Origin of the sequence: Uniformispora flossi, assembly GCF_049534875.1 — a bacterium.
GTDB classification, from domain to species: Bacteria; Actinomycetota; Actinomycetes; order Streptomycetales; family Streptomycetaceae; genus Yinghuangia; species Yinghuangia aomiensis.
Genome location: NZ_JBMULZ010000002.1, coordinates 1 through 112,665 on the forward strand (window position 1 = coordinate 1; position 112,665 = coordinate 112,665).

General features: G+C 71.8%; 112 protein-coding genes and 2 pseudogenes (1 of these 114 only partly in view). 50 read left to right on the forward strand and 64 right to left on the reverse strand.

Features of this window, described 5'->3' with window-relative positions; all coding sequences use genetic code 11:
• Positions 1–230: 230 nt before the first annotated feature.
• From ACPA54_RS04200 to ACPA54_RS04210, 3 genes are all read right to left on the reverse strand, one after another.
• Positions 231–1,877: an FAD-binding protein gene (locus ACPA54_RS04200; RefSeq protein ID WP_423526899.1), complete on the reverse strand. Its 1,647-nt coding sequence runs from the start codon at positions 1,875–1,877 to the stop codon at positions 231–233.
• Positions 1,878–2,033: 156 nt separating this feature from the next.
• Entirely contained in the window at positions 2,034–2,483 is a 450-nt protein-coding gene (locus ACPA54_RS04205; protein WP_423526900.1) for a nuclear transport factor 2-like protein, read from the reverse strand.
• A complete protein-coding gene (locus ACPA54_RS04210; protein WP_423526902.1) occupies positions 2,464–3,702 on the reverse strand; it encodes a metal-dependent hydrolase family protein in 1,239 nt (412 codons plus the stop codon). The genes ACPA54_RS04205 and ACPA54_RS04210 overlap by 20 nt, the downstream gene beginning before the upstream one ends.
• 181 nt (positions 3,703–3,883) lie before the next feature.
• Here ACPA54_RS04210 and ACPA54_RS04215 point away from each other — a divergent pair, with 181 nt between their 5' ends.
• On the forward strand, positions 3,884–4,870 hold the full coding sequence (locus ACPA54_RS04215) for an IclR family transcriptional regulator (protein WP_423526904.1): 987 nt from the start codon (positions 3,884–3,886) through the stop codon (positions 4,868–4,870).
• Positions 4,871–4,982: 112 nt separating this feature from the next.
• The gene (locus ACPA54_RS04220; protein WP_423526905.1) at positions 4,983–5,660 is read left to right on the forward strand and encodes a hypothetical protein; all 678 of its coding nucleotides are present in this window, start codon (positions 4,983–4,985) and stop codon (positions 5,658–5,660) included.
• 50 nt (positions 5,661–5,710) lie between these two features.
• Here the strand turns inward: ACPA54_RS04220 and ACPA54_RS04225 are convergent, their stop codons facing one another.
• Genes ACPA54_RS04225 through ACPA54_RS04235 form a run of 3 tightly spaced genes read right to left on the reverse strand, consistent with a single transcriptional unit; the run spans position 5,711 to position 7,878 of the window.
• Positions 5,711–6,046, reverse strand: a complete 336-nt coding sequence (locus ACPA54_RS04225; protein ID WP_423526907.1) for a hypothetical protein — start codon at positions 6,044–6,046, stop codon at positions 5,711–5,713.
• Positions 6,047–6,061: 15 nt separating this feature from the next.
• Positions 6,062–6,955, reverse strand: coding sequence for a serine hydrolase (locus ACPA54_RS04230; protein ID WP_423527815.1), 894 nt, complete (start codon positions 6,953–6,955; stop codon positions 6,062–6,064).
• Positions 6,943–7,878 (reverse strand): LysR family transcriptional regulator, encoded by a 936-nt coding sequence (locus tag ACPA54_RS04235; RefSeq protein ID WP_423526908.1) that lies wholly within the window; start codon positions 7,876–7,878, stop codon positions 6,943–6,945. Before ACPA54_RS04235 ends, ACPA54_RS04230 begins: the two co-directional genes overlap by 13 nt.
• An 87-nt stretch (positions 7,879–7,965) precedes the next feature.
• Between ACPA54_RS04235 and ACPA54_RS04240 the strand changes: the two genes are divergently transcribed.
• Complete coding sequence (locus ACPA54_RS04240) at positions 7,966–9,114, forward strand: penicillin-binding transpeptidase domain-containing protein (protein ID WP_423526910.1); 1,149 nt, start codon at positions 7,966–7,968, stop codon at positions 9,112–9,114.
• A gap of 41 nt (positions 9,115–9,155) precedes the next feature.
• Here the strand turns inward: ACPA54_RS04240 and ACPA54_RS04245 are convergent, their stop codons facing one another.
• Complete coding sequence (locus ACPA54_RS04245; RefSeq protein WP_423526912.1) at positions 9,156–9,287, reverse strand: hypothetical protein; 132 nt, start codon at positions 9,285–9,287, stop codon at positions 9,156–9,158.
• A 482-nt stretch (positions 9,288–9,769) separates the two neighbouring features.
• Between ACPA54_RS04245 and ACPA54_RS04250 the strand changes: the two genes are divergently transcribed.
• The 3 genes from ACPA54_RS04250 to ACPA54_RS04260 all read left to right on the forward strand — a co-directional run bounded on the left by ACPA54_RS04250 (position 9,770) and on the right by ACPA54_RS04260 (position 12,806).
• The gene (locus tag ACPA54_RS04250; protein WP_423526914.1) at positions 9,770–10,519 is read left to right on the forward strand and encodes an alpha/beta hydrolase family protein; all 750 of its coding nucleotides are present in this window, start codon (positions 9,770–9,772) and stop codon (positions 10,517–10,519) included.
• A 103-nt stretch (positions 10,520–10,622) separates the two neighbouring features.
• Entirely contained in the window at positions 10,623–11,273 is a 651-nt protein-coding gene (locus tag ACPA54_RS04255) for an HAD family hydrolase (protein WP_423526916.1), read from the forward strand.
• 9 nt (positions 11,274–11,282) lie between these two features.
• On the forward strand, positions 11,283–12,806 hold the full coding sequence (locus ACPA54_RS04260; protein ID WP_423526918.1) for a hypothetical protein: 1,524 nt from the start codon (positions 11,283–11,285) through the stop codon (positions 12,804–12,806).
• Between the two features lie 76 nt (positions 12,807–12,882).
• Here ACPA54_RS04260 and ACPA54_RS04265 read toward each other — a convergent pair whose 3' ends face one another.
• Complete coding sequence (locus ACPA54_RS04265) at positions 12,883–13,272, reverse strand: DUF5997 family protein (protein WP_423526920.1); 390 nt, start codon at positions 13,270–13,272, stop codon at positions 12,883–12,885.
• A gap of 57 nt (positions 13,273–13,329) precedes the next feature.
• Between ACPA54_RS04265 and ACPA54_RS04270 the strand changes: the two genes are divergently transcribed.
• Entirely contained in the window at positions 13,330–14,133 is an 804-nt protein-coding gene (locus ACPA54_RS04270) for a LysR family substrate-binding domain-containing protein (protein ID WP_423526921.1), read from the forward strand.
• Between the two features lie 257 nt (positions 14,134–14,390).
• Here the strand turns inward: ACPA54_RS04270 and ACPA54_RS04275 are convergent, their stop codons facing one another.
• The gene (locus ACPA54_RS04275; protein WP_423526923.1) at positions 14,391–14,684 is read right to left on the reverse strand and encodes a DUF1330 domain-containing protein; all 294 of its coding nucleotides are present in this window, start codon (positions 14,682–14,684) and stop codon (positions 14,391–14,393) included.
• A gap of 185 nt (positions 14,685–14,869) precedes the next feature.
• Here ACPA54_RS04275 and ACPA54_RS04280 point away from each other — a divergent pair, with 185 nt between their 5' ends.
• The gene (locus ACPA54_RS04280) at positions 14,870–15,772 is read left to right on the forward strand and encodes a LysR family transcriptional regulator (protein WP_423526925.1); all 903 of its coding nucleotides are present in this window, start codon (positions 14,870–14,872) and stop codon (positions 15,770–15,772) included.
• A 514-nt stretch (positions 15,773–16,286) separates the two neighbouring features.
• Here the strand turns inward: ACPA54_RS04280 and ACPA54_RS04285 are convergent.
• The 5 genes from ACPA54_RS04285 to ACPA54_RS04305 form a co-directional block, all read right to left on the reverse strand.
• Positions 16,287–17,513: a hypothetical protein gene (locus ACPA54_RS04285; protein ID WP_423526927.1), complete on the reverse strand. Its 1,227-nt coding sequence runs from the start codon at positions 17,511–17,513 to the stop codon at positions 16,287–16,289.
• Between the two features lie 137 nt (positions 17,514–17,650).
• Positions 17,651–18,148 (reverse strand): hypothetical protein, encoded by a 498-nt coding sequence (locus ACPA54_RS04290; protein WP_423526929.1) that lies wholly within the window; start codon positions 18,146–18,148, stop codon positions 17,651–17,653.
• Between the two features lie 195 nt (positions 18,149–18,343).
• Complete coding sequence (locus ACPA54_RS04295; RefSeq protein WP_423526930.1) at positions 18,344–19,717, reverse strand: protein-L-isoaspartate O-methyltransferase family protein; 1,374 nt, start codon at positions 19,715–19,717, stop codon at positions 18,344–18,346.
• A 90-nt stretch (positions 19,718–19,807) separates the two neighbouring features.
• Positions 19,808–20,752: a helix-turn-helix domain-containing protein gene (locus ACPA54_RS04300; RefSeq protein WP_423526932.1), complete on the reverse strand. Its 945-nt coding sequence runs from the start codon at positions 20,750–20,752 to the stop codon at positions 19,808–19,810.
• A 605-nt stretch (positions 20,753–21,357) separates the two neighbouring features.
• Positions 21,358–22,029: a hypothetical protein gene (locus ACPA54_RS04305; protein ID WP_423526934.1), complete on the reverse strand. Its 672-nt coding sequence runs from the start codon at positions 22,027–22,029 to the stop codon at positions 21,358–21,360.
• 496 nt (positions 22,030–22,525) lie between these two features.
• Here ACPA54_RS04305 and ACPA54_RS04310 point away from each other — a divergent pair, with 496 nt between their 5' ends.
• The 3 genes from ACPA54_RS04310 (at position 22,526) to ACPA54_RS04320 (ending at position 24,283) form a co-directional block, all read left to right on the forward strand.
• The gene (locus tag ACPA54_RS04310; protein ID WP_423526936.1) at positions 22,526–23,548 is read left to right on the forward strand and encodes an alpha/beta hydrolase; all 1,023 of its coding nucleotides are present in this window, start codon (positions 22,526–22,528) and stop codon (positions 23,546–23,548) included.
• A 1-nt stretch (position 23,549) separates the two neighbouring features.
• Complete coding sequence (locus ACPA54_RS04315) at positions 23,550–23,750, forward strand: hypothetical protein (RefSeq protein WP_423526938.1); 201 nt, start codon at positions 23,550–23,552, stop codon at positions 23,748–23,750.
• A gap of 230 nt (positions 23,751–23,980) precedes the next feature.
• Positions 23,981–24,283 (forward strand): DUF6193 family natural product biosynthesis protein, encoded by a 303-nt coding sequence (locus ACPA54_RS04320; RefSeq protein ID WP_423526940.1) that lies wholly within the window; start codon positions 23,981–23,983, stop codon positions 24,281–24,283.
• A gap of 8 nt (positions 24,284–24,291) precedes the next feature.
• Here the strand turns inward: ACPA54_RS04320 and ACPA54_RS04325 are convergent.
• Positions 24,292–24,537, reverse strand: a pseudogene (locus ACPA54_RS04325) (GNAT family N-acetyltransferase); the annotation flags it as partial.
• A 332-nt stretch (positions 24,538–24,869) separates the two neighbouring features.
• Here ACPA54_RS04325 and ACPA54_RS04330 point away from each other — a divergent pair.
• Positions 24,870–25,442, forward strand: a complete 573-nt coding sequence (locus ACPA54_RS04330) for a hypothetical protein (RefSeq protein ID WP_423526942.1) — start codon at positions 24,870–24,872, stop codon at positions 25,440–25,442.
• Between the two features lie 305 nt (positions 25,443–25,747).
• Here the strand turns inward: ACPA54_RS04330 and ACPA54_RS04335 are convergent, their stop codons facing one another.
• The 3 genes from ACPA54_RS04335 to ACPA54_RS04345 all read right to left on the reverse strand — a co-directional run bounded on the left by ACPA54_RS04335 (position 25,748) and on the right by ACPA54_RS04345 (position 27,638).
• A complete protein-coding gene (locus tag ACPA54_RS04335; protein WP_423526943.1) occupies positions 25,748–26,299 on the reverse strand; it encodes a hypothetical protein in 552 nt (183 codons plus the stop codon).
• A gap of 449 nt (positions 26,300–26,748) precedes the next feature.
• Entirely contained in the window at positions 26,749–27,189 is a 441-nt protein-coding gene (locus ACPA54_RS04340) for a nitroreductase family deazaflavin-dependent oxidoreductase (RefSeq protein WP_423526945.1), read from the reverse strand.
• Positions 27,186–27,638, reverse strand: a complete 453-nt coding sequence (locus ACPA54_RS04345; protein WP_423526947.1) for a DUF6069 family protein — start codon at positions 27,636–27,638, stop codon at positions 27,186–27,188. The genes ACPA54_RS04340 and ACPA54_RS04345 overlap by 4 nt, the downstream gene beginning before the upstream one ends.
• Before the next feature lie 119 nt (positions 27,639–27,757).
• Between ACPA54_RS04345 and ACPA54_RS04350 the strand changes: the two genes are divergently transcribed.
• A complete protein-coding gene (locus ACPA54_RS04350; RefSeq protein WP_423526949.1) occupies positions 27,758–28,228 on the forward strand; it encodes a MarR family winged helix-turn-helix transcriptional regulator in 471 nt (156 codons plus the stop codon).
• A 419-nt stretch (positions 28,229–28,647) separates the two neighbouring features.
• On the opposite strand, the gene ACPA54_RS04355 is transcribed toward ACPA54_RS04350, so the two are convergent.
• The 6 genes from ACPA54_RS04355 to ACPA54_RS04380 form a co-directional block, all read right to left on the reverse strand.
• Positions 28,648–29,004 carry a hypothetical protein gene (locus ACPA54_RS04355; protein WP_423526951.1) on the reverse strand — a complete coding sequence of 119 codons (357 nt, stop codon included), beginning with the start codon at positions 29,002–29,004 and terminating at the stop codon, positions 28,648–28,650.
• A gap of 345 nt (positions 29,005–29,349) precedes the next feature.
• The gene (locus ACPA54_RS04360) at positions 29,350–29,586 is read right to left on the reverse strand and encodes a GNAT family N-acetyltransferase (RefSeq protein ID WP_423526952.1); all 237 of its coding nucleotides are present in this window, start codon (positions 29,584–29,586) and stop codon (positions 29,350–29,352) included.
• A 92-nt stretch (positions 29,587–29,678) separates the two neighbouring features.
• Positions 29,679–30,569, reverse strand: coding sequence for an ATP-grasp domain-containing protein (locus ACPA54_RS04365; protein ID WP_423526953.1), 891 nt, complete (start codon positions 30,567–30,569; stop codon positions 29,679–29,681).
• 206 nt (positions 30,570–30,775) lie between these two features.
• Positions 30,776–31,822: an alcohol dehydrogenase catalytic domain-containing protein gene (locus tag ACPA54_RS04370; protein ID WP_423526955.1), complete on the reverse strand. Its 1,047-nt coding sequence runs from the start codon at positions 31,820–31,822 to the stop codon at positions 30,776–30,778.
• A 5-nt stretch (positions 31,823–31,827) separates the two neighbouring features.
• Entirely contained in the window at positions 31,828–32,625 is a 798-nt protein-coding gene (locus tag ACPA54_RS04375; RefSeq protein ID WP_423526956.1) for an SDR family NAD(P)-dependent oxidoreductase, read from the reverse strand.
• Positions 32,622–33,854, reverse strand: coding sequence for an LLM class flavin-dependent oxidoreductase (locus ACPA54_RS04380; protein WP_423526958.1), 1,233 nt, complete (start codon positions 33,852–33,854; stop codon positions 32,622–32,624). Before ACPA54_RS04380 ends, ACPA54_RS04375 begins: the two co-directional genes overlap by 4 nt.
• Before the next feature lie 160 nt (positions 33,855–34,014).
• On the opposite strand from ACPA54_RS04380, the gene ACPA54_RS04385 reads away from it, so the two are divergent.
• The 7 genes from ACPA54_RS04385 (at position 34,015) to ACPA54_RS04415 (ending at position 40,603) form a co-directional block, all read left to right on the forward strand.
• Positions 34,015–35,001: a helix-turn-helix domain-containing protein gene (locus ACPA54_RS04385; protein WP_423526960.1), complete on the forward strand. Its 987-nt coding sequence runs from the start codon at positions 34,015–34,017 to the stop codon at positions 34,999–35,001.
• A gap of 155 nt (positions 35,002–35,156) precedes the next feature.
• On the forward strand, positions 35,157–35,435 hold the full coding sequence (locus tag ACPA54_RS04390) for a hypothetical protein (protein ID WP_345677605.1): 279 nt from the start codon (positions 35,157–35,159) through the stop codon (positions 35,433–35,435).
• A complete protein-coding gene (locus ACPA54_RS04395; protein ID WP_345677604.1) occupies positions 35,432–35,677 on the forward strand; it encodes a hypothetical protein in 246 nt (81 codons plus the stop codon). Before ACPA54_RS04390 ends, ACPA54_RS04395 begins: the two co-directional genes overlap by 4 nt.
• 207 nt (positions 35,678–35,884) lie before the next feature.
• On the forward strand, positions 35,885–37,570 hold the full coding sequence (locus tag ACPA54_RS04400; RefSeq protein ID WP_423526962.1) for an ABC-F family ATP-binding cassette domain-containing protein: 1,686 nt from the start codon (positions 35,885–35,887) through the stop codon (positions 37,568–37,570).
• 59 nt (positions 37,571–37,629) lie between these two features.
• Complete coding sequence (locus ACPA54_RS04405; protein WP_423526964.1) at positions 37,630–38,349, forward strand: flavodoxin family protein; 720 nt, start codon at positions 37,630–37,632, stop codon at positions 38,347–38,349.
• Positions 38,350–38,454: 105 nt separating this feature from the next.
• Positions 38,455–39,261, forward strand: coding sequence for an exodeoxyribonuclease III (locus ACPA54_RS04410; protein ID WP_423526966.1), 807 nt, complete (start codon positions 38,455–38,457; stop codon positions 39,259–39,261).
• 124 nt (positions 39,262–39,385) lie between these two features.
• Positions 39,386–40,603, forward strand: coding sequence for a PP2C family protein-serine/threonine phosphatase (locus tag ACPA54_RS04415; protein ID WP_423527816.1), 1,218 nt, complete (start codon positions 39,386–39,388; stop codon positions 40,601–40,603).
• Between the two features lie 81 nt (positions 40,604–40,684).
• On the opposite strand, the gene ACPA54_RS04420 is transcribed toward ACPA54_RS04415, so the two are convergent.
• Both ACPA54_RS04420 and ACPA54_RS04425 read right to left on the reverse strand, forming a co-directional pair.
• A complete protein-coding gene (locus tag ACPA54_RS04420; protein ID WP_423526968.1) occupies positions 40,685–41,782 on the reverse strand; it encodes a zinc-dependent alcohol dehydrogenase in 1,098 nt (365 codons plus the stop codon).
• A 117-nt stretch (positions 41,783–41,899) separates the two neighbouring features.
• Positions 41,900–43,234 carry an aromatic ring-hydroxylating oxygenase subunit alpha gene (locus ACPA54_RS04425; RefSeq protein WP_423526970.1) on the reverse strand — a complete coding sequence of 445 codons (1,335 nt, stop codon included), beginning with the start codon at positions 43,232–43,234 and terminating at the stop codon, positions 41,900–41,902.
• Positions 43,235–43,540: 306 nt separating this feature from the next.
• Between ACPA54_RS04425 and ACPA54_RS04430 the strand changes: the two genes are divergently transcribed.
• The 6 genes from ACPA54_RS04430 to ACPA54_RS04455 all read left to right on the forward strand — a co-directional run bounded on the left by ACPA54_RS04430 (position 43,541) and on the right by ACPA54_RS04455 (position 48,215).
• Positions 43,541–44,143: a TetR/AcrR family transcriptional regulator gene (locus ACPA54_RS04430; protein ID WP_423526972.1), complete on the forward strand. Its 603-nt coding sequence runs from the start codon at positions 43,541–43,543 to the stop codon at positions 44,141–44,143.
• A 156-nt stretch (positions 44,144–44,299) separates the two neighbouring features.
• On the forward strand, positions 44,300–45,532 hold the full coding sequence (locus ACPA54_RS04435) for a cytochrome P450 (protein WP_423526974.1): 1,233 nt from the start codon (positions 44,300–44,302) through the stop codon (positions 45,530–45,532).
• A 438-nt stretch (positions 45,533–45,970) separates the two neighbouring features.
• Entirely contained in the window at positions 45,971–46,630 is a 660-nt protein-coding gene (locus tag ACPA54_RS04440; RefSeq protein WP_423526976.1) for a maleylpyruvate isomerase N-terminal domain-containing protein, read from the forward strand.
• Positions 46,631–46,667: 37 nt separating this feature from the next.
• Positions 46,668–47,048, forward strand: a complete 381-nt coding sequence (locus ACPA54_RS04445; protein ID WP_423526978.1) for an ATP-binding protein — start codon at positions 46,668–46,670, stop codon at positions 47,046–47,048.
• The gene (locus tag ACPA54_RS04450) at positions 47,045–47,341 is read left to right on the forward strand and encodes a hypothetical protein (protein WP_423526980.1); all 297 of its coding nucleotides are present in this window, start codon (positions 47,045–47,047) and stop codon (positions 47,339–47,341) included. Before ACPA54_RS04445 ends, ACPA54_RS04450 begins: the two co-directional genes overlap by 4 nt.
• 235 nt (positions 47,342–47,576) lie before the next feature.
• Positions 47,577–48,215, forward strand: a complete 639-nt coding sequence (locus tag ACPA54_RS04455; protein WP_423526982.1) for an excalibur calcium-binding domain-containing protein — start codon at positions 47,577–47,579, stop codon at positions 48,213–48,215.
• A 13-nt stretch (positions 48,216–48,228) separates the two neighbouring features.
• Here the strand turns inward: ACPA54_RS04455 and ACPA54_RS04460 are convergent, their stop codons facing one another.
• Positions 48,229–49,689 (reverse strand): MFS transporter, encoded by a 1,461-nt coding sequence (locus ACPA54_RS04460; protein WP_423526984.1) that lies wholly within the window; start codon positions 49,687–49,689, stop codon positions 48,229–48,231.
• Positions 49,690–49,792: 103 nt separating this feature from the next.
• Between ACPA54_RS04460 and ACPA54_RS04465 the strand changes: the two genes are divergently transcribed.
• Entirely contained in the window at positions 49,793–50,806 is a 1,014-nt protein-coding gene (locus ACPA54_RS04465; protein WP_423526986.1) for a helix-turn-helix transcriptional regulator, read from the forward strand.
• A 173-nt stretch (positions 50,807–50,979) separates the two neighbouring features.
• Positions 50,980–51,156 carry a hypothetical protein gene (locus tag ACPA54_RS04470; protein ID WP_345677589.1) on the forward strand — a complete coding sequence of 59 codons (177 nt, stop codon included), beginning with the start codon at positions 50,980–50,982 and terminating at the stop codon, positions 51,154–51,156.
• Positions 51,157–51,246: 90 nt separating this feature from the next.
• On the opposite strand, the gene ACPA54_RS04475 is transcribed toward ACPA54_RS04470, so the two are convergent.
• Together ACPA54_RS04475 and ACPA54_RS04480 are read right to left on the reverse strand one after the other, a co-directional pair.
• Positions 51,247–51,726, reverse strand: a complete 480-nt coding sequence (locus tag ACPA54_RS04475; protein ID WP_423526988.1) for a DUF3037 domain-containing protein — start codon at positions 51,724–51,726, stop codon at positions 51,247–51,249.
• The gene (locus ACPA54_RS04480; protein WP_423526990.1) at positions 51,723–52,502 is read right to left on the reverse strand and encodes a HipA family kinase; all 780 of its coding nucleotides are present in this window, start codon (positions 52,500–52,502) and stop codon (positions 51,723–51,725) included. Before ACPA54_RS04480 ends, ACPA54_RS04475 begins: the two co-directional genes overlap by 4 nt.
• Before the next feature lie 380 nt (positions 52,503–52,882).
• On the opposite strand from ACPA54_RS04480, the gene ACPA54_RS04485 reads away from it, so the two are divergent.
• A complete protein-coding gene (locus tag ACPA54_RS04485; protein WP_423526992.1) occupies positions 52,883–53,707 on the forward strand; it encodes an ATP-grasp domain-containing protein in 825 nt (274 codons plus the stop codon).
• A gap of 89 nt (positions 53,708–53,796) precedes the next feature.
• Here ACPA54_RS04485 and ACPA54_RS04490 read toward each other — a convergent pair whose 3' ends face one another.
• Entirely contained in the window at positions 53,797–55,416 is a 1,620-nt protein-coding gene (locus ACPA54_RS04490; RefSeq protein ID WP_423526993.1) for an ABC transporter substrate-binding protein, read from the reverse strand.
• 242 nt (positions 55,417–55,658) lie between these two features.
• Entirely contained in the window at positions 55,659–56,153 is a 495-nt protein-coding gene (locus tag ACPA54_RS04495) for a L,D-transpeptidase (RefSeq protein WP_423526995.1), read from the reverse strand.
• Positions 56,154–56,581: 428 nt separating this feature from the next.
• Between ACPA54_RS04495 and ACPA54_RS04500 the strand changes: the two genes are divergently transcribed.
• The 3 genes from ACPA54_RS04500 (at position 56,582) to ACPA54_RS04510 (ending at position 58,552) form a co-directional block, all read left to right on the forward strand.
• Positions 56,582–56,818, forward strand: a complete 237-nt coding sequence (locus ACPA54_RS04500; protein ID WP_423526997.1) for a hypothetical protein — start codon at positions 56,582–56,584, stop codon at positions 56,816–56,818.
• Positions 56,819–56,861: 43 nt separating this feature from the next.
• Positions 56,862–57,419, forward strand: coding sequence for a DUF4291 domain-containing protein (locus ACPA54_RS04505; RefSeq protein WP_423526999.1), 558 nt, complete (start codon positions 56,862–56,864; stop codon positions 57,417–57,419).
• A gap of 695 nt (positions 57,420–58,114) precedes the next feature.
• Positions 58,115–58,552, forward strand: a complete 438-nt coding sequence (locus tag ACPA54_RS04510) for a hypothetical protein (RefSeq protein ID WP_423527001.1) — start codon at positions 58,115–58,117, stop codon at positions 58,550–58,552.
• Positions 58,553–58,955: 403 nt separating this feature from the next.
• Here the strand turns inward: ACPA54_RS04510 and ACPA54_RS04515 are convergent, their stop codons facing one another.
• From ACPA54_RS04515 to ACPA54_RS04540, 6 genes are all read right to left on the reverse strand, one after another.
• Positions 58,956–59,090 carry a hypothetical protein gene (locus ACPA54_RS04515; RefSeq protein ID WP_423527003.1) on the reverse strand — a complete coding sequence of 45 codons (135 nt, stop codon included), beginning with the start codon at positions 59,088–59,090 and terminating at the stop codon, positions 58,956–58,958.
• Between the two features lie 118 nt (positions 59,091–59,208).
• Positions 59,209–59,709: an NUDIX hydrolase gene (locus tag ACPA54_RS04520; protein WP_423527004.1), complete on the reverse strand. Its 501-nt coding sequence runs from the start codon at positions 59,707–59,709 to the stop codon at positions 59,209–59,211.
• 365 nt (positions 59,710–60,074) lie between these two features.
• Positions 60,075–61,097, reverse strand: a complete 1,023-nt coding sequence (locus tag ACPA54_RS04525; RefSeq protein WP_423527006.1) for a hypothetical protein — start codon at positions 61,095–61,097, stop codon at positions 60,075–60,077.
• Positions 61,098–61,695: 598 nt separating this feature from the next.
• Positions 61,696–62,955 carry a glycosyltransferase gene (locus ACPA54_RS04530; protein WP_423527817.1) on the reverse strand — a complete coding sequence of 420 codons (1,260 nt, stop codon included), beginning with the start codon at positions 62,953–62,955 and terminating at the stop codon, positions 61,696–61,698.
• Positions 62,956–63,818: 863 nt separating this feature from the next.
• The gene (locus ACPA54_RS04535) at positions 63,819–64,391 is read right to left on the reverse strand and encodes a dihydrofolate reductase family protein (protein ID WP_423527008.1); all 573 of its coding nucleotides are present in this window, start codon (positions 64,389–64,391) and stop codon (positions 63,819–63,821) included.
• A 107-nt stretch (positions 64,392–64,498) separates the two neighbouring features.
• Positions 64,499–64,858 (reverse strand): DUF6204 family protein, encoded by a 360-nt coding sequence (locus ACPA54_RS04540; protein WP_423527010.1) that lies wholly within the window; start codon positions 64,856–64,858, stop codon positions 64,499–64,501.
• Positions 64,859–65,656: 798 nt separating this feature from the next.
• On the opposite strand from ACPA54_RS04540, the gene ACPA54_RS04545 reads away from it, so the two are divergent.
• Positions 65,657–65,845: a hypothetical protein gene (locus tag ACPA54_RS04545; protein ID WP_423527012.1), complete on the forward strand. Its 189-nt coding sequence runs from the start codon at positions 65,657–65,659 to the stop codon at positions 65,843–65,845.
• Positions 65,846–65,893: 48 nt separating this feature from the next.
• Here ACPA54_RS04545 and ACPA54_RS04550 read toward each other — a convergent pair whose 3' ends face one another.
• From ACPA54_RS04550 to ACPA54_RS04565, 4 genes are all read right to left on the reverse strand, one after another.
• Positions 65,894–66,646: a VOC family protein gene (locus ACPA54_RS04550; RefSeq protein WP_423527014.1), complete on the reverse strand. Its 753-nt coding sequence runs from the start codon at positions 66,644–66,646 to the stop codon at positions 65,894–65,896.
• A gap of 269 nt (positions 66,647–66,915) precedes the next feature.
• On the reverse strand, positions 66,916–67,344 hold the full coding sequence (locus ACPA54_RS04555) for an ATP-binding protein (protein WP_423527015.1): 429 nt from the start codon (positions 67,342–67,344) through the stop codon (positions 66,916–66,918).
• A gap of 178 nt (positions 67,345–67,522) precedes the next feature.
• A complete protein-coding gene (locus ACPA54_RS04560; protein WP_423527017.1) occupies positions 67,523–68,593 on the reverse strand; it encodes a zinc-binding dehydrogenase in 1,071 nt (356 codons plus the stop codon).
• Positions 68,594–68,693: 100 nt separating this feature from the next.
• Positions 68,694–69,878, reverse strand: a complete 1,185-nt coding sequence (locus ACPA54_RS04565) for an LLM class flavin-dependent oxidoreductase (protein WP_423527019.1) — start codon at positions 69,876–69,878, stop codon at positions 68,694–68,696.
• Positions 69,879–70,093: 215 nt separating this feature from the next.
• On the opposite strand from ACPA54_RS04565, the gene ACPA54_RS04570 reads away from it, so the two are divergent.
• On the forward strand, positions 70,094–70,981 hold the full coding sequence (locus ACPA54_RS04570; protein WP_423527021.1) for a PaaX family transcriptional regulator: 888 nt from the start codon (positions 70,094–70,096) through the stop codon (positions 70,979–70,981).
• A gap of 105 nt (positions 70,982–71,086) precedes the next feature.
• Here the strand turns inward: ACPA54_RS04570 and ACPA54_RS04575 are convergent, their stop codons facing one another.
• From ACPA54_RS04575 to ACPA54_RS04585, 3 genes are all read right to left on the reverse strand, one after another.
• Complete coding sequence (locus tag ACPA54_RS04575; protein WP_423527023.1) at positions 71,087–72,337, reverse strand: low temperature requirement protein A; 1,251 nt, start codon at positions 72,335–72,337, stop codon at positions 71,087–71,089.
• 120 nt (positions 72,338–72,457) lie between these two features.
• On the reverse strand, positions 72,458–73,558 hold the full coding sequence (locus ACPA54_RS04580) for a calcium:cation antiporter (protein ID WP_423527025.1): 1,101 nt from the start codon (positions 73,556–73,558) through the stop codon (positions 72,458–72,460).
• A gap of 132 nt (positions 73,559–73,690) precedes the next feature.
• Complete coding sequence (locus ACPA54_RS04585; protein ID WP_423527027.1) at positions 73,691–74,581, reverse strand: NIPSNAP family protein; 891 nt, start codon at positions 74,579–74,581, stop codon at positions 73,691–73,693.
• Positions 74,582–74,838: 257 nt separating this feature from the next.
• Between ACPA54_RS04585 and ACPA54_RS04590 the strand changes: the two genes are divergently transcribed.
• Both ACPA54_RS04590 and ACPA54_RS04595 read left to right on the forward strand, forming a co-directional pair.
• Positions 74,839–75,306 carry an ArsR/SmtB family transcription factor gene (locus ACPA54_RS04590; RefSeq protein WP_423527029.1) on the forward strand — a complete coding sequence of 156 codons (468 nt, stop codon included), beginning with the start codon at positions 74,839–74,841 and terminating at the stop codon, positions 75,304–75,306.
• On the forward strand, positions 75,303–76,553 hold the full coding sequence (locus ACPA54_RS04595; protein WP_423527031.1) for a cation diffusion facilitator family transporter: 1,251 nt from the start codon (positions 75,303–75,305) through the stop codon (positions 76,551–76,553). The genes ACPA54_RS04590 and ACPA54_RS04595 overlap by 4 nt, the downstream gene beginning before the upstream one ends.
• A gap of 549 nt (positions 76,554–77,102) precedes the next feature.
• On the opposite strand, the gene ACPA54_RS04600 is transcribed toward ACPA54_RS04595, so the two are convergent.
• Positions 77,103–78,314, reverse strand: a complete 1,212-nt coding sequence (locus ACPA54_RS04600; RefSeq protein ID WP_423527033.1) for a hypothetical protein — start codon at positions 78,312–78,314, stop codon at positions 77,103–77,105.
• Positions 78,311–78,889, reverse strand: coding sequence for an RNA polymerase sigma factor (locus ACPA54_RS04605; RefSeq protein WP_423527035.1), 579 nt, complete (start codon positions 78,887–78,889; stop codon positions 78,311–78,313). The genes ACPA54_RS04600 and ACPA54_RS04605 overlap by 4 nt, the downstream gene beginning before the upstream one ends.
• A gap of 258 nt (positions 78,890–79,147) precedes the next feature.
• Here ACPA54_RS04605 and ACPA54_RS04610 point away from each other — a divergent pair, with 258 nt between their 5' ends.
• Both ACPA54_RS04610 and ACPA54_RS04615 read left to right on the forward strand, forming a co-directional pair.
• On the forward strand, positions 79,148–80,143 hold the full coding sequence (locus tag ACPA54_RS04610) for an SDR family oxidoreductase (RefSeq protein WP_423527036.1): 996 nt from the start codon (positions 79,148–79,150) through the stop codon (positions 80,141–80,143).
• A 291-nt stretch (positions 80,144–80,434) separates the two neighbouring features.
• Entirely contained in the window at positions 80,435–81,352 is a 918-nt protein-coding gene (locus tag ACPA54_RS04615; RefSeq protein WP_423527038.1) for a methylenetetrahydrofolate reductase, read from the forward strand.
• Positions 81,353–81,857: 505 nt separating this feature from the next.
• On the opposite strand, the gene ACPA54_RS04620 is transcribed toward ACPA54_RS04615, so the two are convergent.
• Complete coding sequence (locus tag ACPA54_RS04620) at positions 81,858–82,346, reverse strand: protein-tyrosine phosphatase family protein (protein ID WP_423527040.1); 489 nt, start codon at positions 82,344–82,346, stop codon at positions 81,858–81,860.
• A 1-nt stretch (position 82,347) separates the two neighbouring features.
• Positions 82,348–82,551 (reverse strand): hypothetical protein, encoded by a 204-nt coding sequence (locus ACPA54_RS04625; RefSeq protein WP_423527042.1) that lies wholly within the window; start codon positions 82,549–82,551, stop codon positions 82,348–82,350.
• Between the two features lie 223 nt (positions 82,552–82,774).
• Between ACPA54_RS04625 and ACPA54_RS04630 the strand changes: the two genes are divergently transcribed.
• On the forward strand, positions 82,775–83,218 hold the full coding sequence (locus ACPA54_RS04630; protein WP_423527044.1) for a hypothetical protein: 444 nt from the start codon (positions 82,775–82,777) through the stop codon (positions 83,216–83,218).
• 43 nt (positions 83,219–83,261) lie between these two features.
• On the opposite strand, the gene ACPA54_RS04635 is transcribed toward ACPA54_RS04630, so the two are convergent.
• On the reverse strand, positions 83,262–84,002 hold the full coding sequence (locus tag ACPA54_RS04635) for a dienelactone hydrolase family protein (protein WP_423527046.1): 741 nt from the start codon (positions 84,000–84,002) through the stop codon (positions 83,262–83,264).
• Positions 84,003–85,327: 1,325 nt separating this feature from the next.
• Here ACPA54_RS04635 and ACPA54_RS04640 point away from each other — a divergent pair.
• Positions 85,328–86,218 (forward strand): helix-turn-helix transcriptional regulator, encoded by an 891-nt coding sequence (locus ACPA54_RS04640; protein WP_423527048.1) that lies wholly within the window; start codon positions 85,328–85,330, stop codon positions 86,216–86,218.
• A gap of 534 nt (positions 86,219–86,752) precedes the next feature.
• Here ACPA54_RS04640 and ACPA54_RS04645 read toward each other — a convergent pair.
• A complete protein-coding gene (locus ACPA54_RS04645; protein WP_423527049.1) occupies positions 86,753–87,337 on the reverse strand; it encodes a hypothetical protein in 585 nt (194 codons plus the stop codon).
• A 120-nt stretch (positions 87,338–87,457) separates the two neighbouring features.
• Here ACPA54_RS04645 and ACPA54_RS04650 point away from each other — a divergent pair, with 120 nt between their 5' ends.
• A complete protein-coding gene (locus tag ACPA54_RS04650) occupies positions 87,458–87,985 on the forward strand; it encodes a DUF3291 domain-containing protein (RefSeq protein ID WP_423527051.1) in 528 nt (175 codons plus the stop codon).
• Positions 87,986–88,012: 27 nt separating this feature from the next.
• Here ACPA54_RS04650 and ACPA54_RS04655 read toward each other — a convergent pair whose 3' ends face one another.
• The 3 genes from ACPA54_RS04655 to ACPA54_RS04665 form a co-directional block, all read right to left on the reverse strand.
• Positions 88,013–89,131 (reverse strand): mannosyltransferase family protein, encoded by a 1,119-nt coding sequence (locus ACPA54_RS04655; RefSeq protein ID WP_423527053.1) that lies wholly within the window; start codon positions 89,129–89,131, stop codon positions 88,013–88,015.
• A 688-nt stretch (positions 89,132–89,819) separates the two neighbouring features.
• Entirely contained in the window at positions 89,820–90,323 is a 504-nt protein-coding gene (locus ACPA54_RS04660; RefSeq protein WP_423527055.1) for a hypothetical protein, read from the reverse strand.
• Positions 90,316–90,813, reverse strand: coding sequence for a SigE family RNA polymerase sigma factor (locus ACPA54_RS04665; protein WP_423527057.1), 498 nt, complete (start codon positions 90,811–90,813; stop codon positions 90,316–90,318). The genes ACPA54_RS04660 and ACPA54_RS04665 overlap by 8 nt, the downstream gene beginning before the upstream one ends.
• 294 nt (positions 90,814–91,107) lie before the next feature.
• Between ACPA54_RS04665 and ACPA54_RS04670 the strand changes: the two genes are divergently transcribed.
• Entirely contained in the window at positions 91,108–91,818 is a 711-nt protein-coding gene (locus ACPA54_RS04670; RefSeq protein ID WP_423527058.1) for an ArsR/SmtB family transcription factor, read from the forward strand.
• Between the two features lie 68 nt (positions 91,819–91,886).
• Positions 91,887–93,131 carry an MFS transporter gene (locus tag ACPA54_RS04675; RefSeq protein WP_423527818.1) on the forward strand — a complete coding sequence of 415 codons (1,245 nt, stop codon included), beginning with the start codon at positions 91,887–91,889 and terminating at the stop codon, positions 93,129–93,131.
• Positions 93,132–93,298: 167 nt separating this feature from the next.
• Here ACPA54_RS04675 and ACPA54_RS04680 read toward each other — a convergent pair whose 3' ends face one another.
• The 6 genes from ACPA54_RS04680 to ACPA54_RS04705 form a co-directional block, all read right to left on the reverse strand.
• Positions 93,299–94,030: a type 1 glutamine amidotransferase gene (locus ACPA54_RS04680; RefSeq protein ID WP_423527819.1), complete on the reverse strand. Its 732-nt coding sequence runs from the start codon at positions 94,028–94,030 to the stop codon at positions 93,299–93,301.
• A complete protein-coding gene (locus ACPA54_RS04685) occupies positions 94,030–95,310 on the reverse strand; it encodes a MurT ligase domain-containing protein (protein ID WP_345677549.1) in 1,281 nt (426 codons plus the stop codon). The genes ACPA54_RS04680 and ACPA54_RS04685 overlap by 1 nt, the downstream gene beginning before the upstream one ends.
• Positions 95,311–95,466: 156 nt before the next feature.
• Entirely contained in the window at positions 95,467–95,838 is a 372-nt protein-coding gene (locus tag ACPA54_RS04690; protein ID WP_423527061.1) for a recombinase family protein, read from the reverse strand.
• Positions 95,839–95,845: 7 nt separating this feature from the next.
• Positions 95,846–96,496 carry a hypothetical protein gene (locus ACPA54_RS04695; RefSeq protein ID WP_423527063.1) on the reverse strand — a complete coding sequence of 217 codons (651 nt, stop codon included), beginning with the start codon at positions 96,494–96,496 and terminating at the stop codon, positions 95,846–95,848.
• Between the two features lie 208 nt (positions 96,497–96,704).
• Positions 96,705–98,312, reverse strand: coding sequence for a bifunctional phosphatase PAP2/diacylglycerol kinase family protein (locus ACPA54_RS04700; protein WP_423527064.1), 1,608 nt, complete (start codon positions 98,310–98,312; stop codon positions 96,705–96,707).
• Positions 98,309–99,370 carry an ADP-ribosylglycohydrolase family protein gene (locus tag ACPA54_RS04705; protein WP_423527820.1) on the reverse strand — a complete coding sequence of 354 codons (1,062 nt, stop codon included), beginning with the start codon at positions 99,368–99,370 and terminating at the stop codon, positions 98,309–98,311. The genes ACPA54_RS04700 and ACPA54_RS04705 overlap by 4 nt, the downstream gene beginning before the upstream one ends.
• Positions 99,371–99,541: 171 nt before the next feature.
• Here ACPA54_RS04705 and ACPA54_RS04710 point away from each other — a divergent pair, with 171 nt between their 5' ends.
• On the forward strand, positions 99,542–99,925 hold the full coding sequence (locus ACPA54_RS04710) for a VOC family protein (protein WP_345677545.1): 384 nt from the start codon (positions 99,542–99,544) through the stop codon (positions 99,923–99,925).
• Positions 99,926–100,113: 188 nt separating this feature from the next.
• Here ACPA54_RS04710 and ACPA54_RS04715 read toward each other — a convergent pair whose 3' ends face one another.
• Positions 100,114–100,842 (reverse strand): TetR family transcriptional regulator, encoded by a 729-nt coding sequence (locus ACPA54_RS04715; RefSeq protein WP_423527067.1) that lies wholly within the window; start codon positions 100,840–100,842, stop codon positions 100,114–100,116.
• A 241-nt stretch (positions 100,843–101,083) separates the two neighbouring features.
• Here ACPA54_RS04715 and ACPA54_RS04720 point away from each other — a divergent pair, with 241 nt between their 5' ends.
• Positions 101,084–102,310, forward strand: a complete 1,227-nt coding sequence (locus ACPA54_RS04720; RefSeq protein WP_423527069.1) for an acyl-CoA dehydrogenase family protein — start codon at positions 101,084–101,086, stop codon at positions 102,308–102,310.
• A gap of 206 nt (positions 102,311–102,516) precedes the next feature.
• Entirely contained in the window at positions 102,517–103,212 is a 696-nt protein-coding gene (locus ACPA54_RS04725; RefSeq protein WP_345677542.1) for an ester cyclase, read from the forward strand.
• A gap of 562 nt (positions 103,213–103,774) precedes the next feature.
• Here the strand turns inward: ACPA54_RS04725 and ACPA54_RS04730 are convergent.
• Both ACPA54_RS04730 and ACPA54_RS04735 read right to left on the reverse strand, forming a co-directional pair.
• Positions 103,775–104,839: a tyrosine-type recombinase/integrase gene (locus tag ACPA54_RS04730; RefSeq protein WP_423527071.1), complete on the reverse strand. Its 1,065-nt coding sequence runs from the start codon at positions 104,837–104,839 to the stop codon at positions 103,775–103,777.
• Between the two features lie 174 nt (positions 104,840–105,013).
• Entirely contained in the window at positions 105,014–105,859 is an 846-nt protein-coding gene (locus ACPA54_RS04735; RefSeq protein WP_423527073.1) for a thioesterase family protein, read from the reverse strand.
• A gap of 225 nt (positions 105,860–106,084) precedes the next feature.
• Here ACPA54_RS04735 and ACPA54_RS04740 point away from each other — a divergent pair, with 225 nt between their 5' ends.
• The 4 genes and pseudogenes from ACPA54_RS04740 (at position 106,085) to ACPA54_RS04755 (ending at position 111,812) form a co-directional block, all read left to right on the forward strand.
• A complete protein-coding gene (locus ACPA54_RS04740) occupies positions 106,085–106,306 on the forward strand; it encodes a cation:proton antiporter regulatory subunit (protein WP_423527075.1) in 222 nt (73 codons plus the stop codon).
• A 423-nt stretch (positions 106,307–106,729) separates the two neighbouring features.
• Positions 106,730–108,253, forward strand: coding sequence for an MFS transporter (locus ACPA54_RS04745; RefSeq protein WP_423527077.1), 1,524 nt, complete (start codon positions 106,730–106,732; stop codon positions 108,251–108,253).
• A 204-nt stretch (positions 108,254–108,457) separates the two neighbouring features.
• A pseudogene (locus ACPA54_RS04750) lies at positions 108,458–109,654 on the forward strand (cation:proton antiporter).
• A gap of 952 nt (positions 109,655–110,606) precedes the next feature.
• Positions 110,607–111,812: a hypothetical protein gene (locus ACPA54_RS04755; protein WP_423527079.1), complete on the forward strand. Its 1,206-nt coding sequence runs from the start codon at positions 110,607–110,609 to the stop codon at positions 111,810–111,812.
• A gap of 16 nt (positions 111,813–111,828) precedes the next feature.
• Here the strand turns inward: ACPA54_RS04755 and ACPA54_RS04760 are convergent, their stop codons facing one another.
• Together ACPA54_RS04760 and mscL are read right to left on the reverse strand one after the other, a co-directional pair.
• Positions 111,829–112,287, reverse strand: a complete 459-nt coding sequence (locus tag ACPA54_RS04760) for a flavodoxin family protein (RefSeq protein WP_423527081.1) — start codon at positions 112,285–112,287, stop codon at positions 111,829–111,831.
• Between the two features lie 124 nt (positions 112,288–112,411).
• On the reverse strand, positions 112,412–112,665 hold the 3' portion of the coding sequence (mscL, locus tag ACPA54_RS04765) for a large conductance mechanosensitive channel protein MscL (RefSeq protein WP_423527082.1). The gene runs 208 nt beyond the window's last position; 254 of the gene's 462 nt are visible here — the last part of the coding sequence; the start codon falls outside the window, past its right edge; the stop codon is at positions 112,412–112,414.

A 112,665-nucleotide genomic window follows, 5' to 3' on the forward strand; every position in this document is an offset into this window, starting at 1 on the left:
GCGCCCCCCCCCCCCCCCGCGCGCGGCCGGGCCGCGTCACAGCCCTCGCGCCCGGGGCCTCCCACCCCGCCCCCCCGCGCGCCCGCCCCCCCCCCCCCCCCCCGCGCCTCCGAAAACCCCGGCGGCCGCGGTGCCCGCCCCTGAGGGCACCGCGGCCGCAGTCAACGTGGGACGGGGGGACGTCCGTGGCGCGGCCCGCCCGGGCGGGGCGGGCCGCGGGGGAGCGGTGGTTAGATCTCGCGGGGCGACTGGGCGGCAGCGTGGCGGCCGGCCAGGTAGCCGAAGACGGTGCCGTTGGCGATGGTGGCGCCGCCGCTGGGGTAGGCCCAGCCGAAGGCGTTGGCCGCGGTGTTGCCCGCCGCGTACAGGCCGCCGATGACGCCGCCGCCCTGACGGCGGACCTGGGCGTTCGGGTCGATGCGCGGGCCGCCGTTGGTGCCGAGCGTGCCGGGCAGGATCTCCACCGCGTAGAACGGCGCCTGCGTCAGCGGCTTCACGCGGCCCGGGGCCATCAGGCCGGTCTGGTGGCGATTGAACTCGGGGTCTTCGCCGCGCTCGGCGTTTTCGTTGAAGCGGGCCACGGTGGCCTCCAGCGCGTCCGGGTCGAGGCCCACCAGCTCCGCCAGTTCGCGGATCGTGTCGGCCTTGCGCACCCACGACGGGTCCGGCTGCCCCGGGTGCATCGACAGGATCCGCTGCGACTCGCGCACGGTCGCGTCGAACACCTGGAACGCCGGGGCGGCGTTCGGGAAGTCCAGCGTGCCCGTGTCGTACTCGCCGTACGCCTTCGGGAAGTCGTTGTACGGGAGCGCCTCGTTCGCGAAGCGCTGGGCGTGCCGGTTGACGATCAGCGACGCCGGCGCGCCGCGGCCCCACTCGAACTGCGGGATCGGCGTTCCGTCTTCCTCGGTGATCTCCGGGTCGATCATCGACGGCGTGCCCCAGTACGAGTCCAGGTTGCCGAGGAGCGCGCCCGCCTCCTGCGCCATCAGCAGGCCGTCGCCGGTGTTGTTGCGCAGCGGGGACAGCGGCTTGACGTCGTAGCCGATGTGCGCCGCGACCAACTCCGGGTTCCACTCGAAGCCGCCGCACGCCAGGACGACGCCCTTGCGCGCCCCGATCCGCAGCTCGCGGCCCTCGTGCTCCACCACGACGCCGACGACGTCGCCGTCACGTGTCACCAGTTCCCGCGCCGGAGTCTCCAGCAGCGTTTCCACGCCGCGCTCCAGCAGGCCCTTGAACAGCCGCGCGATCAGCGCCGCGCCCTTCGGGCGGATGTCCTCGGCTTCGCGGCGGGCGAGTTCGGCCACGAGTTCGGGGGTCTGCGGTGAGAAGTCCTCCGTGAGGGTGGTCGCCGCGCCGAGCGACATCAGCGTGCCGCGGCTGACGATCTTGTCCGCCCACTCCGGAAGTTCGCTGCCGACCGCGTACGGGTCCGCCTCCACGGCACGCCCCGGCATCGCGCGCTGCCCCGGAACGCCCCACGGCGAGTAGTAGTCCGGCAGCGGGGTGATGTGCGTACGGACCGGCGTGTGCTCTTCGAGGTAGGCGAGCATCTTCGGCGCCGCGTCGACGAACGCCTCGACCTGTGCCCGGTCGATCTGCCCGTTGCCCGCGGTCACCCGCTCGATGTACGCGAGGGTGTCTTCGCGGCTGTCGGTCAGCCCGGCCTTCTCCATGTGGTGGTTGCCCGGCAGCCAGATGCCGCCGCCGGACACCGCGGTCGTCCCGCCGAGCATGGCGGCCTTCTCGACGACCAGGGTCTCGGCGCCGCCGTCGTGCGCCAGCGTCGCCGCGACCAGCGCGGCACCGCCGGAGCCGACCACGACCACGTCGACGATCCGGTCCCAGGCGGGCGGGTTGGGGTTCTCAGCCATGTGCTGCTTCTCCGAGCGTTGTGAACAAAGGGGCGGGTAGGGAACAAATGGGCGCCGGGGACGCGGCGCGAAGGGAAAACGTCAGGGCCGGCCGGAAGGGGCCGGCTGTCACGAGTCGCGACGGGTGACAGGGCCGGTGGTCACGAGGTTCGCTGGTCAAAGGCCGCCGACCGGCAGCGGCTCGGTCTCCGCGAACACCGGTCCGAGCATCAGTTCGAGCAGGGCGTCGGCGGCGTAAATGCGTTCGCCTGCGAGCCCTTCGACGCCGAACAGCAGGATCCCGATGATGCCGAACTCCCCGATGCCGCCGTCCGGCAGCCGCAGCCGCAGGGTGTACTCCTGGCCGAGGCCCTCGGGCGTGCTCCATTCCGACCGCACCGAGAAGCCGACCGTCCGCGGCAGGAACTCCGCGAAGAAGTGCTCGTAGTAGCGCCGCACCGCATCCTTGCCGCGCAGCACGCGGGCGCAGGGCTGGAACTCGAACACCGGGACGTCGTCCAAGGTCCCGAGCGTCCCGGCGAGATCGCCCCGCGCTTCCGCGGCCGCGTGTGCGTGGGCGACGGCAGTCATCGCCGCATGCGCGGCGTCAGCCGCCGAGCTGCCCATGGACAACCTCCCCGCCCTTCAGCACGGCCCGCGGCGTCCCGTCCACGAGCACGGACACGTCGACGCTCGGGTCCCGGTCCAGGACCACCAGGTCGGCCAGCTTCCCGACCTCGACCGACCCCAAGTCGTGTCCCCGCCGGGCGAGTTGCGCACCGTTCAGGGTGGCCCAGCCGATGACCTCCAACGGCGAGACGCCGGCGTGCTCCGTGTAGAGCCGGAACTCCCGCCCGTACATCCCGTGCGCGAACCCGATCGCGCCGTAGTCGTCGCCCAGCACGAACTTCACCCCGGCGGCCTGCGCCTTGGGGATCTCCTCGTACATGTGCGCCAAGTCGGCCCGGATCGCGTCCGCCGCGAACCCGAGCCCGTCGCCCATCAGCTCGAGGAAATGCTTGGGGAAGTGCAGGGACGGCACCACAAAAGCGCCGGTCTCCACCAGCGCCGCGATGACCTCGTCGTCCATCTCGTCGCAGTGGTCGACGATGTCGATCCCCAGGTCGAGGGCCATCATGATGGCCGGCTTGTTCACCAGGTGCGCGCGGATCAGCGCACCCCGCGAGTGCGCGGTCTCGATCGCGGCGGCCAACTCGTCCCGCGTCATCTCGATGCGGTCCTTCGGCGCCGTGGTGCCGTGCCCGCCGGTGACGAACAGCTTGATCACCTCGGCGCCGCGCTTGATCTCCTCGCGCACCCCGATCCGGAACCCGTCCGCGCCATCGCACAACCGCACCGCGCCCGGCGCGGGCATGCCCCAGTGCCACGGCACGCCGTCGTTGGCGTGGCCGGTCGTCGACAGCTCGCGGCCCGACGGCCAGAACCGCGGACCCGGGATCAACCCGTCCTCGATCGCCCGCTTGACCCCGCCCTCGACCTCGTTCGACGCACCCGCGCCCACGACGCCGGTGTAGCCGTGCTCGAGCGCGGTCCGCAGGTTCTTCGCCGCGATCAGCGCCTGGTACGACGGCGGGTACTCGTTGCCGTACGGCACATTCGGCCGCGACCCCAGCTCGTGGTAAGTCGCGTGAAAGTGGCACGTGAACATGCCGGGTATCACCGTCTTGCCGGACAGGTCCACGACCCGATCGTCGTCCCGCCGCACGATCGCGGACGACGCGGCCACCTCGGCGATCCGCCCCTCCTCGACCACGACCGCCCGGTCCGCCGCCGCCGGGTTCACCCCGTCCAGCAGGTTCGCCCCGGTCAGCACCAGTCGGCCCATGCCCGCCTCCGTATCGTCCGGACCCGCGTCGTGTTCGGTCCCTTGCCTGGCACATCCGCCGTCGGGGCCCGTGCGACGAAGGCCGCACCGCCCCTTGACTTGGCTTACGAATATGGAATTGTGAATTCCACACTGCCGGTGCCTGGGACCGTAAGAGGGATCTGATGACGAGTCAAGAGCCATGCCAGGCAAGCCGTATGCCACACCGCCCGGGGCAGCGCACGGCGCCGCACGCGACACCCCGACCCACGGCGGTCCGGCCCCGGTGACCGAACGCGAGTCGCCCCCCACCCGCCGCGTCATCGGCGTCCTCAACCTGCTCGCCGACCACCCGCGCGCCCGGCTCAGCCTCACCGAGGTCGCCGCCCGCCTCGACCTGAGCATGCCCACCACCCTCGGCATCCTCAACGAACTCGTCGAGGCCGGTTTCGCCAGCCGCGACGACGCGAAGACCTACGGCCTCGGCCCCGCCCTCCTGCGCCTCGGCTGGTCCGCCGAGACCGGCCTCGCCGCACTCGACCTGGTCCGCCCGCACGTGCAGGCCCTGCACGGCAAAGTCGGCGCGAGCTGCGTGCTGTCCACCGCGCAGGACGGCACGATCGTGCTCCTCGACTGGATCGGCGCCCACCTCCCCGGCGACCACCGCGACCTGGTCGGCGAACGCTTCCCGTTCACCCCGCCCCTCGGCCTCGTCAACGCCGCCTGGTCGGCCGACGACGTGGTCGCCGCCTGGCTCGACCGGTCCCCGCTCGTCCCGGTCCGCGACGACGCCAACGTCCTCGACGACCTGATCGCCGACGCCCGCACCCGCGGCTACCTGCTGGAACGACTCACCGGCAACCCCACGACCGCCAACATCGTGGTCTCCAACGTCGTCGCATCCCACCTGCCGTCCTCGGTGATCGCCACCCTCCTCAGCCTGATCCCCGCCACCGACTGGTCCGAGTACGTCCTCGGCCCACCCGCCGGCGCGCACCTCGACATCGCCAACGTCAGCGCACCGATCTACGACCGCCGCGGCACCCACCGCTACACCGTGACCATCGCCCCCGAACGCACCGGCGTCCCCGAAGCCGAGTACCTCACCTGGATCGACGCCTTGACCGCATGCGCCGAAGCCGCCACCGCCGCCATCGGCGGCCACAACCCGTGGGCCGGCACGGGATAAGCCGAACCGCAGGCCGCACCACATTGCATAGGATCGAACCGACGACCGGGACACGCGGCGCGCGGCAACCACCACCCCCGCCACCCGGCTGCCGACCGAAGGGGACGGGGCATTGGCCAGGAACGACGTCCAACCCGACAACGGGTGGACGCAGATGGACGAATTCCTCTGGCACACCTGCGACATCGTCGCCGACGTAGTCGCCGGCACGCTCGACCGCCGCCCCAAGGTCGCCAGCATGGCCCGCCTCGGCCCCGGCGAACGCGTCCTCGCCACCGGCCACGCCGAACGCTTCACCCTCCGCGCCGTCGGCAACGGCAGCTACCGGCACACCAACACCATGGCGATCGGCCGCCCCGGCTTCGTCGTCGGCGCCCTCGCCGCCACCGCCATCACCAACGCGGCCCGCCGCAACGCCGCCCGCCGCGACACCGTTCCGCGCTGGGACTCCGACGGCGCCGGCGAACTGACCGTGACCCAGCAGGCCGCCTACATCGCCCACCCGCGCAACCCGCTGAGCCTCGGCTTCACCGGCCTCGACGTCATCGACCTGCCCGCCCCCGGCGTCCTCGAAGCCCGCTACCACGACATGTACGGCAAGGGATACATGTCCATCCGCGTCCACACCACCTGGGCCTCCCTGCTGTTCGCCCTGGCCGCGATCGCCGCCTTCCCGTCCCACCCGCGCCTCCTCGGCGGACCGTGGCTGCCCCCCGAGTTCGAGGCCCGCTGCGCCCACTTCGGCCGCCCGATCCGCCCCGTCCAACGGATGATCCTCGGCCAAGCCTGAACGGCCGAGACGCCCCCTACAGCGCCCGAAACCCGACCATCTGCATCCACTCACGCAGCGCCGACGACACCCACTCCGAGACGTAGCTTGCACGTGGAATCGGGGGAGTTCGCGTCCCAGAAGCACCCGTTGCCGACGCAGTACGTGATCTTGGCCCGAGTCACGACCGGCGCCACCGCCTTGCGCGAGCGACTCCTGCGTCGGCTGCGCCTTGGCGTTGAGCAGCCCGCCCAGGCCCTCGCGCACGTCGAACCGGAGGAACGCAGGATCGTCAGGTCGATGCCCGTGTAGGCGGTCTCCGCGACCGCACTGCACAGCTTGCGGAGTTCCTCGTACACGAGGTGCAACCGCTCCGGCGTCTTGACCAGCAAGGCGGTTGTCGCCACGTGCCACGTCAGGGGTTACCTGTCGGAGCGTAGGGCCCCGACCGCTCGCCGGGCCGCCGTCCCGATCGCCGCGTCCGCGTGCGGCGCGACCGCCGTCAGCGCATGAGAGCGGGTGAAGACGGCAACGGCGTAGCGTCCGCCGTCCGGATACTCGACGACGCCGACTTCGTTGCGGATCGTCGGCAGCGTCCCCGTCTTGCCGCTGACCACGACGTCGTCGTACGGGAACCCGGACGCCAGCCGGTGCGGCCACACCTGAAGGCCCATCAGCCGACGCATATGGGCGCACGCATCCGGCGCCGCCGCCTCGTCGCGCCAGATCATCGCCAGCAGGCGCGTCATGTCGCGCGGTGTGCTCGCGCTGGTGCGGGCCGGGTCGAGCGCGCGGAGCCGCGCGAGACCACCGGGTTCGTCGAGGCGCTCCCACAGGTCGGCCATGCCGGCGGCGCCGCTGTCCGCGAGCATCGAGTCCTGCAGCATACGGCTGTCGCCGACGACGCGCGTGTGCTCCAAGCCCAGTTCGCGGAGCGCCCGGTCGACGGCCGCGGCGCCCACGCGGGCGAACACCGTGTCGGCGGCCGCGTTGTCGCTGACCGTCATCATCAGCGCGGCGAAGTCGCGCAGGGACATCGTGACGTCGTCGGCGAGCATCGACGTCCCGGTCGGCCCGGCGCACCGCTCGTCCGCGCGCAGCGTGACCGGCTCCCGCGGATCGAGCACGCCCGCGGCGGCCTCCCGGTAGAACGCGACCAGCAACGGCAGCTTGAACACCGACGCGAGCACCACCGGGGCGTCGGGGGAGACACCCAGCTCGACGCCGCGGTCGATGTCGACCGCGTGCACCTGGCCGACGACGCCGGCGTCGCGGAAGACCTGCTCGACGTCCTGCCGGGCGCTCACGCGAGGAATCCCGAAGCCGGACGGAGCACGACGCGCCGCGGCGCGGGTGTCTCGAGGTCGGTCATGCCGGCTTCGCGGCGCAGCACACCGGTGGCCGTGGCGGTGAAGTCACTCACCCCTGCCGCGGGTTCCTCGCCCAGCCGCCACGCGCACGAGGTCCGCAGGACCAGCGGGCCGCCGAGCAGCGGACGCCATACCGTGCCCGCCGTCTCGGCGGTGCGCGGAGTGAGGGCAACCGCGGTCCCGGCGAGGACGAGCCCGAGGGCGAACTGCGGGTTCGGCGACTCGTGGACGGCGGCGGGCGCGAAGCCGCGGGCGCGGCACGCGGCCAGCAGCTCGTCGTACGCGCCGGGCGCCTCGTCGCGGGGGAAGACCGCGACCGCGCGGCCACCGAGGTCGGGCAGCCGGACGTCCGGAGCCGCGTCGACGGCGGCGAGCAGGACACCGACGGGCTGCGCGAGCACCGGGCCGAACGCCAGCCCGGGGGCCTCGCACGGGTGCCGCACGATGCCGACGTCCAAAGCCCCGGTGCCGAGTCGGCGCACCTGTTCGGGCGTGCCGAGCGGGACGAGGTCGAGCACCAGATCGGGTCGGCGCTCACGGAATGCGGCGATCAGCGCCGCAACCACGGCACCGTCCAAATCACCCGGCACCGCGGCCCGGAGAGTGCCGCCTTCGCGCGACCGAAGGGCGTAGATCCGTTCCACCCGGGAGAGGATGTCACGCGCTTCGCCGAGCAGCGCACGCCCCGCCGGAGTGAGCGCCACATGCCGGCTGGAGCGCTCGAACAACCGCACACCCAGCTCCGTCTCCAGACGCCGGATCCGCTGGCTGAGCGGCGGCTGAGCCATGCCCAAGCGCTCCGCCGCCCGCCCGAAATGCAGTTCCTCGGCGACCGCGACAAAGCAGGTCAGGTGCGCTACGAGGTTCATGACCGGCAACGATATCAATTCACCTATCAAAACACGGACGATATTCGTCTTGGACTTGCCGGCGGCCGGTCTGATCTTGTGGAGCCCATGACCGTTCCCCTCGAACGCCGTCGCGGCACGCGCGGCGGCATATCCCGCCGTGCGCCGTTGCACGCCGCGGTGGTCGCTTGGACCTGCGTGGCGGCGGCAGGCTGCGGCCTGCTGTCCGACGACAACGCCTCTCCGGACGCCGGTGCCGGCAGCGTGAGCGCCTCGGCCTCGCCTACCGCCTCGGCAGCCGCCGCGCCCTCGGCGAGTCCGTCGGCGAGCACGTCGGCCGTGCCGTCGTCTCCGGCCCCGACCAGCGGCCCCGGATCCTCGACGCTGGTCCCCGCGCTGCAGACCGCGGCGGAGCGGGCCGTCGGCCAGAACGCCGCCGCATCGCTGATCGCCCTCGACATGCGCAACGGCGAGATCGTCTCGACCGTGCACCGCCAAGCCGGCATGTCCGGGGCGATCGCGCCGGGGTCCACGTTCAAGATCGTGACATCCGCGCTGCTGCTGTCCAAAGGCGTCGTGACCCCGGACGGGCGCACGCCGTGCCCGGCCAACTCCACCGTCAACGGACAGAACTTCCACAACGTGCACGGCATGGTCATGCCCGACGCCACGTTCCGCCAGGACTTCGCCCACTCGTGCAACACCGCGCTGATCGACCTGCGCGGCCGCATCACCAACAGCGACCTGTCGGAGTTCTCCACCAAGTACTTCGGCCTCAACAGCGACGCCTGGAAAGTCGGCACCGGCCAAGGCTCCGTGGACGGCGTCGTGCCGCCCGCGACGAGCGAGAACGACAAGGCCGCGCAGATGATCGGCCAAGGCGCGCTCAAAATGAACCCGTTGACCATGGCCTCGGTCGTCGCCACCGCGGTCACCGGCACGTTCCACCAGCCAGTGCTGGAACGCGGCATGACCGTGCACAAGGCGTCGGCGACGCTCCCCGCGAGCGTGAGCAAGGCGATCAAGAGCATGATGATCGACTGCGCCACCACAGGCAGCGCCAAGGACGTCTTCCGCGGCATGCCCGGCGTCGGTGCCAAGACCGGCACCGCCGAGGTCGGCGACGCCACCAACGGCTGGATGGTCGCGTTCCGCGGCAACATCGCCGTCGCGGTCTACGTCGAGGGCGGCACCTCGGGCTCCTCCGCGGCGGGCCCGATCATCCGCGACTACCTGTCCGCGGTGCCGGCCGCGTAGCGGCATTGCCGCCGCGGCCGGCACCGGGGGCTACCGGCCCCTCACAGGGACCGGTAGCCGCCCTGCAGGATCCACTCCGACGTATTCAGCAGGCGGGCGATGGCGTCGTGGAATCGCAGGCATGCCGCTGCGATGACGTCCGGCTCCGCTTTGGCGTCGAGCAGTCCGAGCAAGGTCTCGCCTACCTCGTCCCGGAGGAATTACAGGATCATCCGCTCGATGCCCGCGTAACCGGTCGCCGCGACCGAGCGAGGGGAATTGCACCGCGAAGGCGACGGCCGCCCCGGACCAAGACCGAGGCGCCGACACCGTGCACTTCCGTCCAGGGGCTATCCGACGCAGAGCCGGTCCCGGCCCGCGTCGTCCACGAAGTTCTCCCAGCCGCTGTCGAGGGTGGCGCCGACGCCGACGCCGACGCCGACGCCGCGGTTGAGGAAATTCGCGCCGCCACGACCACCCTCGCCAGGGCTCGCGGCACGTGGCCCGATTCCGACGTCGTACCCAGGCCGGCGTACAGGCGCGAAGAGTGGACGGTGGGGGAGGAGGTCGGCAAGGCTGGCCGCGAGAACGTGACACACATGAGCGCAACGGACACGTGACCGGGCTCATCGGCGCACCACAGCAGCCACCCGTCTTCCCCACCTCAGGAGCACCCGTGCCCACCCACGACGAGATCCGCTACGGCACCGCGGCCAGCCAGTTCGCCGAACTGTGGAACGCCGAAAGCGACCGCCCGCCCCGCGGACTCGTCGTGATGCTGCACGGCGGCTGGTGGCGCGACACCTACGACCGGCACCTCATGGACGGCCTCAGCGCCGACCTGGCCGCACGCGGCTGGACGGTCGCCAACGTCGAATACCGGCGCACCGGCACCGACGGCGGAGGCTGGCCGCAAACCCTCGACGACGTCCTCGCCGCGGTCGACGCGGTCCGCAACGCCCGCCCCGACCTCGCCGTCCTCCCGTCCGCATCCGTCGGCCACTCCGCAGGAGGCCACCTCGCACTGATGGCCGCCGCCCATCACCGCGTCGACGCAGTCGTGGCACTCGCACCCGTCACCGACCTGCCGCGAGCGGTCGCCGAACGACTCAGCCCCGGATCCCCCGAGGCATTCATCGGCGCCGGACCCGACGAGGACCCCGCCGCGTACCGGCACGCCTCCCCCCTCCACCGCGTACCGCTCGGCCGCCCGCAGCTCGTCGTCCACGGACAACGCGACGTCGACGTGCCCATCACCCAAGGCCGCGCCTACGTCGCCGCCGCCAAAGCCGCCGGAGACCCGGCCGAACTCGCCGAACACGTCGACACCGGCCACTTCCACGTCATCGACCCGGCACACCCCAGCTGGGCGAGCGCGGTGGCATGGCTGGACGCCCACGTCGCGACCGAAGAACCCGGCGCCTGACGACCGAGCATGGCCACGAATTGGCGGAAACCGGCCGCGCAACGACCGAATCCGGTCCGACGCCGGTCGGATCCCGCGACCGCCCGCCCGATAGCCTCGCCGCATGGACAAGCCGATCGAACTGGTGATCTTCGACTGCGACGGCGTGCTCATCGACAGCGAACGGCTCGCCGTCCGCGTCGACGTCATCGTCCTGGAAGCACTCGGATGGCCGATGACGGAAACGGAAGTCGTCGAACGGTTCGTCGGACGCTCCACCGCCGACTTCGCCGCCGACGTCGAAGCCCACCTCGGCCGCCCGCTGCCGGAAGGCTGGCAGGACGAATACCGTCCCCTCTACGAAGCCGTCTTCCGCGACGAACTCGCGCCCGTCGACGGCATCGAAGACGCCCTCGACCGCATCACCCTGCCCTGGTGCGTCGCCTCCAGCAGCACCCACCACCACCTGCGCACCAACCTCGGCCAAACCGGCCTACTCGAACGCTTCGACGGCAGCATCTTCAGCGCCGACGAAGTCACCCACGGCAAACCGGCACCCGACCTCTTCCTCCACGCCGCCACCCGCATGGGCACCGACCCGGCCGCCTGCATCGTCGTCGAAGACAGCCGCCACGGCATCGCCGCCGCCCGCGCCGCCGGCATGCGATCCCTCGGCTACAGCGGCGGCCTCACCCCCGCCGCATGGCTCGAAGGACCAGGCACCACCGTCTTCGACGACATGCGCGACCTCCCCAGGCTCATCGCGGAAGCCTGACGAAACCCCGTGCCCGCCAACACCGGCACCCCGCCACCCGACTGGACCCCACCGGAACAAGCCCTCTGGCACGCCTACCGCACCGGCCGCACCCTCGACCTCCGCACCGGCGACCCCACCCGCGACGACCCCGCCACCGCCGCACACTGGCCACCCGCACGCCGCATCCGCGCCACCACCATCGGCCGCCTCCTCCTCGGCGGCCCCGAACCCGAACCCGGCCACACCGCCCGCCTCACCCTCCGCGGCGCCCGAATCACCGGCAACCTGGACCTCACCGCATCCCGCATCGACATCCCCGTGTCGATCAAAGACACCGCCTTCGACGAAACCCTCGTCCTCGACCACACCCAGCTCCCCTCCCTCGACCTCGACGGCTGCACCCTCCCCGCACTCGAAGCCGAAGGCATACGCGCCGACTCCTGGTTCGGCCTCCGCAACGCCCGCATAGCCGGCGAACTATGGCTGTTCAACGCCCGCATCGGCGGCGAAGCCGACCTGCGCGGCACCACCGTCGGCGCCACCGCAACCCTCGGCTCCATCGTCGTCGACGGCACCCTGCGCCTCTCCGACGGCTTCACCGTCACCGGCGAAACCCGGCTGCGCAACGCCCGCATCACCGGAGACCTGTTCCTCCACCACGCCCGCCTCGACAACCCCGGCCACACCGCACTCGCCGCCTCCGGCATCGTCGTCGAAGGCGGCCTCCTCGCCCACGGCCTCCACGTGTACGGCGAAGCCAACTTCATCGGCGCCCGCATCGCCACCGCCCTCACCTTCGTCGACGTCCACTTCGACCACCCCGACGCCTGGGCACTGCTCCTCATCGAAGCCACCTGCACCATGCTCACGCTCCGCCCCGCCCCCGGCTCGACCGGCCGCATCAGCCTCCGCGACGCCCACACCGCACGCTTCGTCGACGACGTCCTCGGCTGGCCCGACCACCTCACCGTCGAACTCGACGGCTTCACCTACCAGCGCCTCACCCACCGCAGCGACGACCACGCCCGCCCCACCGCCGAACAACGCCTCGCCTGGCTCGACCGCCAGCACGGCGCCGACTTCGGCACCGGACCGCGCCCCTTCGCACCCGCCCCCTACGAACAACTCGCCGCGGCCATGCGCGCCGACGGCCGCGAAGCCGACGCCCGCCACGTCCTCCGCGCCAAAGAACGCCTCCGGCACCGCGCCCTCGGCCGCGCCGCCGGAACCTGGGGCGCCCTCCAGGACGCCGCCGTCGGCTTCGGCTACCTCCCCGCCCGCGCACTCACCTGGATCGCCGTCCTGCTGGCCGGCGGCACCGGCTACTTCCGCTGGGCCGGCGCCCCCGCACCCGTCAAAGCAGGCGAAGCACCCACCTGGGACCCCTTCCTCTACACCCTCGACCTACTGCTGCCCGTCATCGACCTCGGCCACGAAACCGCCCGCGACCCCACCGGCGCCGACAAAGCCGTCGCCCTCGTCCTGATCGTCGCCGGATGGGTCCTCGTCACCACCGTCATCGCCGGCGTCGGACGCACCCTCAAACGCTGAAAAACGACGGCCCCGCCGCCCGCGGGACAGCGGGCGTCGGGGCCGGGACAGATTCCGGTGGGGGAAGTGCGGCGGGTCAGCCCTTGGCGGCGCGCTCGTCGTCACGGGCCTTGAGCCGCGCGGTTTCCTTCCGCACCTCGGCCTGCGTCGCCCGCTCGTGCTGCAGCCACAGCGGGTTCTCCGCCTTGATCTCCTCGATCTCGTCGGTCGTCAGCGCCTCGGTCACCCCGCCCCGCGCAAGCCCGGAAATGGACACGCCAAGCTTCGCGGCGACCACCGGACGCGGGTGCGGGCCGGTGCGCCGCAGCTCGCTCAGCCACTCCGGCGGATCGGCCTGCAGCGTGTCCAGCTCCTCGCGCGACACCGCGCCCTCTTGGAACGCGGCGGGCGTGGCCGGGAGGTACACGCCCAGCTTCTTTGCCGCGGTCGCGGGCTTCATGGTCTGGGTGGTCTTGCGCGACGTCATGCCCCAAGCCTATCGAGCGGCGCAGGGTGCTCCGGTCACGCCCGGTAGCCTGACAGCGTGACCGGCACTACTGCACCTTCGACTTTCCGGCTCGGGTACGTCCCCGGCGTGACCCCCGCCAAGTGGGTGCGGACCTGGACCGAACGGCTTCCCGACGTCCCCCTGGAACTCGTGCCGATGGCACCCACCGACGCCGCCGACCAGGTCCGCGCCGGCGACGCCGACGCGGTCCTGCTCCGCCTGCCGTGCGACCGGACCGACCTCAGCGCCATCCCGCTCTACACCGAGACCACCGTCGTCGTGGTCCCCAAAGACCACCTGGTGACCGCCGTCGACGAGGTCACCGCCGCCGACCTGGCCGACGACGTGGTCTTCCACCCGCTCGACGACACCCTCGCGTGGGAAGCCACACCCGGCCGCCCCGCCGTCGAACGCCCCGCCTCGACCGGCGACGCGATCGAACTGGTCGCCGCCAACGTCGGCGTCCTGATCGTGCCCCAATCCCTCGCCCGCCTGCACCACCGCCGCGACCTGACCTACCGCGTCATGCTCGACGCCCCGCAATCGCAAGTCGCCCTCGCCTGGCGCGAAGACGCCACCACCGACCTCGTCGAGGAATTCATCGGCATCGTCCGGGGCCGCACCGCCAACAGCTCCCGGGGCCGCACGCCCACCCCGACGAAAGACACCGGCAAAGACACCGGCAAGGACACCCGCAAGACCCCGGCAGCCCGAAGCGGAAAGCCCGCCGCCGGGCGCGGACAGGGCGGCGGCGGAACCGGACGCGGGGGCACCACCGGCAAGGGGGCCGCGGGCAACCGCGGAGCCAAACGGACGGGGCGGCCGCGCGGGAAGCGGTGACATCAGCGGTGCCCGCCGCACCGGAACCGGAGCCGCGCGGCGTCCTCAAGTCCGCTTCAGAGCGCCTCGCTGCGCTACACGTACGCGTCCCCAATCGCGAAATCCCGGCCGCAGCGAACCCCCGCACACCGGCAGGGTGAGGGCGTGGCGAGAACATGTGCGGACGTACGCCGGGGTACTTCGTGCCCGCCCGGGCGACGGAAGCGGGCCCTGCCGAGGTGATCGAGCGGCAGACCCGCCTGGCTGGGCCTGCCAGTTCAGCCGATGCCTTCGACGATGCGGAAGTCGCGCTCGAAGCCGTTGGGCAGGGCCACCAGCGACTTCTGGTACGCCTCGCTCTCGTACGCCGCCGCGGCCTGTTCAAAGCTGTCGAACTCGACCAGAACGACACGTTCGGAGATCCCGGCCTCGTGGCCGATGACGCGACCGAAACTGGACAGGACGCGCCCGCCCCCAGCCCGGACAGCCGGACCCGCCAGCGCGTTGTAGTCGGTCAGCGCCTCAGGGTCGGAGATGACGGGGTAGACACTGACCCAGTAGCCCTTGGCCATGAAAACCTCCTGCGTGCGGCCGGACACACCCGGCTTCGAATGGACACTCGGATCGATCGATCCCGCCGACGTACTGCCGTCGGTCGAATCGGCATATGCGCAGGCTAGGGCTCGATGTGCGGCCGAGGGAAAGACCGGTGCGGGATAGACTCAGAACCGATCGTTAGCAATCGGCAGGGGGGCGCGTGGCGCCGGATACCGTGAGCCTGCGGTACTTCCTGGTACTGGCACAGGAGTTGAACTTCACCCGCGCGGCCGCCCGGATCGGCATCGCCCAGCCCGCACTCAGCGCCCGGATGCGCCGGTTGGAGGCGGAACTCGGTACGCCCCTGCTGGTCCGCAACACCCGCAGCGTCGTATTGACCACGGCCGGTGCGGCGTTGGCGGAGTCCGCGCCACCCGCGCTGGCGGCGCTGGACCGGGCATGGGACACCGCTCGGAGTGCGGCCGCCGGCGAACTGGGCACGCTCCGCATCGGATACAGCCTCAGCACCGGGGCCGAGACGGCACCGGCCTTGGTGGACAGGCTGATCAGCGGCCACAGTGGACTCGAGGTCGGCGCGGTCCCGATGGCGACACCGGAGATCTCCCCCGCGGTTGCCGACGGCCGCATCGATGCCGGTATCACCCGCGGTGAACAGCCGGGCCGCGGCGTGCGCCGGTTCCTGCTGCGGCGTCAGCGGATCGGGGTCCAGTTGGCGCAGCACCATCCGCTGGCCGATGACCCGGAGATCGAGATCGCCGACGCGGCCGCGTATCCGCTCCGACTCCCGTACCGTGCGGCCAACCCCGTGATCCACGATCAGATGGCCGCACTGTTCCGAGACGTGCGACCACACCCCCGATTCCACACGCCCGCAGTCTCCTTCGACATGTCCCAGCACGACCTGCGCGACGGGGTCACCCTCGCCCCGGCCGGAGAAGCCGCAGCCACTTCACAACCGGCCGGTCTCACGTGGCGACCGCTGCGGGGCGCGCCCAGCCTGACGATCCACCTGGTCCTTCCACGCGAGCAGTCACCACTGCACCGCCGCATCCGTGCCGTCGCCAAAACCTTGGCGCACGAGCTGAACTGGCTGCCGGACTGACGCGCAAGAGGTCAAGAGGCGGACGTTTGCCGAGGTGGAGCCGCGGACGTTCGCCGGCCGACTTCGCGGCGAGGGCGACGACGGCGGTCTTTCGAGGTGCCTCCCGAGCGGCAGTACCAACAGACCCTTGGATATCGGTCAGGAGCGCCTGCGTCCTGGGCCGCCAGAGCATCAAGACAACGTCCATGCCCGCGACCAGGCATCGACGCCGGCAAGCGCATCGCCGGACTCAAACCGTCGACACCATCCAGCAGCGTTGCCGGGAAAGCGACTTCGAACTGGATCAACGAACCGCCCACATGCACCACAGCCGCCCCATCCCCGGTGAAGCCACGGTTCCGTCGACGTGGTGGTCCCGCCCCGCCGCATCCGGAGCTCGGTCGGGCCGTGGCGGCGCAGCAGTCGTCGAGCGTTCTTCCGGTTCGGCAGGCGATCGACGGTGCGTGGGGTTGGCAGGGTCGGATGCCGGTCGTGACGGGCTCGGGGCAGGGCGTTCGTCCAGGGGCTCCTGCCGCTACTTGCGCAACTCCCGGACGACCTCGGGGCTTACGGCCAAGTCGACCTGCTTGCTGTTGACCTGAGTCCCGGCCGCCCATCCGTCGCTCCGGGACAGCATTTGGGAGCGCTCCAGCTTCATAAAACCGACCGCCGCCACCGACCGGGAGTCGGTGCCAGGCCCGGCGGCCGTCCTGCCCGGCGGAGTTGCCGGTCGGCTGGGCGCCTGGGAACTGTTGATGGGACCGAGGCGTCCCGGCGTCGGTTTCGGGATTTGCGCGACGCGTTGGAACCATCGGGGCATGAGACGCGACTCGAGCCTGCTGGCAGGAAATTCCCTTTGATTCCTCTCACGCTCAGCCTTCTGCCGCTCCTTCTCCTGGTGGGCCGCTGCCTTCGTATTCTGGGTCAGCGGGCGAGTCCCGGGAGTTTTTTCTATTTCCTTCTCCAGGGCCGACGGTGCCCGATCGGACACGATTCGGACCATGTGTTCGGAAATAACGTCCAAGAATTCTCGGCCGACGCTGTTCCGGGACAACTCTGTTTCGGCGAGTGTCTCCACTCGTTCGGACAACTCCGGATCGCGTTGTCTCTCAAATTTCGCGAGCGTCTCGCCCGCATGGATGGAGCTTCCCGCGAGGAACAATTCTGCCACTTTGCGCAAAGATGCGTTCCCGCGGGCAGATTCTTTGGCCAGCGTCACCGTCGCGTCCAGCGAATCCCGCACCCATTGCGTTACCCTGGGATGCTTGAGCAGTTCCGAACTTCCGAGGGAAATCAAACCATTTCCCTCGGCGTTCGCGCTGTACTCGTGCTGAAACAGAGTGTCCCAAACAACGCCGGCGTAAGTTGCGGACGGTGCCGGGGCGAGCGTGCCGCCCGCAGCCGGTTCCGGGAGGAGCTCCGATCTTGCCTTCCTGGACTCTGCGGCGAGTTCCGAAATCATCGAAACATAGACTGACGGCATGTCCCGGTGATCCGTCGCGTAGTTCGCATGGATATTCCCGGCAACCCATCGGCGTGCGGCGCTCTCGGATTTTCCATGCTCCGCATGCATGTATTCGCGAAGAGTTTCCATGCGGGCGACCCACGCCTCGCGGGCTCCCGCGGCGAACATCGAAGAGATATCCGGCAGGTTCGCGGCCAAATAATCGAGATCGACCACCTGGGACAGAAAGGACAGTTCTATTTCCGCGGCCTTGGAGTTGACGAACGAGTCGAAGAATATTTCCGCGTCCGCGTCCATGACGGTCTCGCCTCCTCATAGTCGACGGCATCAGGAAGGACAAGCGTCGAGTGCCGATCCTGACAGACAGCATGGGACCGCACAATATTCGGGACGACGCCCCGGCCCGATCGGGTCCCCAGGACGTTGACGCGTCCTCAGGCAAGAGCGAGCGCGGCGTGGACGTGGCTCATGCCGTCGACGCGTTCGCCATCGCCGAACTTCCGCGCGTTCGGGTCGCAACGGATGCTGACAACTGACGCGGCCACGGCAGACTGCGGCGACCTCGCGGCGGGCCCAGTGCTGGCACGCAGCACACTCACGACGCGTCGTCGTGCCGCCAGACACACCCCAGCTGCTCGGAGCGGCATCGTCGGCATCGGGCGGGGCGGCCGCGGCGGCCGTTCGAGCGTTGATTTCCGGCGCTCACGGCGTCGAAGACCCTTTTGGTTCCCAGCGGGTCGCGTCCAGCAGGCGACGACGCCGTGGGAGGCGGTGCCGCGGTTGCCGGGCTTGTCGTAGTCGGCGAAGGCGAACCACAGCGCGGTACCCACGCCGTCTTCCTCGAAGATGTCGAGCAGTTCGTCGGGGTGACGCACTTGCTCGTCCTCGCCCGGGATCGCTCCTCGCGGCAACCGCCAGGCCATGCCGTCCATATCGCCCGCGCCTCGGTAGGCGCACGTGCTGCACTCGGTGGCGGCGACCGCCTTGCTGACGGAGAAGGCCTTGCACAAGTCGGCGCGGAACGCTTCGGCGTTCTGCGCGACCCGATTCGGGCCGGCGCTCCAGAGACCCAACGCACCCACCGATACAGAAATCGCGGAACGCCCCGGCCAGGATGAAATGCTCTGTTACCGGTCACGTCCCGAAGCCCGGTCGGGGTTCCAGTGGATCCGATACGTGTGATCCCGCCGGATGATCCGCCACGTCGCCCCACGCGACGGCCGACGGGGGAGCGGGCTGCCCGTGGGATAGGCGGAGATCTCCAGGCCGGTCGGGTCGACGTCGGGACAGTCGGCGAGCCGCGACATGACGTCGTCCGCGACGCCCGGGTCCCCGTGGGACGTCAACCAGCCGTCGATGGCGATGACCAAACCGGCTCGTCCGGCGTCGTACGCACCCCACGCGGCGGGCGCGCCGTGTGCGTCCGTGAACAGGACCGTGCGCGGCTCGGACAGCGTCAGCGCCCACCAGCGGCGGTCCGTCAAATCCGGGACCGGCCCCGCGGCCATCCCCTTCCGACCCGCCAGGAGACCGATCGTCTCGGTGTCCGCCCCCGACAACGCCTCGCCGACCACCCACAGGCCGGTCGCGCCGGCACTCAACGGTCGCGCATGCGGCCCGGCCGCATGCGGGCCACGCAACTGGAGGAAACCGCAGCGCGCGACGGACACACTGCGCAGGACCGAGCCGTCGCGGCGCAGCGCCACCGACAGCTCCAGACCCGGCCGCAGCCACAGCGGGGCGACGAGCAACCCTCCGTCCGCCAGCTGGGTCCGCCACGTGGGCGCGATGTCGTCGACACCGACGGTGGCGTGAATCCGGTCGTAGGGGGCGCCGTCCGCCGAGCCGCGCCAGCCATCCCCGCGCCGCAGATCCATCGGCGTACCATCGCCCGGCCCCAGTTCCGCGAGCCGCGCGGCCGCGGACGCGACCAACCCCGGATCGAGTTCGACGGACGTGACACGGCCCCCCGCACCGGCGAGTTCGGCGAGCAGCGCGGTGTTGTATCCGCTGCCCGTGCCGATCTCCAGGACACGGTGGCCGGGGCGCACATCGAGTTGCTCGAGCATGATGGCGACGATCGACGGCTGGCTGAGCGTGCTCGTCGGCACTCCGGCCGCGTCCGCGGCAAGGACGGCGACGCGATCGGCATACGCGGCATCCACCGGCGTGCCCGACGGCGCGAACAGCTCCCGGGGCACCGCGTCGAACGCCGCGGCCACCGCGGCCGAGCGGACCAAGCCGTCGCGGCGCAGCGCGGCGACGAGGCGGCGCCGATGACGGGCCGCGTCGCCGGGGGAGACCCCGGCTCCGCCGCCGGCCTCGTCCGCGGCGACGCCCCCGCACGGAGAGGCGTCGTCGGTCGACTCCCCGTCCCCTGGCTCCCCGCCGCAACCGGCCTCCCCACCACCCGCGGCGCTTCTGCCGCTTCGGTTGTCGGCGGATGTCCCCGCGGTCGCGTCCTGCGGAGCATGCGAATCCCTGGCGCTGTCCTGGCTCACGGTCGACTTGTACCCGAATCCGCTTGCGTGTACTAGCGGCTCGTCTGTACCGAAATGCGGAGCGGGGGTGCGCCGACGTGATGAGTGATTTCAGCGGCCGTCGAACGGCTGCGGGCATACGCCGTCCTCGGCGCGCCGGGCGTCGACGATCCCGAGCAACTGGAGTGCGTCGGCCGACGGCGTTCCCGCCTCGGCGGTGAGCACGACGAGGAGCAGCCCCCGGTCTTGCGGCGGGCTGAACGCCTCGTACGCCAAGGTCAGTTCGCCGACCACCGGATGGTGGTACGTGTGCGCCCCGAACGCCGCTGCCCGCACCGACGGCTCAGCCCACCAAGTACGGAACTCGGTGCTGTTGAGCGAGAGTTCCCCGACAATCGACGCCAGCCGCGGATCCTCGGGATCCCGCAGGGCACAGGCCCGGAACGCAGCCAGGACGGTTCGCGCGGCACACTCCCAATGTGCCCCGAACAACGCTCGCATCTCGTGGTCGCGGAACATCAGCAGCGCCGCGTTCCGCCGCTCCGCAGCCACCCGCCCCAGACGAGAAAACAACGCGGCCGCGAGCGGATTCCACGCCAGCACATCCCCATGGCGGCCCAGCAACACCGCGGGCGACCCGTCGAGGGAGTCCACAAGCCGCCTCAGCCCCGGCCGCACCGGCTCCCGGGCCGCCTGCAGCCTACGCCCGCGCGGCGAACGCGTCGGCGCCGCACCGGCAGCCCCGGCCCCACCACCGCGCTCCACCACCGTCGCACCGCCCGCGGCGTCGGCGAGATCACCCAGCAGCGCACGCTCCTGCCGGTCCAACTGCAGCGCCTGCGCGAGATCGTCGAGGACCTCCGTGGAAACCCGAGTGTGGCGGCCTTGTTCCAGGCTCGCGTAGTACCCGGCACTGATCCCGGCCAGCGCTGCCAGCTCCTCCCGGCGCAGTCCCGGCACCCGTCGCGGGCCCGCGCCGGACAGGCCGACATCGCCCGGCTGCAAAGCCGCCCGCCTGCCGCGCAGAAATTCTCCGAGATCGGTGCGTCGTTCCACGTCCAGCAGTATCGACGCCCGGCGGGATCCCATCCTGGGCCTGCTGATCCCAGGACTGGCAGTGCCCGGACAAGCGCGCTGCATCGATCGGGATGCCGAGCAGTCCGGGCGGGGCAACGAGGCCGTAGAGGTCGTCCACCCACTGGGTCGCCCGCCATGCCGCACCGCGGTCGAGCCCGCACACTGGCGCGTCCGGGACCGGCGGAGATCACCTGTTCATGGCGTGCGGTATTCCGGCTCGTCGGTGGGGAGTCAAGGCAACGTCCGCGCAACCAGGGCGTCGGGTGTCCGGCCGCAACGCTACGTTCATGGCCGACGTGTTCAAGGGGAAACGACGGGGTTGCGTGGCTGACTTCGAGGACCGGCTGGTAGCCATGCTCGCCGAGTTGTGCTCGACCGAGGGAATCGCGGTGGCCAACGCAGACGAGGGTCCCTCGCCACGTGGCTCACGGGACCGGACCAGGCGCGTGACGTGATCGCGTGACGTGATCCGGAAGGTCACGGGCGCTCCGATCGGCCGATCAGCCGATCAGCTACGTGTTTGACGGCGCCCGGTGTCGCAGCCGAGGCGTTTCCGCACGCAATTCCGCCCCTTCGCCCGCAGGTCACACGCTTCCGCCCGCCACCGCGGCAAAGCGCGCGTTCACCTCCTCGACGAGCACGGCATCGGGCGCGGTCCAGCTGTCGAACCGGCCCCCGACGGCATCGGCCACGATCCGCTTCGCACGTTCCTCGTTCATGCCGTGGTAGGCCAGGAACCAGGCGAGCACCTGCATGCAGTGCCCGTACCAGCCGCTCTGGGCGCGTGTCCGGTCGGCGACGACGGCCACCAGACGAGTGCAGGCACGCTCCCAGTACCAGGGGGCCACCGCGGATTCCGGCATGTCCTCCGGGGGTCCCAAGGTCGCGAAGCGTTCCGCCAATTCCTCGAGCCAGCGCCGCCATTCCTGCAAGGCCGCGACCACCCGCGGCGCGGTCGCGTCCGCCGTCGTCACCGAATCGGACGCACAGCACCACGCCTCGACGACTCCGCCGTCGAGGTCGCCCTCACCGACCGACCAGTTCCACCCGCAGGACCACCGCCCGCAGCGCTCCACGAGCAGCCGGGTCACGGCGTCCAGGGACCTGCCGCGGGACTCCGCCGCGACCTCGGCGGTGGGCAGCAACGGTGCGACCAGCTTCGCCAGCTCGACGGCCGCGTTCCAGTCCAGCGTGAACGGATGGCGGCCGGGGTCGACGTCCGACCACTGCAAGGCCAACGGGCGCACGTCACTCACCGCGCCACGTTGCCGTGGGCGGCCATCGAGGTCCAGCGACTCACTGTCGACTGCACCTCCTGTCGCGCCCGGCTGCGGTTCCGTTTGCCGCCGCCGCAGCACGCGACCCCGTCGGCGGGTGATTTCCCCGCGGTGTCTGCGGGGCTCGGCGGTGCGGGACGAGAAGGGTCCATCGGCGAGAGGCGGTCACTGCTGCGCGGGCGCGCGTCCAGAGCGCCGCAGCGCGCTTCGACACACCGGCGGCGAATCGAGCAGCCGATCGGGTCACCGCGGCCGTGACCCTGGCGTATGCGGTCCGATAGCGTTCCCTCCACTTGTTCTGACGCTGTGTCAGGCCTGTCTTGCGGAGGCTGTCGTGGCCGCACCTCGGCTCGGTGATCGCGGCGCGCGAGTTGCGTCGGCGTTTCTGCGTGGGGTCTTTGCACTTCCCGGTCCGCTGCTGCGTCCGCTCGCCGGACCGCCGATCCGGTCGGCCGACGGCCGGCACGAAATTCCGGTGTCGAGCCGCGCGGTCATGCGGCTGATCCGCAACCAGATGCCGACCGGGCTCGCGCAGCTGGAACGGCTCCGGACCGACAGCGGACGCGGCGGACCGATCCTTGCCGGGCGCGAGGGACGTGACCTGCGGATCTCCGACTACACGGTTCCCGGCGCGGCCGGCCCGCTGCGGGCCCGCCTGTACGAGCCTGCCGCGTCGCCGGCGCCCGGACCGCTCCTGGTGTTCTTCCACGGCGGCGGATGGGTGCTCGGCGGCATCGACAGCCACGAGCCGGTGTGCCGGTTCCTGGCCGCGCGGTCGGGAGTGCGGGTGCTGTCGGCCGAGTACCGGCTGGCGCCCGAGGACGCGTTCCCGGCCCAGTTCGACGACGCCGCGGCGGTCTTCCGGCACGTGTGTGCGGATCCGTCGCGGTTCGGCGCGGTCCCGGGGCGCATAGCCGTCGGCGGGGACAGCGCCGGCGGCAACCTGGCCGCGGCCGTCGCCCACGCCTCCTTGCGCACCGGCGCCGCGCGACCGGCGTGGACTCTGCTGATCTACCCGGCAACCGACGTTCTGGGGGACTACCCCTCGCGGGCGGCGTACGGAAAGGGCTTCGTCATCGACACCGACACGTGGACGGGTCCCGAAGGGCTCATCGCGTCGCTGCTGCCGCATGCCGACGACCCGCGGCTTTCGGTAATGCGGGACCCGGACGTCGCCGGGCTTCCGCCGACGTACATCGCGACGGGAGGGTTCGACCCGCTGCGCGACGAAGGGGAGGCGTACGCCGAACGCCTGCGCGAGGCCGGCGTCGATGTGAAAGCACGGCGCTTCGACCGGCTGTTCCATGGGTTCGCGAGCTTCGCTCCGGTGGAACGGCATTGCGGTGCGGCGCTGGACGAGATCGCGCAGGAACTCCGCACGGCGATGGCGACCGAGCCGGCCAAGTACGCGCCGCAGGAACCGCAGCCGGCCGAGCCCGCGCCGCATGAGCCGGCCGCACCCGAGTCGACCGCCGACGCGGTTGCGGAGCAGGGCTGAGATGCCGCGTAACGTCCGCCTCGGGATCGCGGCCGGGCTGTGCCTGGTCGCCGCAGTGGTGTTCGCGGCTCTGGGCCGGTGGGGTGACGTGGAGACGGCCGAGCAGATCGCGTCGCTCGGGTTGGGTGTGGTGGCGCTGGGAAGCGCGGTGCTGGTCATGTACCGGATGCTGCCATCGGACGACGCACCCGGCGGCGACTGAACCCGTCCGGCTGTGGACAACCGGTGGGCCCTGCCAGCAGCCTGGGCAACGCCGTCGCTGTCGCCGGGCTGCCCGACTGCCGCCCGCGAGCGCAGCCCTGGGCATTGACGGCGAGCGAGGGCCGGATCCATGGTCGGCTGATGGCGATATCCGCTCGGGATGGTGAGCGCGACCGGGAGTGGCAAGTCATGCTTGACGCCTGGCGGCCACCGTATCCACCTGGGGACTGGGTGAGCTCCGCGCTGGGGGAATTGCTGCGGCTGGCAGCCCAGGAGCCGGTGCTGCGCATCCTGTTTCCATGGACGAGCATGAACCAGTTGCATGTCTCGGCGACTGGGGACTTCCGCGATTACGCCCACGAAGCGTTCCCGGCGATCGCTGCGTCGCGTCAAGGCTTTGTCGTGATGGCGCACCCGTGGGGTCTCCGAAACACGGTGCTGGAGACCGCAGACCCGGCGGCGGCGCTCGCATGCATGGTGCGGCTGCTGCACGTGGAGGGCGCGTCCGGCCTCAGTGCGCAGGCCGGCTCCTGACGGAACCGTTCACACGCGGCCCGGGTGAGTTCGTACTCCACTTCGCCGTGTTCGGAACCGGGGATGGCGTCGGGCCAGTCGCCGGTGAAGCTCCGGAGGAACGACAGGCCCGCCTTCTCCATGACGCGCCGAGAGCCCGCGTTGACCGCCATGGTGTTCGCCGTCACGCGTTCCACGCCGAGGTCCGCGAAGCCCTTGCGGATCAGGGCGCGGGATCCCTCCGTGGCGTATCCGCGGCCCCAGGCGGCCTTGTGATCCGTGCTCGACGATGGGGAACGCCACCGGTCGCCGGTCCCGGCCGGGGTGGATTTGTTCATGAGAAGTGAGAGCACCTCGACGGGTCTTCCGGTGCGCGCCGGGAGCCGCCAGTGGTGATGTTCATGAGTTCTGGGATCAGTTGACCCCTTGCGTAGCCGGGAGGGCGCCTTCTGCTGCCCCGGCATGGGTGTCCCACGGGGGTAGCCAATGCTCCAACAGGGTGGTCTCGGGGTGCCGGGCGCGAAGTGTGCGGCCGCGTCGGAGGGTTGCCGCATGGCCTGGCGACAGGATGGTTGGTGACCTGTGCTCCCGAGTTCCAGGAGGATCCTTGTCTGTGTTCCGGCGCCTGCTGCCTGTCGTGTCCGCTGTCGGGCTCACCGCTGCGCTGTGCACCGCCGTTCCCACGCCGGCGGCCGCCGCATCCGAAGCCCCCATCGTCGTGGCAACCGGCTGGTCCGCGCCGGGCGAAGTGGCCACAGCGACCTGCCCCACCGGCACGGGGCTGGTCGGCGGTGGCTACCAGGTCAATCCCTACGCCAACGGCCTCGGCCAAGTCGTTGACTTCATCCAGGGCAACACCCCCAGCAGCACAACCCCCAACTCCTGGTCGGTCAAGCAACTGATGGGCCAGTCGGCGGCGTTCGCCATGTGCGTCGAGGGTGCCCCGACGCCGACGGTCATCCACTCCGACTGGTCCGAGAACGGCAACGCGGTCACCGCGACGTGCCCGGACGGCCAGAACATGATCGGCGGGGGCTACGCCTCGATCCCGGTCACCAACGGCGTCGGCCAGAACATGGACGAGATCCAGACCAACACCCCCGTGGTCGGGCACTCCAACACCTGGGCGGCCGGTATGAAGTACGGCAGGGCCATGGCCTTCGTCATGTGCGTCGACTAGCACGTCCGGCCGCCGGACAAGCAGCCCTCCGCCGAGGGCTGGACCGCGCCGGACGCGGCCCCGGCCCCCAGCCCCCGGGCGCCCATGGACACACGGCGTGGACATCAGAGCGCGGGGGCACGCCAGTGCATGGGGGGAGCGGATGCTGGTGCTCGGGTCGGCAGGTCTCGCGTCTCTCCGTACGGCTCCTGCGAGGTACGTGTAAGCCGACACCGCTGCCGTCCACGGTGGACTGGCGTTGTTCATGAGAAGTGGTTCTGGCTCAAGTTCTGTGGAGTGCGCGAGTCGAGTCCCGGGACTGCGTGTCAGAGCCCGGCGGCTCGGAGAAGGCAAGCGCGCTCGTCGTCGCGCAGCGGGTTCTCGGTCAGCAGTTCCTCGTCGGCGAGCAACTGCGCCACCCATGTGGCGTTGGCGGCGAACGCCGCGCGGCACAGCGCGCGTTCAGGGTGCTCGTCTTCGGGACCGCTGACGGCCACATCCCAGGCGTTCGCGGGGTCGGTCGGCTCGGAGAGTGCAGCAGCCGCCAGCACCAGACCGAACAGTTCTCCCCGACACGGCACCCGGGGATCGGCCGCCAGGCGCAACAGGAATGGCACCACAGCGGGCATCACCGAGCTGATCTTCATCGGCCCCGCCATGACTACCCGGCCCAGCACACGCTCGGCCGACCGCGCCGTGTCGGGGTGCATCAGTCCGCGCAGCACGGCCGGGAGGCCGGCGGGGCATCCGGGGATCGTCGACCACTCCACGTCCTCGACACCCGCCAGCACAGGGTCCACCGAGTAGTCCTCCGCCAGGTGCGGGTGCGCCGTGACGAGTTCCGCGATCGCGGCGACCGCCGCGTGCTGATGATTCACGTTGCACACCGGGCGCTCACCTACCTAGTCCTCGTATGCCTACAAGCAGGTTCTGCGAGGGCAAACGCGCAAGCCGCCGACGCGCCATTCCTCCGGACCGAGCCTAGTTCCAGCCCCAACAGGCCTGCGGCAGGAAGGCCTTGTTGCGCTCGGCGTCCGAGCACCACAGAACTTGAGCCAGAGTCTGAGAAGTGAAGGCGCCGGTACACCGGTTCGGGTGTCGCCAGGATTCGCCGGCGGGTGATGTTCACGGGCTTTGAAGACGGTCGGGTGGTTGCGGTGTGAGCATCGACGTGCTCTTCGTGTGGGGTAGGTGCCGATGTCGCGTGAGTCGAAGGCCGCGTTGTGCGTGGCGATCCGGCGTGACCACTGTGCGGGGGCTGTCGACGCGCACGATCGTGAGCAAGCACGGGGTGAGTTGCCGGACGGTCGGGCGGCGGCTGGTGTCATCAAGGTTCCTTGTTGAGGATCACGACGGGGATGCGGCGGACCGACTGGGCTTGGTAGGTGTCGTACATCGGGAAGATGGCGGCCATTCGCCGCCAGAGCAGTGGTGTTTCCTGTGCGGTGGCGGTGCGCGCTCGCACGGTGAAGGTCTCCGCGCCGATTTGAACGTCGGCCTGGGGATGCTTCGCCAGGTTGAGGTACCAGGCGGGGTGTTGCGCGGCGCCTCCGTTGGATGCCACCAGCACGTAGCGTTCGTCGTCGCGGCCGTAGATGAGAGCGGTGCGGCGCAATTTCCCGGAGCGGCGCCCGCGCGTGGTGAGAAGGAGAGTCGGCCAGCCTTGGTAGAGGTGGCCGTTCGTTCCGCCGGTGTCCAGGTAGGCGCGAATGTGCTCCGTCACCCATGGAGTCGGGCTGTCGAACACTTCGTCGTCGAAGGCGGTCATCGCTCACCCCCGAGCAGACGCAGACGGGTTCCGGCGGTCTTCCGGAAGACGGGGATCAGCACGGCGCCGACGGCCACGTGCGCGAGCGCGAGCACGGTCTTCGTGCCGACGCCGGCCTCGACCGCAAATACCGGCACGAGGGACACGGCCAGCAGCACCACGGCGGCGGCCGTCCAGATCCGTCCCGCCAGCGCGGTCATCCGTTCCAGTCCGGCGAGCAGCGCCCATCCGAGCAGTGCGGGTACCAACGCAAAGATCCCCATGGCCGCGGCCCCGAGATCCCGGGTCTGCCCCTTCTGCCGGACGACCAGGTCACATCCGAGCAGGGGATCTCCGACCGCCCACACCGCGAGTGACGCCGAGACCGCACCTACGACTGCGAGGCCCCGGGCCCGGTGCACATCTCTCAGGCTGCCCGCTGTCGGGCGGGTGTCCGTGGTCGGCGTCATGGCGGCTCCTTGAGATCATGGATAGTTCAGCTGCTGAACCATCCTGTCCGGCAGGAGCATACGTCATTGATTAAGGAGGTCAATCATCGAGCAGCTGAACCATGTCGTAGGCTGTGGCCATGAGCGAATGCGGCGACGAGGCGGATCCGGTCGTAGCCGACCTGAGCACGCTGGTCTTCGAGGTCACCGGCCGGCTTCGCGCCCAGTTCAACGCCGCCGCGGCGGAACTCGACCTGCCGCCGGCTCAGGCCCTCGTGCTCACCAAGCTGACGCACCCCGCTCCGATGCGACAGTTGGCCGAATGGCTCTCCTGCGAGCCCTCGAACGTCACCGGCATCGTCGACGGCCTGGAACGCCGGGGGTTGGTGATCCGTGCGCCCGCGCCGGGTGACCGCCGGGTCAAGCACGTCGTCCTCACCGACGCGGGCCAGGAGAAACTCGCCGAGCTGCACGCACGCACACACGTGTTCACCAAGACGTTCTTCGCCATGCCCGCAACCGACCAGCACACCCTGCGCGACCTCTTGGCGCGCATCCTGGACAGCCCGCAGGTCCATCCGGCTCCGGCCTACCCCAGCCGGCACCGCTGACGCGCCAACCCGAACAGCAAAGACAGGAGAAGACAGGCACGGCCCATCGGTACCCGCTGTTCCATCGATCGTCTGCGGGGCGGTGGCGGCCCCGCCCGACGACCGGCGATCCCATGTTCCGAGGTCGGCCGTCGGAGTGATGAGGACCGGAGACTCAGACGGCGCCATCACCGGAGCCCCGGCGCCTTCAGAACTCGCGAGCCTCCGCCCCACGATCACGACTCAACCGTCTTCCAGACTCGCGGACGAACGCCTTCACGCGAGTCGCGGACATAGCCAGTGGACGGACCTGCAGACGGGTGTTCCTGCTCCTCGTGAATTTCAGGGCACGGGCGATGCCGCGATCGATCCCAGAATTGGCGAACAAACCGTCTCACTCCTCGCGGTCAAAGCCAGCCGGGGACTGAGCCGAACCGTCCTCATCGCGGTGCCGACAACGTGCCGCGGGCGACACGACAGGCCACCTCCCACGGCGAGGCCCGCAGCGCGAACCGCCCCGCAACGGCCTCCGCCGCGGCCAGCACCGCCACAACCGCATCCGCCAGCGACGCACCGACCGTTCCCACCGGGGGCACCGGATCCTCCGCCACGGACACCAGCACCGTCGTGAACAGCGACCGCAGCGCTTCCGCGCGCACCACGACTCTGCGTACCCAGCCGCGGACCGTCCCCTCCGCCCGGCCCAGCGCAGCGGCGATCCGCCGGTGCCCCATGCCCACGGCCGCTATCTCCAGCCCACCGATCACCGCCACCGCGTCCGCCCGGCGCGGCAGCACCCACTCAGGCAGCCGTACGTGGGTGGCCCGGCACCCCGAGCACCTCGTACGACGCGGCCTCAACGCCAGCTGTGCACCTATCACCCCGCGCACCCAACGCGGCCGACCGTACCCCCCACGGCGCCAGTGCATCCCCACACCCCGGACACTCCAAGCCGCCCCGACGCATCACCCGTTCCACCGCCAGCACGTCCGCGCCCACCACCAGCACCCAGCGTCTCCCGACCGCGTTCGTGTGCACGACGGCGTCGCACACGAAGCAACCGAGTCCTGCGCCACCACACGAACGTTCATGTTCACCCAGACTGACGCGAACCCCACGTTCATGGGCACGCAGAAGGACGCCTAACACCAGGGGCCGGAACTCGAACCAGCCGAGGAACGCCCGGTGGTCTTCTCCAGCGCGGCCCAGTAGCCGCGGGTCCCGGTGCACCGATGGACGTGCAGGAACCTGGGCAAGGTCCGTGCCCGGATCACCTCGCGGCTCGTCGGCCGACCACCGCTGATGAAGCGCATGACGTCGGCGTCGCCGTCCAGTGCGACGAGACGCTCCACGTCCGCTTCGGTGAAAGCGCGAAGCACGAGCCGCTCGTCTCCAGGAAGATATGCACTCCGCGATCTTCACCGCCCACAGCCGCCGCAACCACGGAATATCCGCGTCGGGCGCCCTGCCCCTACCGCTTCAGATACGCCACCACAGCATCCGCGAACCGCTCCGCCGCGCCCTCGTCGTAGCGCAGGAACAGCGACGGCTCCGTCAGTTCCAGTTCCAGCAGCACCGGGTGGCCGTCCGGTCCCGGGATCAGGTCCACGCGGGCGTACAAGAGCCGCTCGGCACCGCCGGGGACAGCGGCCAACGCCAGCTGGGCGGCGTGGAGTTCGCTGTCGGAGGCGGTGCGCGGGCGGATGTCCTCGACCTTGTACAGGCCGACCTCGTCGGCCGGGCCGTCCAAGAGCGCGCCCTTGCGGATGGCATGACTGTAGTGGCCGCCGAAAAAGAGCACCGCAGTTTCACCCGCTGTGTCCACAGCCTCGAGGTACGGCTGCACCATCACCGTGCGACCCTCGGCGAGGATCTGCGTCGCGAGGCCCGCGGCGAGGGCGCGCTGGGCGGCGTCCGCCATGTCGTACAGGCCGGTGTTGCGCGAGCCCAGGCTTATCGCCGGCTTGACGACGTAGCGGCCCTCATTCGGCAGGGTGAGGGTGCTGTCGGGTTCGATCCAGATCGTCGGCACGACCGGGACACCGGCCGCGGTCAGGTCCCGCAGGTACGTCTTGTCGCTGTTCCACCGCACCACGTCGGCCGGGTTCGCCAGCCGCGGCACGGTCTCCGCCCACGCCACGAACTCCGCGTGGTGGTCGGTGTAGTCCCACGTCGACCGGATGATCGCCAGGTCGTACGCGTCCCAGTCCACCGACCGGTCGTTCCACACCGCAGGCTCGGCCGCGATGCCGCGGGCGGCGAGCGGGGCGATGGGGACCGACTCGTCCTCGTCCAGGCGGGGCAGCTCGGCGCACGTGACAAGTGCGACGCGGGCGGTGACGGCGGAGTTCTGAGCGGACATGCGGTCACGATATCCGGATGATCCGATCAATCCGCCGCCGCCCCGCCGAGCACGCGGAACGCCGCCGGAAGGCGGACGAGACGGCACCCAAAGGGCGCCGTCTCGGACGGGAGACACCGCAAAAAGCGGGGGCCGACGACCGGGCACGGGGGAGTGATCCCGGCCGTCGGCGCGCGTCGCCGCTCGGGGCCGCGGCGTCCGGGGTGTCAGGGGCCCTGGACGTCGACCAGCAGCTTGAGTTCTGTGCCCCGCTCCAACGCCGCGAAACCCGCCGCGACACCCTCCAGCGGGATCGGTCGGACCCAGCCGTCGAGCGGGTACGAACCGTTCACCAACCCATCGATGACCGCCGGAAAGTCGTTGCAATACGCGCAACTTGCGACGATGTCGACCCCGCCCAGAAATGCCGCCATCGGGTGGAACGTCACCGGCTTCATATACACCGCGACCGTCACCGCACGACCGCCCGGCCGGGTCGCCGCGATCGCCGCATGGAACGCCGGCTCGACGCCCGCCGCGTCGATCGACGCGTCCACGCCCTCGCCGCCCGTCAGCTCCCGCACCGCCGCCGGCACGTCCACCGCCGCCGGGTCGAGCACCAGGTCCGCGCCGCCGCCCGTGAGCGTCGCCAGATGCGCGATCGCCGCCCGCCGGTCCGGCGACGGCTCCGACACCACGATCCGCTCCACACCACGCGCCCGCAGATCCAGGAACACCGCGATACCGATCGGCCCCGCGCCCAGCACCAGCGCACTGCCACCCGCCGGAACCTGCGCCTTCGACACCGCGTGATGCGCCACCGAAATCGGCTCGACCAGCGCACCCTGCACCGCCGTCAGCGACTCCGGCAGCACATGCACCATCGACCCCCGCACCACCGTCAGCGCGGACATCCCGCCGCCCTTCGGCGACAAGCCGTGCCACACCATGTTCCGGCAGAAGTTGTACGTCCCCCGACGACACGGCGCGCACTGCCCGCACGTCCACATCGGCTCGACCGACGCCAACGCGCCCGGCCGGATCGCCGGATCGTCCACACCCGGACCGACCTCGACGACCTCCGCGGAGAACTCGTGGCCCAGGATCAGCGGATCCTGCACCACCCCCCGCAACCCGCCCTCCCAGAAATGCAGGTCCGAACCGCACAGCCCGGCGAACCGGGGCCGCACCAGCACCTCGCCGGGACCCGGCGACGGCTCCGGAACATCCTCGATCCGCAGATCCCGCGCCTCGTACAACACCGCAGCACGCATGCTCGTCACTCCCGTCCCAAACGCTCGAACGCGCCGATCAGATCCGGGTAGCGGCCCGTCCGGGCACCGCCGTCCACGCCGTACAGACTCCCCGACACGAACCCGGCCTCGTCGGACGCCAGGAACAACACCACGCTCGCGATCTCCTCCGGCTCCGCGAACCGGCCCAACGGCGCGTTCTCCACGTACTCCTCGACCACGCCCGGGAGTTGCCACATCGGACCGGTCGCCTGCGTACGCACCAGACCCGGCGCCACCGCATTGACCCGCACCCCGTGCCGGCCCATCTCCAGCGCCGCCACCTCGGTCAACGCCACCACACCGGCCTTCGCCGAGCAGTACGCGGCCATCCCGCGCCCCGCCTGCACCGCGTTCAGGCTCGCCATGTTCACGATCGACCCGCCGCCGCGTTCCGTCATCACCCGGCCGGCATGCTTCACCGTCAGGAACACGCCGTTCAGACACAGGTCGACGATCCGCCGCCACTGCGCATAGTCGTGCGCGACCAACTCAGACGACCCACCGCCGCCCGCATTCGCCACCGCGATGTCCAAGCCGCCGAAACGCTCGACGGCCAACGCCACCAGCGCCTCGACGTCCGCCTCGTCGGTCACGTCGCAACGCCGGCCCGCCGCGGCCTCCGGGCCCAGCTCGTCGAGCACGGCGTGCAACGCCTTCTCGTCGATGTCGCCGAGCACCACCCGCGCGCCCTCGGCAACCAGCCGCTGCGCCACCGCACGCCCGATCCCGGCACCCGCGCCGGTGACCAGCGCGACCTTGCCCGCCACCCGGCCCCCGGTCACGCCGACGCTCCGTCCGTGCCCGAACCGAGCGACGCCGCGGCCTTGTCCGCCGCATAGTCCTTGACCGCCTTGCCGAGCGCCTGCGCCGTCTGGTCGCGCCACCGCTCCGACAAGCCGACCTGCCAGTCCTGCGACCCGAGCGGACCCGCCGACTGGCCGGTGAAGTGCGGAATCACCTCGCGGGCGATCAGCTCGTACGACCGCTTCGTCGCCTCCGGGTCCGCGAAGTCCGCACCCATGAACAGGTACGTGCCGAAGCCGCCGGACTTCTGCCACAGCCGCTCGATCTGCGCCACCGCCATCTCCGGCGTCCCGCAGATGAACGAACCCGACGCGTTGCCGTGGTCGATCCGCTGGTCCAACGTCGCCGAAGCGTCGTAGGGGATCGGCAGCACCTTCGCCTGGTAATCCTGGATGTCCCGCAGCCCGTACGCCACCTCGCGGCGCGCCTGCTCCTCGGTCTCGGCGATGTGCATCATGCCCATCAGCCGCCACTTGCGCCGGTCCATCGACTGGCCGTACTGCGCCGCCACCTCGTTCGCGACACCCCAGTGCGACCCCAGCGCGTCGAAACCGCCCTCCTGGCTCGCCGCGATCGACAGCAGACCCGCCCCGAACCGTCCCGCGGTCCGCGGCCCGGCCGGCGAGAACGTCGCCGCCACCGCGATCTCGAACGACGGGTCCTGGAACGGCCGCAGCTGCAACTGCGCGTCCTGCAGCGTGAACCAGTCCGTCTTCCGGCTCACCGGCTCGCGACCCGCCAGCAGCGCGTCGATCGCCGCCAGCGACTCCTCCATCATTTCCCGCTGCCGCGCCGTGTCGATGCCCAGCATGTGCGCGTCCGACGCCAACTGGCCCGGACCCACACCCAGCATCACGCGGCCGCGCGTCAGGTGGTCCAGCAGCACCATGCGGTCCGCCACGTGCAGCGGGTGGTGGTACGGCAGGGACACCACGCCCGTGCCCAGACGCAGGTGCTTGGTGCGTGCCGCCGCCGACGCGATGAACAGCTCCGGAGAGGCGACGATCTCCCACCCACCCGAGTGGTGCTCGCCGACCCACGCCTCGTCGTAGCCGAGCCCGTCCAGGTGCTCGAGCAGCCGCAAGTCCTGCTCCAGCATCAGCGTGGGGTTGCGGCCGGCCTTGTGGAAGGGGGCGAGGAAGACCCCGAACTTCAGCGGCCACCGCTCACCCGCAACGACCTGCCCGGCAATTTCGTACGCCGACACGCGGCCTCCTGACGTTCTGTCACCCCACCGGGCGACGTTGTGCGAACACCGCCGAACCGATCGTGCTCCGACGTGCCGTCACCTTGACAGGACGCGATACGCGAATCAAGAGTCGCACTATGCGAACAGGTGGGGCGGATGCGCTACGCTGCCGCCCACCATGAGCCGACCCTCCCCGCAGACCGACCGCCTCATCGCCCTGGTCGACCTGCTCGCCGCCCGCCCCGCCGACGACTTCAGCCTGGCCGAGATCGCCCGCGGCCTCGGCGTCGGCAAGGCGACGGTGCACCCCATGCTCACCACCCTCACCCGCGCGGGCTGGCTGCTGCGCCACCCCGTCCGCCGCACCTACCGCCTCGGCCCCGCCTTGGTCGCCGCGGGCCGCGCCGCCGCCGAAGGCGACCCCGCCCTCGAACTCGCGCGCCCGGTCATGCGGCGCCTCGCCGCCGACACCGGACTCGGCGTCCTCGCGCTCGTCCCCGGCGGCGACGCGGCCGGCGAGGACGACCTGCGCGTCGGCGAACTCGTCCGCACCCGCGGTACCGGCACCACCCTCGGCATGCGGCTCGGCGACCGCGTCCGCCCCCGCCCCCCGCTCGGCTCCGTCACCGTGGCCTGGGGCGGGCCGCACGCCGTCGACACCTGGCTTGCCCGGCTCGACACCGAGCCGACCACCCCCGGCGCCGACTCACCGGCCGTCTCCGCCGCCCGCACCGCCCTCGAACCCGCGCTCGCCGGCATCCGCGCCCGCGGCTGGGTCGTGGAAACCGAGAGCCGCATGCGCGACCGCCTCGACAGCCTCGTCGCCGACCTGGAAATCGAACTCGGCACCGGAGACTGGGACTCCACCGGCCACGCGGCCGCCCTCCGCCGCGCCATCGCCGACATCGGCAGCACCTTCGACCCCTCCGACGCGCTGCCCGCCAAGGTCGAACCCGACACGGTGTACCGGGTGTCGTCCGTCAACGCGCCCGTCTTCGACCCGGACGGCCAGGTCGCCGTCGCCCTGTGCCTCATCGACCACCCCGACCCGCTCACCGGCCGCGACGTCACCGCCCTCGGCGAACGCGTCCGCGCCGCCGCCGACGAGGTCACCGCCGCGCTGCACGGACACGAACCCGACGCTCCGCCGCCCGCAACCGGCTGAGACCGGTGGAGACCCGCGCGGCCACGGACCGAATCACGGCCCGCCTCTGCCCGACCTTGTCGGGTTTCTTGCGATGGTTGACCGGATTTGGGGTTCCACCCCGGGCTGTCGCCCTCTCGGGGTAGCGTGAAAGCTCCGCTGAAAGGAGCCGCTCCATGGAGCACGCCCTGCGCACCACCGTGCGCGGCAGACGGGTCGAATTCCCCGGCACCATCGACGATATCCGGGCTTCCCTCCCCGCAGAGCAACGTGCCGAATTCGACCGGGAGATCGGCGCCGCACCCATCATGGACGTGCCGCTCATCGCGTTCCGCTGGAGCTACCCGCCCGAAGCCCGGGAGGAAGACGACGAGATCGTCGCGCGTATCAAAGCGGGGGAGTTCGCCGGAGTGACCTACCTCGATGTGGACGGCGACGCCTCGGCGGCCCCATGAGCCGCTTCCGGATCGAGTTCTCCAACGAAGCCCGCTCCGCTCTCGCCGTTCTCCCCGCCGACCGCCGCCGCCACTTCGACCGCGGCATGACCGACCTCGCCGACGACCCGTACGGTGCCAACTCCCGTGCCATAAAAGAACACGACTACCGCGAAGCGCTCGTCGCCGACTGCCTGGCCGTCTACTACATCGCCGAGGGCGTCCTGGTGGTCACCGTCGTCCGGGTCATCCCGGCGCCCTAGCCCGGCCGCATGCGCATATCGCCCGACCACCGTGCGGGCGGTCCGGCCACCCACCGGCCCGCCCGCACCGCACACGCCACCCCCTCCCGGCGCTCCCCGCCGGCCCCGCCCGCACGCCGCTCCGGCGATATCCGCTGGCGTCCCGCCTCCGCGCGCGATAAGAAGTCCGGATACATCCACACCACCCGGATTCGGAGTACGCGCGCCGTGGGGCATCTCGACATCAACACGGTGAGCTACTCACTGCCCGACGGACGGGTCCTGCTCGACGAAGTCGGCTTCCGCGTCGGGGACGGGAACACCACGGCACTCGTCGGCGCCAACGGAGCCGGGAAGACGACCCTCCTGCGGATCGTCACCGGGGAGATCAAACCCGACGCGGGCGCCGTCACACGCAGCGGCGGTCTCGGCGTCATGCCGCAGTTCATCGGCCGGATCCGCGACGAATCGACGGTGCGCGACCTGCTCGTCTCCCTCGCGCCGCCGCGGATCCGAGACGCCGTCCACGCCGTCGACGCCGCCGAGCTGGCGCTCATGGAAACCGACGACGAACCCACCCAGATGGCCTACGCCGGAGCCCTCGCCGAGTTCGCCGACGCGGGCGGCTACGAACTCGAACCGATCTGGGACCAGTGCTGCACCGCCGCCCTCGGCATCGGCTACGACGTCGCCAAATGGCGCCGGATCACCACCCTCTCCGGCGGCGAACAGAAACGCCTCGCCCTCGAAGCACTGCTGCGCGGACCCGACCCCGTCCTGCTCCTCGACGAGCCCGACAACTACCTCGACGTCCCCGGCAAGCAGTGGCTCGAAGGCGCCCTCCGCGACACGTCCAAAGCCGTCCTGCTCGTCTCGCACGACCGCGAACTGCTCGCGAACGCCGCCGACCGCATCGTCACCATCGAACTCGGCGCCGCCGGCAACACCGCCTGGGTCCACGGCGGCTCCTTCGCGACCTACCACGAGGCACGCGAAGCCCGGTTCGCCCGCTTCGAAGAGCTGCGGCGGCGCTGGGACGAAGAACACGCCAAGCTCAAGGCGCTCGTGCAGATGTACAAGAACAAAGCCGCTTACAACGACGGCCTCGCGTCGCGCTACCAAGCCGCCCAGACCCGGCTGCGCAAATTCGAGGACGCCGGACCGCCGCAGAACATCCCCCGTGAGCAGAACGTCAAGGTACGTCTGCGCGGCAGCCGCACCGGCAAGCGCGCCGTCATCGCCGAATCCGTCGAACTCACCGGACTGATGCAGCCGTTCGACCTCGAGGTCTGGTACGGCGACCGGGTCGCCGTGCTCGGCTCCAACGGCTCCGGCAAATCGCACTTCCTGCGGCTCCTCGCGGCGGGCGGCAGCGACCCCGACGTCGAACACCGCCCCGTCGACGCCACCGCCGTCGCAGCCGTCGCCCACACCGGCAACGCCCGGCTGGGTGCCCGCGTCCGACCCGGCTGGTTCGCGCAGACACACGAGCATCCCGAATTCGACGGCAAGACCCTCGCCGACATCCTGCACCGGGGCGACGCCCACCGCTCCGGACTCGGACTGGAAGCGGCCGCGCGCGTGCTCGACCGCTACGAACTGGCCTACGCCGCCGAGCAGACCTTCGACACCCTGTCCGGCGGCCAACAGGCACGCTTCCAGATCCTCCTCCTGGAACTGTCCGGCGCGAACCTGCTGCTGCTCGACGAGCCGACCGACAACCTCGACCTGGTCTCCGCGGAAGCCCTCCAGCAGGCACTCGACGTATTCGACGGCACCGTGCTGGCCGTGACCCACGACCGCTGGTTCGCCAAGGCATTCGACCGGTTCCTCGTCTTCGGCAGCGACGGGCACGTCCGCGAATCCGACCAGCCCGTATGGGACGAGCGGCGCGTGGCCCGCAAACGCGGCTGACCGGCCGCACTCCGGGGTATCCGTCCGCGGAACCACCGCCGACCCACCCCGGAGCCACCGTGACCACCGCGCCGCCCGCCGGCTACGAGGACCTCACCGCGCTGTACATCAACTGCACCCTGAAACGCTCGCCCGAACGGAGCAACACCGAGGGGCTCGTCGCGATCAGCCGGCACATCATGCGCAAGCACGGCGTAACCGTCGACGAGTTCCGCGCCGTCGACCACGACATCGCCACCGGCGTGTACCCGGACATGACCGAGCACGGCTGGGCGAGCGACGCGTGGCCCGGCCTGTACGAGCGCGTCATGGCCGCCGACATCCTCGTCCTCGCTGGCCCGATCTGGCTCGGGGACAACAGCTCGGTCACGAAACGCGTCATCGAACGCCTCTACTCGTGCTCGAGCGAGCTGAACGACGCCGGGCAGTACGCCTACTACGGGCGCGTCGGCGGCTGCCTCATCACCGGCAACGAAGACGGCATCAAGCACTGCGCCAGCAACGTCCTCTACAGCCTTCAGCACATCGGCTACACGATCCCGCCCCAATCCGACGCCGGCTGGATCGGCGAAGCCGGCCCCGGCCCGTCCTACCTCGACCCCGGATCCGGCGGCCCCGAGAACGACTTCACGAACCGCAACACCACCTTCATGACATGGAACATGCTGCACCTCGCCCGCCTCCTCAAGGACGCCGGAGGCCTCCCCGCCTACGGCAACCAGCGCACCGCCTGGGACGCCGGCACCAGGTTCGACTTCGAGAACCCCGAGTACCGCTAGCACCCGCACTCGCACCCGCCGCGGGCGGACCCGGTCGTCGCGACGCGCCCGGGCAGCAGCCCGGGCGCGGACCGGGTTCGCCCCCGTTTGGGTTACCCTGCCGGGATGTTCACCGTGACCTCGATCAACGTCAACGGCCTGCGCGCGGCCTCCGGCAAGGGCTTCACCGCGTGGCTGGCGGGCACCTCCGCCGACGTCGTCTGCCTCCAGGAAGTCCGCGCCGAGCCGCACCAGCTCGCCGACGAGGTACGCGAGCCCGAAGGCTGGCACACGGTATACGCCCCGGCCGCCGCCAAGGGCCGCGCCGGCGTCGCGGTGTACTCGCGCATCGAGCCGTCCGCGCACCGCGTCGGCTTCGGCTCCGCCGAGTTCGACGGCGCCGGGCGCTGGATCGAGATCGACCTGCCGCACGTCACCGTCGTCAGCCTCTACCTGCCGGCCGGCGAAGCCGAGACGCCCAAGCAGGACGAGAAGAACCGGTTCATGGCCGAGCTGGGCGCGCACCTGGTCGTGCTGCGCGAGAAGGCCGCCGCGGACGGCCGCGAGGTCGTGGTGTGCGGCGACTGGAACATCGGCCACACCGAAGCCGACATCAAGAACTGGAAGGGCAACCTCAAGAAGAGCGGGTTCCTGCCCGAAGAGCGCGCCTGGCTCGACGGCGTGTTCGGGTCCATCGGCTACGTCGACGTGGTCCGCTCCCTCCACCCCGGCGTCGCCGGCCCCTACTCGTGGTGGTCCTACCGCGGCAAGGCCTTCGACACCGACACCGGCTGGCGTATCGACTACCACGCCGCCACCCCGGGCCTCGCCAAGACCGCCGCCACCGCCGTGGTCGAACGCGCCGCCACCTACGCCGAACGCTGGAGCGACCACGCCCCGGTGACCGTCGCCTACGACTTCACCGCCGAGTAACCGAGCCGCGGGCGGCCGGGCCGTCCGCGAATCCGGCGAGGCTGCCCTCGACAGCGGACGCCAAACGTGCTGCTCACGTGACGCGAGAGAAGCCGGCATCGGTGTGAGACTGGGCACGGAGGGAGTGATCCCCGTGACGGACCCACCACCGCACCAGCCGCCCGGTCCCGGCCCCGCCATCGACGAGAGCCGACTGGACCGACTGATCAGCGAAGCGCAGACCGACCGGCCCGTCGACCTGCCGCGCCTGGCGAACCGGTGCGCCTCCGCCCTCGGACTCGACGCCGCGGCGATCTACCTCGTCGACCTGCAACAGCAAGTGCTCATCCCCCTCGACGAGACCGCGCAGTCCCTGCCGGTGGACGGGTCGCTGGCCGGCTGGGCGTACCGCACGGTCTCGCCGCGGGTGGCCGAGGCCGGCGACGGCCTGGTCGCCTGGATGCCGCTGCTCGACGGCGCGGAACGGCTCGGTGTCCTGGCGGTGCGGACCGCTTCCCTCGACGGGGTCCGGATGCGCCGCAGCCGGATGCTGGCCCACCTGATGGCCATGCTGATCACGTCGAAACGCACCTACAGCGACTGGCTCGCCTCCCGCATGCGCGTGGCACCCATGCAGCTGCCCGCCGAGATGCTGCGGGCCTTCCTGCCTCCGCGCACTATCGGCACCGTCAGGTGCGTTTCGACCGCGGTCCTCGAACCCGCCTACGACATCGCGGGGGACGCGTTCGACCACTCGGTGGTCAAGAACGTGCTGCACACCATGATCCTCGACGCCATGGGCCACGACCTGACCGCGGGCCTGACCTCGTCGGTGGCGATGGCGGCGGCGCGGAACGCCCGCCGCGGCGACGGCGACCTCGCCGAAGTCGTCGGCGCCGTCGACGAGGCCATCGCGCACTGGCGGCCCGACCAGTTCTGCACCGGAGTGCTGTGCCGCTTCGACGCCGAGACCGGCGTGCTGCGCTGGGTCAACTGCGGCCACCCCGCACCCCTGCTGATCCGTGCCGAGCGGGTGATCACCGGGGCTTTGGAAAGCCCCCCGCAACCGCCGATCGGCTTGGCCGGACCGCTCGCCTCGGCGGCGTGGCAGGTGCACGAAGCGACGCTGGAACCGGGCGACTGCGTCCTGCTCTACACCGACGGCGTCGTCGAGGCCCGCGACCAGGACGGCGCCGAGTTCGGCCTCGACCGCTTCACCGACTTCATCATCCGCTCCAAGGCCGCCGGCGAGCGCCCCGCCGAAGTGCTGCGGCTGCTCATCCACGCCATCCTCGACTACCAGCGCCACCGGTTGCACGACGACGTGACCATCCTGCTCTTCGAATGGCACCCGCCGCAGTAGCGGCCCGCCGCCACAGCCGACCCGGCACCGGCACGGGCCGCCTCCCGGCCGTCCCTCCGGAAGGCAGCCCGCGAACCCGGGTCAGCCCTCGTGGACCAGGCTCACGTGCACCGCGTCCTCGCCCGCGGCACGCCGCTCGAGGAGCGCGATGCCGTGCTCGACGTCGTCCAGGCCGACATGCGTCCCAGCCATCGTGCGCGCGATCTCCGGGCGGTCGGCGAGCAGACGCACCGCCTGCTCCATCGACGACGGAGTCGAGCCCGCGCAGCCCTGGATCGACATGTTCTTCAGCGAGATCAGGTCGACCAGGACGCCGTCGACCGGGGTGAAGTGCTTGAGCCCGGCCAAGGCCACCCGGGCCCCCGACAGCGCGGTCAGATCGAGCGCCGTGCGGAACGCCGCGGGCACCGGCGTCAGGTCCATGACGACGCTCGCCATGCTGCCGCCGGTCAGTTCGCCGACGCGGGCGACGACGTCCTCCGCGTCCACGTCGACCATGTGGTGCACGCCGAGCGCGAGTGCGGTCTTCAGCCGCAGCTCGTCGGCGCCGGTCCCGGTCACGATGACCTGGCTCGCCCCGCACGCCAGCGCCGCCGCCGCACACAGCAGGCCCTGGTGGCCGGGGCCCTGCACGACCACGCGGTCGCCGGGGGAGACCCGCACCGACGCAACCCAGTTGAGAGCGTTGGCGAGCGGCTCGAACACGGTCAGCTCGGCCGCGGTCAGCGACTCCGGCGCCTTCATCAGGTGCGTGTTCGGCAGCAGCCGCAAGTACTCGCCGTAACCGCCCCACAAGCCGCCTTCATGGTCGGCGCCCATCGTGTAGCCGTACAGCTGGAGGTTCGTGCACAGCCCGGCACCGGCCAGACACGTCTTGCAACGCCCGCACTTGACGATCTCGTCGACGCACACCCGGTCGCCCTCGGCCAGGCCCCACGCGGCCGCGGCCTCCGGGGTGATCGCGTGGATCCGGCCGACGATCTCGTGCCCGGGCACCACCGGGCTCGCCTCGCCCGGCACGTGCTTCTGGCCGTGGAACTGCATCACGTCACTGCCGCACATACCGACGGCCTCGACCTTGAGCACCGCACCGCCGGGCGGAGGCGCGGGGACCGCGAACTCCCGGACCTCGTATGTTCCGTCCCCGAGGAAAACCGCCGCCCGCGCCGTGCCGCCCATCGCCGCTCCTCCGCTCGCCACACCCTGCAAAACCGATCACGCACGTCGAGTTGTCGAACGTGCGTGACGATTATTCGAAATATCGGCGGCGAGCGCCAGCCCCGGACCGCACCCGGCTCAGTCCGCCGGACCGATCCCCAGATACCGCTCCAGGTTGCGGTGCGTATTGATGACCCGCTTCTCCTCCTGCGACAGCACGATCTCCGTCAGCCCCGGCTGGTTCAGCCCCCGCTGAATCCCGGCCAGCACCGCCGCGTCCTGGTTCAGCACATAGCCCAGGTCGAGGTCCTCGAACGCGACCCGCAGATCCACCGGCTTCGCAAACGGCGCGCCCGCCGACGCCCGCCGGAACGCGAAGATGCCCATCTCCGCCGTCCCCGGCGCCGCACCGGGCCGCGCCACCAGCGCACTCAACGTGTCCGCCGTCACCAGCACCGAACAGTTCGGGAACAGGTTGTACTGGTGCAGCCGCATGATCCGGTCCGTGTCGAACCCCGACAAGTCCGACCCCTGGGTCGCCGCATGCGCCCGGATCCGCGCCGCGATCACATCGGCGACCGTCGACCCGTCCGGCACCTCCGGCACCGAACCCGGCTCGGACACGCCCATCCGCCCGCCCTGCGTCACCACGAACGAATCCCACACCTCGGCATCGCTCAGACCGTCCGCGAACCGCGGACTCGCCAACCCGTACAGCTGCTCCGACTTGCCGGTATGCCCCCACAACCGCTGCGGCGCGTTCACATCGTCGATGTTGCGCAGCAGTTCGGGATGCAGCGTCTGGATGTGATATGTCTCGCTGAACCCGTCCGCCACCGTCTTCCAGTTCGCCGCCACCTCGCCCACCACCGACGCCGTGCAACGGAATTCCTCCAGCCGCGCCCACGACACGTCCGCCGGCACGCCCTCCAGATACACGTCCAGACCGGGAGCCTCGAGGTCGAGGTTGACGAACACGAACGGCCCCCACGTGTCGACCTGCGCCGACAGCAGCGGGAATTCCGACAGCTTCAGCGAACCGAAGCCCTTCCGGCCCGGCACCCGGCGCAGCTGCCCGGCCAAGTCCCACGTCCACCCGTGGTAGCCGCACTTCAACTCCGCAAGCCCCGAACCGGAGCCGCTGCACAGGCTGTTCCCGCGGTGCCGGCACGCGTTCTGGAACGCCCGCAGCGTCCCGTCGCCGTCTCGCACGATCAGCACCGAGAACGGGCCGACCCGGTACTCGAACCAGTCCCCGGGCTCCGCGACATGGTCCACACAGCAGGCCAGCTGCCACGTCCGCGGCCACAAGCGGCGCAGCTCCAGTTCCGCGAACTCCGCCGAGGTGTAGCGGTGCGCCGGAATCCGCACGAGACCGGCCCCGGGGTCGACCGGCCCCGTCGCCGTGCCGTCGTCCTCCCCCTGGTGCAGCCGTGCGTCGGCGATCGCCGGGTGGTCCTGGGTCGCGGTCATCGGGGCCTCCTGCCGCGCCGCGTCGGGCGCGCGGCGCTCGCGGGGCGCAGAGTGCCACGGGCTCGCGGAGCGTACAAGGGTCGCGCTGTGCGACCGCGCAGGTCGACACGTGTGCACCTGGCCATCCGCCCGACAGCAGGCCCATCCGCACTAGCCACACGGCAAGTAAGAATCCCCGAAGAATAAGGGATCCCAGCAAAATTGACGCAGCATCAGGCTTGTCATCCGGCAATCCACGACGTACGTTCTGACACACAGCCCCACCGCACGACCCACCCGCACACGACCCGGGGGAGAGAACCCGCGATGGCCGCACCGGCACCCGAAGACACCTACGGCAAGGTGCTCTCGGCCGCCGTCGACCTGTTCGGCGAACACGGCTTCGCCGGCACCTCGCTGCAGGCCATCGCGGACCGCGTCGGCGTCACCAAAGCCGCGCTGTACTACCACTTCCGCACCAAAGACGAACTCCTCGACGCGCTCATGCGGCCCGCCCTCAACGACCTCGAACGCGTCCTCGACGACGCCGAACGCCGCAAAGGCGACGCGGCCCGCCAACGCGTCCTGTTCGAGGGCTACGTCGACTTCCTGCTGCGCTACCGCGCGCTCGCGGTGATCCTCCACCACGACGTCTCGGTCGGCACCCACCCCGCCGTCCGCCCCCGCCTCGGCTCGATCACCGCCCGCGTCGACGGCGTCCTGCAGGACCCCGCCCGGCCGGTCGAATACCGCGTCGCGGCAACCGTGGCCCTCGGCGGCTTCTACTCCGCCATCGCCACCTTCCCGCACCTGCCCGACCCCGAACTGCGAGCCGTGCTGCTGGACATCGTCCGCCGCCTGCTCACCCCCCGGCGCACCCGCAGCACCGCGCCCGCACCCTCCGTGCGCGCCGTCCCCGCGCACGGCTGACCGTCTCCGCCGCCCCGCGGCACCCGCGCGGCCCGCGACGCACCGCGGCCGCGCCCCCGCACATCCGCTCCACGGCTCCGCAGCTCCACGGCTCCACCGAACGCAGATCCACCGATCCACAGGTCACACCGACCGCCCCGGCAACAGGAGGCTCCCATGACGTGTCCGGTCATCCCGGCAGGCTTCGACCCGACCGACCCGGACCTGTACATCGAGCGCCTCCCGCTCGAGGAGTTCGCGTCCCTGCGCCAGACCGCGCCGGTGATCTGGGTCCCGCAGACCCCCGAGGTGTCCAACTTCGGCGACGACGGCTACTGGCTCGTCACCCGCCACGCGGACGTCAAGGAGGTGTCCACCAAGCCCGAGCTGTACTCGACGAACCGCAAGACCGCGATCATCCGCTTCGCCGAGGGCATGGACGTCAGCTCCATCGACGCCCAGAAGCTCATCATGATCAACATCGACCCGCCGGAGCACACCCGCCTGCGGTCGATCGTCCAGCGCGGCTTCACCCCCCGCGCCATCAACGCCCTCAAGGACGCCCTCACCGAGCGTGCCGCGCGCATCGTCCACGATGCCCTCAAGGAAGGCAGCGGCGACTTCGTCACCCAGGTCGCCTGCGAACTGCCCCTCCAGGCCATCGCCGAACTCATCGGTATCCCGCAGGAAGACCGCGGCCGCATCTTCGAGTGGTCGAACCAGATGCTCGGCTACGACGACCCCGAGTACGCCGCCGACTCCTCCGTCGGCGCCCAGGCCGCCGCCGAGGTCATGATGTACTCGATGGGCATGGCAGAAGAGCGCAAGGCCTGCCCCGCGCACGACATCGTCTCCAAGCTTGTTGCCGCGGAATCCGAAGGCTCGCTGTCCTCCGACGAGTTCGGCTTCTTCGTGCTCCTCCTCGCGGTCGCCGGCAACGAGACCACCCGCAACGCCATCACCCACGGCATGCTCGCGTTCTTTGACAACCCCGACCAGTGGGAGCTGTACAAGCAGTCCCGCCCGGACACCACCGCGGACGAAATCGTCCGGCACTCCTCGCCGGTCATGTCCTTCCAGCGCACCGCCACCGCCGACACCGTCCTCGGCGGCCAGGAGATCAAGGAAGGCCAGCGCGTCGGCATCTTCTACAGCTCCGCCAACTACGACCCCACCGTGTTCGAGAACCCGGAGAAGTTCGACATCACCCGGGACCCGAACCCGCACCTCGGCTTCGGCGGCGGCGGCCCGCACTTCTGCCTCGGCGCCAACCTCGCCAAGATGGAGATCAACCTGATGTTCGAAGCCATCGCCGACGCGATGCCGAACATCAGCAAGGCGGCCGAACCGCGCCGCCTCCGCCACGCCTGGATCAACGGCATCAAGGAACTCCAGGTCAACTACGCCTGACCACCCGGCCCGAGACGCCCCGCGCCTCACCCCGGAACCCCGGCCCGACCCGGCCGGCCCCATGAATGCCCCTCCGCCTACGGGAGCAGCGGAGGGGCATTCGTGTGCCCGCGAAAGCTATAAGTAACTGGCCCTTGCTGGCCTATCCCATAACCAACCCCCACAACCCCTCACCAGCAAGAAGAAGGGGAATCGCGCGGCGGGCGGCTCCGCGCGCCGGAGCCTCGCAACCTGCCGGGTGGCGGGGTCTCCGGCACACCACCCCGCTCGATGGCTCCGCCGTCGGCGGGTGTTCACGCGGAGGAGCGGGCGGATGTGTTGCGGGCGTCGGTGGCGACGTGCCGGGGCGGCGGAGGCATCCGAAGGCGAGCGCCTTGCCCCCCCGGCGACCGCCGGAATGTGTTTGTCCGCCCGTGCCGGCCCCACTAGCGTGCCGACGTGGACGATCTCTTCTCCCCGTCGTGGGCAGCCCTGCGTGAAGCCGTCGCCGCGCTGGAAAAGGAGGACTTCGCCCGGCCGTCGGGCTGCCGCGGCTGGCTCGTCCGCGACCTCGTCTGCCACTTGGTCATCGACGCGCAGGACGTCCTCATCACCCTGGCCACCCCGGCGGACGGCGCGCCGACCCGCGACGCGGTCACATACTGGAGCGTCACCCAGACGCCGCCCGACGGCAGCGACCCCCTCGACGCGCTGATCGTGCGGCTCGCCGCCGCGTACCAGGATCCTGCACTGCTCGCCTTCCATCTGGACGACATCGGCTCCGCAGCCGGCCGCGCCGCCGAACTGGCCGATCCCACGCTGCGCGTGGAGACCCAAGGCCACGTGCTCACCGCCCGCGACTACCTGGGCGCGTATGTCCTGGAGTGGACACTGCACCACCTCGACCTGGTCGCCTACCTGCCCGACGCCGCTGCGCCGCCCGCGCCGGGCCTGGCGCGGTCCCGCGCCATGCTCGAGCAGATCGCGGGAGCTGCCTTCCCGGCTTCGTTCTCCGACACGGACGCCCTTCTCGTGGGCACCGGGCGCCGCACCGCGACCGCGCCCGAGGAGGCCGAACTGGGGGAGTTGGCAACGCAGCTGCCGTTCGTCGTCGGCTGAGGTGCGGCACGTCAGGACGCTGCGGGATGATGCAGCCATGGCCGACTCGCCTCCCGAGGAACCCCGGTACCGCGCCCGCGACATCGTCGTGCTTACCGACGCGCACGAGGTCGTGCGGCGGCGCATCGGGATGTTCTTCGGTGCAGAACGCGACGACCCGCTGCTGCCGCTCCACGTGCTGCGGCACGCCGTCGACGACGCGCTGTCCGAACAGCCCGTCGGACCGGTGCTGCACGTCGACGTCGTGATCGCGTCGGACCACCGCTTCCACGTCGCCGACGACGGCCCCGGATTGCCGACACTGCCCCGCGCTGACGGAACCCCGTGCGCGGTGGCGATGTTCCGCCAACTGCTCACAGGCATGAACCCCCCCGCGGCATGGGCTTGGCGGTTCCGACCGCGTTGTGCTCGGCGGTGACGGTCTCGCTGTGCCATCTCGGTCGGGCTTATCGGCTCGACTCGGGCTACCGGCGCGGCACCGGGCTCGCCGATCTCGGCCCTGCCGAAGGGCACGGCACCGCCATCGAGTTCGTGCTCGACCGGACCTTCGTTCCGGACGGCTTGCCGGGGGACGCCGCGGACGCTCTCGCGAGCCCCCGCCCCGAAGGCGAGGGGTGTATCAAAGGCCGTGTCGATCTCCGTATCGAGGACCGCCGTTCGGGCGTGCGCTTGACGCGTCATCTGCTCCCCGGGTGGTCCGACCGCGCGTGATCCGTCGTTCCGTTCGGGGACATCGCGGACAAGCCGGGGCGCTGTGCCGCGTTCCGCGGATTGACGCATCCGGCGGCGCGGGTGGGCGCGTCTTGGAAGGGGATGTGGGGGGCCGGGTGCCCGGGCGGGGCGGGTGGCGGCGTCGCTAGGGTTTGCGGACGGCCCGGTGCGACGGGCGGCCCCCGGGCGGTTCCGGGGCCTCCGGGACCGACAGTGGTACGAGGAGATGCAGACGATGCGTGACCATGCCGCAGGCAAGGCGGCGGTGCTGATAGCCGCTTCGACGTTGCTTTTGGCCGGGTGCAGTGGTGGTTCGGGCGGGTCGAAGACGACGCCCAAGGCGGCTGCGAAGGACACCCCCGGGCAGGGCGGGGCGCAGGTGATGGTGGAGCTTCCCGATTTGACCGGGAAGGATTTGGCGGCGGCGACAGCGACGGCGAAGCAGTTGGGGTTCGCGTCGATCGGCTATCACGATGCGGTCGGGAAGAACCGGGCGCCGGTGCCGGACAAGACGTGGAAGGTGTGCGACCAGACGCCGAAGCCGGGTCCGTCGAGTGTGCAGGACAAGGTCGATTTCGGTGCGGTGCCGAGCAAGGAGAATTGCCTCGCGCAGCCGACGGTGAGTGCGCAGAAGTCGACGGGTGCGCCGACGAAGGCGTCGCCGACGGGTGGGGTGACGACGCCGCCGAGGAACGAGCCGACGCGGCCGGATCCGCGTCCGACCACGAAGAACCCGTTCCCGACGACGATCGTGTTCTACCGCAACTGTGCCGAGGCGCGGGCAGCCGGTGCGGCGCCGCTGCATGTCGGGGAGCCCGGGTATTCGCGGATGCTGGACCGGGACGGCGACGGGGTGGCGTGCGACCGCGGCTGAGTCGCGGGTTGTGTCAGGCGCGGCGGGTGCCGTGGTGGAGGACGGCGGCTGATGCGGTGGCTGCGAGGGATGCGGCGGCCATGCCGAGTGCGGTGATCCATGCGGCGTGGCCGGCGCCGTTGCCGGCTTGGCCGAGGTAGAGGCTGCCGAAGACGGCGACGCCGAGGACTTGCCCGAATTGGGTGACGGTGGCGAGGAGTCCGCCGGCGTCCGGGGCGTCGCCGGGTGGGACTTTGCGGAGGCCGAGGGCCATGACGGGGCTGTAGGCGGCGCCGAGGGGGATGCCGACGGCGGCGAGGGCGGCCATGACGACGGCTTGGTTGGCGTGTTCGTGCTGGGCCCAGCCGAGGGCGAGGTAGGCGGCGGCGACTATGGGCATGGCGAGTGCCGGGAGCAGGGCGTGGAAGCGCGCCGGGATTTTCTGCCAGTTGAGGCTGACGAGGGCGAAGGCGGCGGCGCCGGAGACGAAGACGAGTCCGGCGTGGAGGGCGGTGTAGCCGCGTCCGTTGTCGTGTCCGGCGGGGCCGGTGCCTTGGAGGTAGAGGGCGAGGGTGAAGAGGAATCCGGCGTAGGCGGTCATGGTGAGCAGCAGGGTGACGGCTGCGGGGGTGACGCCTGGGGTGCGGAGGAGGCGGCCGGAGACGAGGGGTGTGCCGCCGTGTTTTTCGGTGGTGTGTTCGATGCGGGCGAAGACGGCGAAGAGGATGCCGCCGGCGGCCATGGAGAGCCATCCCCAGAGGGGCCAGCCGTGTTCGTGGCCGAGGACGAGGGGGACGACGGTGAGGAGCATGGCGGGGGAGACGGCGAGGAGTCCGGGGAGGTCGAGGCCTCGTAGGCGGGTTCGGGTGGTGGTGGGTGCGGGGGTGTCGTCGGGGAGGAGTCGGGGGGTGAGGGTGAGGAGGGCGAGTCCGACGGGGACGTTGACGAGGAAGACGGGGCGCCAGGACCAGCCGAAGAGGTCGGCGCTGACGAGGAGGCCGCCGAGGATTTGGCCGGCGACGGCGCCTCCGGCGATGACGGCGGCGTAGAGGCCGAGGGCGCGGGCTCGGGCGGTGCCGTCGAAGGTGCGTTGGATGAAGACGAGGACTTGGGGGACCATCAGCGCTGCTCCGGTGCCTTGGATGGCGCGGGCGGTGATGAGGGTGGCGGTGCCGGGGGCGAGGCCGCAGGCGAGGGATGCGGCGGTGAAGACGGCGAGTCCGGTGAGGAAGAGGCGTCGGGTGCCGAGGGTGCGGCCGAGTCGGGCGCCGGTGACGATGAGGGCGGCGTAGGCGATGGTGTAGCCGGAGACGATGAGTTGGAGTGCGGATCCGGTGGCGTGGAGGTCGGTGCGGAGGGTGGGGCCGGCGACGTTGACGACGGAGACGTCGAGGAGGGCCATGAATTGGCCGGTGAGGACGGCGGTGAGGAGGAGTGCGGGGCGGGTGCGTGGTGGTGTGGTGGTGGGGGTGGCCGGGGTGGTGAGGGTGGTCATGGCGGCCACTTTTGCGGGTGGCGGGTACCGGTAACAGGAGTGCGGTTATCCGGGTATGGGCGGTACCTGGATGGCGGGTCCTGGGTGGGTGAGGATGGCCGGTATGAGTGCGGGTGAGCGTGGCGTGGCGTCGGGTTCGGTGGTGGGGTCGGCGGTTGGTGGGGATGTGCCGGTGGCGGGGCATGTGGTGCGTCGGGGCGAGTTGTCGGCGTTTTTGCGGTCGCGGCGGGAGCGGATCGGTCCGGCGGAGGTGGGGTTGCCGGTGGGGTCGCGGCGTCGTACGCCGGGTCTGCGGCGTGAGGAGGTCGCGCAGTTGGCCGGTGTGGGGGTGACTTGGTACACGTGGTTGGAGCAGGGGCGGCCGATCAAGGCGAGTGCTCAGGTGTTGGATGCGGTGGCGCGGACGTTGCGGATGGATGTGCCGGAGCGGGAGCACTTGTATCGGTTGGCGGGGATTCCTTCGGTGGCGTTGCCGGAGGTGGGGGATTGTGTGTCGGCGGAAGTGCCGGTGATTTTGGCGGCGTTGGATCCGTTGCCGGCGGCGGTGTACAACGCGCGGTGGGATGTGCTGGCGTGGAATGCGTCGTATGCGGCGTTGTTTCCGTCGGTGACGATGGCGCCGCGTGGTGAGTGCAATGTGATGTGGCATGTGTTTACGGGGTCGTTGTGCTGTAGTCCGTTTGTGGATGCGCCGGCGGAGATGCCGCGGTTGGTGGCGTCGTTGCGTCCGGCGTTCGGGCGGCATATCGGGGAGCCGGCGTGGTCGGCTTTTGTGGCGCGGTTGTGTGCGGCGAGTGGGGAGTTCGCGGCGATGTGGGCGCGTCAGGATGTGGCGGCGGCGGAGTCGCATGTGAAGCGGATGCGGCATCCGGATTTGGGGGAGTTGCGGTTGATGTCGACGCAGATGGCGTTGGCGGTTCCGGAGACGCGGATGACGGTGTACACGTCGGTGGACGAGGCGACGCGTGCGGAGTTGTTGCGTTTGCGGTCGGTTCCGTGGTTGCGGACGGGGTGTCCGGAGCACGGGTATCGGCGGTATCGGAATCCGGTGGGTCCGGATGCGGATGGGGCGGCGGGGGTGGCGCTGGGGGTGTCGGCTGCGGTGGCGGTGGTGTGAGCGGGCGTGTCGTCGGGTCGCGGTGGGGTAGTGCCGGTCCGGGGGTGGCGCGGCGACACTGCGGGGCGACATCGCCGGATCGGTGCCGTTGTGGCGGGTCGGCGCGCTAGCCTGCAAAGACATGGCATTGGGCCGCGTCCCGGCCCGTCAGCCGCTGTTTCCGGGGAGGGCCTATGGCCACCGGTGTCACCCCAGGCTCGCAGACGCGCGGCCTTGTGATCTGCACGCTTGTTTATTTGGTGATTGCGTCGTTGTACAGCGCGTTGTACGAACCCGCTCCGTGGATGTGGTTCGGCTGGAGTGTGATGGCGATCGTTTCGGCGGTCTTTCTGGTCACCGAGCGCGACTGACGGCGACCCTCCGCAGAAACGATCGTCCATGTCGGCGGGGAACCCGTCCGGCGGTATCCGTGTGCGCGCGGGCCGCCGGTCTTCCGGGGGTCACAGCACGAGCAGGTCGAACAAGCGGTCGAGTTCGGCGGCCGGGTTGGCGGTGAGGCCGCCGTGTACGGGCCCGGGCTGGACGACGGCGCTGCGCGGCGCCGTGAGCCAGCGGAAGCGGCGGCCGAGCGGTTCGGTGCCCGCGGGTCCGGCGCCGGGCGCGCCCGCGCAGACGAGTTCCCAGGCGGCGAGCGCGGCGCGGGTCTGCACGGTGTCCGCGGCGGGGTCGAGCACGCCGAGGCGGGCCACGTCGAGGTGGGTGCGTGCGCCGAGGAAGTCGAACGCCTGGCTGTAGAGGACGACGCCGGCGTTGATGCATTCGCCGCGGTCGACGCGGGGGATGAGCCGGATCAGCGCGTACTCGAAGAACTCGCGAGGCCGGGCCGGGGCTTCGGCGGTCAGCGTGGCCGCGGCGGGCGCGGTCGCGGGGACCGTGGCGGGCAGGTCCGGGACACTGGGGGTGGTGCGTGTGGAGGTCATGCGGCATCGACCTCGGGGAGCCAGGCCGCACGGTGGTCGATCCGTGCGAGCAGATGGTCGGAGTACGCGGCGCGGAGCGCGTCGGGGGAGTCGAGGCCGAGCGCGATCTCGCCGTCGCCGGGCTGCAGCCAGGCGTCGGGGACGAGTGCGGTGACCTCGGCCAGCAGCTCGGGGGTGATCTGCGGGGCGAGGACCTTGTCGGCGTCGTGCAGGTGCCCGGCCGCGGTCGGGGCGAGCACGTGGTCGGACGCGTCGTAGGGCCGCGCGGCGGCGGCCTTCGCTGCCGACCAGGCGTGGTGGAACCACAGCGCGGCGCCGTGGTCGATGAGCCACAGCTCGCCGTGCCAGACCAGCAGGTTCGGGTTGCGCCACGTGCGGTCGACGTTGCTGGTGAACGCGTCGAGCCACAGCACGCGTGCCGCGGTGACCGGGTCCGGCTCCCACGCGGCCGGGTCGAAACCGACCGCGCCCGGCAGGAAGTCCATGCCGAGGTTCAGCCCGCCGGACGCCTGCAGCAGGTCCTGGACCTCCTCGTCGGGCTCGCTGCGGCCGATCACCGGGTCGATGTCGAGACCGACGAGGTCGGGCACCCGCAGACCGAGCCGGCGCGCGAGTTCACCGACGACGACTTCGGCGACCAGGACCTTGGGGCCCTGGCCGGCACCGCGGAACTTGGCGACGTACGTGCCGAGGTCGTCGGCTTCGACGATGCCGGGCAGCGAGCCGCCTTCGCGCAGCGGCGTGACGTAGCGAATGGCGTGGACGAGGGGGAGCACGAGGCCAGCCTAGGGCGTTCCGGGGTGATCTTGATACCGCCGCGGGGGGCGGGGCAGTGGTGTGAAGGCGGCGACCGGGGTGGGGCGGCTCGATGGTGGTGCCGGGCCAGGGGAGCGCGGCGTTGCGGGCCGACTGCTGTGCCGGTGCGGAGTTGCGGGTGGTGCCTGGTGCGGGGCGGGGATTCCCTCGGGCAGGGTCCGATGTGTGGCGGCGGGGTTGCTTCGAACCTCGGGCGTGCTGGGCTGTCATGCCGCGTCATGGGCGGTCCGGCGGGCCGCTCCGCTGCCGTCCGCGCCGACTGAGCGCTTTCCCGTGCCGGCCCCGCGGCAGCCCCGCAATTTCGCTTTCCCCGCCCCGCCGGGTCCGTCACCCTGGCGCCATGTCCGTTCTCGTCCTGGCTCCGCGGAGTACCGAAACCGACCGGCAGCTGGTGGGTGCCGCGCTGCGCCGCGGCCTGCGTGCCGAGCGTTTGTCCGGCTGGCGTGTTCCGCGGGAGCTGCGTGGTGTGGCGGCGCATGTGTACGCGGGTTCGTTGTTCGCCGATGCGGTGGCCGGCGAGCTGGGTGTTGCGCTGCTGGAGGTGCCGGAGACGTGGCTGTCGGGTGTGTCTGCGGAGTTTTTGGGGCGGCGGGTGTGGGCGGCCACGCTGGCGGAGTTGCGGGCCGGGTTCGCGGGCCCGCTGTTCGTGAAGCCGCCGAACGAGAAGCGGTTCGCGGCCCGCGTGTATGCGGATGCCGGGGCGTTGCCGTCGCCGGAGCTGGTCGACGCGGGCGCGCTTGTCCTGGTGTCCGATGTGGTGTGCTTCGGTGCGGAGTTCCGTGCGTTCTGCCTCGACGGGCGGGTGGTGGCGGTCAGCCGCTACGCCGTGGACGGCGATCTGGCGGTGGTGCCCGCGGACGAGTGCCCGGACGGTGCGGAAGCGTGGGCGTTCGCGCAACACGTGCTGGACGCGGAGGCGGGGCGGCTGCCGAGTGCCGTGGTCGTCGACGTCGGCCGCATCGGCGCGGCGGAGCCGGGGCTGCCGCAGAGTGCCGGTGTCGGCGGGTGGGCGGTGGTCGAGGCGAACGCCGCCTGGGCTTCCGGCGGCTACGCGTGCGATCCGGACGCCGTGCTGGAGGTGGTGCTGCGTGCGGCCGGTCCGGCCGGGGAAGTGCGTGCCCGTGACGCGGGCTTCGTGCGTGCGGCGGCTGTCGTGGAGGGCTGAACGCCCGCGGCGGGCCCGGTGCCGGGCATGCCGCGGGGGCGCGGTCGGTGACCGCGCCCCCGGGTTGTGTGCTTGCGGGTGTGGTGGGGTCAGCCCCGGCGTCCCAGGCGGTCCATGATGAGCACGCCGTCGTTGCTCAGCAGGAGTCCCGCGGTGTTCTTGCCGAAGTAGGCGGTGATGCGGCCTTCCTGGTACGGCCACAGGGGCACGTCCTGGGCGAGCTGCTTGGCCAGTTCGGTGTACGCGGCTTGGCGCTGCGCCGGGTCGCTGGTCTTGCGGCCCTGGTCGAGGGCGGCGTCGGCCTGGGGGTTCTTGTAGGAGAGGAAGTTGCTGGGGCTGGTGGAGTACAGGTAGCTGTACACCGTCGGTTCGACGTCGGAGACCGTCCAGTTGTGCATCGCGGCCTGGAAGTTGCGCTGCACGCGGACCGTGTTGGTGTACGTGACGATCGCCTGGGTCTCGGTCTTGACGCTGATGTTCTTGAGGGTGTTCAGCTGGGTGAGGATGTACTCGCCGGTCTTGCCTGCCTGGTTGTTCTGCGGGAGCAGGTAGGTGAAGCTCAGCGGCTTGCCTTCGGCGGCGAGTTCGTCGAGGAGGCGCTGGGCTTCGGCGCGGTTGGCGGCGGGCATGCCGGGGGTTCCGGGGGCGACGAGGGGGCTGTCGCTGGGGAAGATGCTGGTGCCGGGAACGCCCTGGTTGGTGAACGCGATCTTGTTGATGTCGTTCGGGTCGAGGGCGAGGGCGACGGCCTTGCGGGCGCGCGGGTCGTCGAACGGCGGGCGCGAGGCGTTGAAGACGATGGCTTCGCCGACGATGACGGGGACCTGGGTGATGCCGAGTCCGCGGTCCTTGGCCTTGGCGGCGTCGGTGGAGCTGACGGTGACCTTGAGGTCGCCGCGGCCGGCGGCTATGCCGTTGAGGGCCTGCTCGCTGTCGCTGAGGACGCGAAAGGTGACCTTGTCCAGGAGCGGCTTGCTCGGACCCTGCCAGTAGGTGGGGTTCTTGGCGAGGGTCATGTGGCTGTCGCGGACCCACTCGCTGATGGTGAACGGCCCGGCGCCGACCGGGTGCGCGGCGAAGCCCTGCGGGTCCTTCTGCAGCGCGGTCGGCGAGGGGATGAACGCGAGCGACGACGCGACGACGCGGTCGAAGTTGGCGTTCGGCGCCTTGAGGGTGACCTTGAGGGTCAGCGGGTCGACGACCTCGGTGGAGGCGATCGGGGCGGCGGCGCCGGCGACGAGGGAGCGCCGTTCGGGGTTCTTGTGCTCGTCCCAGGTCCACTTCACGGCGGCGGCGTCGTAGGGGGTGCCGTCGGTGAACTTGATGTTGGGCTTGATCTTGAGCGTCCACACGGTGCCGGTGGGGTCCGCGGTGAGGCTTTCGCCGGTCTGCGGAATCGCCTTTCCGGTTTTCGGCTCGCTGTAGAAGAGCGAGTCGTAGATGGCGTTCAGGCGTGAGCTGTCGACGTAGTAGTTGCTGATCGCGCCGAACGGGTCGATCTTCGCCATGTCGGTGACGGCGATGATCTCGAGGGAGCCGCCGGGCTTCGCGGCCGCGGTCGCGGCGGCTTCGGCGCCGGCCGGGGAGCCGCTGTTCTTGCTGCTGCCGCCTCCGCCGCAGGCGGTGGCGACGAGGGCGAGGGCGGCCACGCCGGCGGCCAGGGCGCCTGCTCTGCGCTTGCGGCGGCGTGGGGTCGGTGCGTGGTGCATGGGACGTCCTTCCGGGAGCTGGCGCACGCGGCCGGGGATGCGACAGATACGGAACCGGATATTCCGTTTCCGTGGCATGCCGCAGGAGCCGCGCTCTCAACTGTTCGGGCATGCCTAACTGACGGAGCGTCAGAAGTCCAGATCCCGCGCGGATGCGAGCAGTTGTTGGCACGCCGTGCCAGGCCGCGGGCCCGGAATCGGCACCTATTCCGGGCCCGGCAGAGGTCCCACGGGGCGGGGCGCTACGGTTTGCGGCCCCAGATGTACACCTGGTCACCGGTACGCGTCACCGAAAACAACGCCTTCGCGTCCGAGTAGCGCATGTTCACGCAGCCGTGCGACCCCGGCGGATCCGACATCGCGCCCGCGTACGCGTGGAACGCCTGCCCGCCGTCGAAGTACTGCGAGTACGGCATCGACACGTTGTACAGCGTCGACCACTCCTTGACCTTCTTGGCGTAGATCTTCTTCATCCCCGCACGCGTGGGAAAAGCCTTGCGGCCGCTGCGGATCGGCACCGGCCCGAACGTCCGCTCGCCGGCCTTGTCCTGCACCCACATCGTCTGGTGCGTCAAATCCACACACACGATCCGCACATACCCGCGCGGACACGACTGCGGCGGAGACGCCGCCGCCTCGGCCGCCGGAGCCAACGCGAACACCAACGCCCCGGCCATCGAAGCCGAAACCAGCGCATGACGCCACGGCCGAGCCGCGGAACGCGCAACGAGACGCATGGGAAACAACTCCAAAACTCGCACTCGCAACCGACAACACGATCCCGGCCTCGGAACAGCCACCCGAGGCGGCCCCGGCCGGAAAGGCCACCAGCATCGCGGCCCGAACCGGCCTGACGCACCTCGGCGTTCACCCGCATGGATGACGTTCGGCCAGTCGGCGGCGTGATCCGGCCGAGACCGGGACCGAGGCCAAGGCCGGGGGAGGAACGAGAGGCGGGGCCGCGCCGAACCCGAGACAGGCCGAGCCTGTGCGGAGTCCAACGGAAACGAGTCGGGGGTGGTACCGGGACGGGCGACCGGCGGGCCGCGGCCGGCCCCGGGAGCTCGACGGGGCCTCCGTCGGCGACCCGCCCTGCTACTTTCGTCGGTCCACGCGTCGACCTGCGGCCGTAGTCGCCACCGGGCCCCGCGGCCAGCATGGAACCATGAAAAAGCTCCTGGAAACCGCCGGATTCGTCCTGGCCGTCATCGGCCTGGGCGGCATCGTGCACCACTTCTTCGGCTGGTTCCGGTTGTGGACGGTCCTGCACCACATCCCATTCCTGCACGGCACCGTGCTGCTGTGGTCCAACATCGTCCTCGTCGTCATCGGCGCCGCCCTGATGATCGCCTCCGACTCGGTCGGCGACCGCACCGACCGACCCCGCCCCTCCATACCGTGAAAACCCCTCGCGCCCTTGCCCGGCGGCCTGGCACCGTCGCCGGATGACCGCGCCGTACGAGATCCGCGCCGACCACGACAACCGCACCATCGTCGTCTACCAGGCCTACCCCGCCGCCGTCGCCGACGGCGCACTCGCCGCCGGCCGCTTCGTGCCGCCCTTCTCGTTCGGCCGCATGACCTGGATCAAACCCTCGTACCTGTGGCTCATGCACCGCAGCAACTGGGCCCGCAAGCCCGGCCAGGAACGCATCCTCGCCATCCGCATCACCCGCACCGCCTGGGACCACGCCCTGACCCACGGCACCCTCACCACCCGCCACCCCGAGGAGGTAGCCCGCGCCGACATCCACATCCAATGGGACCCCGAACGCTCCCTCCGCGGCGCCGCCCTCAACCACTACAGCATCCAAGTCGGCATCGGCCGCACCCTCATCCGCGCCTACGCCGACGACTGGACCACCGACATCACCGACCTGACCGCCCGCACCCGCACCATCGCCGACCTGCTCCGCACCGGCCGCCACACCCAGGCACGCCGCCTCCTCCCACCCGAACGGCCGTACCCGAACCTCCCCGCGAGCCTCACGGACGGACGCTGACGACCGCGGCAACTCCGCACAGCGGTCGGCCGGGACAAGCAGCGATACGGCCTGCAACGGGAGAGGGGCGTGCGTTGCACAGGGAACGGCGCGGGCCGGCAGATTCCCGCGATGAGCATGAAGGAGCGTGCTAGCGCCGCTGCTGAAAGGAGGCACTCATCCGGCGGGGTTCGTGGGGGCCGACCAAGCCGGGGGCGGTATGTGCGCGGGCCCTGCACGGTGGCCGGCCTGGCGGCCCTCCGCCGCGCAGCCGTGCACCGCAAGATGCGGGCCTGACACGCCCGGACCGGTACGCGGTCGGACGCGCACGAGCCCGCAACGCCGCCTTGAGACTTCGGAATCCGTGGACGCGGTGGTGACGCTTCCGGTGGCTCCGGGCAGGGCGCGGACGCGATGCGCCGGCTGGACGCGCGCAATTGCGCTGTGCCTCCGGTGATCCATCCTTCGCTGTCCGGGGTTTCTGAAACGGGCAGCTCGCGACACGGAGCCGCACCATCGCGGGACGCATGGCCTAGCCTGCTGGACGCCGTTGACCAATCGTGCTGTTGGAGGTTCTTGCCGTGCTCGTCTCGGACCCCTTTGCGCCTCCGCCGGAGTCTGCACGCGAAGAGGCGGCCGCTCGCCGCAGGTCGCGGCGGTGGCTTCTCGGGGCCGCGCCAGGGCTGCCGGCGGCGGGGGTGGCGGGGGTGGCGGGGGTGGCGGGCCGGCGGGCGGTCGAATTCAGGGACGGCACAGGCAGCGGTCCGTCCATCGCGGGCACCCACGAGAGTGCGGGACGCTGGTTCGAACGTCACCGCGGCGAGTATGCGGACGTCCTCGCCCGCATCCAGGCGGGTGAGTTGGGGGCGCCCGAAACGTGGGACTACTACGGGCCGCGACTGCCGCGAGGCCGCCGGAATCTGTCCGTCACCGGCAGGGTTTCGCAGCTGGGGGGCGCGGACCGGCAGTCTTCGGCGCGGGCCTCGGGGTTCTTCTTCCCGACCTGGACCGGCATACCCGACGACGCCGTCGGCATCGCCTGGCTGGACGCGGTACCGACGCCGAGAACCGAGTTCGACGGCTACGGCATGCTCGTCTATCCGCACCTCGACCTCGACGGCGGCTGGTGGTACTTGGACAACGCCCTGGACTGACCGCGCCCCGCCGCGTCCGCCGGCAACCCCCAAGGCCGGCTCGGCGCCGTGCTCGGCGAGCTGATGGAGACACACGGCGAGCCGTTCCCCGCCCTCACCGCGGCCCTCGCCTCGGCAGCCGGGTCCGCGGACCAGGACCCAGGCCTGGGACTTCGGCCGCGACCGCATCCTCGTCGGCCTGGCCACACTGATCGACGTACGCAACCGGTAACCCCCGCGGAAGCCGGGCGGTCCTGCCTTCATGCGTCCCGAGTGCGGTGCGCAAGAAGGCAGGCCGCCGCCGGGGTACGACGCGGCCGCACAGGGCCCCCACGCCCCCACGCCCCCACGCCCCCACGCCGTCGCACTGCCGGGTGGCCGCCGGGTCGGCGCACCCCGGCGCGGCGCGGGCGTTTCCCGCCGATCACACCCGGGCCGACACCGCTCCCTCGCCGTCCGCCGCCCACTTCGCGCACACCGCGGTGACCGACTCGAACACGCGCAGGTGCTCGTCGCTGTGCGAGAGCGGCCCCGGCTCGCTCGAGAACTTCGCGATCACGACGTCGGAATCCGGGGCAAGCCACAGGTACTGGGCGAAGATCCCTCTGCAACGTCCTCACCTGCATCCCCGAACGCGAGGTATACGACGTCGTGTTCCGCCTCGTAGCGCGACGAGGTCAAACCTGCGGCGACTCCGAAGGCGACTCGCCCGCGGACGGGACCCCGACGTGCGCGACCAACGCCGCGTGCAGCGGCAGCCACGCCGCACCCGCGCACCGAGCCGCGACCTCGTCCGGGGACAGCCACGCGGCCTCCACGGCCTCGGTGCCGGACGGGGGAGCGGTCGGCGCCCCGACACCGTCGAGTCGTGCCGTGTGGAACGCCAGGAAGTCCCGCTTCGGATAGCGGTGCCCCGGCGGGGGAGCATCCAGCAGCTCGATCGTCTGGCCGCCGAACAACCGCAACGCGTCCGACGGCAGCTCCAACCCCGTCTCCTCCGCGAGTTCCCGCGCCGCGCCCTCGCACGGCGACTCCCCAGGCTCCAGATGCCCGCCCGGAACCTCCCACGCGCGACCCGGCACCGCGACCCGCGTCACCAGCGTCCGCCCCACCGCATCCACCACCAGCGTGAACGCCGTGGTCACCGCGAACCCGTCGGGAACCGCGTCACAGACCATCACTTCCATCCGATGCGGCAACGCCAACCACGGCACCGTCCCCGCCGCCAACACCCGAGCCCTCACACGTCCTCCCGCCACCATCAACCGGGGCGCCCCAAGCGCCCGCACCGAGATCCCTTCCCGACGCCCCGACCACCGCACCGACCACCGCACCGAACCGGCAGCGTGCTGCGGCCGTTCGATGTCGGACGCGCGGCCGCAGCGCGATCGCGGATCGTGGTCTCCCGTCCCGCCTGCACGATCGGAAGCCGTTCCTGCAGGCTGGAGCGGCGCGGCCCACGGCCACACGGAGCCCGAACACCGCCACGAGCCCAGACCGGGCCGCGGCCCCGGCCCGGCGCGACCGAAAGCCCGCCCCCGGCCTACTCCCGCCCCGCCTCCGCCGACGCCGCCCCAGCGGCCCGCTGCGTCAGCCCCGCCGTCAGGTGAATCAGCTGATCGGTCAACTGCTCGATCCGCGTCCGCGAACGGTCCGCCTCCCCGCGAGCCGTGTCCAGCGCCGCCTCGGTCGCCGACAAACGCGCCTGCAACGCGGCGAGTTCCGCACGCGCAGCGTCCGCGTCCGCACGGACCCGTGCCGCGTCCGCGGCCAGCCGCTCCGCCTCCTCACGCGCCGCCGCGGCCTGCCCCACCGCAGTGTCACGCTCGGCCAAGGCGTCCCGCGCCGCGGACTCGGCCGCACCCCGCGCCGCTTCCGCGTCGGCCGCCGACACCTCCGCCGCAGCCTGCGCACGGGACGCCTCCTCGGCACGCGACCGCGCCGCGTCACGCTCCACGCCCGCTTCCCGGGCCGCCGCCTCGGCAGCCTCCGCCCGGGACTCGGCCTGGCCGCGCGCCTGCTCGGCGTGGTCCGCGCGCGCCGCCGCCCGCGCGGCATCGTCACGCGCCTGCGCCGCACGCGACTCCGCCTGCTCGCGCGCATCCCGTTCGGTGGCGGCGCGGGCCGCCGCCAAGTCCCGCTCGGCACGTGCGGCTTCGGCTGCCTCCGCGGCGCGGTCCGCCTCCAGAAGCGCACCGTCACGCGCGGTCTCCGCGGCCGCGGCCTCGGCGCGCGCCGCGTCGGCAGCCGCCTGCGCCTCGTCGCGTTCCGCGTAGGCCAGCTGTGCTTCCGCGCGGGCCGCCTCGGTCTCGGCGAGCGCGGACCGTTCGGCCTCGCGGGCCGCCTCCCGCCCCGTGTGAGCGGCGGCCACCTGGCTCGCGGCCTCGGCACGCACCTCCGCGATCTGCCGTTCCACACCCGACGCACTCAGTTCCCCGGACAGCGCGTCGGCGAGCGCGTCGGCGAGCTGCTCCATGCGCTCGACCATCTCCCACGTACGCGCCACCTGCCCGGGCAGCCCCGGCGCGTACCGCTGCCGCTGCCGGGCGTTGCGCGCAGCCTTCAAACAGGCCCCGTCGTTGTCCTGGCAGTACCGGAACGGCCGCCCCGCCCCCGGCTTTTGCACCACAGGCCGCCCGCAATGGGCACACGGTCGCGTATCGGTCGTCTCGTCCACGGTGATCACCCTAGAGCCTGCGTCCCCCGGCTCCCGCGGTACGGCGCAGGACCTCCCGCGCCCGCGCCCTGCCGGCCGACAGCACCTGAGCGATGCGTGCACCCGCAGCGCGAGACGGGCCGGAACCGCTCCGCTCCCAGGAGGCCTGCTCGCCGCCGTGTCCGCGTGCTCCCGGGCGGCACCGCCGCCGCGGCCGCTCGACGAGTCGGCCCGTTTCGGGAGCGCGAGCGCTGGGGGACGGACGACGGCACCTCCCGGACCAACCGGTGATGCGGCTTCCGGGGCCCGGGGAGACGCGCGTGCAGTCGATCGGGCGGGCCCCGGAAGCCCCGCGTACCCCTACCGCCGGGCGGTGAAGTCCGCGGCCGCGCATGCCCCGGAGAACGCGGCGGCGACAACACCCGAAGGGCGCACCGCCCACCCGCCCGTCGACCCCGCCGCCGCGTCTCCCCGGTCAGGCCGCAGTCAGACCCCCGTCAGACGGCCGTCACCCCACTCGGTACATCCCCCCGACCCCGCCGACCCGTCCCGCCGGGCCGCCGTCCGCGACCGCCTCGCGCAGCAGCTTCGCCGCCACCCCCGTACCGTCCCCGCGCACCGTCCCGGCCACATCCGCCGCCCGCGCCCGCATCTGCCCGGCCAGCGCCGTGTCGAGTGCCGCGGTCAGGGACGCCGCGGTCGGCGCGGGGCCGTCGTGGGCCACGCCGATCCCCAGATCCGCCACCCGACCGGCCCAGTACGGCTGGTCGGCCAGCTGCGGCACCACCACCTGCGGGACGGCCGCGCGGGCCGCCGTCATCGTGGTGCCCTGCCCGCCGTGGTGGACGGCCGCGGCCACGCGGGGGAACAGCGCCTGGTGGTTGGCCTCGCCGACCACGAAGCAGTCGTCCGCGCCGTCCGCCGCCGCCAGGTCCGCCCACCCGCGGCCCAGCACCAGCCGCCGCCCGTGCGCACGCGCCGCGGCGATCGCGGCTCGGGCGACATCGCCCGACCCGTTCAGCGGCATGCTGCCGAAGCCCACATATACCGGGGCCTCGCCCGCATCGAGGAAAGCCGCCAAGTCGTCCGGCAGCGGTCGTTCGTCGGGCAGGATCCACGACCCCGTCTGCACCACGTCCAGGCCCGGCGTCGCAAACCACGGGTCCAGCACCGGGTCGGTGGCCAGCCACGGCCGGGCACCGACGACGTATTCGCGTACGTCGTCCACCGGCGCCAAGCCCAGCGTCTTCCGGGTGGCGTTGAGCGCCTGACGGAACAGGACGTTGTTGCTCTCCGCGTCCATCTCCCACAGCACCGCGGTGTCCGTCACCTCCGGCGGGAACGGCCGCCCCCCATAAGCCAACGGACGCCGCCGCAGCGACGGCAGCGTCAGCTGCTGGAACGTCACCGACACCGACCGGATCCCGACCTTCTCCGCCACCGACAACGCACCCGCCGCCGCCGGCACCATCCCGGTCGCCACCAGCACGTCACAACCCTCGGCGACACCCGGCAGCACCTCCGCCTGCCCCGCCATCAACGCGGCCGCACGCTGCGGCATCGACGACGGCGACGGACCCGAAAGGGTCAACGCCCGCGCCGACGGGCCGACCGGCACCAGCGGTACATCGACGTCGGCCAGCCGCTGCGTGAAGTCGTCGTCCGGCGGCGCGCAAACCCGTACCTCCGCGCCGAGTTCCCGCAACCGCACCGCCAACGCCACCAGCGGTTCCACGTCCCCGCGCGACCCATAGGTCGACAACAACACACGCACTTCGAAGCACTCCCACGTCGCCTTGATCCGGCCCTCGGCCCACGATTCTCCGCGACGAACAGCCCCTTGCCACAAGGCCCCTGGACCGCGATACCTTGATCGGGGCGGGAAGCGGCAAACTTCCCGCCTTCGCCGTCACCCCGGAAAGAACCCGCGCAGGACGCCGCGAACCACGAAACTCCGTGACAAGCGAGCCGAGTTGCCACCCGGCAACCCGACGGATCACGCGAGCGGCCACGTCTTCCGGAACGATCGGCCGACAACGCCTCCACCGCCGCGAGCAAGCCCCGGGCGAACGACCGGGACTCCGCATGCAGCGACCGCCCGCCCCCCGGCGCCGCACGGCCCGACACGCAACCACCAAGTCAGTGCCCCCGGTTGCCGTGCCCGCCGTGGACCCACGTCTCCTCGTCGTTGGCGCCCTTGCAGCGCAGGCCGAAGTCCCGGGGATTCGAACCGAGTACGGGTCTGCACCGGGACAGTGAAGCGGACCCCGCGGCGGAGGCGACCAGACCGCCGCCCCATGCCCGTACGACGTCGAACGGCCGAGCATCCGCACCGTGCCCCACTGCACCGCTCACCCCGGCCTCGTCGCCGGACGGCGCTTTGCCCGCACCAGAACAAGGCCTTCTTGTCCAGGCGGAAGAACTGTTCCGGCTCCCCGGGCGACGGTTCGGTTGCGAACCGGCCGTAGCGGGCCTCTCGCTCAGCAGACAGGTCCTCGACACGCATGCCGAGGACCGCAGAGCCCGCTGAACAGGCAAAACCGGCACGTCACCGAACCGGAAGCAAAATCGTCCCGCTACCGCTAATGCCCGTTCTGGTACTCCCCGAGGGCCGCTAGGGGACCGCGCCTGCTACCGCACCACCCGATGGTGGAGAAACAGAGCTCCCGACTCGAACGTCCGCGACTCGACCAGCTCCAAATCCACCCGGCGTTCGTCACGGGCGAAGTACGGCTGCCCGCCGCCGAGCAGCACCGGGAAGACCCGCACCAGGTACTCGTCGATCAAATCCAGCTCGGCCGCTTGCGCGGCGAGCGTGGCGCCGCCGATGGCGATGGAGCCCGCGGCAGGATCGACGCGCAGCTTGGCGATCTCCTCGGACAAACTGCCGGACGCCAGCCGGGCGTTGCCCTCCACCGTCGACAGCGTGCGGGAGAACACCACCTTGGGGACCGCCTTCCACAGCGCCGCCCACGTGAGCCGGTCGGCGTCGAGCGACGGATCCTGGTCGGCGGTCTCCCAGTACAGCATCGTCTCGTACAGCCGCCGCCCCATCAGGTGGACGCCGACATCGCGGATCTCCGCGATCGAATGCCGGAAGATCTCGTCGCTGGGCGTCGTCCACCGGAAATCGCCGTCCGGCCCGACGACATAGCCGTCGAGGGACATGGCCATCGAATAGGTCACCTTGCGCGTCGCAGACATGCGGAACCCTCCTCGGAAACACGTCCGACCCTACGGCCGCGGCACCCCCGACACCCGCCGCGACGCGCCCCGAGACGCCCACCACGCGCCGCGGACCCGGCAGTTCGTCAGCCGTCGCCGCGCGCGGCCGCACGCCGCTGCCGCTTCGCGAGCGGGGCCTGCGAAAGGTCCTCGTACTGCGAGCGCAGGTTCTTGTAGCCGTAGCCGCGCGCGTCAAGCCACGCCCGCGCCTTCTCCTCCGCCCGCTCGGCGGCCTCGAGGATGTCCTCCTCCGCCTCACCCGAGTCCGCGAACCGGAACGTGAACGCCGGGCGCACCGCGATGTCGTACGACAAATGCCCCTCCGGCGTGAACGCCGCGCGCAGAACGTCGTGGTCCGCCGCTTGCGCCTGCAACTCGGCACGCTGCTCGGCGGTGAGGCCGTCGAAGACCCCGCGGACCATGATGCGGAACGTACGAGTACTCATACCCCGGACCCTATGCGCCCCCGAGCCCCCGCCACCAACCGGTTTCGACCACACACCACCGACCAGACCAGACCCGACCGGCCCGATCCGACAAGCTCCGGTCCGTGTGCGGCCGTGGGTACGGATCACCGGCCCCTGATCGCGCTGCGACGCGACCCGTTCGTGGGGTACCGCAGCTGGCCGAGCAATAGGCCGCGGCGAGTGGTGGCTGCGCCCCGTCATCTCACCGGACGGCGTACCCGTCCCACAGCGGACCGCCGGCCCGGTCCAGCACCTGGAGTACGACCGCCGAGAAGGCCGTCGCGTCCCCCGCGAGGGCACGCGCGGCGGATTCGGACAACGCCCGGTGCACTGCGGGGTCGGCCGCGGCCAGCCGCCATACGTTCGCGCGCCTCGTCCTGGAGCGCGACGCCGAGGCCGTCCGCGTCCACCAGGAGCATGCCGTCGGCGCACATCGCGAGGAGCGGCGAACTCCGCTTTGCGGTCTCCTGATCGGCGAAGCTGTGCCCGTCGGTCTCCGTCTGGAGGAACAGCTCCACCGGCCGGCCGCGGTATGCCAGGCTCTCCCGGCTTGGGGCGGGCGGCCCCGCCAGGAGAACCACGATGTCCAGATCGGACGTCGGTGCTCGGTGCTCGGTCGGCACGCTGCCTGGGAGGAAGACGGCCCGGGCATCGGGAAATCGGTGCTGCACTAGTTCGCGGGCGGTGTGCACAGGGTCCTCCATGAACTCACGACCTCGCATCTCACAGCGAACACGTGCAGGCGGGCGCCGGCAGCACCCCGGTACAGTCGACCGCATGGACACCCCCGACCCGTACTGCGCAACGCCCGACCGTCCCGAGCCGGGGCCGGTGGCGGCGGGGGAGCGGTTTGCCGACTGCGTCCTGTGCGGGAAGGCCACCGAGTACCCGGCCTCGCATCCCGGTGCCACGTTGTGTCCGGTGTGCGCATGGCAGGAAGACCAGCGCGGCGCCTGCTCGGGCTGACCGGACAGACAGGCAAAGCGCGCCAGGCCGCCGCAGGCCGCGCCGGATTCAGCGCCGGGCGTTGCCCGCGTCCGCCACCCAGAACTCGTTGCCCTCGGGATCGACCAGCGCCGTGCCCGGCTCAGCATCAGCAGCAGTGTCCTCGTCCGCATCCGCCACGAGCGTTGCGCCGGATGCCACGAGCCTCCGTATCGAATCCTCGACCGGGCCGTGCGCCGCCGACAGGACCAAGCCCAGTCGGTTCGGCCCCGCCTTCGGTGCCGCCGGTGGTCCCATCACCAGCGTGGGTGCGGTGTCTTCGCGGCCGGAAAGGCGCACCGCCCACGCGTCGCGGACCGCGAACGTCCACCCTGTGGCTGCCGCCCAGAACGTCTCCTGGCGGTTCATGTCGGCGGCGTCCAGGCAGATCTGGGCCAGCCGGCCGACGCCGCTTTCCCGGGGCGGTCCGGCGTGGGGGAGGGGAGGCCGCGGGAGGACGCAGAACTCGTTGCCTTCCGGATCGGCGAGTACGCGCCACGGCACGGCGCCTTGGCCGATGTCGGCGTGCTGCGCCCCCAGGACGATCAGCCGCGCCGCTTCGGTGTCGACGTCACCGTCGGGGGCGTGGTCGAGGTCCAGGTGCAGCCGGTTCTTCGCGGTCTTCGGGCGCTGCGACGCGGTGAACAGCAGATCCGGAACCCCGGGCGCTGCGGACCTTACGGCGGTTCCGTCGGCGTGCCATCCGAGGGCCTCGGCCCAGAATCGGGCCAGTTCCGTGGGCGCTGCGGACTCGACTCGGATTCCGACCAGTTGCGTCGCCACGCGCACCCCCTGTTTCGCATGGCCTTCCGCGGGCGGCCTGGACAGGCCACGCACCCTAGCCCGGACCCGGGGACGGCTACCACCGTATTTCCCGTATCTTCCACCGGTTTACATAACGGGCCCTTGCTATCTCCTGTCTGTCCACAAGCGGAAACCACGCACCAACAAGCAGGGAGCAAAGCCCGCGCCTGCGCACCCGGTTCGCCGGTTCCGGGTTCCGCCGGTGCGACGCGGTGCCTGCCCGGGCGCCGGAGTCGGGACTGCGGGGGTCAGTAGAGCGGCAGTGTCACCCATACCGTCTTCCCGCCGTCGTCCGCGTCGGGTTCGATGCCGGCGGTGCCGCCGCATTCGTCGACGAGGGCTTTGACGATGTGCAGTCCGCGGCCGCTGTCGTCGTCGACCGGTTCGAGGAGCGCCTTGGGGCGGAAGGGGTGGCGGTCGTGAACGCCGATGCGCAGGTGGCCGAGTTCGTCGAGCCGCATGACGATGTCGATGCGGGGGGAGAGCATGCCCGCGTGCTTGACCGCGTTGGTGACGAGTTCGGAGACGATGACGCGCAGGGTGTCGGCGCGGTCGTGGTCCGGCGGGAGGCCCCATTGGGCGGCGATCTGGTGGGCGGTGCGGCGGGCGTGGGGGACCGCCGCGTACTCGGGTGGGATCTCGAAGCGGCAGGACGGCGTCGCGGGCATGGTGCGCATGTGGCGCAGCGTACCGCCGGATACGCGACGGTGTGTGCTGTTTCGATTACTCGGTGTAGGTTCCCGACCGTAGTGCGGGGGCTTGTTCGGGGCGCGAGTGGTGCGCCCCGTGCCCCGGCGTGCGTCAGCGCAGGGACGCGCGCCGGGGCACGGGGTGTGCCGTGTGGTGCGTGGTGGTTCAGCGGGTGAGGTCGGGTGTGTGGACGCTGTCGCCGACGAGGTGAGGCCGGACGAGGACCTTGACGTGGTCGTCGGGGTGCTTGAGCGTCTCGATGGCCGCGGCGACGCCGCCGTAGCCGACTTCGCCGGTCACGAGCGCGGCCGCGTCGACGGTGCCTTCGGCGATGCGGCGCAGCGTCGCCGGGTACTGCTCCGGCGGGTAGGTGAGGCACATCTTGACGGTGAGGTCTTTGTAGATGCCGACGACGGGTCGGAAGGAGTCCATGGTCATGCAGACGCCGATGAGCATGACGGTGGCGCCGCGCGGGACTTTGTAGAGGACGTCGTTGAACATGCCGGCTTTGCCGGAGCATTCGAAGACGGTGAGGGGCTGGCCGGGTTCGGCGGCGGCGCGCCAGGCGTCGAAGGGGTCTTGTTCGGCGGGGTCGACGACGATGTGGGCGCCGAAGAGGCGGGCGAGTTCGCGGCGGCGGGGGGAGGGTTCGGAGACGATGACGGGGGCGACGCCGCGTTCGATGAGGCCGCCGATGGCGCCGAGGCCGATGGGGCCGGAGCCGATGACGATGGCGCCGCCGCCTTTTTCGGCGCCGGAGCGGGCGACGTTGCCGAAGCCGACGGCGAGGGGTTCGGTGAGGGCGGCGACGGGTGCGGGGACGTGGTCGGGGACCTTCACGAGGGCGGCGGCCTGCATGACCATGCGTTCGCCGAAGCCGCCGGGGAATTGGTTGGAGTAGCCGATGGTGCGCAGGGTGCCGCCGGTGTCGAGGGCCCAGGGGAGGCCGACGACGACCTGGCCTTCGGTGAAGCCGTCGACGCCGGGGCCGGTGCGGATGACGCGGGCGGCGAGTTCGTGGCCGAGGACGAGGTCGGCGTTGGGGTCGAAGATGAAGGACGGGGTGTCGGAGTCGATGGAGGCCTGGAGGAATTCGGCGGTGTGCTTGTAGGCGGACAGGTCGGATCCGCAGATGCCGCAGGCGACGGTTTCGACGAGGACTTGGCCGGGGCCGGGGGTGGGTTCGGGGATGTCGTCGACGACGAAGTGGCCGTTGCGGAGGACGGCGGCGCGCATGGGTTCTCCTCGGGGGTCGTGCGGGGTTCGGGGCGGGGCCGTGGGTCCGGGTGTGCGGGGTGTGTGGTGCCGCAGCCGGGGGGCTGGTGCCGGTGTGGGGTCAGTCGTCGGTGCCGTGGTGCTGGGCGAAGGCGGCTTCGACGGCTTGGCGGAGTGCGCCGATGAATTTTCCGCTGTTGGCGTTGGCCCAGGCCATGGAGGCTTCGCGGGGGCGGTTGGCGCCGGTGAAGTGCGGGACGACGTATTCGGCGAAGAGTTCGTAGCTGCGGCGTTTGGCGGCGGGTTCGGCGATGGGGAGGTCGAGGAGGAGCAGGGTGCCGAAGCCGCCGGACTTTTCGGCCATGGCTTCGATGCGGGCGATGGCGTCGTCGGGGGTGCCGATCATGGCGACGCCGAAGGTGGGGAAGCCGTCGGTGGTCCATTGGCGGATGGCTTCGGTGGCGGTGCTGCCCCAGGGCATGGTCATGCCGGAGAGGCCTTCGATGTAGCGGACGAGGTGGAGGACGCCGTATTCGGCTTGGCGGCGGGCTTCTTCCTCGGTGTCGGCGAGGTGCATGGGGACGACGAGGCGCCAGTTGTCGCGGTTGGGGGTGTGGCCGTGGTCGGCGCTGGTTTTGGCGTAGATGTCCCAGTTTCCGGCGAGGGCTTCGAAGCCGTTGGGGTCGGAGGCGGCGAGGGAGAGGAGGGAGAGTCCGTGGGTGCCGGCTTGGACGCTTCCGGAGGGGGAGACGGTGGAGGCGCAGGCGATTTCGATGCCGTGGGGTTGGTAGGGGGCGAGGTGGAGGCGGGCTTCGTCGAGGGTGAACCAGTCGGTTTTGGCGGTGACGGTTTCGCCGCGGAGGAGTGCGGTGATGGCGGCGAGGGCTTCGGCCATCATGCTGCGTTGCTTCATGGGGTCGATGCCCATCATGAAGGCGTCGGAGGCGAGTTGGCCGGGGCCTGCGCCGAGCATGATGCGGCCGCGGGACTGGTGGTCGAGTTGGACGATGCGGTCGGCGAGGACGAGGGGGTGGTGGTAGGGGAGGGAGTTGACGCCGGTGCCGAAGCGGATGCGGCGGGTTTTTTCGGCGGCGGCGGCGATGAAGAGTTCGGGGGAGGCGATGGTTTCGTAGCCGGCGCTGTGGTGTTCGCCGATCCAGGCTTCTTCGTAGCCGAGGTCGTCGAGGTGGGCGACGAGGTCGAGGTCGCGGCGTATTTGCAGGGTGGGGTTGCCGTTGATGCCGTGGTAGGGGGCGATGAACGCGCCGAAGCGGGTGGGGCGTTGCGGCGTGGTGGGGTTGGGCACGGGGTGGGCCTCTCGCTCGGTGTCCGGGACGGGGCGGCGGGGCCGGTGTGGGGGTGCCGCGCGCTGGTCATTGGACGTAATCTTTGATTGATCTGTCTTATGTCCTATCGCTGGGGGCGTGGGGAATCAAGGGGCATCCGGGAGGTTGCTGACATCGCGGCGTGGATCGGGGATCATCGTCGGGCCCCGATGCCCCCGTCCCGGCCAGGAGCGCCATGACCACCGCACCGCGTACGCGTCGCCGCAGCGACGGCAGCCCCAGTGCCCGCACTTTGTTGTTGACCGTGCTCGGTGAGTACGTCGGTTACGCGGGTCGTGACCGGGTGTGGTCGGCGGCGGTGGTGGACGCCTTGAAGGCGTGCGGGGTGGAGGAGACCGCGGCGCGGCGCGCGATTACGCGGTTGACGCACGAGGGCTGGTTGGAGACGGAGCCGGCGGGGCGGTTCACGGTGCTGGTGATGCGGCCGCGCTTGGTGCGGTTGCTGCACAGTTGGACGGCTCGGTTGCGGCGCGCGATGGAGGAGGAGCTGCCGTGGGAGGGGACGTGGCAGCAGTTGCTGCTGCGGATCCCGGCGGCGGCGCGTACCGAGCGGACGGCTGTGGAGGAGCAGCTGGCGTTCCAGGGCTTCGGTGCGCTGGGCCAGGGGGTGTGGATCGCGGCGGATCCGGGTGGTGTGGGGGCGTTGCGGGAGTTGGTCGCCGAGCTGGGGTTGGCCGGTCATGCGACGTGGCTGACGTGCCGGGCGGGTGGGGCGGGCGCGGATGCGGCGTTGGCGGCGCAGGCGTGGGATTTGTCCGCGGTGGCGCCGCTGCATGTGGATTTCCTGGCGCGGTTCGGTGGTGCGGTGGTGCCGCCGGCCGGGGGGTGGTCGGACGAGGAGGCGTTCGTGCTGCGGACGCGTCTGGTGCATGCGTGGCGGTTGACGTTCGAGCGTGATCCGCGGTTGCCGGATGTGCTGCTGCCGGAGGGGTGGCCGGGCCGGGAGGCGACGGCGTTGTTCGTGCGGGCGTGGCGTTCGTGCCACGAGGCGGCGGACCGCTGGTGGGAGCGTTTGGACCGGGACCCGCGCGGCGCGGGCGCCGGTGTGGCGGCCCGCGCCTGACGTTCGGGGCGGTTGTCCTGGTTGGTGCGCGGCGTATCGGCGCAGCGGGAGAGGCGCGGCGGGTTCGGCTGAGCGGCTTTCCGGACGGGGTTTCCCGGTCCGGGGTCAGGCCGTGTGGTCTTGTTGCCCGGTGCGGGCGCGGCGGCGGTGGGCGGGTGTTTCGGCGGCTGCGGTCGCGGCGACGACGGCGGCTGCGGCGGCGAGCAGTGCGGGGACGGGGACGTGCGGGGCGAGGCCGAGGAGCGCGAGGGTGGCGGCGGCGCCGGTGAGGCGGACGAGGACGGCGGTTTCGCGGGGTCCGGTGAAGGCGGCGCGGATGAGTGCGGTGGCGGTGAGGTAGAGGGCGACGCCGCCGAGGAGGCAGGCGGCTGCGGCGTTGTCGAGGTGTCCGGTGGGTTGGGCGACGGCGGTGCCGAGGGCGGAGGCGGCTACGGCGACGCCGAGTTGGGCGGGCAGGTGGCCGAAGACGTAGGTGTCGCGCAGGCGCCATTGGGTGGCGATGCCGTCGTGGGCGCCGGGGCGTTCGAGTCCGGCGTTGAAGTAGGTCCACCACAGTCCTGCGCACAGGGCGAAGGCGGCGGCGCCGGTGGAGGCGGTGGTGGCTTCGGCGCGGGTGCCGCCGACGAGGCCGGAGGTGAAGCCGAGGACGGCTTCGCCGATGACGATGATGGTGAACAGGCCGAAGCGTTCGCGCAGGTGGTCGATGTCGACGGGGGCGGCGGCGACGCGGCGGCGGGCGAGCAGGGGGAGGGCGAGTTCGCCGGCCATGGCGGCGGCCCACAGGGCGTGGCGGGCGGGTCCGGAGGGGAAGGCGAAGGCGCCGGTCCACAGGACGGCGGTGGCGGCGGATCCTGCGGCGAAGGAGCGGAGGATGGGCCGGAAGAGGGCGTCGCTGCGGGCGGCGACCGCGTAGGCGAGGGCGATGGCGGCGCGGGCGGCGAGGTAGGAGGCGACGAAGCCGATGTCGGCTCCGGTGCTGTGGCCGACGCTGCCGACGAAGACGGCGACGCCGGACACGGCGGCCATGCCGGCCATGGTGATGAGGCGGTGGGTGGTGTCGTCGGGGTCGAAGCGGTTGGCGCGGACGGCGTTGAGGACCCACAGCCACCACACGGGGACGAAGAGGGCGGCTGCGCCGGCTGCGGATGCGGCGGTGGGGTGTTCGCCGACGCGGTGGGTGACTTGGCCGACGGCGGCGACGAAGACCAGGTCGCAGAACAGTTCGAACCAGGTGGCGCGGCGCTCCGCGGCGGGTTCGGCGGCCGGTTCGGCGGCGGGTTGGGCGGGCGGCGGGGGTGCGGGAGTGGGGTGTGTGGCGGCGTCGGCGGTGGCGAGGTGGTCCGGCGGCGTGGCCATGCGTGTGTTTCCCCCAACGTGTCCCGGTGGTTCCGAACGCGTGTCCGAGCCGCGGTCGGTGCGACGGGGACCCTATCGCCCTTGCGGGTGAGGGGGGTGCGGCGCGGGGTGGGGTCGCGTTCAGGGGCTGAGGGCGAGGACGACGTAGGCGGCGAACAGCGCGATGTGGACGCCTCCGTGCAGGACGGTGGCGCGGCCGGGGACGATCGTGAGGATGCCGACGGCGACGGTCATGGCGAGGAGTGTCATGTGGCTGGCGCCGAGTCCGAGGACGAGGGGGCCGGACAGCCAGACGGAGGCGAGGGCGACGGCGGGGATGGTCAGGCCGATGCTGGCCATGGCGGAGCCGAGGGCGAGGTTGAGGCTGGTCTGTACCCGGTCGCGTAGGGCGGCGCGGACGGCGGCGATGGTTTCCGGGAGGAGGACGAGCAGGGCGATGACGACGCCGACGACGGAGGCGGGCAGTCCGGCGTCGGCGACGCCGCGTTCGATGGTCGGTGACACGCCTTTGGCCAGGCCCACTACCGAGACGAGGGCGAGGCCGAGGAGGGCGAGGCTGGTCGAGGCGGTTCGTGCGGAGGGCCGTTCGGCGTGGTCGTCGTCGACGATGTCGCCGCCGAGGGTGACGGGGAGGAAGTAGTCGCGGTGCCGGACGGTCTGGGTGGTGACGAACAGGCCGTACAGGACGACCGAGGCGATGGCGGCGAACACGAGCTGGGTGGGGGAGAACTGGGGGCCGGGTTTGCTGGTGGTGAAGGTCGGCAGGACGAGGCTGAGTCCGGCGAGGGTGGCGACGGTGCCGAACGCCGCGCCGGTGCCTTCGGCGTTGAACACGGCCAGGCGGCGGCGGATGGCGCCGAGGAGGAGGCAGATCCCGACGATGCCGTTGGTGGTGATCATGACGGCGGCGAAGACGGTGTCGCGGGCGAGGGTGGCGTTCTTCTCGGCGTTGTCCGTCATGAGGGTGACGATCAGGGCGACTTCGATGACGGTGACGGCGACCGCGAGGACGAGCGAGCCGTAGGGTTCGCCGACGCGGTGCGCGACGACTTCGGCGTGGTGGACCGCGGCGAGGACGGCCGCGGTCAGGAACACCGCGACGATCGCGACGAGATAGCCGGGCAGGTCGCGGCCCCATGTGAAGGCCAGCAGGACCAGGGCGAGCGGCGGCACCACGGCCGTCCAGCGGTCCAGGTGCAGGCGCGAGGCGACACGGCTCATCCCTGCACGGTGCCAGAGGGGCCCGGCCCGTACCCCTCGGCGACACGCGCGGTAGGCCGCACGGGGAAATACGAGGTCACCCGCTCGGGGCGCAGCGGGAAGAACAGGGGGCGGGTCGGGGGGCGGCCGGGGTCAGGCGTGGGGTGCGGGCTCTCCGGCCGGGTGCAGGTGCAGGACGCGGCGCATGCGGTCGTCGTCGACGACCGTGCCGTGGGGGGCGGTCGTGGCGATCATGTCGATCAGTGCCCATAGGCGGGCGCGGGGGACGAGTGCGAGGTTGAGCCAGGCGCTGCGGCCGTCGCGGTGGCGGAAGCCGAGGACGGGGTTGGCGGGGCGGCCTTTGGTGGTGACGGTCGGGGCGTAGACGGCGGCGAGGTCGGCGTAGGGGATGGCCAGGGCGGTGCGGAATTTGCGTATCCGGATGCCGGCGGCGTTCGCGGTGACGTGGTGTGTGGCGGTCCACACGGCGAGAAAGACGAAGAAGGCTGCTTCGGCCGCGATCAGCGGCCACCGTGCCCACGCGCGCAGGTCCGATCCCGGCAGCACGGCGTTGAGGAGGGGCGCGGAGGTGAGCAGCAGCATGATGCCGGCGACGCGCCAGAAGCTGGTGCGTATCCGCAGTCCGCGGATCGGGAGGACGCCCGGGCTTGGGTTGGTTCCGGGGTCCGTGCCGGTGCGGGTGTCGTGGGCGGCCGGGGTTCGCGGGTGGGGGAGTGGCCGGTGCGCGGTTGTGTCGGTCATGAAGACCTCTTCCACGCCGGTGAACAGTTCCGGGAGGGTGCGGCGCAGTTGCAGGGCGGCGCGGGTGTCGGGGTCGGCGCGGACGGCGGCGTCGATGCGGTCGTGGGCGGCCTGGTCGTCGTACTCCCAGACGGCGACGACGCGGGCGTCGTCGGTTTGCCGGCGGCCGACCAGGCGTGCGCCGTGGCGCCGTTGGACCGGGAGGAGGTGGTCGCGGAAGAACGCGTGGAAGGCCTCCAGGTGGTCGGGGACGGCCTGGTGGGTGCGCATGCGGTAGATCACGCGCGGGAGCATCCCGCGACGGAACCGTTGGGGGGAACTCGGCGGGGGCCAAGTCCGGTCCACGACATGGCAAACGTTCCGGGCGGCGGTGCGGCGAGGCGTGCGGGGGTGCGGCCGTTCGGGGGAAGCGGGCGGGTGCGGCGGGGTGGACCGTTGCGCGGGGATACCCCCTCCCCGTACCCTCGTCGTATGAAGACCTGTTCAGATGTCAGGGCGGCGGCTGCGCTGCGCGCCCGGCCGACCACGCGGAGCAGCAGATGACCGCCGACGCCGCCCCCCACGACACCGACGCAGGCTGCGGCGTCCGCATCGTCGACGCCGACCGCGTCCGCACGGTGCGCGCCGCACTCCCCGACGACACCCGCGTCGCCGACACCGCCGCCGTCTTCGCCCTCCTCGGCGACCCCGGACGCCTCAAACTCCTCGTCGCCCTCCTCGAAGGCGAAATGTGCGTGTGCGACCTCGCCGCCGCCTGCGGACAAGGCGAGTCCGCGGTCTCCCACCAACTGCGCCTGCTGCGCGCCCACCGCGTCGTCACCGCCCGCCGCGCCGGCCGCATGGCGTACTACCGCCTCGCCGACGCCCACGTACGGCTACTGCTGGACGTCACCCTCGCCCACCTCGACCACACCGGCCCCGACACCCCCGACACCCCCGAGACCCCGGGCACGCACCGGCCCGACCCGGCCGCGCCCGCCGCCGCCTCCGGAGGAACCGCACGATGACATCCGCGCACGCCCCCGGGGCGACCCACGACCACGCGCACGGCCCCCACGACCCACCCGGCCCCGGCACCGCCGGCCGCGGCAAAGACTCCGGACACGGCCGCGGACACGGACACGCGCACGGCCCCGGCGGACACGACGGCCACAGCCACGGCGTCAGCGCCGACGCCGACCGCCGCTACCTCACCGCCGCACTCGTCCTCATCGGCGCCTACATGGCCGTCGAGGTCGTCATCGGCGTCATCGCCCAGTCCCTCGCCCTCATCACCGACGCCGGGCACATGCTCACCGACGCGATCTCGATCGTGCTCGCCCTCGTCGCCATGCGCCTGGCCGCCCGCCCCGCCCGCGGCCGCTGGACCTACGGCCTCAAACGCGCCGAAATCCTCTCCGCACAGGTCAACGGCATCACCCTGCTGCTCCTGGTCGCGTGGTTCACCTACGAGGCCGTCCGCCGGCTGATCTCCCCGCCCGACGTCGAAGGCGGCCTCGTCGTCGTCACCGCACTCACCGGCATCGTCGTCAACGTCATCGCCGCCTGGCTGATCTCCCGCGCCAACCGCACCAGCCTCAACGTCGAAGGCGCCTACCAGCACATCCTCAACGACCTGTGGGCGTTCATCGCCACCGCCGTCTCCGGCATCGTCGTCCTCACCACCGGCTTCGCCCGCGCCGACGCCATCGCCTCCCTCGTCGTCGCCGCACTCATGCTCAAAGCCGGCCTCGGCCTCGTCCGCGAATCGTGGAAGATCCTCCTCGAAGCCGCCCCCGCCGGCCTCGACCCCGACGAAATCGGCGGCGAACTCGCCGCCCAACCCGGCGTCTCCGAAGTCCACGACCTGCACATCTGGACCATCACCTCCGGCTTCCCCGCCCTGTCCGCCCACGTCCTCGTCGACCAAGGCGACGACTGCCACGCCGTCCGCGGCCGCCTCGAACACCTCCTGCGCGACCACTACGGCGTCGAACACACCACCCTCCAGGTCGACCACACACCCCCCGGCCTCTGGAAGATCGCCGACGCCCCCGGCACCACCACCGACACCCACTGCAGCGACCCCCACGGCGCCGTCCACCGCCCCAACCCCGCCACCCCACGCAGCAGCAAGAACGGCGCAGCGCCGGCCGACACCGACAGCGACACAGACAGCGACACCGGCGGCGAACACCACGACACACCACACGAGCAGCACGGACACCGCACACCGACCGAACCCCAGACAGCGACACCGGGACACAGCCACTGAACAACCGCACCCCACACACCACCGCAGACCGGGGCTTGCAGGATCATCCGATCCCGCGGGCCCCGGTCTGCTCGTGCCCGGACGGTCTCCAGTCCGACGGGGACGGCCGATGCAGGTGCGGCGCAGCGGAGTGCGTCACGACAGGGCCGGGGAGTCCTCGAGGAGGTGCTTGGGGTTGAGGACCATCGGAACGAATACCGGTGCTGGGGCTTCCGGAGGTCGTGGGCGGGCGTCGAGGGTGTCGGGGTGATCGGGGCCGAGCACTCTGGTGCAGTCGGCGACGACCACCTCGTGGGGGGGAGCACGGTGCCTTCCTGCCCGGCCTCCTGAGCGCTGTGGTCAACCCGATGCGGCCCGCCGGCAGTTCGGGGTGGCGTCAGGGTGACGTCCGCGTGGTCGTCGGGTCTTGAATCCTCCGCACCCGCCCATCAGGGCAAGCGTCGGCCCGGACCATCAAGGGCGGTCCGGGCCGACGTCGTCTTGGTTGAGGTTCTGGTCCCAGTGCCCCGGCAACCGCAGGGCAAGCAGCAAGCGCTGGTGAGTCAGGAATCAGCTGCTGCTTGCGCCTGTCCAGGCATGAGCGGTGTCGCACGATGCGGGGTCCGGCTTCGCCTCGACGTCGGCACGGTAGGCCAGAAGCGTGTTGTCCGGTGTGCGGTAGCAGAGCGGGGTGGCCGAGTCGGGGATCTTGTACAGTTCCTTGCCGGCCGCGTCGTAGGCGGTGACGATCGGAATCTCGTCACGAGCGCGCTTGGGGTCGGCGAAGGCAGCGGCTGGGGTGCTTGCGAACCAGACGCCGTCGCGGACGACGGCGTCGACGACCGTTCCGCCCGAATATGTCACAGTGACCCTGACGACGTCGGGGATGGCGCGTCCCCAGTTGGTGTCTGCCAGCAGCGGGAACTCCATGTCGGCGTCCATGGGCGCGGAAACTTGAAGGCGCTCGGCTTCGATGGGCTCGTAGAGCCACGGCGTACGCGCAACCATGGCTGGCACGTTCGGGCGCGCCTCAGGCCCGCGGCAAAGCAGGAGGCCTGGTCCGTCCGCCTTGGCGAGCACGTACGGGTTGAGGCCACCGGCACCGTCCGACTCCCAAGCCGTGAAGAACGGGCGGTACGACGATTCCGCTTCGGGAAGGTCCCACGGCCCGTGTGCGCCGACGAGGAGGTTGCGCATCGTGCTCGGTCCCGTGCGATTGCCGCCGTCGATGCCGGTGCTGCTAGGAGGCGATGCCCGGAACTGCGGAAAACGGGGGACCTCGGGGAGTCCGGAGGGATCCGGGGGAAGGCTGCCTGGCGACGCCGGAAGGGCAGTACTGGAACCAGCCCCCGCCCCATTCGGCACGGACGCGGTCCCGCCCGTGCCCGTAGGCGAGGTCCGGGTCGGAACGTTGGCTATGCCCGTGCCGGAGGGGGTGGGCTGCGGCGGGCCTTTGACGACCTCGTCTGCGAAGCCGAAGCACGTCTTGAGGACCTGTTTGGCGACCGCCATCGGGACCGGGTCGCCGGGCCGGGCATGTTCCTTGTCCACCCCGGCCGTGCTGCCCTGCCCCGCCGCGCCGGACGTCGGACGCGGGGTGCCGGCGTCGCGGTCCAGGGCGACGAATCCGACGGATCCGGCGACGATGACGGCGGCAGTGGCAATTGCGGGGGCGGCGTAGCGGTGCCGCCGGGTCCTGCTGGTCTCCAAGTGGTCGATGGCAGCGAGCAGTTGGAAGCGGTGACGGTCCCGGTTGGGAAGGGGCGTGGTCTCCTGCATCATGTCGGTTCCTCGATGAGCATCGTGGCGAAGGAAGAAGCGAGACGTCGACGTGCGCGGTTGAGGCGGGATTTGACGGTCCCGACGGGGATGCCGAGGGCGGTGGCTGCGGCTTGTTGGTCGAGTCCGCCGAGCCAGCACAGTTCGACGGCCTCGCGTTCCCGCTTGGGCAGTGCGGTCAGTTCCTCATGCAGGATTCGTGCCGCGCGCTGGTTGTCGATCCGCCTGGCGATGTCGTCCGCGTGATCGGGGGTGTGGGGCGGTAGCGGGAGGCGACCCATCAGCGCGCGGTGGCGGCGCAGGCTCCGGCGGCCGTTGGCGAGGGTGCGGTTGCCGATGCCGAGCAGCCACGGCAGCGCGCTGTCACGGTCGAGCCGAATGTCGTTTCGACGGCGCCACGCGGTGAGGAAGACGGCTGACGTGAGGTCTTCCGCCTCCGTCCAGTCGGCCGTGCGCCGGAGCAGGTGGCTGTACACGGCCGAAGAGTGGCGATCGAACACGATTGCGAATGCGTTGCGGTCTCCCGCGCGTATGCGTTCCCACAATTCGCCGTCGGCGGGCGAGGGTTCGTCGGGCATGGTCACACCCTGTCTGTGTCCGACGCGAGGCGGGCCGTTCGCAAATCCGCGCACCGCATTGTCCCGCCCGCCAGGGGCCTTACGGCTGAGGCCGTACGGAGGGCTACCTGCTGGTTAGTTGCCGGTCTGTGTGTCCGTGGTTAACGGCACCCCGCATCCACGCGATGACGCGCGCCGACCAAATCCTGACCCCCAGCCCGGAAACGTCCCCGGAATAGCGGACATTCCTTGTCGGGATTTCCCGCGAGGCTGGTCCGCATGAACGACAACGCCACCACACCTGCGGCCACCCCGGTCACCGCCGACGCCGTCCCCGCGCCGAGCCTCGCCGGTATCGCCCCCGACGTCGATCTGTCCGGTACCGTCGCGCTCGTCGCCGGGGCGACCCGTGGCGCCGGGCGCGGCATCGCCACCCGGCTCGGCGAAGCCGGAGCGACCGTGTACGTGACCGGGCGCAGCACCGCCGGCCGGCGTTCGGAGGTCGACCGGCCGGAGACCATCGAGGAGACCGCCGCCCTGGTCACCGCCGCGGGCGGCCGCGGTGTCGCGGTCGTCGCCGACCACCTCGTGCCCGCGGACGTCGCCGCGCTGGCCGCGCGAATCGACGCCGACCACGGGCGGCTGGACGTCCTGGTCAACAACATCTGGGGCGGTGAGCACCTGTACGACGCGAGCGCCAAGGTCTGGGAGCACGACCTCGACAAGGGCCTGCACCTGCTGCGCCTGGCCGTGGACACCCACCTGATCACCAGCCACCACCTGCTGCCGCTCGTCATCCGCCGCCCCGGCGGACTGGTCGTCGAAGTCACCGACGGCACCGCCGAATACAACGGCGAGCGCTACCGCATGTCGTTGTACTACGACCTGGCCAAGGCCTCGGTGCTGCGCCTGGCGTACGCGCAGGCGCAAGAACTCGCCCCGTTCGGCGGCACCGCGGTCGCGCTGACGCCGGGCTGGCTGCGTTCGGAGGCGATGCTCGACGGTTTCGGCGTCACCGAGGACACCTGGCGCGACGCGGTCGCCATGCAGCCGCATTTCGTGATCTCCGAGTCGCCCGCCTACGTCGGCCGCGCCGTCGCCGCGCTGGCCGGCGACTCGGACCGGGCCCGCCACAACGGCGCGTCCCTGTCGAGCGGCGGGCTCGCCCGCGACTACGGCTTCACCGACCTGGACGGCAGCCGCCCCGACGCGTGGCGGTACCTCGTCGAGGTCGTGGAGCAGGGCAAGCCCGACGACACCACCGGCTACCGCTGACCACCCTGCTCCTGAACCCGAAGGCGTGCGGCGGGCGTTGCCGGATCCCTTGTGCCCGGGGGGACGCCGGGCACGGCCCGGCTGTCCCGGTACACGAAGCCGGAGAACGTCCGCCGCTCCTTCGAACCGTCGCCCGCCGCGATTGCCGAACCCGCGAGCCTGCTCGGCCCCCGGGCACGCCCGGCGCGCCCACGGGCACGGCGTCACGGTGCCGAGGACCTGTCAGGCGCAAGGCGTTGCGCCTGCGTGCGGGGGCACAACGGAACGAGGCGACCGGTTAGGGTCGCTGCCGTGGACCTCCAGCAGCGCATCAGCGACCGCGCAGGTGAGTTTCTGCTCTTCGCGGTGACGCCGCCCAGGCAGACGACCACCCCCGAACGAGCTCAGGAGATCGCCGACATCACCCGCACGCGGCTCGACGGCCTGAAGCCCGACGGGCTCGTGCTCTACGACATCGACGACGAAAGCGACCGGAACCCGGCCGAGCGGCCGTTCCCGTTCACGCCGACGATGGACCCCGCCGCGTACCTCGCCCGGCACTTGGGAGCGCTCGACCTGCCGGTCGTGGTCTACCGGGCGGTCGGCAAGTACGACGAGAGCGACTTTCGAAGCTGGCTCACCGAGCAGCCCGACCGGACCCTCTCGGTCTTCGTCGGCGCGGCGTCGCGGGAGACGCCGGTCGCCACCACGTTGTCCCGCGCCCAATCGCTGCGAGCCGGACTCAGGCCCGACCTCCTGCTCGGCGGCGTCGCAATCCCGGAGCGACACAGGCACACAGGCACGGAGCACCTGCGTTTGCTCGCGAAGCAGGAGACCGGCTGCTCCTACTTCGTCACCCAGGTCGTCTACGACGTCAACGCCGCCAAGGACCTGGTTTCGGACTACCGCTACGCGTGCGCCGCCCGTGATCTGGCGCCCGTCCCGATCGTGTTCACGTTCTCGGTCTGCGGGTCGATGAAGACGCTGGAGTTCCTGAGATGGCTCGGCGTGGACGTGCCCCGCTGGATCCACAACGAACTCCGGCACGCCGACGACACGCTGGAGGCATCGTTCGAGCATGCGCTGGCGACCGCCCGCGAGCTGATGGCCTTCTGCCGACGGCTCGACGTGCCGTTCGGCCTCAACGTCGAGAGCGTATCCATCCGCCGCGAGGAGATCGAAGCGGCGGTCGACCTGGCCGCCCGGCTCCGGTCCGAACTTCGCCGCTGATCGCCCGCGCGATGCAGCGGCATCCGGACGAGACGGGCGATGCGGACCCGGCCGCTGAGACCGGGCCCGGGCCGGGGCAGGTCCGGGGCAGGTCGACCTCGCGGTGCTGCGGGTTGATTTCCTGCAGGAGCGACAGCGCACGACCGGCTGATTCGGGGCACCGCGAAACAGAGGAGAGCCCCGTGGGCACGGCGGTCATGGACAGATCGGTGTCGGTGGACGGCTTCATCGCGGACGAGCATGACCGGCCCGGACCGCTTTCGCGTGGGTGACCCGTGGCGACGCGTAGTTGGACGAGAGCGGCGTGCTGAAGGTGTCGCAGACGTCTACGACGACGTCCGGCCGTAGCCGTCCGCCGCGACAACCTGCCCAGCCTCCACACTCTCGCCGCCCGCATCGACCGCGACCGCGACGCCGTCAACGCCGGACTCACCCTGACCTGGAACTCGGGCGTGGTTGAAGGGCACGTGAACCGAATCATTCTGTGGAATCTGAATTGTCAAGGTCATGGAGTTATGCGAAGTTGCGTCGTCCACTCGCGCTGCTCGGCGGTGTCGGGGACGGCGAGCCCGCGCGCGCGTTCGATCAGGCTCCAGGAGATGTCCGGGCCGACGCCGCTGAGAATGAGGAGTGCGGCGGCAAGGAGGGACGAGCGTCCGATGCCGGCTCGGCAGTGCGTGACGACGTGTGCGCCTTCGCGGAGTTGATCGGCGAGCGTGTCCAGGGCGGGAAGGACCGTGGCGAGCTCGGGGACGGTGCGGTCGGGGATAGGGACGGCCACGAACCGCAGCCCGGCCGCGACAGCTGCCTGCTGCTCCTCGGCGAGGCCGAGGTCGTGGAGTTCGGGCCTGGTAAGCGCGCAGACCAGGATGTCGACGCCAGAGCGTCTCAGTGCGGTCATCTCGTCTTCGAGCCAGTCGCCGCCGCGGGGTCTGGCCATGGTGCTCACCCATCCGGGGCCGGGGAAGTCGATGGTGAACAGGGTTGGTCGCATGTCAGCAGTGCTTTCGGCCGGTGGGGTCGGGTGGTGAGTGCACGGCCGGCGGCGGGAGCCGGCCGGGTTCGGCTCGGCGTTCGTTCGGTGTCGGGCCGGCCGACGTGGCCACCGCGGCGAGGCGATCGAGGAGGCGATCGAGTGCACTCTGGCCGTCGTCGATGGCGGCGCGTTCCTCGTCGGTGAGCGGAATGCTCACGAGCATGCGCTGCAAGAACGTGGTGATCCCAGGCAGCCGGGTGCTCCACCTGCGCTTCCGGGTGCGCCGCCGGCCGATCCGTCGCCCGTGGTGCCGGGCCTGCCGGGCGACTTCGGCGGGCGGACCCGGGCGGGCCCTACGCTGAGCGCGGCACATGCGCCGCCCGGATCCCCGTGCCCTGCGCACGGGCCGGACGGCACCCCGACCGGCCCGGCGAGGAGCACCCAGCGTGACGACCGTCCGAAAGCACGTCTTCGAACTCACCCCGTGGCCCTGGCGGACCCTGGCATGGGTGCAGGTGCCCGACGGCCTCGAGACGTTCACGATGTACGAGATCACCACGATCGAGTTCGGCTCGCCCACCCGCGTCGAGGCCACTCCCGCCGAAGAAGCGCAGTGGTACCAAGCGGCGCAGGCGTTCGAGGAGGAACTGCGCGCCGCGCAGAGCCAGGTGCGGTGGGACCACGGCGTGCGTACCCGGCCCGGGTTCATGGTCGACGTCCGCACGGTCCGGCGCCGCCGCTACGACCTGGTGCCCGGCCGCCGCAAACGCTCGCGTGAAGCCTGGGCCCGCTGCGAAGCACGCATGCGTGCCGCGGAGGAGGCGTACCGGCCCATACGCGAGGAGATCGAACAGCGCATCGCCCAAGCGGCGGCCGCCACGGGGGAGTAGCCCACGCGGCGGCCGCCGTCGGGCGTGCGGCCCGCCCTGGGTGCTACTTCAGGTGCCGGGTGAAGAACGCGGCCGCGGCGTCGCCCGTGTGCTGCGGGACGCCGGCGTGCCCGCCCATGTTGGCGACCAGGGTCTTCTCGTTGGTGCCGAACGCGTCGAACAGGTCCAAGGACGCCTGCCGGTGGCCGCCTTCGTCGTCCCACTGCAGGAGGACGTGCAGCGGAATATCGACCTGCCGGGCCTCCTCGACCACGGCGCGCGGCACGAAGCTCCCCGCGAACAGCACGGCGGCCCGGATGCGCGGCTCGACCACCGCCAGCCGGGTCCCGACCGAGATGATGCCGCCTGAATACCCGACCGGTCCGCCGATCTCGGGCAGTGCCAGGAGCGCATCCAATGCGGACTGCCATTCGGGGACGGCCCGGTCGACGAGCGGGAGGACGAGCCGGTCCACGAGGTCGTCGTCGACGGGCTCCCCGGCCTGCATGACACGGCGCAGATCGGTGCGCGCCCGGTCGAGGACGTCCCAGCGGGGCCGGTCGCCGCTGCCGGGCAGTTCGATGGTGGCCGCGGCGAAGCCGTCCGCCGCCGACCGCCGGGCCCGGTCCAGCAGCCGCGGGTGCATCTGGCGCAGTCCGAGCGGGGGGAGACCGAGCAGGATCAGTGGCGCGGGAGCGGCCGGGGTTGCGGATCCGGGCGTCCACAGGATGCCGGGGATCTCGCCGAGGGTGAAGGCGCGTTCGACGAGACCGTCGTCGTAACGCTGTTCGGAAGTGAAGTCCATGGTCGTGTCCTTCGGGAGTCGCGTGGAACGGCGCTCCCGGACGACCTGGCTATCGTCCGACCGTGACCCCGGAGGGGAGCACCCATGTCGATACTGCGTTCACGGGTACCACCTCCTCGTTCTCTCGCACGGCCTCCCGGAACCTAGCAGGAGCCGCGGCCGGTCCGCCAACGCGATTCCGCGCCGTCACCCTCGGGGAGGTCGGGGGAGAGGGAGTGGTGGGGTGCCGGTGTCGGGGTCGCGCAGTGCGACCACACCGCGGTCGCCGACCGTGAGGCGGGTGCCGTCCGGGGACAGGCGTAGCAGGTGCCCCACCGGTCGGTGCGGTGCGGATCAAGGACCGCCCACGCCAAGGCGCCGGTGTCGAGTGCCATCGCGAACGGGCCTTCGGCGAACCCCGTTGCGGGCAGCAACCGCTCCCGGCTTTCGCCGCGGGCGTGGGAGGTGTTCCTCGGTGTTCCTCCTCGTGGTCGCCGCCGGCGTCTCGACCTCCTCAGCACCACCGTCACCAACGTCGCCGCGCAGGGCAGCTTGCCGACCAGCAGGGACGCGGTGGCGTGCCCGAGCTTCAGCGACCGGCCAACCCCAGCAGGTCGTCCCACCGCCCGATCTCAGGGGACCGCCGCAGCCCCTCCAGGCCCGCGTCCGTGAACACCGGAGCCGCCACGACCGGCAAACCCCGCCCCAGAACCCCGAAGATCCCTGGTCAGGAGCCTACTCACCCACATCCGCCCTTCTTTCCCGAGTACTACGGGGATCCCAGCTTCGCGTCGCCTGCGGGGCGCCTCAGGGGCTGAAACACGCCATCACACCAACCATGACCCTCAAGATGAGGTTGAAGGTTTCCTGAGGGTGTCCGATGTCCGCTTGCGTGCGCCCTACGGAAGGCGGAAACGCGCACCCGCACCTGCTCCGGGCACGGTACGAGACGGCGGCACGGACGCCCGTGGCGGCATCACCGACGCGACCGCCCCGAAGCCGCCGCTGCGCCGCCGACGCTCGCGCATCCGCAGGACGCCCACCGCCACGCGGCGGTTCCCAGACCGATGCGAGGCCGGGAAGTCCCCGGGCACGACATGGAGCTGTTCGACGCGAGCATCGCAGACTGCGTCTCGCCCGCACTCGCCGGACCGCTCGACCCGCGGTGCACCGCGATCCCCGGCCGACTGCGCAGCAGCGCTCGACGCGAGCCTCCCCCGTATCGACGCCCCGGACGGCCGGGAGTGCGGGGCGCGGCGCAGCCGCGCACCACGGCCGCACTGGTGCTCGGCCCGGCGCAGCCCCGGCAATCTTCGTTCACGCGGCGCCGCACCTAGACTCCCCACGTGGAGCCAACGCCCGACACCCGGACCGACGACGGCCTCGCCGCGCCCCGCAACGCCGCCGACGGCAACGACGCCGCCGGTGCGGTCGGGCGCGGACATCGCGCGGACACCGAGGCCCCGGCCCCGGCCTCGTCCGCGGAAGACGCCGCGCTCGATGCCCTCGGCGCGTTGGCCGATCCGGTGCGCCGGGCGCTGTACCGGTACGTGGCCGCCGCGTCGGAGCCCATCGGCCGGGCCGAGGCCGCGGAAGCCGTCGGTGTGGGTCGCACCCTCGCCGCGCACCACCTGGACCGGCTCGTCGACGCGGGCTTCCTCGACACCGAGTTCGCCCGCCCGGCCGGGCGCGGCGGGCCTGGGGCGGGGCGCCCGGCGAAGGTGTACCGGCGGGCGGCGGGGGAGACCGCTGTCGCGGTGCCGCCGCGTGCCTACGACACCGCGGGCACCGTCTTGGCCGCCGCACTGGAGCGTCTGCGCGCGGATGCCACGGTCGCCGCCGTGGCCCGCGACGAAGGCCGCGCCGTCGGGCAGGCGTTCCGCGGCGCCGCGGACGATCCCCGCGGACGCCTGCTCGCCGCCTTGACCGCGCAGGGCTACGAGCCGTACGCCGACCCCGCCGCCGGCCTCGACGCGCTGCGTCTGCGCAACTGCCCCTTCCACCGGCTGGCCGACGAGTTTCCGCCGCTGGTGTGCGGCATGAACCTGGCCCTGCTCGACGGCCTCGCCGACGGCGCCGACGCGACCGCCTGGCACGCGCGTATGGACGCCGCCCCGGGCCGCTGCTGCGTCACCCTCGCCCGCACCGAACCCCCGGCCGCCGACGACGATGCGGACGGCACGGACGGCACGCGCAGCGTGGACGGCGCAGCGGACGCCGCCGATTCCGGGATCTGACACAACCCGGGGTAGCGCCGAGATGCGGGCCAAAGAGGCAATGAGTTGAGCTTGATGCCCTGGGCGCCTCGATCCCGTCACCGGTTCGGCTCGGTCTCGTTGGTCGTGATGGTGTTGTCAGGGCCCAAGGCGGGGTGGCCTCGATCGAGCGGACCGCGCACCCGCGGTTCAAGCGGCCGATCACCGCGCACTTGCGGGAGAAGTCCCTCGAAGGACAGGCGCGCCGCCCGCGAGCGCGGCCGGCACGCCGGACGCCCCAGGGTCGACGACGCCATGGCCGCAACTCCGCCCGCAGCCTGCGGGCCGACGGTGTCCCCGTCCCCGAGATCGCCCGCAAGCTCGTCATCACCTCGGGCAAGAACCGGGGCGAACGCCCCTCGGTCGCCACCGTCTACCGCGTCCTTGCCGGGATGAAGCGGAGAGCTGAACAGTCATCAGGGCTTCAGGATCACCCCATGGCCCCTTTGGCCCGTATCTCGGCTGACCCGTATCTCGGCGATACCCCAACCCCGCGCACCGCGTTTCTTGCCCGGCTCAGCCGCTCGGCGGCCGCACCTCGACGATCTCGGCGCTTGCCACGGCCGGATCGGCCTCGTGCATGGTGATCACGTCGCCCGGGGTCAGATGCCGCCACCGTTCGGGCCGCAGGGGGGCCAGGCGGACGCCGGCGGTCTCGCCGGGGCCGAGCTGCGGGGCGTCCTCCACCCAGAGCCGGGCGATGTCCAGGTCGCGGCGCCCGTCCCCGGTGCGGTGGCCGATGTCCCACAGCGGCCTGAGCCGCCCGTCGCCGAAGAACGAACCGCGGCGTCCGCCCTCGTCGGTGCGCAGCAGGGTGAGCGTGGCGCGGACGGTGCCGTGCCGGGCTTCCCAGGCGCGCCACGTGCACCAGCTGCGGACGGGGTCGAGCGCCATCTGGCGTGCGGCTTCCGCGAGCATCTCCCAGAACGCGGAGGGCGCGGGATGGATGTCGCCGATCTCCGCCAGCAGGTCGACGGCCAACTCCCACTCCTGGCAGGCCATCTCCGCGCGGACATCGCCGACCGTCTGCCCGTGCGCGGCGGTGATGTCGTCGGGGAGGAGGGCTGCGGCTCGGCGCAGCAGTGTGAATGCGTCATCCATGCCGGGATTGTGGCCCGGTCCGGAACCTGCCGTCGGTGCCCGGCCGTTCAGCGTCCGCCCTCCACCTTCTAAAAACAATCAGGATTGACATAGAGGGGCGGGGGATGGTGCCATGACGCCATGCCGAACACGCCTGCCACCCCCGCCCCGACGACCGACGCACCGGCCCCGGCCGCGCCCGCCGCCGGCCACCACCTCGCGCAGCTCAACGTCGCACGCCTCGTCGCCCCCATCGACTCCCCGCAGCTCGCCGAGTTCGTCGCCGCGCTCCCGGAGATCAACGGACTCGCCGAAGCCGCACCCGGGTTCGTCTGGCGCCTGCTCGAAGACCCCGACGACCCCTACGCCACCGTCCCCCCGGCCGTCTTCGGCCCCCAATACCTCGTCAACCTGTCCGTGTGGCGCGACGCCGACAGCCTCTGGGACTTCGTCTACCGCAGCAACCACATGGAGATGCTGCGCCGCCGCCGCGAATGGTTCACCGACCCCGGCCGGCACTCCCAGGTCCTGTGGTGGGTCCCCGCCGGCACCCAGCCCACCGAACACGACGCCGCCGCCCGCCTCGACCACCTGCGCACCCACGGCCCCACCCCGGAAGCCTTCACCTTCCGCACCCGCTTCCCCGCCCCCGACACCGCCGAACGCTAGCGGCCCCGCGGACGCCCGGCCGCGGCGTCATCCGGCCCAGCGGCCCGACAGGAACGCCACCGCCACCACCGTCCCCACCGGCGCGACCACGGCGGCATACCCCCACGCCACACGCGGGCGGCGCATCGCCCACCGGGCGAGCAGCACCCACAACGGCCACCACAGCAGCGACGCGCGGGGCACGGACATGTACCAGTAGGACGTGCCCAGCGCCCACAGCGTGAGCCCGACGTACACCGCCTCCGCCCACCACCGCCGCCACAGCAAAACGGCCAGCAGCACCACACCCCCCGCCATCGCCAGCAGCTCGCCCTGCCACTCGACGGCGTACCCCGTCGGATACGCCCCGCCGAACGCCGCCTCCCACGTCGTCCGCCACGCCCGCCACGGCGCATGGAACTCCCGGTGCCAGCCGCGTTCCTCGGCATGCCGCCACGCCCACCAGTCACCGGTACGCGCGTACAAGAACCCCGCAAACGCCGCCACCGGCACACCGGGCAGCACCAGCCACCCCGCCGACCGCCACCGCGCCCGGGACGCCCCCCGCCTCGACGCGCCCGCCCACGAAACCGCGAACTGCACCATCAACGCCACGGCCAAGAACAACCCGCTCACCCGCACCGCCGACGCCCCGGCAGCCAGAAGTCCCGCCTGCGCCCACCGTCCGCGCAACGCCGCCGACCACGCCGGCAGCGCACACGCCAGGAACAGCGCCTCGGTATACCCGGCGGCCAGGAACACCGCACACGGCGACACCAGGAAGAACCCGGCCGCATACCGCCCCACCACCGCACTCCCACCCGCGTAATGCCGCGCGATCCGGGCCAGCGCCACCACCGCCACCGCCCCGGCCCCGAACGACACCAGCAGCCCCGACACCGCCCAACTCGGCACCACCGCATGCACGGCCCGCAACACCAGCGGAAACCCCGGAAAGAACGCCTCCCGGTTGTCCCAGCCCGGCGACCCCGGACCCGCCCCACCAGGGAAATAGCCGTCCCGCGCGATGTGCAGGTAGTGATCCCAGTCCCACCGCTGCCACCCGTCCACCACCGCCCCGGCATCCCGCGCCTCCCGGTCGTCCGGGAACAGCCACCGCGTGCAGTACGCCACCACCCACAACCCCACGCGCGTCGCCACATACATCCACAGCACATCGCGATCACCCCGGTCGGGAAGCAGGCACCGCACCACCCGGCGCAGCGCCGCGGCGGACCGGGCGGACGGAGCAGCGGCAAGCGAACGTCCGGCGTACGCGCCAGGCTTCGGGCCGCGGCTGAGCTTTGCCGGGCGGACTTGCGGCCGGGGCGCAGCGGGCGCGCGTGTCGGTTGCGCCCCGGACCCTGTGCCGCTCCTCGCACGCGAGACGGCAGGCAACGGATCCCCTTCGCCGGGAAGGGGCTGCGCGCTCGGGGCCTCGACCGCCGCCGCGCTGCGGTCAGGCCCAGGAGCGCGGAGTGGGATCCCGGCGGGTCGTCCGGAGATCGGGCGGTGCGGCGAGGTGGGCGTCACGCTGCTGCTCCTTGTCGGGGTGGGCGGGGCCACGGGAGGTTCACGGGTGTTCTGCGGGGCTCGGCCGGCGGTGCCGGGGTGTGTCGGGGCAGGCGCCATCGCCCGACGGCGCCGCGGCGGCAACCGCGGTCCCGCGCCGGTGGCGAAGCGGGGGTGTCACAGATCGTGCGGGCGTGTCACGGAACAGGTGCCGGTCGAGAACCGGAAACCGGCGACCCGGGAGACGGAGGCACCGGTGTCCCGGTCACGAGACCCGGGGGCCATCGCGCCGCTACCGACCGGCAGCCGTTCGTCAAGCCGTCCTGGTCATGCCGTCATGCCGTCATGCGGTCGTCCGGCGTGGATCGCCTTGCGAGGGACTGGTGGTCTGTGTGGTCGTGCCTACCGGAGCCCCCGGCAGGCCGGTGGACGTCATCCCGGGCAGCGGCCCGTCGGTCGCGCCGGACGTCGAGGACGCCCCGCCGTCCCCCGGATCCCGGGTCGAACCGGGCGGCGCACCGGAGGCATCCGGCCCGGGCGCGGTCGGAAGCGGCTGCGGCCACCCCGTCGTCGGCGGCGCCGACGGCGAACCCCCGGGTGGTGCTGCCGGACCGCGGCCGCCGTCCGGGGCCAGCGCGGCCACGGCGCCGCCCACCCCGCCCAGCACCAGGCACACCGCCACGGCGAACCCGACCGTGCGCCGACGGCGCAGCCGGTCGCCGCGCGCCGTCACTTCGCCCACCGGTAGCGGGCGCGCCGCCGCGGCGGCGTCCTGGCCCGCGCGGTGGAACGCGGACCGCAGCGGATCGGGCCGCGCCCCGGGGCCGGGCGTGGGGGACTCAGACACCGGGGGCCTCCTCGATGCGGGGATCGTGCAGGATCCGGGCGAGCGCGGCGCGTCCGCGGACCAGGTGCGTCTTGACCGTGCTCGGCGACACGTCCGTCTCGGTGGCGATCTGCTCCACCGACATGTCGCACAGGTAGTGCAGCGTGAGCGTGCGGCGCTGCCGCAGCGGAAGTTCACGCAGCGCGGCCACCAGCGCGACCGTCTCCGGACCCGGCCCGTCGAACGGGGGCGGGGGACCGCTGCGCCGCCACGCGGCATCCGCACGCCGCCGTCCGCGCCACCGGCTCACCGCCAGCCGCCACGCGACCGTGCGGATCCACGCCTCCGGCTGCCCGTTCCGGTCGAGCTGACGCCGCCGGCTCCAGCCGCGCACGAACGCCTCCTGCACGACGTCCTGCGCCTCCTGGGCATCGCCCAGCATCACGTACAGCTGCCCGGTCAGCCGGGCGGCCGCGTGCGCGTAGAACTCTTCGAACTCCTCGACGGTCAATCACGGCTCCCGCATCGTGCGTACACACCGCGCATACGCCCCCGGACCCGCCCCGGGTCGACACGCTGCCCACATCAGCGGCCGTGACCCCGGTCACACAAACCCGCGGGGTGCGCCCCGCGCACCACCGCCACCACACGGCAACACCCGCGGGCGGCGCCCGCCCAGGCGCACTCGGCGGCGCGTCGCACTGCTGCTCCGTCTCCCAGGCGGGGCGAACAAACGCGCCCATCGCAGACAGTCCTCTGCAGATACTCCTTTGCAGAGAGTTCTCTGCAAGGCTAGCCTCGCCCCATGACCTCCCCCCACCACCCCGTCGGCGTCCCCTCCACCCCCGACCCCTACCGTCCGCTACGCCACCTCGACGCCCGCGGACTGCGCGCCCTCGCCCACCCCCTCCGCGTCCGCATCCTCGAACTCCTCGACCGGCACGGCCCCGCCACCTCCACCACCCTCGCCCGCCGACTCGGCGAGAACACCGGCACCGTCAGCTGGCACCTGCGCCACCTCGCCGACCACGGCTTCATCACCGAAGACCCCACCCGCGGCACCCGCCGCGAACGCTGGTGGGCCCCCACCCCCTCACGCCTCCACCTGGAGACCGCCGACCTCGCCGACGACCCCGAAACCCGCACCGCCGCCGCCGTGTACGTCGACGCCCTGCTGCGCCGCGCTTTCGACCGCGCCGCCCGCTCCTACGCCGCCGACCCCGGCGACGCCTGGCGCCGCGCCCGCACCACCAGCGAACGCACCGACCTGGCCATGACCCCCGCCCAACTCGCCGCCCTCAACACCGAACTCGCCGACGTCGTCGCCCGCCACGCCACCGCCGCAGCCGACGCACCCGGCCCCGAAACCCGCCCCGTCGCCGTCCAAATCCAGGCCTTCCCCCTGGCCCCCGACGAATCGGCCCTGGACAACCCGGATAACCCAGATAGCCCGGACAACCCGAATAACACAGCCCCCGACACCCCCGACGACACCTCCCCGGACCCCACCCCGTGACCACACAGACCCCCAGCCCGACCACCCGACCGACAACAGCAGCAGCAGCAGTCCCCCAACCGCGCAGCCTGCTCCTGCGCCACCGCGACTTCACCCTCCTGTGGTGCGGCGAAATCGCGGGCAAATTCGGCGCGTCCGTCACCGGCATCGCCATGCCGCTGACCGCGATCACCGTCCTGCACGCGGACACCCTCGAAGTCGGCGTCCTCGCAGCGGCCGCATGGCTGCCGTGGCTGCTCATCGGACTCCCGGTGGGGGCGTGGGTCGACCGGTGGCCGCGCCGCCCGGTCATGCTCGCGTCGGCCGGGTTCTCCACAGCGCTGTTCGCCGCCGTGCCCGTCCTCGCGCACACCGGCGTCCTGAGCATCGGCGTGCTCCTGGCCGCCGCGTTCCTCGGCGGCGTGGCCGCGGTGTTCTTCCAGACCGCCTACACCGCCTACCTGCCCGGCATCCTCACCCCCGAGGACCAAGCCGAAGGCAACGCCAAACTCCACGGCAGCGCATCCGCCGCACAACTGGCCGGACGCGGCGCGGGCGGACTGACCGCCCACGCCGCCGGCACCGTCAACGCCCTCCTGGTCAACTCCGCCACGTTCGCCGCCTCGGCGGCCTGCCTCGCCGCGATACGCCACCGCGAACCCGCCCGCCCCCGCACAACCCGCCCACGCGGCGCACTCGCCGCGGAAGTCCGCGAAGGCCTCACCCTGGTCTTCCGCGACCCGTGGCTGCGCACCCTGGCGCTGTTCTCCACCGCGTCGAACGTCGCCCTCATCGGCCTGCAAACCCTCCAGGTCGTGTTCCTGGTCCGCACCGTAGGCCTCGACGAACGCACCGTCGGACTGCTCATCGCCGCCACCGGAGCCGGCGGCATCGCGGGCGCGTTCGCCGCCCGCCGCGCCGCAACCCGCCTCGGCACCGCCCGCGCAAGCCTGGTCTTCGAACTCGGCGTCGGCAGCCTCACCCTCCTCACCCCGCTGACCACCGCCGGCTGGGGCCTGGTGTGGTTCGCCGCGGGAGGGTTCGCCACCTCCGCGGGCGTGGTGGCCGGGAACGTCGTCAAAGCCGGCTTCCACCAGGCGTACTGCCCACCCGCACTGCTGGGCCGCATCGGCGCGAGCACCGCGTTCCTCAACTACGGCATCATCCCCGTCGGCGCACTCCTCGCCGGCACCCTCGGCACCGCCCTCGGTCCGCGCACCGCCGTGTGGATCACCGCCGCGGGCGTACCCGCGACCGCACTGATCCTGTGGTTCTCCCCGCTGCGCACCGTCCGCGACCTGCCCACCCGCAACCCCACACCCGCGCCCGCCTGAGCCAGGAACCGAACCCGGGTACGGGACCCACAACAGCACCGGCACCAGCACCAGCACAAAAAGGGGCAGAAAAAGGGGGCCGGGGCCCGGGGAGAACCTTCTCTCCCCGGACCCCGGCCCGGTGTGCTGCGTACGTCGTGCTGCGCCGTCCGTCGGCGGCGGCCGCGTCAGGCCGTCGTCGACCGCGCCGCGCGCAGCCGTTCGGTGCGCAGCTGCTCGTGCCACCGGTCTTCCAGCGGCGTCAGCGGCACGCCGGTCGCCCACGTCAGCAGCAGGTCCGCCAGCCCCGGGTTGCGGGACATGACCGGGCCGTGCATGTACGTGCCGATCACCCGGCCCGCCCAGGCGCCTTCGGTGCCGTCGTCGGTGCCGTTGCCGAACCCGACCGTGGTGCGCGCCAGCGGCTGCGCGTGCCGGCCGATGTAGGTGACGCCCTGGTGGTTCTCGAACCCGGACAGGACCGGCAGCCCCAGCTGCGGGTCGACGTCCGCCAAGACCTCGCCGACGCAGCGCCGGCCGACCGGGCCGCGCCCGGACTTCACGTCCAGCAGCCCCAGACCCGGTTCGACGCGGTCCAGGTCGTCGACGAACTCGTGCCCGATGATCTGGTAGCCCGCGCACACCGCCAGCAGCGTCGCGCCGCGCGCCACCGCCTGGCCCAGGCCCGGATCGCGGCGCAGCCGCTCCGCGGCCAGGCGCTGCGGCCGGTCCTCGCCGCCGCCGATCAGGTAGATGTCGCCCGACGTCGGCACGGGCTGGTCGGAGCGCACGTCGACGCGTTCGACCTCGATACCGCGCATCCGGGCGCGCCGCTCGACGATGAGCGCGTTGCCCTGGTCGCCGTAGGTGCTCAGCAGGTCCGGGTAGATCCACACCAGCCGCAGCTTGCTCATGCCGATCACGCCTGCGCCTCCTTGACCGTGCGCCGCAGCTGCTGGAACGCCGTGTAGTTCGCGATGACTTCGATCTGCCCGGGCGGGCACGCCGCCACCGCGTCGGCGAGGTGCTCGTGGACCTGGAACGTCAGCCCGGCGACGTCGAGACGCACCGCGAGGTCCAGGCGGCGCTGCCCGAGGACGAACAGGGGGCGGCCGGCGAGCTTGGTGTAGTCGACGTCCCACAGCCAGGAGGTGTCCTTGCCGTCCGCGTCGAGCGCGTTCACCGACAGGATGACCGGGGCGGGGGCGGGGTCGATCAGCGAGAACGTCTCCAGCCACCCGGCCGGGTTCTTCGCCAGGAGCATCCGCAGGTGACGGCCGCGGTAGGGGAGGACGTCGTAGCGGCCGGCGACCGCGGTGACGTTCTTCATGCGGGCGAGCGCGGAGGCGGTGTCCACGCCGAACACCGACGCGACCGCGGCCGCGGTGGTGGCGTTGGCACGGTTGGCACGGCCGGGCAGCTGGAGCTCCAGCGGCCACACCCGCCCGTCCGGGTCGACCATCTCGTCGCCGACGAGCGACCAGGTCACCTGGGGGCGGCGGAAGTCACACTCGCCGCAGTACCAGTCGTCGCCGGGCCGGTTCATCACGCCGCCGCACGACGGGCACGACCAGGAGTCTTCCTGCCACATCTGCCCGGCGGCGACCCACACCACGTCCTTCGCCGACGAGGCCGCCCACACCACCAGCGGGTCGTCCGCGTTCGCGACCAGGATCGCCTCGGTGCCGCGCAGTCCCTCGCGCCACTTCTCCGCGAGCATGCGCGTCTCGGCGGCCCGGTCGAGCTGGTCGCGCGACAGGTTCAGCAGCACGATCGCCAGCGGCTCGGAATCCCGGGCCACACCGGCCAGGTACTTCTCGTCGACCTCGATCACGCCGTAGCGGGCGTCGCCCGCCCCGGCGAGGGCCGAGGTGATCCCGGCGGGCATGTTCGCGCCGAGCGCGTTCGACACGACCGGCCCGGCCGCCCGCATCGCCTCGGCGATCAGGCGGGTGGTGGTGGTCTTGCCGTTGGTGCCGGACACCAGCACGACCTGCAGGTGGTCGGCGAGCTGGGCGAGGAGATCGGGCGCGATCCGCAGCGCGATCTTCCCGCCGATCACCGAACCGCTGCCCTTGCCGGCCCGGCGCGAGATCGCCGCGGTCACCCGGTTCGCGGTCACCGCCAACTTGGCCCGCGGCGGCAATGCCTCGGGCCTGCGCGCAGGCCCCGAGTGGCCCGGGGCGGGGGTACCTGTCATCGGATGCGTGCCCTCCAGCGGTCTCGCACTGCCGCGCGACCAGGCCGGCGGCCGTTCCCAACTCGACAACCCCGGAGCCCGGTGACACCACCGAAACCCGAGGAAACCCCCGCACGGCATGCCGGAACGCGGCGCCCTGCAGGGGAATCGATTACGTCACACCAGCCTATCGAGAACAGCCCCCGCAGGCGCGAGCCCGCCCACCCCACACGCCGACCTGTCGACGAGTCGGTACACAAACGGCTCCCCGGACCCACCCGCGGGCCGGACCCAGATCACCCCGGCGCAGCGGGATGCGGCGAGGCCTTCGCGGGTGCCGGAGACGATGAGTTCGCGGATGAACTCCGCCGGCGCCGCGAAGACGTGGAAGACCAGGCGCCCGCCCGGGGTGGTGGTGTCGAGCCGCTCGTGGAGCGAGGAGAAGCCGATCTCCCGGCGGCGGAGCCTGCGGCGCCTGCGGAGTCCGGCCCAGCAGCCGAGCCGACCGGGCCGCGGAACCCGCAGGCGCCGGCCGCCGCGCAGCCGCACGCGACCGTCACGCGCCGTCGTCCTCCGCCCCGCCCAACGCCACCGCGACCGCCGTGTCCGCCGCCGCCAGCAGGCCCAGCAGCACGATCCACGTCTTCTCCCGCCGGTCCAGCGCCCGCCAGCGCCCGGCGGTGCCCGCGCCGTCCGCCACGTCGGCGGCGACCTGCAGCCACGCCCACTCCGCCGCGCCGCGCCCCTGGGACAGGGCGTGCAGGCAGCCCGCCGCGACGACCGTGTCGCGCACCCCCAGGCCCCGTGCCGGAACCGCCGCCGGGTCCTTCGCACCCGCCGGGCGCGCCGGCAGCCACCGCTCGGCCGCCTGCGGCACCACCGCCTGCGCGACCCCGACCGCGATCCGGCCCGCCGCCAGCAGCCGCGCCGCCCGCACCGCACCCCGCGGCACCCGGTGCGACCGCGCCGCCGCCGACACGCCCGCCGCGGCCCCCGCAGCCGCACCGGCCGCGGACAGCACCGCGGCCGCCGACACCGCAGACGCACCCGCCCCCGGCCCGCCGGGTGCCGCGCCACGCGCCCCGGCGCCCGTCGGCAGCACCCGCAGACCCGCCCCCGTACGGCCGCGCGACCGCAGTACCGCGCCGCGGCGCAGCGCGTGTCTGCTGCCGGGCCGGACCAGATCCGCGCCGGCCGCCACCGACATCGCGCTCGAAACCCCGCGTCCCGCCGCGCCCCCGGCTGCCAAACCGCCCCCCATACCGCCGCCCTTCAGCCAGCCGGCGGCGCCGCGACCTTGCCGCAGCGCCCGCGCACGATCCCCGTTCGCCGCCCACTGTGCCGAACATCGCGGCACCGGCGCACCCGGATTCCCCTCACCTTGATCCGGAACCCCCGCATCCGTCACCCCAGGCTCACGCCCGCCGGGCCCCCGCGGGCCGGTACACGACCACCCGGCGGCCCTTCGCCACCCGCAGCTGCGACGCGCCCGGACGCACCTCGCCGTCGACCGCGAGCGGGGCGCCCGCCTGGATCTCCGTGAGCCGCATCGCGCGCGCGGTGGTCGCCTCGTAGACGCGCGAACGCCCCAGCGTGCCCGACAGCACGGCCGCAACGAGCCGGGTGCGTGCGGCGGGCTTGGCCGCGTCGACCAGGCGCACGTCCAGCAGGCCGTCGTGCAGGTTCGGCCGGTACGCGGGCGCGAACCCCGCCGGCGCATACGCCCCGTTGCCCAGGAACAGCAGCCACACCGACCGGGCCCGCCCGTCCACCCGCAGCTTGACCGGACGGGCCTCCTTCAGCACCGACACCAGCCCGACGAGCATCGCCGGCCACTTCCCGATCCGGCCCTCCAACGCCTCGCGCGCCCGCACCAGGTCCGGATACACCCCGATGGAGAACGTGTTGAGGAAGACCTCCGGGTCGGTCTGCGACATGGGCCCGAAGTCGAACGTGCGGTCCCGGGCGATCTCCGCCACGTCCACCAGCACCGCCTCGCCCGCGCGCACCGCACGGGCGGTGTCCTCCAGCCGCTGCAGCCCCAGGTCGCCCGCGAAGTGGTTGAGCGTCCCGGCCGGGAACACCGCGAGCGGCACGTTGAACTCGAGGGCGACCCTCGCCGCCGCGTTGATCGACCCGTCCCCGCCCGCGACCCCCAGCACCACCGCTTCCTCCGCGGCCGACCGCAGCAGGGCCTCCAGGTCGGAGCCGCCTTCCAGATCCGGGTCCGACCCGGCCGGCCGCGCGCCCCGCTCGACGATCTTCGCCGCCGGCAAAAGCTCCCGCAGCCGCGGCGCGACCTCGCCCTCCGGGCCCGCCGACGCGTTCACCACCACCACGACCCCGTCGCCGTCCGGCAGCACCGGCACGTGCACCTGCGGCGCGGGCGCGAACGCCGCCGCGACCGGGCGCCGCGGCCACCACCGCAGCGTCACCGCCGCCAGCCCCGCCCCCAACGCCGCACCCGCCAGCACATCCCCCGGGTAGTGCACGCCCGTGTACACGCGCGACAACGCCACGCCGCCCGCCAGCACACCCGCCGCGGCCCCCAGCGACCGCGACTCCAACGCCACCCCCGTCGCGAACGCCGCCGCCGAAGCCGCGTGACCGGACGGGAACGACGTCGTCCACGGCTGCCGCGGCAACCGCCGCACCTCCGGCACCAGGTCCAACACCGGACGCGGCCTGCGCGCCGCCCGCTTCATGACCGCGTTCGACACCGTGGACGCCAACGCCACCGACCCCAGGCCCCGCAACGCCGCACGCCGCCCCGCCCGGCCCCCCGACAACGCCATCGAACCCGCCGCCACCATCCACAACCGCGAATGGTTCGCCGACCGCGACAACGCCGGCAACGCCCGGTTCGCCCACGGCACATGGTGCTGCGCCAACCACGCGAACGCCGCATGGTCCACCGCATGCACCCGCCCCAGCACGCCCGGCCGCGCCCCCTCCTGCGCCAACGCGGCCGCGACCAGATCCGCGAACACCCGCCCGTGCGACCCCGTACCCGTGCCCGTCACCGGCCCTCACCCCCCGCCACATCCGTACCTGTGCCGGTACCTGTGCCCGCAACGCCCGCGGCCAAGCCCGCCGACACCCGCTCCAACTCCTCGCGGTACTCCACCACGCCCGCCCACGCCTGCGGCCACGCCGCCATGCCGTACGCGGCACCGGCGAACGCCCCCGCCAACGCCGCGATCGAATCCGAATCCCCGGACGTCATCGCCGCCCGCGTCAACGCATCCACCGGCGCATCCGGGAACAGCAGGAAACACAGCAGCCCGGTCGCCAATGCCTCCTCCGCGATCCAGCCGGCACCGGTGATCCGGCACGGATCCGCCCGCCGGTCACCGAGCAGCAGCGCCGCGTCCAACCGGTCCAGGACACCGGCGCACTCGTCCCATCCGCGCGCGATGAACTCCTCCGGCGACGACGCGAACGGACCCCGCCACAGCTCGTCCCCGAGCCAATCACCTCGATACACACCGCGCTGCTGCCCCACATGCGCCCGCAAATACCCCGGCAGGTCCCGCGGCGCCACACCCACCCGCAGCGCATGCACCGCCGCCGCGGTCAGATCGGACGCGGCCAACGCCGTCGGATGCCCGTGCGTCAGCGCCGACTGCAGCTGCGCCGCCCCGCACCGGTCCGCCTCCGACACCCCGTCCAGCAACGCCACCGGCGCCACCCGCATGTTCGCCCCGCAGCCCTTCGACCCGCGCCGCGTCGCCGCCTCCCACGCACCGCCGCGCGCCAACGCCTCGCACGCCTGCATGCACGTCGTGCCCGGCGCACGGTCGTTGTCGGGGGACTGCCACCACGCCAGATACCGGCCGCGCAGCCGCGGCGTCAGACGCTCCGCCGACAGCGCGTGCCCGTCCTCCACCGCCGCCAGCAGCGCATCCGCCACCGCCAAGGCCATCTGGGTGTCGTCCGTCACCATCGCCACACCGCCGTGCACCGGCAGCTCGCCCGCACCCGGCGCATCGTCGGGCACGTCGAATCTGCGGACGATCTGCGCGTACGGCAGAAACTCGGTCGGCGCCCCCATCGCATCCCCGTACGCCGACCCGAACATCGCACCCGCAACCCGCTCGTACGCCACGCACGCCCCTAAGCCTCGCCAGCCACACCACCCGCAAGCCCGGCCCTGCCGCCCGGCCTCGGGAACGGTCCCGCCGCAGCGTAACGCCCCTTCCCGGCCCCCACCTCGCGCATAACCCCCGCGGGACTGGGCGAAGACACACCCATGGACGTCCTCGCCGGCCGCCTGCTCCTGCGGCCCACCGACCTCGAACGCACCCGCGCCTTCTACCGCGACGTCCTCGGACTCGCCATCTACCGCGAGTTCGGCACCGGCCCGCACCGCGGCACCGTGTTCTTCCTCGGCGGCGGCTACCTCGAAGTCTCCGCCGGCAGCCCCGAGCCCCCCACCGCCGCCACCGAACTGTGGCTGCAAGTGCGCGACCTGCCCGCCACCGCCGCCGAACTCGCCGCCCACGACGTCACCGTCCTGCGCGAACCCCGCCGCGAACCCTGGGGCCTGGACGAAATGTGGATCGCCGACCCCGACGGCCTGCGCATCGTCCTGGTCGAAGTCCCCGAAGACCACCCCATCCGCTACCGGCCCTAGGACGGGCGTTCCGCAACGACGTGGCGGGGCGCGGACGGGACGGCGGGGGGGGTTGCCCCGTGTCGTACTGCTGGCGACGCGTTGAGTGCACACCGCCGTGCAACACGGATCCGGGCTCTACCGGGCTCTACCGGGCTCTACCGGGCGCTGCCGGGCGTTGCCGTCAACGAAGAGGCGCTGCTGCGCCGCTACTGCGCCTGATCGGCTCCGTCCGCGGCCTTCGCCGACTCGGCGGCCATGGTCAAGGCGGTGGGGAGCGCGCCCCACAGGAGTTCGGTGAGGTAGACGGTCAGCTCGGCGCGTTCGCACGGGTGTTCTTCGAGCCACCAGTCGCCGCAGGCCTGGACCATGCCGACGATGCCGTGCGCCCAGGCGCGGGCGAGGACGCCGGTGGCGCCGACCGGGTCGAACGAACGCGCGAGTTCCTCGCCGACGCGGCGCTGGTAGGCGGTCACGTGGCCGTGCACGTCGGCCGATTCCGCTCCGGCGCGGTGCAGCAGGAACCGGTACACCTGCGGGTTGGCTTCGATGTGCGCAAGGTAGGTGTCGATGGTCGCCTGGATGCGTTCGCGGGGGGAGTGGCCGCGCGCCGGGTCGACGGCGGCGCGGATGGCGAGGGCGAGTTCCTCGGTGTGGCGTTCGGCGAGCGCCCGGTACAGGCCGTCCTTGTCGCCGAAGTGCCGGTACAGGATCGGCTTGGTGATGCCGGCCTCCGCGGCGATGGTGTTCATCGACGCGTCGGGGCCGTCGCGCATGACGACGCGGTCGGCGGCGTCCAGGAGTTCGAGGCGGCGCAGCGCGGAGCGGCCGCTGCCGGGCCCGCCGGGGGTGCCCGGGGTGCGGGCGGGGGTACCGCCCGCGGTGTTGCCGCTGGTCCCGGCGGCGGTGCCTGCCGGGGTGGTCTCGTTGTGCGCCATGCGACCCTTCGCCGACCGTGCCGTGCGGCGCCGGGTGCCTGGGGCGTGCGGCGCTGCTTTGTCCCCGTCTTTCTACCGCGCCTTCCCGCGCGTGCGGTGCCCGGCACACCTTGACAGGCATTACCGGGAGTAACACACTGCCGGTTACCCGTCGGTAACAGCGTGGTGAACCCCTCGCACGCCCACCCGACGGACCCCGGCACGGCATCACACCACCCACCACCGCCAGGAGCCAGACCCGATGACCGCGTTCACCCCATTCTCCCTCCAGCTCACCGACGACCAGCGCACCGTCCAAGACTGGGTCCGCACCTTCGCCTCCGACGTCCTGCGCCCCGCCGCCGCCGAATGGGACGAACGCGAGGAAACCCCCTGGCCCATCCTCCAAGAAGCCGCCAAAATCGGCCTCTACTCCCTCGACTTCTTCTCCACCCAGGCCTTCGACCCCACCGGCCTCGGCATACCCCTCACCATGGAAGAACTCTTCTGGGGAGACGCCGGACTCGGCCTCGCCATCACCGGCACCACCCTCGCCGCCGCAGGCGTCGTCGCCAACGGCACCCCCGACCAGGTCGCCACCTGGGCCCCCCAGATGTTCGGCACCCCCGACGACGTCAAAGTCGCCGCCTTCTGCTCCAGCGAACCCGACGCCGGCTCCGACGTCTCCGCCATGCGCACCCGCGCCACCTACGACGAAGCCACCGGCGACTGGATCCTCAACGGCGTCAAAACCTGGGCCACCAACGGCGGCATCGCCCACATCCACGTCGTCGTCGCCACCACCGACCCCGCCCTCGGCGCCCGCGGCCAAGCCAGCTTCGTCATACCCCCCGGCACCCCCGGCCTGACCCAAGGCCAGAAATTCAAAAAGCACGGCATCCGCGCCTCCCACACCGCCGAAGTCGTCCTCGACAACGTCCGCATCCCCGGCGACTGCCTCCTCGGCGGCAAAGACAAACTCGACGAACGCCTCGCCCGCGCCCGCACCGGCACCACCGCCGGCCGCGGCAACGCCGCCATGGCCACCTTCGAATCCTCCCGCCCCGCCGTAGGCGCCCAAGCCGTCGGCATCGCCCGCGCCGCCTACGAATACGCCCTCGACTACGCCCGCACCCGCCACCAATTCGGCCGGCCCATCATCGACAACCAGGCCATCGCCTTCACCCTCGCCGACATGCGCACCCGCATCGACGCCGCCCGCCTCCTCGTCTGGCGCGCCTCCTGGATGGCCGCCACCGGCCAACCCTTCGAAGCCGCCGAAGGCTCCATGTCCAAGCTCTACGCCGGCGAGACCGCCAAATGGGTCACCACCAACGCCATGCAAATCCTCGGCGGCAACGGCTTCACCCGCGAATACCCCGTCGAACGCATGCACCGCGACAGCGCCATCTACACCATCTTCGAAGGCACCAGCGAAATCCAACGCCTCGTCATCGCCCGCACCATCTCCGGCGTCCCCATCCGCTGACCCACCCCCACCCCCACCCGCCCCCGGCCGTCGGCGGGGTTCCGCCAAACCGCGCAACCCCGCCCACGGACCCGGAAACCCCGACACCCCAGCCCCTTGCCCACCCCGGCCCACCCGACGGACAGTGGAACAAGGAGCGCCCGCACCCCGCCACCCGGCACGCCCGCTCCGCCCAGGGGGGAAACCACCCCCAGGAGATGGAAACCATGGCCTTCGTCCAAATCGTCGACTGCAAGACCAGCCGCATCGACGACATGAACCGCCTCATGGACGCCTGGGTCACCCAAACCCAAGGCAAACGCACCGCCACCCACGCCATCGTCGGCACCGACCGCGCCGACAACGCCCACGTCGTCGAAATCGTGGAATTCCCCTCCTACGAGGAAGCCGAACGCAACTCCCACCTCCCCGAAACCGACCGCATCTTCCACGAAATGGTCGCCCTGTGCGACGAACCCCCGGTCTTCACCGACCTCGACGTCGTCCGCGACGAACAACTCAACAAAGCCGCCGTCACCCGCCTCTTCGAACAAATCAGCGCCGGCAACCTCGACGTGATACTCGACCTGTGCGCCGCCGACTACCACGACCACGACCAGGCCAACGCCATCGACACCGTCGGCGCCGAAGGCTTCCGCCGCGAATGCGCCGGATACCGCGCCGGATTCCCCGACTTCGCCTTCACCATCGAAACCCAGCTCGCCGACGGCGACCAAGTCGCCACCCGCTGGACCTGGCGCGCCACCAACACCGGCGAATACAACGGCATGCCCGCCACCGGCCGCGCCGTCGAAGCCACCGGCACCACCACCTTCCGCATGGCCGACGGCAAGATCGCCGAAGGCTGGTGGAACTGGGACAACCTCGGCGTCATGCGCCAACTCGGCATCATCGACGTCTGACACCCGACCGACACACCCGCTCGCACCCACACACGCGACACGACACAGGGCCGGCCCCCACAGCAGGGGACCGGCCCTCGGCACGTCCTCACCTCACCGGCACCGACACCTCAGCGCCCGACACCCGGCAAACCCCGAAAACCCGGCCAACCCCCCGAACCCGGAAACGAATCCGGCTCCGGACCCGGACCGTCCGGCTCCGGCGCACCCGGATCAGGCGACGGATCCGGCGGCAACGGATCCGGAAAAGGATCCGGCAACGGCGACGGACCCGGCGTCGGCCCCGGCACCGGAAACGGCTCCGGCGGCCACGGACCCGGCGAACCCGGACGCTCCGGATCCGGCCGATCCGGCCCCGGACCCGGCGGACGCCCCGGCGGCCTCGGCGGATGAGTCACGGCAACCTCCCACACACAACCCCACCGGCCAACACCCCCGCACCCCGCCGAATACCCGCCCACCCCACACCCGACCCACCCCACCACCCCGCGCCACCCGAACGACCGCCCCCGACCAACCCCCGAAAAGCACACCAACCTCCCCGGGGGAGCATCGACCCGGCTCACCGCGCCAACGGCGACCGCCCCAACGCCTCCGCAGCCGCCACCGACGACGGGTCCAAATACACCGACGTCGTCGACACATCCCCATGCCCCAAGATGTCCGCCACCGTCCCCACATCCGCCCCCGCCTGCCGCAACAACACCGTCGCCGCCGTATGCCGCAACCCATGCGGCGTCACCGACTGACGCAACCCCGCCGGCATCAACGCCACATGCCGCCGCACCATCCGCTGCACATCCCGCGCCGACATCCGCCGCCCCCGCACCGTCACCACCAACGCCCGCAACGCATCCGCCCGCTCCTCCGCCGGATCACCCGCCGGCGGCACCGGACGCTCCCGCTCCCGATATGCCCCCAACACCCCCACCAGCGCATCCGACAACGGCACATCCCGCGCCTTGCCCCCCTTGCCCCGCCGAATGTGCAGCACCCACCCCCCACCCCCACCCAGCCGCACATCATCGGAATTCGCCGCACAAATCTCCGACACCCGCGGACCCGTCTCCGTCAACAACCGCAAGATCACCTCATCCCGCAACGCCAACCGCTGATCCGCCCGCACCCCACCCACCCCACCCCGCGGCACCGCCCCCGGCGACTCCCGCAACGCGACAGCCTCCTCCACCGACAACCCCAAACGCGCCCCCTTCGCCCGCGACGGCACCCGCACCCCCGCCACGAACTCCATCGGATCCGCCCGCACATAACCCACCTGCTGCGCCCAACGGAACAACCCCCGCACCGACGCCAGCCACCGCGCCCGCGCATGCAGCCCACGCCCCGGCACGTCCTCCCCGTCCGCCCCGATCTTCCGCTGCCGCGAGAACCGCGCATCGGGAGCATTGGCGATCCGCACCACCGCCAACTCCACATCCCCCGACTCCACGTCGTCGAGCACCACCGACGGACCCACCAACCGCGCGAACTCCTCCACATCGCGCACATACGCCGCCGCACTCGACGCCGCCAACGCCCCCATCGCCACCCGCAACGCCAGCACATCCGCGTACTCACGCACCGCCGCACCCACCTCGACCCGGCTCAACTCCCGCGGCGCCGCCACACCCGCACCCCTTCACACACCAAAGCCACCCGACACAACCACCACACACCACACCACGCACAGCTCACATCACAACAGCCGCAGCCAACCACCCACCACCGACACACCAACCCGCACGAAACCCCCCAAGCCCACCCGACAGGAGAGCCCCACCGCAGAACCACCCACCAACCCTCAAGCCCCCGGCACCGAAGCCACGAACAACGACTGCGCCACCGAACCGAACAACCCCGCCTCGTCGAACAACCGCGTCCGCGCCACACCCACCCCCGCATCACCCACCTGCGTCACCGAATCCACACACACCCACTCCGCCACCGGCATCCGCACAAAATGCAACGACAGATCCACGTTCGGCCACACAAACTCCCGCCAATCCAACGCCGCCCCGATCCCCGACCCCGAATCCGCCACCAACACCACCCGCTCCAACGCCCCCATACCGCCCTCACCCGCCACCAACGGACGCCCACACCGCACCCACGCCACCGCCGGACCCGGCACCGCAAACGAACCCGACACAAACCGCCAGTCCATCGCCCGCCCGTACCCGAACCGCCCCAACGGCCCCTGCACCCCACCCGGCACCGCCCCCGGAGCCCCCGGCGCCACCACCGCACCCGACGGCAACCCCGCCACCTTCGCCGCCCTCACCCGCCACAACCGCGCCGACAAACACACCCGCCCATCGACACTCAACTCACCCTCCACCAACTGCACACTCCGCCCATCCCGCACCACCCGCACCGCAACCCCCACCACCCCCACCGGCACAGGACCCAAAAACTCCACCGTCAACCGCGCCGGCACCAACTCCGGCCGCAGCGCCAACCGCGCCATTCGCCCCGCCAACAACGCCGACGGCGGACCACCATGCTGCTGCTCCGCACTCCACGGCCCCTGCGTCCACTCCGACGCCGCATACCGCTCACCACCCAACGGCACAAAGAACGCCTCACCCTCACCCAGCCCCTCGCCGCCACGCCCCTCGGCGACCCCGAACGCCCCGTCACCCACCACGCCGCACCCACCTCTCCACCCGCAACCGAACCGGGACCCGGCCACACACGACACAGACACCACCCGGGCAACACCCTGCGTCACCCTGGGCGACCGCATCCCATCACACGCACACCCCACCCGCCCCACCGAACACACCCGCCGAGACCGTCCACCGCCTAACCTGACACCACAGCGCCCCACCGCCGCCGCAACGGGACACCCTCCCGCCCACAGGAGCCCCCGATGAGCAACAACACCCCCATCGAAGCCACCCCGCTCCCCGGCATCGGCACCCCATACACCCGCGAAACCCAAGGCGGCCGCGCCCTCAGCATCGTCGCCGCCCGCGACGGACACCGCAGCCTCGCCATCTTCGACATCGACGACCCCGACGCCTGCGGCCCCGGCGTACGCCCCACCCAAGCCGAAGCCAACGCACTCGCCGAACTGCCCACGGAAGACTGACCGGCGGCGGACGACCGGGGGAGCGCGGCGACGCGGGGACGACCCCCTCGAAAGGGACACCCGCCGCTGCGCCCCATCGCGGCGGAGACCGGGCGCACCGGAGGACCGTTCGGCACACCTGCAGCAACGTCCGGTCGGGCGTGGGGTCCATGGGAGGAGCCGCCCAGGCGTCGGCTGCTCCCAGAGGCCGCTTCCCGTAAGCGGGGGGGGGCGGGATCGCCGACCCCCGCCTCCGAGCGCGTCTCGCCCCAGTCTCGCCCCCACCAAGCCGCGCTGCCCGAGAATGCGCGCTCCCGCGAACACGCGCACCCTGGAGAAAAGCCTTCCGGCTCCCGGGGCGATCAGCCCCGGCCGAAAGGCCGCGGCACTGCACGGTGTCCACCCTTCCGGCGGACGATGCCCGTGCGGCGAAGGGACGCGTCCATGCCTCGCCACCCACACCACGCCGACCCCGGCCCCGCAGCCGGCCCCCCGGGAGCCCACGACCGCCCCGCACCGCCACCCCAGCCGGACACCCCCGCCGCGCCGCCGCCCGGCACCGACCCACCGCCCCCGGCCGCCGACCCCCGCCGCGGAGTCCTCCTGCCGCTCGCCCTCGCCCAGTTCATCTGCAGCTTCGCCGGCTCCAACATGAACGTGATGATCAACGACATCAGCCATGACCTGGACACCACCGTCCAAGGCGTGCAAGTCGCCATCACCGTCTTCCTCCTGGTCATGGCCGCCCTGATGATCCCCGGCGGCAAACTCACCGACCGCTACGGCCGCAAACGCTGCTTCCTCGTCGGACTCGTCATCTACGGCATCGGCGCGCTGCTCAGCGCCGCCTCCCCGGGACTGGGCGTCCTCATCCTCGGCAACTCCATCCTCGAAGGCGTGGGCACCGCCCTGCTCATCCCGCCCGTCTACATCCTCACCACCCTGTTCTTCACCGACGTCACCTCACGCGCCCGCGCCTTCGGCGCCGTCATGGCACTCGGCGGCATCGGCGCAGCCGCCGGACCCCTCATCGGCGGACTCATCACCTCGGCCATCAGCTGGCGCGCCGCGTTCGTCTTCCAAGCCCTCGTCGTCGCCCTGATCGTGCTGCTCAGCCGACGCATCCGCGACCCCCTGCCACCCGACCCCGACCGGCCGTTCGACATCCAAGGCGCGGTGCTGTCCGCCGTCGGGCTGACGCTGCTGGTGATGGGGATCCTCGCCGCCGACAACAACCTCTGGCTCACCCTCGGCCTGCTCGTCGCCGGCGCACTCGTGCTCGTCCGGTTCTTCCTCACCGCCCGCGCCAAGGAACGCGCGGGCGAGGAACCGCTGCTGTCGCCGTCTCTGTTCCGCAACCACACGTCGAACCTCGGCCTGGTCACGCAGAACATCCAGTGGCTCGTACTGATGGGAACGTCGTTCGTCGTCGCGACGTACCTCCAAGTCGTCCGCGGCTACGACGCCGTCGCCACCGGGGTCATCTTCACCGCGGCCACCCTCGGCCTGCTCGCCTCGTCCCTCGCCGCCGAACGCCTCGCCAGGCGCCACGCGCAGCGCACGCTCATCGTCACCGGCTTCGCCGTCACCGCCGTCGGAATCGGCGCCCTGATCGGCCTGGCCGGCAGCTCCACACGGGCGATCGCCTACACGCCGGGGCTCCTGCTGATCGGCCTCGGACTGGGACTGATGCTCACACCCTCGGTCAACATCGTGCAGTCGAGCTTCCCGGAGGACCAGCAAGGCGAGATCTCCGGGCTGTCGCGCAGCGTCTCCAACCTCGGCTCGTCCCTGGGCACGGCCGTCGCGGGCACGATCCTCGTCGCCAACCTGACCAGCCACGCGTACGCGGCGGCCATGGGCACGCTGGCGGGGCTGGCGGTGGTCGGACTGATCGCGGCGACACGGCTGCCGCCGGGGGAACCGCCGGGCGTGCGGGCGGAGGCGGAGGCAGCGGCGGGGGAGTGAGGGGCCCGGGTTTTGCGGCTGGGCCGGCCGAGAACCGCGGGCATTCGGGCCGACGCCGGCGGGGGAGCGTGACCCCAACCGGGTAGTGGTCGTTCACGGCCTGGACACGCCCGCCTTGTCCTGATCTGCTCACGTGTGTCCGGCCACCGACCCGCCCCCGGCAGGTCCCGCACCCGGCCCCAGCCCTGCCCGCACCCGCGATTCCTGCCGACCGGGAGCCGCGTACGCCAGCTCGGCTCAATCATCCTGGGCCTGAGCCTCCTCGGACGCATCGCCGCACGCTTCGGCATGTCCCCGATCCCGCTGTACCTCCTCGGCGGCCTCGCCTTCGGCCACGGCGGCGTCCTGGCCCTCTCCGCAAGCGACGGATTCATCGAAGTCGGCGCCGAGATCGGCGTCATCCAGCTCCTGCTGCTCCTCGGGCTCGAGTACAACGCGGGGGAGCTGGTCTCGAACCTGCGCGCGGGTGCGCCGGCCGACCTGGTCGACCTCGTCCTCAACGCACTGCCGGGGCTCGCCGCGGGATTCCTGCTCGGCTTCTCACCGGTCGGGGCTGGCCGGCGTCACGTGGATCTCCTCGTCGGGCGTCATCGCGAAAGTCGTCGGCGATCTCGGGCGGCTCGGGAACCGCGAGACACCGGCGGTGCTGTCGGTCCTGGTGCTGGAAGACCTGGCGATGGCGCTGTACCTGCCGATCCTCACGGCCCTGCTGGCCGGCGTCGGGCTCGTCGGCGGGACGGTCACGGTGCTGGTCGCCTTGGGCGCCATCGCCGTGGTCCTCGTCATCGCGCTGCGCCACGGGCCGCTGGTGTCGAAGTCGCTGGCGAGCGACGAACCCGATTTCCTGCTGCCGGGCGTCCTCGGGGTGAAGATCCTGGTGGCGGGGGTGGCCGACCAGCTCAAGGTGTCGGCCGCGGTCGGCGCGTTCCTGGTCGGGATCGCCATCTCGGACGAGGTCGCCGAGCACGCGCAGACGCTGCCGGCGCCGCTGGGGGATCTGTTCGCGGCGGTGTTCTTCGTGTTCTTCGGCCTGTCCACGGACCCGGTGGACCTTCCTCCGGTGCTGCTCCCGGCTGCCGTCCTTGCCGTGGTGACGGCGCTGACGAAGATCGCCACCGGCTACTGGGCCGCGCGGCGCGTCGGCATCGCGAAGCCGGGTCGGTACCGGGCCGGGGGGGCGCTGGTGGAGCGGGGCGAATTCTCCATCGTCATCGCGGGCTTGGCGGTCGCGGCGGGGCAAAGGCGAGGCTGGGGCCGCTGGCCACGGCGTACGTGCTGATCCTGGTGGTGGCGGGGCCGCTCACGGCACGGTACGCGGAACCGGCGCTGCGGAGACTGTTCGGTCCGCCGGGGGTGAGACGGTCGGCTCCCGTGCCGGATGAGGCGGATTTGCTTCCGTAGGACGGGAGTTCAATTGCCGTGTCGTGTAATCCCCATTACACGACATGGTTAGGGTGAGGGGAAGTGGGCCCCGGTGAGGGGCTGTTGGTCCCAGGGTGGCAGGGGTGGGGGTGGGGGGCTACGGGGAGGGGACTGATGGGGTGATGAGGGTGGGGGTGCGGGCTTGGCCGGGATGCCAAGGCTCTCGGTGAGGTGTGTGTCCGGGGGCGGCGCGGCTGGGGCTGCGGCGTTGCGCGCGGTGGCCGCGTGGCGAGGCGACGCGACGGCGGCGGGTGGACGGCTGGGGGTTTGCTTGCGTCGCGCCGGCACTCTGGGCCCGTCGTCGACGCTCCAGAACTCGACCGACATCCAGTGCGGACCCGAGGCGCCGCGTCGCCGCACGGGATCCGACGCTGATGCCGCGCACACAAGCCTGCCGGCGGCACGCCCAACCTCCAGATCACGACTGCTTGACGCACCTCGAAACCCCCAGCGATTCCACGGCGTTCAGGCCCCTTCTGCCCCCTCCCACAGATCACCGATAATGCACATTATGTCAAGTAGCGCAGGTTGACCCCTGCCCCCTGCCTTGCCGACCGCCTTAGCCCACGGGTCTGTCGGGACGTCCAGCTCCTCGCCGCGGCGAAGGGTGTGGGCGACGAACTCCTCGAGGTAGTACGCAAGCCCACTGCGGTCGGATGCGCACGCCGTCCGTCCCCCGGCTCGCCACTTGCCCCCAGACTCTCGCCACCACTCACCCACCCCGTCCAACCCCAACCAACTCCCCCTGTGGATAACTCAAAGCAACACCCCGTAACTCCTTGACTTCCTCCTTCCCCATCTCCTGGCACTTTCGGGGGGATTTCTCGGCTTCGCCTACCCGGACCACCCTGGCCGTTCTATCGTCGGCCCGATCGGAGTCACCCGAGGGAAGGGGCCTGACGTGACCCGACGGGGTTGGGGAGTCGCGCGGGTGGGTGAAGCGTTGGGGCTGGTCCCCCGCCAAGTCCGGCTGGCCGCGCGGGCCGGGCTGTTGGATCAGCACGAGGACGGTTCCTTCGACGCCGACTGCGTCGCCCGTGCCGCCGCCGATCAGCGCCGGTTCCTCGACGCCCTGCACCGTGAAGAGCCCCTCAGCGCCGCCAAGGCCGCGCAGCGCCTGCACATCAGCCGTGCGCGCTTCGCCCGCGTGGCCCGTACCGCGGAACTCCCCGTCGTGGAACGCCAGTGGCTGCGCCGCAACGGTGCCGACGTGGCCGTGTGCTACTACCGCACCGCCGACGTCGATGCCCTGCTCCCCCACGTCGTCGCCGATATCGAGCTGCGGGCCGCCGCGGCCGCCGTCGCCCGGTCCCAGGCTGCCGCGAAGGCCGCCCGTACCCGCGCCTACAACCGGGAACGCGCGCAGGAAGCCCGCCAGTTGCTGAGCGTCCGCCGCCCCGGTGCGGACGGCGACCCGGTGGAGACCGTGCTGTGGGCGGTCGCCCTCGGGACCGCCGCCGGCTACCTGCCCCCGCGGCTGCGCCGGTTCCGCGACGACACCCGTGCCGCCGCCCTCGCCGATCTGGTCGGCCAGGCGCGGTTGCGCCCCGGCGAGCTCGCGGCGCTGGCGCAGGATGCGGTCTCCCCCGCGCTGCGCGTCCTCCCGCTGCTTGCCGCGCCCGGCGAGGTGGCGTCCCGTCTTGGGGTGCCCGCGCTGCGCCTGGCCTGGCATGTCCCGGCCGTGCACGGTTACGTCGCCCGCTCCACGCTCGACGAACTGGCGTCCGAACCCCCGGCCTGGCTGGTCCAGCTGCGGGGCGATCTGGAACTCGAACGCGTGTCGGCCATGTGGAGCCGTGAGCAGGAGCGCGTGTGGGAGGCCGCCCGCGGACGCGCCGATGCCGTGTTGCGTGATGCCGAGCGTGTCGTGGCGCGTGTCCCCGACGAGGCGGTCGCCGAACTCTTCGGCTTGGACTTGTCCGTCGTCGAGGCCCTGCGTCCGCGCAGCGGCGGCTGGACGGCCGGCTACGTCGCCCGTCTGCTGGCCACCCGCCCCGCCTGGCTTGCCGACGACCGGAAGGCCCGGGCGGAGGCCGAGCGCCGTGCCGCCTCGGCGCGGCGCCGGGCGGCAGCCCGCCAGGCCCGCGGCCAGGAGCAGCGGCGGGATTCCCGCCGGAAGAACGATCACGACGCTTGAGGGGTGCGGCTGCCCGCTACTCCTCCGTCATCAACTCCGCGGCCACGAGCGCTCCGAGGTCGGTGCAGGCTTCGCGTGCGGGTTTCGTGATGGTGCCGACGACTTCGACTGCGGGGCGGACGCGTCGCAGTCCCATCACGTTCGCGGCGCCTTCCACGGCGCGGACGGCTCCGGCCGTGTCGCTGCCGCCGTGGACGTAGAGCCCGTAGGGCTTGTGCTGGTTGGTGCCGGAGTCGACGTAGAGGACTTGGTCGAACCAGTGTTTGAGGGCGCCGGACATGTAGCCGATGTTGGCGGGGGTGCCGAGGAGGTAGCCGTCGGCTTCGAGGGTTTCGGCGGGTGAGCAGGTGAGGGCGGGGCGGACGCGGATGTCGACGCCGGTGATGTCGGGGTCGCGGGCGCCGGTGAGGGCGGCTTCGAGGAGTTCGGCGAGGGTGGGTGAGGGCGAGTGGTGGACGACGAGCAGGACGGTCACGTGCGTGGTCCCCTTTCGCGGGCTCCGGAAGGGTCATGCTCTCAGCCGTGGGGCACACGGCGACGCCCGCCGCCCCGGGTGTTCGGGAGCGGCGGGCGTCGGTTTCCCGCGGTGCGGGTGGTGTTCAGTGGCCGGCCGGGGCGGCGGCGTGGGCTGCGGCTTGGGCCGGCAAGCCGGTGCGGCCGGTGAGTTCGGCGGTGCAGTAGGCGCAGCGGGTGGCGGCGGCGGGGATGAGGCTGAGGCACTCGGGGCAGTCGGTCTTGGCGACCGGCTCGTCCTTGATGGGTTCGAAGCGGGACTGGAGCCTCGCGACGGGGAGGACGACGGCGAAGTAGATGACCGCGGCGACGAGGACGAAGCTGACGAGGGCGTTGACGA

Bases quoted from the DNA above. Each gene is read 5' to 3' on its own strand.
- ACPA54_RS04200 (WP_423526899.1), bottom strand. From the start codon at position 1,877: ATGGCTGAGAACCCCAACCCGCCCGCCTGGGACCGGATCGTCGACGTG.
- ACPA54_RS04205 (WP_423526900.1), bottom strand. From the start codon at position 2,483: ATGGGCAGCTCGGCGGCTGACGCCGCGCATGCGGCGATGACTGCCGTC.
- ACPA54_RS04210 (WP_423526902.1), bottom strand. From the start codon at position 3,702: ATGGGCCGACTGGTGCTGACCGGGGCGAACCTGCTGGACGGGGTGAAC.
- ACPA54_RS04215 (WP_423526904.1), top strand. From the start codon at position 3,884: ATGCCAGGCAAGCCGTATGCCACACCGCCCGGGGCAGCGCACGGCGCC.
- ACPA54_RS04235 (WP_423526908.1), bottom strand. From the start codon at position 7,878: ATGAACCTCGTAGCGCACCTGACCTGCTTTGTCGCGGTCGCCGAGGAA.
- ACPA54_RS04240 (WP_423526910.1), top strand. From the start codon at position 7,966: ATGACCGTTCCCCTCGAACGCCGTCGCGGCACGCGCGGCGGCATATCC.
- ACPA54_RS04255 (WP_423526916.1), top strand. From the start codon at position 10,623: ATGGACAAGCCGATCGAACTGGTGATCTTCGACTGCGACGGCGTGCTC.
- ACPA54_RS04265 (WP_423526920.1), bottom strand. From the start codon at position 13,272: ATGACGTCGCGCAAGACCACCCAGACCATGAAGCCCGCGACCGCGGCA.
- ACPA54_RS04275 (WP_423526923.1), bottom strand. From the start codon at position 14,684: ATGGCCAAGGGCTACTGGGTCAGTGTCTACCCCGTCATCTCCGACCCT.
- ACPA54_RS04285 (WP_423526927.1), bottom strand. From the start codon at position 17,513: ATGGACGCGGACGCGGAAATATTCTTCGACTCGTTCGTCAACTCCAAG.
- ACPA54_RS04290 (WP_423526929.1), bottom strand. From the start codon at position 18,148: ATGGACGGCATGGCCTGGCGGTTGCCGCGAGGAGCGATCCCGGGCGAG.
- ACPA54_RS04315 (WP_423526938.1), top strand. From the start codon at position 23,550: ATGCCGCGTAACGTCCGCCTCGGGATCGCGGCCGGGCTGTGCCTGGTC.
- ACPA54_RS04340 (WP_423526945.1), bottom strand. From the start codon at position 27,189: ATGACCGCCTTCGACGACGAAGTGTTCGACAGCCCGACTCCATGGGTG.
- ACPA54_RS04345 (WP_423526947.1), bottom strand. From the start codon at position 27,638: ATGACGCCGACCACGGACACCCGCCCGACAGCGGGCAGCCTGAGAGAT.
- ACPA54_RS04350 (WP_423526949.1), top strand. From the start codon at position 27,758: ATGAGCGAATGCGGCGACGAGGCGGATCCGGTCGTAGCCGACCTGAGC.
- ACPA54_RS04365 (WP_423526953.1), bottom strand. From the start codon at position 30,569: ATGTCCGCTCAGAACTCCGCCGTCACCGCCCGCGTCGCACTTGTCACG.
- ACPA54_RS04370 (WP_423526955.1), bottom strand. From the start codon at position 31,822: ATGCGTGCTGCGGTGTTGTACGAGGCGCGGGATCTGCGGATCGAGGAT.
- ACPA54_RS04385 (WP_423526960.1), top strand. From the start codon at position 34,015: ATGAGCCGACCCTCCCCGCAGACCGACCGCCTCATCGCCCTGGTCGAC.
- ACPA54_RS04390 (WP_345677605.1), top strand. From the start codon at position 35,157: ATGGAGCACGCCCTGCGCACCACCGTGCGCGGCAGACGGGTCGAATTC.
- ACPA54_RS04395 (WP_345677604.1), top strand. From the start codon at position 35,432: ATGAGCCGCTTCCGGATCGAGTTCTCCAACGAAGCCCGCTCCGCTCTC.
- ACPA54_RS04410 (WP_423526966.1), top strand. From the start codon at position 38,455: ATGTTCACCGTGACCTCGATCAACGTCAACGGCCTGCGCGCGGCCTCC.
- ACPA54_RS04420 (WP_423526968.1), bottom strand. From the start codon at position 41,782: ATGGGCGGCACGGCGCGGGCGGCGGTTTTCCTCGGGGACGGAACATAC.
- ACPA54_RS04425 (WP_423526970.1), bottom strand. From the start codon at position 43,234: ATGACCGCGACCCAGGACCACCCGGCGATCGCCGACGCACGGCTGCAC.
- ACPA54_RS04430 (WP_423526972.1), top strand. From the start codon at position 43,541: ATGGCCGCACCGGCACCCGAAGACACCTACGGCAAGGTGCTCTCGGCC.
- ACPA54_RS04435 (WP_423526974.1), top strand. From the start codon at position 44,300: ATGACGTGTCCGGTCATCCCGGCAGGCTTCGACCCGACCGACCCGGAC.
- ACPA54_RS04445 (WP_423526978.1), top strand. From the start codon at position 46,668: ATGGCCGACTCGCCTCCCGAGGAACCCCGGTACCGCGCCCGCGACATC.
- ACPA54_RS04455 (WP_423526982.1), top strand. From the start codon at position 47,577: ATGCGTGACCATGCCGCAGGCAAGGCGGCGGTGCTGATAGCCGCTTCG.
- ACPA54_RS04460 (WP_423526984.1), bottom strand. From the start codon at position 49,689: ATGACCACCCTCACCACCCCGGCCACCCCCACCACCACACCACCACGC.
- ACPA54_RS04465 (WP_423526986.1), top strand. From the start codon at position 49,793: ATGAGTGCGGGTGAGCGTGGCGTGGCGTCGGGTTCGGTGGTGGGGTCG.
- ACPA54_RS04470 (WP_345677589.1), top strand. From the start codon at position 50,980: ATGGCCACCGGTGTCACCCCAGGCTCGCAGACGCGCGGCCTTGTGATC.
- ACPA54_RS04475 (WP_423526988.1), bottom strand. From the start codon at position 51,726: ATGACCTCCACACGCACCACCCCCAGTGTCCCGGACCTGCCCGCCACG.
- ACPA54_RS04485 (WP_423526992.1), top strand. From the start codon at position 52,883: ATGTCCGTTCTCGTCCTGGCTCCGCGGAGTACCGAAACCGACCGGCAG.
- ACPA54_RS04490 (WP_423526993.1), bottom strand. From the start codon at position 55,416: ATGCACCACGCACCGACCCCACGCCGCCGCAAGCGCAGAGCAGGCGCC.
- ACPA54_RS04495 (WP_423526995.1), bottom strand. From the start codon at position 56,153: ATGCGTCTCGTTGCGCGTTCCGCGGCTCGGCCGTGGCGTCATGCGCTG.
- ACPA54_RS04500 (WP_423526997.1), top strand. From the start codon at position 56,582: ATGAAAAAGCTCCTGGAAACCGCCGGATTCGTCCTGGCCGTCATCGGC.
- ACPA54_RS04505 (WP_423526999.1), top strand. From the start codon at position 56,862: ATGACCGCGCCGTACGAGATCCGCGCCGACCACGACAACCGCACCATC.
- ACPA54_RS04520 (WP_423527004.1), bottom strand. From the start codon at position 59,709: ATGGTCTGTGACGCGGTTCCCGACGGGTTCGCGGTGACCACGGCGTTC.
- ACPA54_RS04535 (WP_423527008.1), bottom strand. From the start codon at position 64,391: ATGTCTGCGACGCGCAAGGTGACCTATTCGATGGCCATGTCCCTCGAC.
- ACPA54_RS04540 (WP_423527010.1), bottom strand. From the start codon at position 64,858: ATGAGTACTCGTACGTTCCGCATCATGGTCCGCGGGGTCTTCGACGGC.
- ACPA54_RS04545 (WP_423527012.1), top strand. From the start codon at position 65,657: ATGGACACCCCCGACCCGTACTGCGCAACGCCCGACCGTCCCGAGCCG.
- ACPA54_RS04555 (WP_423527015.1), bottom strand. From the start codon at position 67,344: ATGCGCACCATGCCCGCGACGCCGTCCTGCCGCTTCGAGATCCCACCC.
- ACPA54_RS04560 (WP_423527017.1), bottom strand. From the start codon at position 68,593: ATGCGCGCCGCCGTCCTCCGCAACGGCCACTTCGTCGTCGACGACATC.
- ACPA54_RS04570 (WP_423527021.1), top strand. From the start codon at position 70,094: ATGACCACCGCACCGCGTACGCGTCGCCGCAGCGACGGCAGCCCCAGT.
- ACPA54_RS04575 (WP_423527023.1), bottom strand. From the start codon at position 72,337: ATGGCCACGCCGCCGGACCACCTCGCCACCGCCGACGCCGCCACACAC.
- ACPA54_RS04580 (WP_423527025.1), bottom strand. From the start codon at position 73,558: ATGAGCCGTGTCGCCTCGCGCCTGCACCTGGACCGCTGGACGGCCGTG.
- ACPA54_RS04590 (WP_423527029.1), top strand. From the start codon at position 74,839: ATGACCGCCGACGCCGCCCCCCACGACACCGACGCAGGCTGCGGCGTC.
- ACPA54_RS04595 (WP_423527031.1), top strand. From the start codon at position 75,303: ATGACATCCGCGCACGCCCCCGGGGCGACCCACGACCACGCGCACGGC.
- ACPA54_RS04600 (WP_423527033.1), bottom strand. From the start codon at position 78,314: ATGATGCAGGAGACCACGCCCCTTCCCAACCGGGACCGTCACCGCTTC.
- ACPA54_RS04605 (WP_423527035.1), bottom strand. From the start codon at position 78,889: ATGCCCGACGAACCCTCGCCCGCCGACGGCGAATTGTGGGAACGCATA.
- ACPA54_RS04610 (WP_423527036.1), top strand. From the start codon at position 79,148: ATGAACGACAACGCCACCACACCTGCGGCCACCCCGGTCACCGCCGAC.
- ACPA54_RS04620 (WP_423527040.1), bottom strand. From the start codon at position 82,346: ATGCGACCAACCCTGTTCACCATCGACTTCCCCGGCCCCGGATGGGTG.
- ACPA54_RS04625 (WP_423527042.1), bottom strand. From the start codon at position 82,551: ATGCTCGTGAGCATTCCGCTCACCGACGAGGAACGCGCCGCCATCGAC.
- ACPA54_RS04635 (WP_423527046.1), bottom strand. From the start codon at position 84,002: ATGGACTTCACTTCCGAACAGCGTTACGACGACGGTCTCGTCGAACGC.
- ACPA54_RS04645 (WP_423527049.1), bottom strand. From the start codon at position 87,337: ATGGATGACGCATTCACACTGCTGCGCCGAGCCGCAGCCCTCCTCCCC.
- ACPA54_RS04650 (WP_423527051.1), top strand. From the start codon at position 87,458: ATGCCGAACACGCCTGCCACCCCCGCCCCGACGACCGACGCACCGGCC.
- ACPA54_RS04655 (WP_423527053.1), bottom strand. From the start codon at position 89,131: ATGTATGTGGCGACGCGCGTGGGGTTGTGGGTGGTGGCGTACTGCACG.
- ACPA54_RS04670 (WP_423527058.1), top strand. From the start codon at position 91,108: ATGACCTCCCCCCACCACCCCGTCGGCGTCCCCTCCACCCCCGACCCC.
- ACPA54_RS04685 (WP_345677549.1), bottom strand. From the start codon at position 95,310: ATGACAGGTACCCCCGCCCCGGGCCACTCGGGGCCTGCGCGCAGGCCC.
- ACPA54_RS04695 (WP_423527063.1), bottom strand. From the start codon at position 96,496: ATGTCGGTGGCGGCCGGCGCGGATCTGGTCCGGCCCGGCAGCAGACAC.
- ACPA54_RS04705 (WP_423527820.1), bottom strand. From the start codon at position 99,370: ATGTTCGGGTCGGCGTACGGGGATGCGATGGGGGCGCCGACCGAGTTT.
- ACPA54_RS04710 (WP_345677545.1), top strand. From the start codon at position 99,542: ATGGACGTCCTCGCCGGCCGCCTGCTCCTGCGGCCCACCGACCTCGAA.
- ACPA54_RS04715 (WP_423527067.1), bottom strand. From the start codon at position 100,842: ATGGCGCACAACGAGACCACCCCGGCAGGCACCGCCGCCGGGACCAGC.
- ACPA54_RS04720 (WP_423527069.1), top strand. From the start codon at position 101,084: ATGACCGCGTTCACCCCATTCTCCCTCCAGCTCACCGACGACCAGCGC.
- ACPA54_RS04725 (WP_345677542.1), top strand. From the start codon at position 102,517: ATGGCCTTCGTCCAAATCGTCGACTGCAAGACCAGCCGCATCGACGAC.
- ACPA54_RS04740 (WP_423527075.1), top strand. From the start codon at position 106,085: ATGAGCAACAACACCCCCATCGAAGCCACCCCGCTCCCCGGCATCGGC.
- ACPA54_RS04745 (WP_423527077.1), top strand. From the start codon at position 106,730: ATGCCTCGCCACCCACACCACGCCGACCCCGGCCCCGCAGCCGGCCCC.